The sequence below is a fragment of the Pseudomonas sp. MTM4 genome, from assembly GCF_019355055.1.
In the GTDB taxonomy this organism is placed as follows: Bacteria; Pseudomonadota; Gammaproteobacteria; order Pseudomonadales; family Pseudomonadaceae; genus Stutzerimonas.
This window is the reverse complement of sequence record NZ_CP048411.1, coordinates 2,114,184-2,195,000: the sequence shown is the minus strand read 5'-3', so window position 1 is coordinate 2,195,000 and position 80,817 is coordinate 2,114,184. Positions and strand designations below refer to the sequence as shown.

Genomic DNA, 80,817 nt, shown 5'->3' with positions numbered 1-80,817 from the left:
ATGGGAGTGGGTTGCTCCAGAAGTAGCTAGTCTAACCTTCGGGAGGACGGTTACCACGGAGTGATTCATGACTGGGGTGAAGTCGTAACAAGGTAGCCGTAGGGGAACCTGCGGCTGGATCACCTCCTTAATCGAAGACTTCAGCTTCTTCATAAGTTCCCACACGAATTGCTTGATTCACTAGCGAAAAGCGATTGGGTTTCGACCCGAGAGAGACGATTGGGTCTGTAGCTCAGTTGGTTAGAGCGCACCCCTGATAAGGGTGAGGTCGGCAGTTCGAATCTGCCCAGACCCACCAATTGTCATGGGATGTGGCCGATCTGTAGATGGGGCCATAGCTCAGCTGGGAGAGCGCCTGCTTTGCACGCAGGAGGTCAGCGGTTCGATCCCGCTTGGCTCCACCATTACTCGATAATCGCTGAAAGCTCAGAAATGAGTGCTCCGAACGGACGTTCGAGAGTATTGATTTCTGGTCTTTGCGCCAGAACTGTTCTTTAAAAATTTGGGTATGTGATAGAAATAGACTGAGTGATCACTTTCACTGGTGATTATTCAGGCTAAGGTAAAATTTGCGAATTGCTCTTTATGAGCAAGAATGCGGATTTTCGGCGAATGTCGTCTTCACGTTATAGACAGTAACCAGATTGCTTGGGGTTATATGGTCAAGTGAAGAAGCGCATACGGTGGATGCCTTGGCAGTCAGAGGCGATGAAAGACGTGGTAGCCTGCGAAAAGCTTCGGGGGAGTCGGCAAACAGACTGTGATCCGGAGATGTCTGAATGGGGGAACCCAGCCATCATAAGATGGTTATCACACACTGAATACATAGGTGTGTGAGGCGAACCAGGGGAACTGAAACATCTAAGTACCCTGAGGAAAAGAAATCAACCGAGATTCCCTTAGTAGTGGCGAGCGAACGGGGACTAGCCCTTAAGTTGATTTGAGATTAGCGGAACGCTCTGGAAAGTGCGGCCATAGTGGGTGATAGCCCTGTACGCGAAAATCTCTTATCAATGAAATCGAGTAGGACGGAGCACGAGAAACTTTGTCTGAATATGGGGGGACCATCCTCCAAGGCTAAATACTACTGACTGACCGATAGTGAACCAGTACCGTGAGGGAAAGGCGAAAAGAACCCCGGAGAGGGGAGTGAAATAGAACCTGAAACCGTATGCGTACAAGCAGTGGGAGCCTACTTTGTTAGGTGACTGCGTACCTTTTGTATAATGGGTCAGCGACTTATTTTCAGTGGCGAGCTTAACCGAATAGGGGAGGCGTAGCGAAAGCGAGTCTTAATAGGGCGTCTAGTCGCTGGGAATAGACCCGAAACCGGGCGATCTATCCATGGGCAGGTTGAAGGTTGGGTAACACTAACTGGAGGACCGAACCGACTACCGTTGAAAAGTTAGCGGATGACCTGTGGATCGGAGTGAAAGGCTAATCAAGCTCGGAGATAGCTGGTTCTCCTCGAAAGCTATTTAGGTAGCGCCTCGTGTATCACTGCTGGGGGTAGAGCACTGTTTCGGCTAGGGGGTCATCCCGACTTACCAAACCGATGCAAACTCCGAATACCAGCAAGTGTCAGCACGGGAGACACACGGCGGGTGCTAACGTCCGTCGTGAAAAGGGAAACAACCCAGACCGTCAGCTAAGGTCCCAAAATCCTGGTTAAGTGGGAAACGATGTGGGAAGGCTTAGACAGCTAGGAGGTTGGCTTAGAAGCAGCCATCCTTTAAAGAAAGCGTAATAGCTCACTAGTCGAGTCGGCCTGCGCGGAAGATGTAACGGGGCTCAAACCAGGTACCGAAGCTACGGGTTCATCGTAAGATGAGCGGTAGAGGAGCGTTGTGTAAGCCTGTGAAGGTGAGTTGAGAAGCTTGCTGGAGGTATCACAAGTGCGAATGCTGACATGAGTAACGACAATGCGAGTGAAAAACTCGCACGCCGAAAGACCAAGGGTTCCTGCGCAACGTTAATCGACGCAGGGTGAGTCGGTCCCTAAGGCGAGGCTGAAGAGCGTAGTCGATGGGAAACGGGTTAATATTCCCGTACTTCTGGTTACTGCGATGGGGGGACGGAGAAGGCTAGGCCAGCTGGCGTTGGTTGTCCAAGTTTAAGGTGGTAGGCAGAGATCTTAGGTAAATCCGGGATCTTAATGCCGAGAACTGATGACGATCCTTCTTTTAGAAGGAGAAGTGGTTGATGCCATGCTTCCAGGAAAAGCCTCTAAGCTTCAGGTAATCAGGAACCGTACCCCAAACCGACACAGGTGGTTGGGTAGAGAATACCAAGGCGCTTGAGAGAACTCGGGTGAAGGAACTAGGCAAAATGGCACCGTAACTTCGGGAGAAGGTGCGCCGGTGAGGGTGAAGGGTTTACCCCGTAAGCTCATGCCGGTCGAAGATACCAGGCCGCTGCGACTGTTTATTAAAAACACAGCACTCTGCAAACACGAAAGTGGACGTATAGGGTGTGACGCCTGCCCGGTGCCGGAAGGTTAATTGATGGGGTTAGCGCAAGCGAAGCTCTTGATCGAAGCCCCGGTAAACGGCGGCCGTAACTATAACGGTCCTAAGGTAGCGAAATTCCTTGTCGGGTAAGTTCCGACCTGCACGAATGGCGTAACGATGGCGGCGCTGTCTCCACCCGAGACTCAGTGAAATTGAAATCGCTGTGAAGATGCAGTGTATCCGCGGCTAGACGGAAAGACCCCGTGAACCTTTACTATAGCTTTGCACTGGACTTTGAATTTGCTTGTGTAGGATAGGTGGGAGGCTTTGAAGCGTGGACGCCAGTTCGCGTGGAGCCATCCTTGAAATACCACCCTGGCAACTTTGAGGTTCTAACTCTGGTCCGTTATCCGGATCGAGGACAGTGTATGGTGGGTAGTTTGACTGGGGCGGTCTCCTCCTAAAGAGTAACGGAGGAGTACGAAGGTGCGCTCAGACCGGTCGGAAATCGGTCGTAGAGTATAAAGGCAAAAGCGCGCTTGACTGCGAGACAGACACGTCGAGCAGGTACGAAAGTAGGTCTTAGTGATCCGGTGGTTCTGTATGGAAGGGCCATCGCTCAACGGATAAAAGGTACTCCGGGGATAACAGGCTGATACCGCCCAAGAGTTCATATCGACGGCGGTGTTTGGCACCTCGATGTCGGCTCATCACATCCTGGGGCTGAAGCCGGTCCCAAGGGTATGGCTGTTCGCCATTTAAAGTGGTACGCGAGCTGGGTTTAGAACGTCGTGAGACAGTTCGGTCCCTATCTGCCGTGGACGTTTGAGATTTGAGAGGCTGCTCCTAGTACGAGAGGACCGGAGTGGACGAACCTCTGGTGTTCCGGTTGTCACGCCAGTGGCATTGCCGGGTAGCTATGTTCGGAAGAGATAACCGCTGAAAGCATCTAAGCGGGAAACTTGCCTCAAGATGAGATCTCACTGGAGCCTTGAGCTTCTGAAGGGCCGTCGAAGACTACGACGTTGATAGGTGGGGTGTGTAAGCGTTGTGAGGCGTTGAGCTAACCCATACTAATTGCCCGTGAGGCTTGACCATATAACACCCAAACAATTTGATGTTTGCGTGTCAGACGGTTGAAGTCGACAAACAAACCGAAAAGACGCATCGCTCGCAAAGCGAACCAAAACACAGCAACACCATCACATGCCCGATTCGCTGCAGCGGCTAAATCCCGAGGCAGCAACCGAATTGCTTGACGACCATAGAGCGTTGGAACCACCTGATCCCATCCCGAACTCAGCAGTGAAACGACGCATCGCCGATGGTAGTGTGGGGTCTCCCCATGTGAGAGTAGGTCATCGTCAAGCTTCTACACCAAACCCCCGGCCCTCGTAAGAAGGTCGGGGTTTGTCTTTGCGCCAGAGAAATTATTAAGCTGTAGAGACGGCTCTGTGCAAGGCCTGCGAAAACGTCACCAGCCATGCCGACGCCCTAGGTCCAACCCCAAGATCGAGTTTGAAAAGGTTCGCTTAGCAGGTACTGATCGTTCGGAATGCTTGAGAAATCGTTCCACTGTTGTTCAATCTGTTCACCGATAATGACGCGAGCAATCCTTCGAGAGAAATACAATTACTGCTAAATTGACGAACTCTGGCGGTCTCGGTGTGTTGGGGCTGCGGTTTTTGTTCAAGAGGTTCGCGTGGCCAAGAAAACCACATCATTCTCCAGTCTTGGCGGGCTGGTGTTTTCCACAGACGCAGGACGTCATTGCCCCGATTGCAATCAGCCGTTGAATGCCTGTATCTGCAAGCAGCAGGCGATTCCTGAAGGTGATGGTATCGCCCGCGTGCGTCGGGAGATCAAAGGGCGCGGCGGCAAGACCGTGACGACTGTTGCTGGCGTGCCCCTTGCGGAAGCGGAGCTCAAAGAGCTCGCCAGCGCGCTCAAGCGCCGTTGCGGTACTGGCGGCGCGCTCAAGGACGGGATCATCGAGATTCAGGGCGATCATGTTCAACTGCTGCTAGATGAGCTGATCAAGCTCGGATTCACGGCCAAAAAATCCGGCGGCTGAGTTCGATATCCGACTAATCAAATTTTGTGCTTATTACTTGGCGCACCGGCTGTCCAATCGGATAGCTTTCTGCCGTGCTCTACGCTCGGTAGGTAATCTCATATCAGGAGGCCTAGATGCCCGTACGACGCACACGTAAAGATGACGGCAGCCAATGGACCGCAGCGGATAGCCGTAGCGTTTACGGAATTCGTCACTGGGGTGCCGGTTACTTTTCGATCAGTGACGAGGGCCATGTCGAAGTACGTCCGCAGGGGCCAAGCGGAGAGCCCATCGAATTTACCGGCCTGATCGAGCTGTTACGTGACGCCGGTTTGACACTACCGCTGTTGGTGCGCTTCCCCGATATTCTGCAGGACCGTGTGCGTCGTTTAACTGGCGCCTTCGATGCCAACATCGAGCGCCTCGAATACCAGAGCAAGTACACCGCGCTGTATCCGATTAAGGTCAATCAGCAGGAGGCGGTAGTGGAGAACATTATCGCCACGCAGAACGTCGCTATCGGCCTGGAGGCCGGCTCCAAGCCTGAGCTGATGGCGGTGCTGGCACTGGCGCCTAAAGGTGGCACCATCGTCTGCAACGGCTACAAGGACCGTGAGTTCATTCGGCTGGCGCTGATGGGGCAGAAGCTGGGACACAACGTCTTCATCGTCATCGAGAAAATGTCCGAAGTAGGGCTGGTCATCGACGAAGCCGCCGAGCTGAAGCTCGTTCCGCAGGTTGGTTTGCGCGTGCGGTTGTCCTCGCTGGCCTCAAGCAAGTGGGCCGACACTGGCGGTGAAAAGTCCAAGTTCGGTTTGTCGGCGGCTCAGCTGTTGACTGTCATCGAGCGCTTCCGCGCCGCGGGCGTCGAGCAGGGAGTGCGGTTGCTGCATTTCCACATGGGCTCGCAGATCGCCAACCTAGCCGATTACCGCGAAGGTTTCCGGGAAGCCATTCGTTATTACGCCGAGCTGCGCGCGCTGGGCTTGCCGGTCGACCATATCGATGTCGGCGGCGGTTTGGGGGTCGATTACGACGGCACTCATTCGCGTAATGCCAGCTCGATCAACTACGACATCGACGAATACGCCGGCACCGTGGTCGGCATGCTCAAGGAGTTCTGCGACCGGCAGGAGCTGCCGCATCCGCATATCTTCTCCGAAAGTGGCCGGGCGATGACTGCGCACCACGCTGTGCTGGTGATGCAGGTGACCGACTTCGAGCGCCACAACGATGAGGCGCCGACCATCGAGAACTACGACGAATTGCCCGATATAGTCCAGTCGCTGGCCGATCTGCTCGGGCCGACCGATCCGGAGATGGTTACCGAAACCTATTGGCGCGCCACTCACTACATTAGCGAGGCCGCAGCTCAGTATGCGTCCGGCAAGCTGTCGCTGGCGCAGAAGGCATTAGCCGAGCAGAGCTACTTCGCTATCTGCCGTCGCCTGTACAACCAGCTGAAGGCGCGCCAGCGTTCCCATCGTGCCGTACTCGACGAGCTGAACGACAAGCTGGCGGACAAGTACATTTGCAATTTTTCGGTATTCCAGAGCCTGCCGGATACCTGGGCGATCGACCAGATTCTGCCGATCGTGCCGCTACAACGTCTGAGCGAGGAGCCGGTGCGCCGTGCCGTGCTGCAGGACCTGACCTGCGACTCGGACGGTAAAATCAAGCACTACGTCGACGAGCAGAGCATCGAGAACAGTATGCCGGTGCATGAGATCCAGGCGGGGGAGGAGTATTTCCTCGGCGTCTTCCTGGTCGGTGCCTACCAGGAAATTCTAGGCGACATGCACAACCTGTTCGGCGACACCGATTCGGTGAACGTCTACCAGCGCGAAGATGGCAGCTATTACCACGCCGGTATCGAGACCCACGACACCATCGAGGACATGCTGCGCTACGTGCACCTGTCGCCAGAGGAGCTGATGACTTACTACCGTGACAAGGTTTCCAGCGCCCGGCTCAGCGCCAAGGAGCGCACCCAGTACATCGACGCGCTGCGGCTGGGGCTGACGCGCTCGTCTTATCTCACGCCTTGAGCTGTGGGGGCCCGCTTTGGCTTAAAGCGGGCCGTAGACCTGCCGGCAGGCCCAAAGCATCGCGCCGAGAGCCAAAGCCAAAGCCAAAGCCAAAAGTGCATACCTCATCGATTTTAGAAGGCCCGCCCCTCGCTGCGAAGCTTTCGGCTTTGCTCTATACCTTACGAACAAACTCCGACTTTAGCTTCATCGCCCCGATGCCTTCGATCTTGCAATCGATATCATGATCGCCGTCGACCAGACGGATGTTCTTGACCTTGGTGCCGACCTTTACCACCAGCGATGAACCTTTGACCTTGAGGTCCTTGATGACGGTGATGGTATCGCCGTCCTGCAGGGGATTGCCCACCGAATCCTTGATCACCTTTTGGTCGTCGCCAGCGCTCTCCGCTGCGCTGGTCGACCACTCGTGCGCGCATTCTGGACAGACCAGCAACTGGCCGTCTTCATAGGTGTATTCGGAGCTGCATTGGGGGCAGGGTGGTAAAGCGCTCACGGCGAGTCCTCTACTGGCAAAGGGGAAAAGCCGCGAAGTGTATAAGGTTTTATTCCATCAGGCGCGGACGCAGCACTGATCGCCAGGGTGGGATTTTGAAAGCGTGCCGACTCCGCCATCTGAGAGCGGCGGAGTGGCCCTATGAGGCGAACTGAACTCAGTAGTCGTCCTTGATCGCACGGTAGCGCTCTTCCAGCTCGCGGCGGATTTGCCGGCGTTGCTGGGCCTGGGCGAAGCGGCGCTTTTGGTCCGGCGTTTGCGGCTGTAGAGGGGGAACGCTGGCCGGACGGCCATCCTCACCGACCGCGACCATGGTGAAGAAGCAGCTGTTGGTGTGGCGAACCGTCTTTTGCCGAATGTCTTCGGTGACGACCTTGATGCCGATTTCCATCGAAGTGGTACCGACGTAGTTGACCGAGGCGAGAAAAGTCACCAGCTCGCCGACATGTACAGGCTGGCGGAAATTGACCTGATCCACCGACAGGGTCACCACGTACTGCCCGGCGTAACGGCTGGCGCAGGCATAGGCGACTTCGTCGAGGTACTTCAGCAGCGTGCCGCCATGGACGTTGCCGGAGAAGTTGGCCTTGTCCGGGGTCATCAATACGGTCATGGTCAGTTCGGCATGTCCATCAAGCATGTGCGCGGCTCATCCTGGCGAAAAGGGGCGCTACTTTAGTCGAATACGAAGCGGCTGTGTGCATTGCTTGCTTTGTTGCCTCCAGTTTTTGTTCGAGGGGTCAATGTGGCAATAGCGCGCAGCATTGGATGCAGTTCCTGGTGGCTCTTTCGGTCGACTGGTGTTGTAGGCAATTTCAAAGTGCTCACGCTCCAGGCTCCTCCAGGCTCGTAGTGTGATGCTTTATTGATTTGCGCCAGTATCGCGTCTGTATTTCTCCTTATAGTCCCGGCTATTCAAGTTTCTGTTCACCGTGCCGGACTTTTCGCATGCGCTTTATCGCCGTTCTGATGCTCAGCTGCTTCGCTTCATTCGCTCACTCCAACGAGACGGCGATGGAGCGCTTCAACTACCTGATGGCCGATGCCGAGCGACGCGAGCAGGCTTATGCAGCCGGTCAGGAGCGCGCGCTGTTCTGCGGCTACTGCCACGGTGAGGACGGCAATAGCAAGCGGCCGCACATTCCCAATCTCGCCTCGCAGAACCCGGTTTACCTGTTCCAGTCGTTCGAGAAATTCGCCGAGGGTGAGCGCACCGATTACGTGATGTCGAAGCTGGCGAAGAATCTGACGCTCGAGGACCGGGTCAATATCGCCGTCTATTTCAGCCAGCAGAAGGTCGTACCTGCTGCGACTGCAGGCGATGCGGCGCTGGTTCAGCAGGGTGCGACACTTTTCCAGCGCACCTGTACCGGCTGCCATGGCGAACATGCCGAAGGTCGAGAGACCATGCCGCGCCTGGCCGGCCAGTCCGCCGAGTACATCCGCACCGCGCTGACGCGTTTTCGTAACCACGAGCCAAGCCGTGCGGGTTCGGTGATGATCGGCATCGCCGACAAACTGTCTGAGGCGGAAATAGAGTCCCTGGCTGCCTATCTGACGCAGCTGCAGCTGAGCGAAAGGCAAGAGCAGCAAGCCAGCGCGCAGCTATTGGGTATGGACGTGCATTGATCTTGTTTTACGTTGCGTTGCGAGCCTGAACCGCCTGCGTTTGCGAAACAACCAGAATTTTCCTATCGCGCCGCTTCGCTTATTCAATTTCGGCTGCACGGCGCACCGCTCTAGTCTCCTCGCCGCGTCCCAGACGCAATCCAAAATGAGAAGAGGACGACTAGATGAATCGTTACCTGCCAGGCGCCTTGCCTGCCCGCACGCTAGTGGGCGCGCTTTGCGCGAGCCTGCTGTCACTATCCGCCTATGCTGCTCCACTGACCCGCGACAACGGTGCGCCGGTTGGCAACAACCAGAACTCCCAGACCGCTGGCCCGAACGGTCCAGTGCTGCTGCAGGACGTGCAACTGCTGCAGAAATTGCAGCGCTTCGACCGCGAGCGCGTGCCGGAGCGTGTGGTCCATGCCCGCGGCACCGGCGCCCACGGTGAATTCACCTCCACCGCCGACATTTCCGACCTGACCATCGCCAAGGTCTTCGACAAAGGCGCCACCACGCCGGTATTTGTGCGCTTCTCCGCAGTGACCAACAACAGTCACTCGCCGGAAACCCTGCGCGACCCACGCGGCTTCGCCACCAAGTTCTACACCGCTGATGGCAACTGGGATCTGGTCGGCAACAACTTCCCGACCTTCTTCATCCGCGACGCCATCAAGTTCCCGGACATGGTCCACGCGTTCAAGACCGACCCGCGCACCAACCTGGACGACGACAGCCGTCGGATGGATTTCCTGTCCTACCACCCCGAATCCATCCAGACCCTGACCCGCCTGTACTCCAACTACGGTACGCCGGCCGGCTACCGCTTCATGGACGGCAGCAGCGTGCATTCCTACAAGCTGATCAACGACGAAGGCCAGGTGCACTATGTCAAGTTCGCCTGGAAATCGCAGCAGGGCATCAAGAACCTTGATCCCAAGCAGGTGCAGGAAACCCAGGGCCGTGACTACAGCCACATGACTCGCGACCTGATCACGGCCATCGACAACGGCGACTATCCGAAGTGGGACCTGTACCTGCAGGTGGTCAAGTCGGAAGAGCTGGCCAAGTTCGAGTTCGATCCGCTGGATGCCACCAAGATCTGGCCCGAGGCGCTGGTGCCCTCGAAGAAGATCGGCACCATGGTGCTGAACAAGAACCCGGACAACGTCTTCCAAGAGACCGAGCAGGTCGCCATGGCACCGTCCAACCTGGTTCCTGGCATCGAGCCCTCCGAGGACCGACTGCTGCAAGGCCGTCTGTTCGCCTATGCCGATACCCAGATGTACCGCATCGGTGCCAACCACATGAGCCTGCCGATCAACCAGCCCAAAGCGCCGGTCAACAACGGCAACCAGGATGGCCAGCTCAACGGCGGCAACACCACCACCAGCGTGAACTACCAGCCGAGCCGTCGTCTGAGCCGTGAAGAAGAGTCGCGTGGCCTGTACAGCCAGCTGGAACTCTCGGGTACCACTCAGCAGGCGCCGATCTACCGCACGCAAGACTTCAAGCAGACCGGTGAACTGTTCCGTTCCTTCACCCGCAAGGAGCAGAAAGACCTGATCGCTACCCTCGGTGGAGAACTGGCCAAGACCGACGAGGAAGCGCGCCATCACCTGCTGTCGTACTTCTACAAGGCTGATGCCGAGTACGGCGAAGGCCTGACCAAGGTGGCCAAGGGCGACCTGCAGAAGGTCAAGGCGCTGGCCGCCGAGCTGGAAGACTGATGCACCCGGCCGGCCCACGCAGCCGGCCATTCCCCGGCCCATGGCGTCTGCCGCGGGCTTCTCGTATGAAGAGAAACGCAATGAAAAACCTGATTCTGCTGGCTGCCCTCTGGCTGGGTAGTGGATATGCACTGGCGCAGGGCGAGCCCATCGCGGCGGATGCCGAACAGGTACACGCCCAGTTGCGCGATTATTTCTTCGATGCCGCGAGGCACGGCGATAGCCCGATCCTCGACGAATTCATCCAGGCGGGGTTTGACCTGAACACCGCCGACGAAAAGGGTTACACGGCCTTGATCCTCGCCGCTTATAACGGCCATGCGGACACCGTAGAGCAGCTGCTTGCGGCCGGTGCGGATGCCTGCGCCGAGGACAAACGCGGCAACACCGCCCTGATGGGCGCGATCTTCAAGGGCGAGCTGCGCATCGCCAAGCGCCTGCTGGCCACCGAGTGCAATCCGGACCAGCGCAACGCCGCCGGCCAGACGCCGGCCATGTACGCCGCGCTGTTCCAGCGCGAGACGCTGCTCGACGCCTTGCGCGAACGCGGTGCCGACCTCGGAGCCTCCGACCCGCTGGGTAACTCGGTCGAGAGCCTGGCCCGTGGCGAGATTCGCACGCGCTAGCTAATAGTTAGAGGTTTATTGGCACGCTACAAATTTGTAGACCGAACAAGTTCGACCTTACCTCCAATACGAAAGGGATGGGTCCGTCGAGCGCGCAGCGAAACGGGACACTAGCGATGCACCGGAACCATGCAGGCCGTGTACGGCGGTTCAATCGTATTCAGAGGCGACATGCTCGCCCAGCAGGCGTCGCTGCCGTGATGTCGCGACGGCCAGCACCTCGGGGTTGAACGCGAAATGCAGGTAGGGCGAGAACTTTTGCGCCACCATTCGCCGGCCGTAGTGCACCTGCAGCAGGTAGCGGCTGCGGTCGGTGGTGCGGTTGCGGCTGCCGGCGTGCCAGAGATCGCTGCGAAAGAACAGCACGTCGCCGGCTTCGCACAGTACCGGCTCTGCGTTGCGTCCGCGCCAGTCGGTTTCTCCTGGATGCGGCTTGCGTCCGGCGCGATGGCTGCCAGGGACGACCAGCGTTGGGCAGAGGTCGGCGTCGATGTCGTCCAGGTACAGGTGTGCAGTGCAGACTTGCATCGGCAGCTCGAAGGCCGGGTCGGCCAGCAGGTTTTCCGGCAGTTTCATCGCCAGGTAATCGGCGTGCAGCTCGCCGCCGACGAAGCCTGGATGGCTGCGCCAGGCGGTCTGGCCGATCACATGGCAGTCCGCGCCGAGGCAGGCTTCGGCCAGCTCGATGACGTCCGGTAGATCTAGATAATCCAGCCAGAACGGATCGCGGTTGAACACACATTTGTAATGGTCGTCCACCAATCCCTGGTAATCCCAGTGGATCGGCTCCAGGCGGTCGATGGCGGCACGCACGTCTTCGATCTGCTGCGGTTGCAAAATGCCGCGCAGCAGCACGAAGCCTTGCGCGTTCATGGCACACAGATGTTCGGCGGCGGGACGGATTCGCGGCATGGCGACGGATTCGGTGCTGTTTGGGCTATCGACAGTTTGCTGAAAGCTTGGGTTCGTATGCTGCCTCCTGTTCGCGATGACCTGTCGTCGCGGCAGGTGTGCTGCCACAAGCGGCGCGCTGGCTACATCCTTTCTTGTGCGAACTTCGGGGCGTGGCCACAAGCGGCGTTCGCGGGTTCGCTTTAGCACAAATCATTCTGGTTACATCGCGACACCGCTCTGGCTTGGGTCTTTCCGGCATTTGAGCGAAAATCGCCGCGCTTTTTCCCCGTCGCACATCGATGCGCTTGGCATGCTCACGAGGCCTGGATGACTACCGCACGTTTCACCCCCATACAGATCCTGTTCCATTGGTTCAGCGCCTTGCTGGTGCTAGCAATCATTGCGTTGCCTTACGGCGCGGATTATTTCGCATCGCTACTCGGCGGCAAGGGCAACGTATTTACTCTGCACAAGTCGCTGGGAGTGCTGGTGCTGGCGTTAACACTGCTGCGCTTGTTCTATCGCGGCCGCAAGGTTCCCCCGCAACAGCTCGAACCCCAGCAGTTTTCGGCGCAACAGTTCGCGGCCAAGGCCGGGCACGGCCTGCTTTATCTATTGCTGTTAATGATGCCGATTTCCGGCCTGTTGTTCGGCAGCAAGCCGATCAACCTGTTCTGGTTGATAGAGATCGGACCGCTACCGTTCTCATCGGACATTCGTAGCGTTGCGAAGGACGTTCATCTCCTCGGCCAATACGTACTCTTCGCCATGATCCTCGGCCATGCCGCCGTTGCCCTCTGGCATCACTACGTACGGCGCGATGATGTGCTCAAGGGCATGTTGCCGTTGGTGCGTTGACCGGTCGGGATCGGCACGCCGCCGATCCCGCTTCTTTATAGCCGCTTAGCCGGCCCCGCCCACGATCCGCAGCCCGCTCTGCCCGTTGCCCTGACGCTGTACTTGGATTTGCACAGGAATGCGTTCGTGCATTTCCGCGACGTGGGAAATCACCGCGACCTTGCGACCCTGGGCCTGCAATGAATCCAGCGCGTCCATGGCGATCTGCAGCGACTCGGGGTCGAGACTACCGAAGCCTTCGTCGATGAATAGCGACTCGATTCGGAGTTTGCTCGACGCCATCGAAGCCAGGCCCAGTGCCAACGCCAAGGAGACTAGGAAGGTCTCCCCGCCCGAGAGCGAATGCACCGAGCGCAGCTCGTCGCCCATCTCGATATCCATCACCAGCAGCCCCAGCGGACTACCGCCGCGCTTTAAGCGATAACGCCGGGCCAGTTGGCGCAGCTGGACGTTGGCGTGCTGCACCAGCAGGTCGAGGTTGTAGCCTTGCGCGATCTTGCGGAAGGCGCCACCGTCGCTCGAACCGATCAGCGCGGCGATGCGGCCCCAGCGCTGGTGCTCGGCCTTGGCCGCCTCTATCTGCCCAAGCAGCGCCAGGCTCTGGTTGCGCCGCCGGTCGTCATCGAGCAGCGCGGCGCGGGTTTCAGCGCAGTGGCGTTCGGCCTGGTCGCAGCTGGCCTGCTGCTCAGCGAAATGCTGCTCCAGGGTATCGACATCCAGCATCTCGGCGTGCTGCTGTTGATGCGCGGCGATTCGCTGCCCGCAACCTTCCAGACGCTCGCGGCAACGTGCGAGCTGTTCGCTATTGTCGCGCAGGCGCTGGCGCGCTTCTTCGAGCAGGGCGTCATCCATGTGCAGCAGTTGGGCGAGAGTCGCGTCGTCCAGCTCGGGATGGGCGCTGCGCCAAGTGGCGAGTTCTTCGTCCAGTTCATGGCGTTCGGCCAGCAATTCGTCGCGGCGCTGGCGGCAGTTCTGCTGCTCGCCAGCCAGGCGGGTGAGTTCGAGTCGAGCCTCGTTCAGTTGCCGGTCGACCTCGGCCTGCTGCTGGCGAGCGTTCTGGATCGCCTGTTCCAGCTGCTGCTGCCAGACCTGAGCGCTGGGTTGCAGGCCCAAGCTTTGGCGCAGGCTCCGGCTGCAGGCCTGTTCCCGTGTCTGTAGATCGGCCAGGCGTTCGGCGCAAGCCTGGTGCCGTTCGCGGCGATGGTGCTGTTGCAGCTGTTCGTGCTCCAGCGCGGTCTGGCATTGCTGCCGTACTTCGGTCAGCTCCGTTTGCTGCTCAAGCTGCTGTCGACGGGCCTCGACCTGGCCGTCGAGCTGCATGAAGGTATCGGCGGGCGCCTCGCGCCAGCGCTCGAGCTGCGCGGCAGGGAACAGGTTGGCGAACTCAGCCAGCTCCTCGTTGAGCCTTGCGTCGTCACGGGCGATAGCGTCGCACTGCTGGTCGCGCGTCTGGTTCGCCTGCGCGCAGATTTCCTGCGTGCGCTGCCAGTCCTGTCGCAGGGCTTCGCTGCGTTGCTGCAGTGCGAGCAGTTCGCGCTGACGGGCGATGGCGGCGGCAGTATCCGTTTTGAGCGTGGCCAGCCGGGTGTCGAGCCAGGGCTGGCGATCCGTTTCCGCCTGGGTCAGCAGGTCGGCGTGGGCGGATAGGGCGGCCAGTTGCGGCTGGAGCTGGGCCAGTTCCTCTGTGATTTCCGTAAGGCGCTGCGCGTTCCGTTTGATCTCGCCAGTCAATGCAACGTGCTGGTCGCGCAACGTCTGTAGCCGTTCATCCTGGGCCTGCAGTTGCCGTTGGGCCTGCTCGGCTTCGCGCTCGTCCTGCTGATCCAGAGCGGCGAGCAGAGCCTGACCGTCGTGCCAGGGATGCTCGAGGCTGCCGCAGACGTTACACGGCTCGCCTGGTACCAGCGCGGCGCGCAGGGCCTCAACATTGGCGCTGCGGGCCAAGCGCTGGCGTTCCAGCAGAGCCTGCACCAACTGCAGTGCCTTTTGCGCGTCGTCGCGCTCAACGCGGGCGACCTTGCCGGCCTGGGTCAGCGTCTCGAGTTCGCCTTGCTGGCGGCTCTGTTCGCTTTGCAGGCTGCGCTGCTGAGCGACGAGCTGCTGCTGGCGCGACCAGAGACGCTGCAGGGTTTCGAACTCGCGCTCGGCTGCGCGCCAGCCCTCAAGCTGCGTCGTAAGCTGAGCCAGTTGCTCGCTGGTCTCACCGCCGATCTGCGCCTGCAACGCATCGAGTGCCTGGCGCGTGGTCGCCTGGGCTGCTTCGGCGGTGCGGGCGGCGGCTTCCAGCGCCGGCAGTTCCGCGCGGCCCTGGCGCAAACGGGCGGCGATCTGCACGGCCTGTTGCAGGCGCGGGCGGTAGCCGTTCCAGGCCGCGCACAGTGGTTGCAGCTCGACGCTGCGGGCGAGCTGTTCACCGAGGGCGTCGAGCTGCTGGGCGGCGTGTTTCTGCTGCTGGTGCAGCTGGGTGAGTTTCAGTTCCCCAGCCTGGGTGGCGGCTTCAGTCTGCTCGGCTTGCTCGCGAGCTTCACGCAGATCATTACCGAAGTGGCTGAGCCGTTCTTCTTCACGCCGCGCCTGGGCGAGCGCCGGTTCAGCGGACTTGAGTCCCTGTTCGGCCGCTTCAAGTGTCTCGGTCGCCGCACGGCAGGTCTGCTCCAGCTCAGCGAGGCGGCGCTGTACTTCAGCGTGTTCGCGGTCGTGGCGGGCGAGGGTCTCGTCGGTCTTTGCCAGCAACGACGGGAGTTCGCTCGCGCGGATGAAACGGTGGCGCTGCGGCGCCAGCTGCTCGAACAAGGCGAGGATGCGCCGAGCGTCGGCGAGGCGCTCCTGCTCGTCTTCGGCCTCCTGCAACTGTGCGCGCGCGACGCTGTGTTCTTTTTCCAGGCGTCGCAGCTCAGTCAGCCACTGACGTTGCTGTTCCAGTGCCTTGAGCTGCTGCTGCAGGCTTTTCAGTTCCATCGTCTGCTGGCTGTGCTGGTCCTGCAGCGCCTGGCGTGCCTCGGGCTCCAGCGGCTGCACGCCGCCGGCTTGCTGTTGCAGCTGGGCCAGCGCTTCGCGGGCGCGCTTGGCCGCTTCGAAGGCGGCCTGGCCGAGGCGACTGTAGAGGCCGGTGTCGGTGAGCTTTTCCAGCAGGGTGCCGCGCTCGTTGTCGTCGGCCTTGAGGAAGGCCGCGAATTCGCTCTGTGCCAGCAGTACGGCGCGGGTGAATTGCGCCAGGTTCAAACCCAGGCGGGCTTCGAGCAGTTCACGGAATTCGCGCTTCTTGCCGCTGGCCAGCAACTGTCCGCTGTCCAGATCTGTAAGGCTTTGGCTGCTGGCCTGCAGGCGGCCGTCGACTTTCTCGCGTGCGCGCTTGACCTCCCAGCGCGCACGGTAGCGGTGGCCGTCGACACCGATGAAATCCACCTCGGCATGGCCACTGCCGCAACCGCGACGCAGCAGGTTGCGTTCGTCGCCACCGCCGATTTCGGCGTCGACATCAGGCACCTTGTTCAGCGGCGAGACGCTGTCCAAGCGTGGCGTGCTGCCGAACAGCGCCAGGCACAGCGCGTCGAGGATGGTGCTCTTGCCGGCACCGGTTGGCCCGGTGATGGCGAACAGGCCGGCGTTGGCCAGCGGCTCGGCGGTGAAGTCGATGACCTGCTCGCCCGCTAGCGATGCCAGGTTCTTCAAGCGGATGGCGAGAATTTTCATCTGCCGTCTCCTTCGCCGAACTCCACGGTCTGTAGCAGGCTGGCAAAGTCGTCCAGCGCTTGTTCGTCCGGCGGGTTGCCGAACTGTTCTTCCCAGGCGCGAGTGAAGAGTTCCTGCGGGGTGATCTGGTCTAGGCCGAGCAGTACTTCAGCATCCGCATCGCCGCGCCGGCCGGCGTATTCGCTGGCGATGCGAACCAGCCGCGCGGCCTTGCCGGCGAGCGCTGCTTCGATGCGGGCGCGCAGATCGGGCAGCGGCTCATCCAGCTGCACTCGGACTTCCAGCCAGGGCAGGTTTTCGCTGAACAGGCCGACCTGAGGCAGTGCCTCCAGCGCGGTGATCACTTCGGCCAGCGGCGCGCGTCCGATGCGGATCATCTGCACCGCGCGCGGGACCGGTAGGCTTTCGACGTTTTCAAGGCGATCGCCCTCGAATTCAGCCAGCAGCACCTGATGCGGATAATTCACCTCGGCGAAGGACAGCGGCAGCGGCGAGCCGCTGTAACGGATGCGCGCCTGGCCGGCGACCTGCTGCGGCTTGTGCAGATGGCCGAGCGCGACATAGGCGATGGCTTCTGGGAACAGGCTGGCCGGCAGCGCCTCGGCATTGCCGATGACGATGCTGCGCTCGGATTCCTCCGACACCGCGCCGCCCGCCATGTGCGCGTGGCTCATGGCGATCAGCGCCTGGCCGGGCTGGCGCGCGGCTTCGGCGGCGACGATCAGGTGTTGGTGGACATGGCGGATGCCGAGCATGTAGTCATCGCCAGTATTGAAACCGGTGACTTCCGCTGGGCGCAGGAAGGGCAGGGTGAGGCACCAGGCGGCGACCTGGCCGTTGGCATCGTGTAACGGCACGCGCAGTCGTTCGTGATCGAGCTGGCCTTCTGCGACCCAACTGATTCGGCCGACGGCGTGGGCGTTCAAGCGCCTCATCAGCGGCGCCGGCAGTTCGATGCGGCCGCCGGAGTCGTGGTTGCCGGCGATCATCACGATGTCCAGTTGCGGCAGCCGTTCGTGGGCGCGGACGATGAAGTCGTACAGGCGTTCCTGCGCCTTGAGCGGCGGGTTGACGGTGTCGAAGACGTCGCCTGCGATGAGCAGGGCGTCGGCTTGGTGGGCGACGAGCTGGTCGAGCAGCCAGACGAGGAATTGGGCGTGTTCGTAGTCGCGGTCCTGGCCGTGGAGGGTCTGGCCGAGGTGCCAGTCGGAGGTGTGGATCAGGCGCATACGGAGGATCTTTTTTGGTTGGGACGGGTGGATGCGACTGCTCGTTGCGGCCGGCGCGCTCGGTTTGCGAGGTTCTTTTTTAGGGGTGAGTTTGCTTGCGAAGCGGGGCGAGTTAGGGATTGCGAGCTGACGCCTAGCGTTGTCGGTGGTCGAAGCAGTGGTTTCGCCCTGCTGGGCGAGTCCCTTTTGGCAGTCGCCGGATGGCCGGCCCCGCCCAAAGGAACCAAAAGGTCTTGCCCCTGCATTCGGCCCCGGCTGCGCCGGGGTTCCCTCGCTCCGGTGACGCTCCAGGGGCCCGCCGCGAAGGGCCATCCCTGGCCCATCGCGGCTCTCGCGGCATCCATGCCGCTCAACCCCTTCCGCGACACCTTCGCTCGGCCTACTGAAAGGGGCGGTTCGGTGTTGTCTGACAGATCGTATGAAAGGAACGAGTGAACAGAGTTGTTTGCGCCCCGTCCATCTGCACCTGCCATGGCGCTGCGGCGACTACTAAGGGTTTTAAGGCGGCTACTTAACCATTTTTGCATCAAAACAGTTTGCCGCTTTGCCTGCGGACAACCTATCAGGCGGCACAAAACGCCCCTTTCAGAAGGCCGAATGGAGTCCTCGTGTAGGGGAGCGAGCGGCATGGATGCCGCGAGAGGCGTAAAGGGCCATGGATGGCCCTTGTACGCCGGCCCCCGGAACGGGGATGGAATGAGGGAAGTCGAGCGCAGCGAGACCCGGATGCAAGGGCAAGCGTTTTTGCTTACTTTTTTGGCGTTTGAAAAAAGTGAGGCGCCCAGCAGGGCGAAACCTGAGGTCCGGGGCGCCTCAAGCGCGGCGCCATATACAAATGCCCGCGCCGCTACCATCCATTCGCGAGCAAGCTCGCTCCTACCCAAAGCGAGGGGGCAGTGACTTGGCCAATCCGCACGCTCTCCATCCGTAGCTGATCTGCCAATCCGCAACGGGCGAACAAGTTCGCCCCTACGGAGCGCGGTGCTGTGTGGCGGGCTCATCAATTCAACCACCTATTCAAAGCTGCAGATTCGGCACCTGAATCCGCTGCGCCGCCGCATTGGCCGAATAGCACTTGCAGCACATGTGCATCAGCAACCGTGCGTCTGGATGCCTAGCTCGACGTGCGCGAACCTACCTATATTCAAGTCGCACTTCAATCTAAGCGAGCATGGTCGGTGTCATCGTCAGCCGTGCAAGGATACTGATGCAGCGGGGCCGAGCCTGACGGCTGTGTAGGTTACAGTTTCTTGTCGACAGACGGTCATCCGATGAGCGGTCGGAATCTCCTCTCGCATTGCTGGGTCTTTGTGTCAGACCCAGCGCTTGAGGCATCCATGAAAACCCTGTCCCGTCACCTTGCCGATCATTTCCCTCCCGACTACAAAACCCGTGTAGAACCGCAGGACGATGGCTATCTGGTCGTCCGCATCGGCTATCCCATCAACGGCACCGAAGCCATTCGAATGGTCTCGGGTCGGCAGGTACAAAACGGTCTATTGGTCGAAACCATTCTGGAAGACATGCGCAACGAGCTGGCCCGCGCGCAGTGACTCCCCGCTTCATCCGCTGTTCTTAGACTCCCGGTTAACCTCGCCCACGCTGCTGCGTCGGCAGGTGGATGCACGCACGCAACCCGCCCAGATCGCTCTGCTCCAACGATAGCCGGCCGTTCCAGGCCGTCAGAATATCCCGCACGATACCAAGCCCCAGACCATGCCCCTCGGCACGCTCATCCAGGCGAGTGCCGCGCTCCAGCACCGCTTCGCGGCGGTCGGCAGGGATTCCCGGTCCGTCGTCCTCTACCTGAATGAGATAGCCATCCGGCGTCTGATCGATGCTCAGCAGCACTTCCGAGCGAGCAAATTTGCAGGCGTTGTCCAAGAGATTGCCGAGCAGTTCGAGCATGTCCTCGCGGTCCCAGGGAAGGCGGCAATCCGGATGTGTTTGCCAATGCAGATTGAGATCACGGCGGTGGATCATCTTCAGCGTTTCGAATAGCGGCGCGAGTTCTTCGCGGCAATCGAAGTAGGCGCCGGGTAACACCTCGCCGGCCAGACGGGCGCGGCCCAGCTCGCGGGAGACGCGCTGCTGGATCTGCGCCAATTGTTCCGTCAGGTCCTGTTGCAGTCGCGGATGGGCTGCCAGCTCCTCGCGCTGGGTGAGGCTGCCGAGCACCGCCAGCGGTGTCTTCAACGCGTGGCCCAGATTGCCCAGGGCGTGCCGGGAGCGCTTGAGGGTGTCGTCGGTGTGTGCCAGCAGGTGATTGATCTGCTCCACCAGCGGCTGCAGTTCGATTGGCGCCTGGATATCAAGTTGCTGGCGCTGGCCCTGCTGCAGCTGTGCGATCTGCTGGCGCGCCCGTTCCAGCGGACGCATGGCGAGCTTCACGGCGTAGCGTTGCAACAGCAAGAACGCCAGCAGCGCCACGACGATCAGCCCCAGCCCGCCAAGCCGAACCTGAGCGAAGCTTTTGAGGATCGGCGTGTAGTCGCGCGCGACGCTGATGACGATGCGTTGGCCGTCGCGGCGATATTCGGCGCGATAGGCCAGCAGCCGCTGTTCCTGCGGGCCATCCACCAGGTCGCTGGCCAAGCCGTTGCGCGTTGGCCAGGCCGGTTCGGCGTCCCACAGCGAGCGCGATCGCCAGCTGCGCTCGGGCAGTTCGATGCGGAAATAGTGACCGGAAAACGCCCGCTGATAACGTGGGTTCAGCCGACTCGAGTCCAGCTTGAAGCCCTCGGTGCCCTGGACTACCGCGATCAGCAGGCCTTCGGTTTCTTCGCGCAGATCGGTCGCCAGGTTGCGCCGCAAACCCGCCTCGAACAGCCACAGACTGCTTTGCACCAGCAGCAGGCCGACCAGCAGCAGGGCGCAAACCAGCCCGAGGCTGAGGCTGCGCTGAATCGACTTCAAGGCGCGCCGCCGAAGCGATAGCCCTGTCCGCGACGGGTTTCGATCAGCTCGCGGCCGAGCTTGCCGCGCAGGCGGTTGACGTGCACCTCGATGACATTGGAGTCGCGCTCGGTTTCACCGTCGTACAAATGCTCGGCCAGTTGGGTTTTGGACAACAGCTGACCGGGGTGCAGCATGAAATAGCGCAACAGGCGAAACTCGCCGGCGGTCAGGTCGATGTCCTTGCCGTTCTTGCTGCAGCGCTGGCGTGCTTCGTCCAACGCCAGCCCACCCACCTGCAACAGCGGCTGGTTGGCCACACCGTGGGCGCGGCGCAACAGCGCCTGGATGCGCAGCAGCAATTCTTCGGGGTGGAAGGGCTTGGTCAGATAATCGTCGGCGCCGGCTTTCAGCCCCTCGATGCGTTCGGCCCAGGAATCGCGGGCGGTGAGGATCAGCACTGGCGTCGCCAAGCCGCGCGCGCGCCAGGCACGCAAAACTTCGAGCCCCGGCTTGCCGGGCAGACCGAGGTCCAGAACGATCAGGTCATAGGGTTCGCTGCTACCTTGGTAATCGGCGTCACGACCATCGGCCAGCCAGTCGGTGGCATAGCCCTGGCGGGTGAGGCTGGCGATCAGTTCGTCTGCCAGTGGCACACTGTCTTCAACCAGTAGCAGGCGCATCAGTCCTCTTCATCCTTGATCAGACGGCCATCGCGCGCGTCGATTTCCAACTCGCGAGCGATGCCGTTGGTGGTCAGCAATTCGATTTCATAAACATAGATGCCGTCATCTTCCTCCAGCTCGGCTTCCAACAGCCGGGCTCCCGGATAGCGCTCCATGGCGCGCTGCAAGAGCGCTTCGAGCGGCATGATCAGCCCCTCGCGGCGTAGCCGCAGGGCTTCGTCCTGATCGAGGTCGCGACTCGCCGCCGGGGTGGCGGCGAGCAGCAGAGCCAAGGGAGTCGCTAGGAAGAGGGTGGCACGCATTAGTCGTCCTGATGGTCCTTGAGCACTTCGCCGGTCTTGGCGTCGAGTTCCATGTCCCATTGCACACCTTTGTCGTCGCGCAATTCAAGCTGATAGATGTGGCGGCCGTATTCCTCTTCCAGCTCGGTTTCTTCGATGGTAGAGCCGGGGTGCTTGGCCAGCGCGGCTTCGTTGAGCTTCTCGAACGACTGGATGGTGCCGGCGTCGCGCAGTTTGAGCGCTTCGTCCGGGCCGAGGTCGCGGGCCATGGCCAGGTTGGCGCCGAGGGCGAGGGTGGCGGCAGTGATCAGCGTAGTCAGTGTTTTCATGTTTCGTTTTCCTGTGTGGGTTTTGACGATTCACAGGTTACGAGCCGCGGCTTACGCCAAGCTGAACGAGCGCGCCCGGCGAAAACACATTCGCTAGCAGCAATAGATGCGGGCCGATTGTCCAATGCGCGTACGTCCACCTGTTTCGGGAGGTCTGTCATGAAGCCGCTTCATTGCGTCACGCTAAGCCTGGCGCTGCTCGTCCAGCCGGCGCTGGCGGAGGATTTGCTCAAACCCGCAACGCCGGCGCAATCGCCGGATATTGACGCCGGACCCGCCACCGAAATGGTCTCAGAACCGGTCATGCGCGCCACCGGCACGATCGAGGCCATGGATCGCGAGCGAGGCGTGGTGACCATCGCCCATGGTCCGGTCCCGGCGCTGAAGTGGCCGGCTTCGACTATGGGTTTTCAAGTCAGGCCGGAACAGCTCGAGGGTCTGGCTGTGGGCGATGCGGTCCGGATCGGCTTTCAAAGCGAGGGCGACGAGGCAGCTATCGTCTCCATCGACAAGCGCTGACACAGTCTCGTCGCCCATGGCAGACGGGCTGTAAGGAACCCTTTGCTGACTGCGGACCTCGTATTCAACAGGGGCCGCGTTACCAGCTGTGTGAAAGCGCAGTAGCTTTCACACAGCTTTGGTTGCGGCTCGCATCGATGAATCATCACGAGGATCACGCTCATGTATCACAAGAAACTGACCGCAGCTCTTGCCATCGCCATTCTCGGAGGCGCCAGCGGGGTCGCGCTGGCGGACAAGCCGGGCGCTGACTGGATCACGCTCGAACAGGCCGTGGAAAAAGCCAAGGCTGCCGGCTACACCATGCTCCATTCGATCGATGCCGATAACAATTCCTGGGAAGGCGAAGGCACCAAGGCCGACGGCAAAACCTGGGAATTCAAGATGGATGGCAAGACTGGGGAAATGACCCACGACAGGGAAGATTGATCGCAGCGGCCCGCTGCGCCCGGCGGCGGGCCGATTGACCAAGGGAACGGCGAGCGGTACAGCTCCTTCTGATCAGTATCCATTTGCCGTGCCGCATTGCTCAGCGCCATGCGGCGTCCAGCATAGGTTCACTCCTTATCCTTGTCCTGCCCCGGCATCACCTTGCTCAGCACCTGCTTGACCGACTGTTTGATGATGCCGCGCTGGTTCGGGTCGCCATGCAGCAGCGTGGTGACGAATTTCTTCGCCTGCTCCAGCTTGATGTGCGGAGGTAACGGCGGCACGTCGGGGTCGGTCTTGAATTCGATCAGCACCGGCCTGTCAGCAGCGAAGGCTTCATCCCAGGCGGCGGCGACCTGGTCCTCACGGTCGACGTAGATCCCCTTCAGGCCGATCGATTCGGCGAAGCGGTAGTACGGCACGTTGGGGATGTTCTGCGAGGCTTCGAATTTCGGATCGCCTTCCATTGCCCGCTGTTCCCAAGTCACCTGATTGAGATCTTCGTTGTTGAACACGCAGCAGATCCATTGCGGGTTCTGCCATTCCTTCCAGTATTTGGCGACGGTGATCAGTTCGGCCATGTTGTTCATCTGCATCGCGCCATCGCCCACCATGGCCACTACCGAACGGTCCGGATGGCAGAACTTGGCCGCAATGGCGTAGGGCACCGCCGCGCCCATTGAGGCCAGCCCGCCGGACAGCGAACCCATCATGCCGCGCCGCAGCTTGACGTCACGCGCGTACCAGTTAGCGCAGGAGCCCGAGTCGCTGGTGACGATAGCCGCGTCTGGTAGGCGCGGCGATAGCTCGAAGGCGACGCGCTGCGGGTTGATCGGGTCGGCCGCGACCATGGCGCGTTTTTTCAGGGTTTCGTCCCAGTCGGCGCGCCATTTCTCGATCTCGTCTCGCCATGTGCGCTCGGCCTTTTGTTGAAGCAGCGGCAACAGCGCACGCAAGGTTTCGGCCGAGTCGCCATGCAGGTTCACTTCCATTGGATAGCGAATGCTCAGCATGTCGGCCTTGAGGTCGATCTGCACTCCGCGCGCTTGGCCTTCCTCGGGCAGGAACTCGGAATAGGGGAAGCCCGAACCGATCATCAGCAAGGTGTCGCATTCGGTCATCAGCTTGTAGCTCGGCTCGGTGCCGAGCAGGCCGATGGAGCCGGTGACCCAGGGCAGATCGTCCGGTATCGCCGCCTTGCCCAGCAGCGCCTTGGCAACGCCGGCACCGAGCTTTTCCGCTACCGCAATGACTTCATCGGTGGCATTCAGCGCACCGGCACCAACCAGGATCGCTACTTTCTCGCCGGCGTTGAGCACTTCAGCGGCATGTATGAGATCAACCTCGTAGGGCACCACCTTGGGCCGCGTATAGCCGCTGCCGGAATGCACTGCGCCGTGAGCCCGTGGCGGCTCGCTGTACTCCATCTCTTGCAGGTCGTTGGGCAGGATGATCGCAGTGACCGTGCGCTGACCTACCGCTGTGCGAATCGCCCGGTCGACCAGATGTCTGACCTGAGCCGGTGCGCTGGCCTGCTGCACGAATGCGCCGGCGACGTCCTTGAACATCGACGCCAGATCGACTTCTTGCTGATAGTGCGCGCCCATGGCCGTGCGCGCCTGTTGCCCGGCGATCGCCAACACCGGCATGTGGTCCATGCGCGCATCGTAGAGCCCTGTCAGCAGATGCGTCGCGCCCGGACCAGAGGTGGCGATGCAAACCCCGAGACCGCCATTGAACTTTGCGTCAGCCGAGGCCATGAATGCGGCCATCTCTTCGTGCCGCGCCTGGAGGAAACGGATCTTCCCGTTGGCACGGTTGAGCGCGCCGAATACGCCGTTGATGCCATCGCCGGGATAACCATAGATGCGACGAACGCCCCATTGGTAGAGACGTTCGATCAGATAGTCGCCAACTGTCATTGCCATGGGTATCTCGCCTGATTTGACTGGAAACGGCCGGGCAGCCGGGACGGGGCCTCGGCGCTGGGTGTTCTTGTCTGGACAGGGCGACCCCGCCAGGGTTCGCCGGCTTCAGCGTTGCAGGGCGGGCCGGCCACCATGCCTCAGCTTGTCATGCATCGCCGTAGGGTGGGCTTCAGCCCACCGGTGTTGCTTCGGCGTCGCTCTCTGTGAGATTGAAGCGGAGCACCGTCCGGCCCGGTCCACGATGCTTCCACTGGCTCACTGAGGGTCTACCTGATGGCAACAGCCGGCAGAGGCGGTGGCATCACCTGGTCGGGCTCGTCCGGTGATATCGACGGTGTCGCCGCTGCCGTAGCGATCATGATGGCGAACCCAATCGGTCAGATTGTGTTGCGGCCCGTTCTCGCTGCGGCCATTGGGTGTCATGTCGAGTAGCACATAGCTACCCAGCAACTCCTCCGCACCGCGCCCGTAAGCCGAAAAGGTATGGAAGATGCGCCCATCCTCGTCGCGATAGAACACACTGAAACCCGACAGCTCCTCACAGACGAACGGCTCCCATCTGTAGTTGTAAAAGACCTTGCCGTCGACGATGTCCTCGGGATCGAACGAGACGTGGAAGTCGCGATTGAAATCGCTGCCGGCAGACGATACCCAACGGATCGGCCAGCCCATCCGTTGGCGGAACGCGTCGAGCGTGGCAAAAGGCGCCCGCGACACAGCGACGACGCTGACATCGTGGTTGGCCAGGTGCACCAGCGTGCCCTGCAGGTGATCCATCTCGAACGAGCAACCCACACAGCCTTCCTGCCAGTCGGGGCCGAACATGAAGTGCTTGATGATCAGTTGGCTGCGACCCTCGAATAGTTCGTCCAAACCTACCGGGCCGCTTGCGTCCTGAAACGCGTAGTGCTTGTCCACCAGCGCCCAGGGCAATTCGCGACGGGCGGCGGCGAGCGCCTCGCGTTGATGAGTGACCTGCTTTTCCTTGAGCAGATGCGCGGTATGGGCGGCCAGCCACTGCTGGCGGGAAACGATCGGATGGTTGTGCATCGTGGGCCTCCGGTTGCGGGACGAGTGAACTGGCCATCGATGATTTCGATGCGCTCTCGAATGGTCGACTGGTAGCGATACAAATCGACAGCTGTGGCTAATCAAGTTGGTCGGACATCGATGTCGGAGCGCTCGCGGCGGTCGGGTATCATCGTTGGCCTTTTCCGCTCGTACGCACCGTCATGTCCGCTATTGCCCTTAAAGCCCGCAGCACCCTTCATCTGCCCCAAGGTGATTGGGCCACCGTGCTCGACTGCTTGTGCGCGCATTTCCCGGCGATCGATCGTGACATCTGGTCAGATCGCTTCGCCAGAGGGCGTGTGCTGGGCGCGGATGGACAACCATTGGCGGTGACGCATCCCTATCGAGCCGGGCTAAAGATTCATTACTTTCGCGAAGTGCCGAATGAAAAGCCGATCCCCTTCGAGGAGCAGGTGCTGCATCTTGACGAGCACTTGCTGGTGGCCGACAAACCGCACTTCCTGCCGGTGATGCCGGCCGGCGAATATGTCAACGAAACGCTGCTGGCGCGCCTGAGCAAGCGCGTGGGTAATCCCGATCTGGTGCCTATCCACCGCATCGACCGGCTGACCGCCGGGCTGGTGCTGTTCTCCACCAATCCGGAAAGCCGTGGCCGCTACCAGGCGTTGTTTCGCGAGCGGAAGATAGACAAGCGTTACGAAGCGATCTGCCCGGCGCTGCCCGATCTGAATTTCCCGCGTCAGGAGCGGCTGCACATGGTCGATGGCGAGCCGTTCTTCTTGATGAAAAAGGGCGCCGGAGAGCCCAACAGCGAGACGCGTATCGAGGTGCTCGAGCGGCGTGGCGAACTCTGGCGCTACGCGTTGTATCCGGTCACCGGACGCAAGCATCAGCTGCGCCTGCAAATGGCGACGCTGGGCGCCGGTATTTGCAACGATCCCTTCTATCCTGAGCTGATCGAGCGTGGGCGCCGAGATCAAGACGACTATTCCAAGCCGCTCAAACTGCTGGCGCGCGGGTTGGAATTTCGCGATCCGCTGACTGGCGAGCCGCGCCGGTTCGAAAGCCGTCTGCAGCTGGATTGGTGACGCCGCTGGACCCCGTGCGCCTTTATATAGAGCGAGCTTGCTCGCGAAGCCCCGATGACCGGCCGCACCTTCGCGACTGATCCAAGTCGATATCCATAACGCCCCTGCCGAAGCGATATCGCCATGCCCGAAGGTCCATCGATCGTCATTCTTCGCGAACAGGCCGACGTGTTCACCGGCCAGGTCATCGAACGTGCCGAGGGCAATTCCAAGCTCGATAAGGTGCGGCTGGTCGGCCAAACGGTGCGATCGTTTCGCAGCTGGGGCAAGCACTTTCTGATCGAGCTGGACGACGTTTCTCTGCGCATCCATTTGCTGTTGTTCGGCAGTTATCGAATCAACGAGCGCAAGGAATCCGCGCCGCGCCTGAGTCTGGGGTTCGCCAACGGCGAGCTGAATTTCTACGGATGCTCGGTGCAGCCCATCGAAGGCCTGTTGGACGACGCCTACGACTGGAGTGCAGATGTCATGAGCGACGCCTGGGATGGACGCGCGGCCCTGAAGAAGTTGCGTGGGCGGCCCCAACTACTGGCTTGCGATGCGCTGTTGGATCAAACGCTGTTCTCGGGCTCGGGCAACATCATCAAAAACGAAGTGCTTTTTCGCACCCGCATTCATCCGCTGTCGCTGATCGGCGATCTGCCGGCGGCGAAGCTGCGAGAACTGGCGCGAGAGGTTCGGACTTACAGCTTCGAATTTCTCCAGTGGAAGCGCGAGGGCACGCTCAAAGCGCACTGGCTAGCACATACGAAAACGACCTGTCCGCGCTGCAAAATCCCTTTCGTCAAAGCCAAGGAGCTGGGGCGAAGCAAGCGCCGCGCCTTCTATTGTGAGCGTTGTCAGAAGCGCTACGGGACCGACGCTGGCACTCAGCAAGCCGAGCAGCCGATTGTCGAAATCGACTGACGCCCGCGTAACTGCCCGGCGAATCGCTAAGATGGCCCGCTACGAACTGGCTGGAGTTTTCCGATGCTCGACCTAGCGGCGGCGTTCATTGCGCTGACGACCTTCTTTACTTACGTCAATTACCGCTTCATCAAGCTGCCGCCAACCATCGGGGTGATGCTGACAGCGCTAGTCCTGTCGCTTATCGCGCTGGGTTTCTCGGCGTTGGGCTATCCGGTGCTTGAAACCGAAATGCAGCAGATCGTCAAGCAGATCGATTTCTCCGCCGTACTGATGACCTGGTTTCTGCCGGCACTGCTGTTCGCCGGCGCCTTGCACGTCAACCTCGACGACCTGCGCAGCTACAAATGGCCCATTGGCATCCTGGCCACCGGTGGCGTGCTGTTTTCCACCCTGGTGGTGGGTTGGCTCGCGTTCAATATTTTCGGGCTGTTCGGCTGGCACATCGAGTTCATCTATTGCCTGCTGTTCGGTGCGCTTATCTCCCCGACCGATCCGATCGCGGCGATGGGCATCCTCAAGACTAGCGGCGCGCCGAAACCGCTACAGACCACCATAGTTGGCGAATCGCTGTTCAATGACGGCACCGCGGTGGTGCTGTTCAGCATTCTGCTGGGCGTGTTGAGCCTTGGCCAGGAACCGAGCCTTGCCGACTTCGGCCTGCTCTTCGCCAAGGAGGCGGTCGGCGGCATCGTGCTGGGGGTCGTGCTGGGCTTCGGTGTGTTCTATCTGCTGAGCAAGGTCGATGAGCATCAGCCATCCGTGATGCTGACCCTGGCGCTGGTGTTCGGCGGCTCGGCGCTGGCGACTCATCTGCACGTTTCGGCGCCTATCGTCATGGCGGTGGCCGGCCTGATCATTGGTAATCAGGGCCGCAAGAAGGCGATGAGCGACAGCACGCGGCGTTACGTTGATGGTTTCTGGGAACTGATCGACGAAATCCTCAATGCGTTGCTGTTCGCGCTTATCGGTCTCGAACTGCTGATCCTGCCGTTTGGCTGGCTGCACGCGGTGGCGGCGATGCTGCTGGGCGGCGCGGTGCTGCTATCGCGCGTGCTTACCGTGGCACCGATGATCGTCACGCTGCGTAAAATTTACGGCATCACGGATCGGCAGATCACCCGCGGCACCATCCGCATCCTGTCCTGGGGCGGCCTGCGTGGTGGCGTCTCGGTGGCGCTCGCGCTGTCGTTGCCGCTGGGAGAGGAACGGGATCTGTTGCTGAGCCTCACCTATATCGTCGTACTGGTCTCGATTCTTTTGCAGGGCCTGACGGTCGGGCCGCTGGTGCGTTCGCTGCATGGCTCGCAGCCAGCTGCGACGGACCCGCACGGAGCGGCTCATTGATGAACCTGCCTGGAGCCATTCATATGCGTGCCGCCTTGCTGTCGTTGATGCTGCTGCCCTCGTTTGCCAGCGCCGAACCTCTACTCGATCTGCGTGTGGGCGATGCACGGCTTCAGGCCGAATACGCCCGTTCAGCAGCCGAGCGCGAACGCGGTCTGATGGAGCGCACCGAGCTGGCGGCAAACCGCGGCATGCTGTTTCGCTTCGACGACTTTCGCCGTCACTGCCTGTGGATGAAGAACACGCCGCTGCCGCTGACGGCTGCCTTTATGGATGAGCAGGGGCGCATCGTCGATGTGATCGATCTGGAGCCGTTGAGCACAGCGATCCGCTGCTCGCGCGAGCCGGCGCGTTATGCGCTTGAGGTCAATCAGGGTTGGTTTAGTCAGCACCGGGCTGGTATCGGCGATCAGGTGAATGGCATCCCGAAATAGGCGGCGAACGGCCAGTCGACGCCGCGCCGCGGGCTAGACGGCGTGCTTCGGCAGGCGAGTTCCGAAGCCCGTCTCGCCTGTTTAGACAAGTCATCAAACCGTCATAGACCGTTCACCGAAGCGACATTAGCCGGCCCTAAGGTCATGCCTCATCAGACGGCGGCCAACAAGGGGCTGCCGTCGTTCTCGATGAGGGAGACGGTCCATGAGTGCAGTTATCCGTGTCGACAGTCTGAACAAGACTTTCGCAGGCAAGCGTGCCCTGCATGATCTGGCGCTGTCCGTGCAGCCGGGCGAGATGGTGGCGCTGATCGGCGCGTCCGGTTCCGGCAAGTCCACACTGCTGCGGCACATCGCCGGCCTGGCCTGCTGTGATCGCAGTGGTGGCAACATCCAGGTGCTCGGTCGTGAAGTGCAGTCGGCGGGACGCCTGAACGCCGACGTGAGGCGGTTGCGCGCGGACATCGGCTACATCTTCCAACAGTTCAACTTGGTCAGCCGCCTCAGCGTGCTGGACAACGTGCTGCTGGGCTTTCTTGGCCGCATGCCGCGCTGGCGCGGCTCTCTGGGCATGTTCACCGCCGAGCAGAAGCAGCAGGCGCTGGCGGCGCTGGAGCGTGTGGGGCTAGCACATCGTGCCGAGCAGCGCGCTTCCACACTCTCTGGCGGTCAGCAGCAGCGGGTCGCCATCGCCCGGGCGCTGACTCAGCAGGCCGAGGTGATCCTGGCGGACGAGCCGATCGCCTCGCTCGACCCTGAATCCGCTCGCAAGGTCATGGACATCCTGGCTGACATCAACCGACGCGACGGCAAAACCGTGGTGGTGACCTTGCATCAAGTTGATTACGCGCTGCGTTACTGCCGCCGAGCGGTGGCACTCAAGGATGGCCGCATCCATTACGACGGCGCTTGTGCCGACCTCGATGGCCGCTTTCTCAACGATCTCTACGGCGCTGATCTAGACGCCAATCTTCTGTTTTCCGATCAGGCCCGCTCGCCTGCCGCAGCGGCGCCTGCACAGCTCCGCACGCTGAGCCTGGCCAAGGCCTGAGCACCACTTCCCTTGATCCCACGTCATGCCAACCAAAGCGTCTATCTCTGACAGGAGCTTTTCCATGTTCAATCGTATTGGCCGCGTCCTTGCCGCCTCTGCCTTGCTGACCGGCTCGCTGCTGGGCGGCGCCCACGCGGATGATGGCAAGGAACTGAACTTCGGCATCATTTCCACCGAGTCGTCGCAGAATCTGCGAGCTGTCTGGGACCCGTTCCTCGCCGCCATGAGCGAGCGCACCGGGATGAAGATCAACGCGTTCTTCGCACCGGATTACGCCGGCATCATCCAGGGCATGCGCTTCGATAAGGTCGATCTGGCCTGGTACGGCAACAAGTCCGCAATGGAAGCCGTGGACCGCGCCGGCGGCGAGATCTTCGCTCAAACCGTCGCCTCCAATGGCGCTCAGGGCTATTACAGCCTGCTGGTAGCGCACAAGGGCAGCCCCATCGACTCCGTCGACGACATGCTCAAGGACGCCGCCAACCTGACCTTCGCCAACGGCGATCCGAACTCCACCTCGGGCTATCTGGTGCCGGGCTATTACGTCTTTGCCAAGAACAAGGTGGACGCCAACAAGATCTTCAAGCGCTCGCTCAACGGCAGCCACGAAGTGAACGCCCTGTCGGTGGCCAACAAGCAGGTCGACGTTGGCACCTTCAACAACGAAGGCATGGAGCGCCTGGAATTGACCGCGCCGGAGAAGGCCGCTCAGCTCAAGGTCATCTGGACCTCGCCGTTGATCCCTGCCGATCCCATGGTCTGGCGCAAGAATCTGCCGGAAGCGACCAAGGCCGGCATCCGCGAATTCTTCATGACCTACGGTGACAAGCCCGGCGAGAAGGACGTGTTGGCTGACCTGCAGTGGGGCAAGTTCCGCGCCTCCGATGACGATCAGCTGCTACCGATTCGCCAGTTGGAGCTGTTCAAGCAGCGCAGCGAAGTTGCCAACAACAGCAAGCTCGACGAAAGCGACAAGCAGGCTCAACTAAAGGAGCTGGACGCCCAGCTTGCGGCGCTTGAGCAGCGCATGGCTGAGATCGAGCAGAAAACCGCAGCCGCCACGGCGGGCTGATCCGCTGGCCGCCGCGTGAACGGCGGCCGACTTCTGTTTGCCGGAGCAACCATGACTTCTCTTACCGCACATACCGCCGTTGCTGCACCGCAGAAACGCTCGTGGTTCAAGCTGATTGGCTGGGGGCTGTTCCTGGCAGTGCTGGGCTGGTCCTGGCAAGGCGCCGAAATGAATCCGCTGGCGCTGATCCGCGACGGCGGCAATATGGCGACCTTCGCCGCTGACTTCTTTCCGCCGGACTTCAGCAACTGGGAGCTGTACCTGACGGAGATGATCGTCACCGTGCAGATCGCCCTCTGGGGCACGGTGCTGGCGATCCTCTGCGCGATCCCGCTGGGCATTCTCTGCGCCGAGAACATCGTGCCCTGGTGGGTCTATCAGCCGGTCCGGCGCGTGATGGACGCCTGCCGTTCGATCAATGAAATGGTCTTCGCCATGCTCTTCGTCGTCGCGGTTGGTCTCGGGCCGTTCGCTGGTGTGCTGGCGCTGTTCGTCGGCACCACCGGCGTGCTCGCCAAGCTCTTTGCCGAAGCGGTGGAGGCCATCGAGCCGGGCCCGGTAGAGGGTGTGCGGGCCACTGGCGCCAGCGCCCTGCAGGAAGTCATCTTCGGCGTCATTCCGCAGGTGCTGCCGCTGTGGATTTCCTACGCGCTGTATCGCTTCGAATCCAACGTGCGCTCGGCAACAGTGGTGGGGATGGTCGGTGCCGGCGGCATCGGGGTGATCCTCTGGGAAGCCATTCGCGGCTTCCAGTTCGGCCAGACCTGCGCCTTGCTGATCGTCATCGTGGCGGTGGTGAGCGTGATCGACATCGTTTCCCAGCGCTTGCGCAAATTGTTCATCTGACCGGAGAGGGACGCCGCGCGCGTCTTTTTTTAGCCATGCACATGTCTAGACAACCGCAGCCGCGATACCTGCAACTGGCCGCCCAGCTGCGCGATGAATTGCGTCATCTGCAGCCGGGCGACCAGCTGCCCGGCGAGGTTCAGCTGGCGACACGTTTCGCGGTGAATCGACACACGCTGCGCCGCGCCATCGACGAACTGGTCAGCGAGGGCCGGGTGCTGCGCCAGCAGGGCAGAAGCACACGGGTACTGGAGCGGCCGTTGATCTACCCGCTGGCGGCGGGCAGCGCTTACAGCGAGTCGTTGTCGGCGCAGGGGCTCGGCGTCCAGGCTCGCCTGCTGCAGCGCCAACTGCGTCCGGCCACCGTCGAAGAAACCGAACACCTCAAGTTGGACGAAGGCGCGTCGCTGCTGGAGCTGCACACCCTGCGTCTGCTCGACGAGCAGCCGGTGAGTCTGATTCGCCACCGTTTCTGTGCCAGCCGCCAGTCGCTACTGGCCGAATACAACGGCGGCTCGCTGCGCCATTACTTGGCCGAGCGCGAACTGCCGCTGAGCCGCGCCTTTAGCTTGATTGGCGCACGGCTGCCCACGCCCAATGAGGCCGACCAATTGCTGATGCCGCGCCATGCGCCGCTGCTGACCGTACTCACCCTTTCCCATGACCTGGCCGGGCGGCCGGTGGAGCTGTCGTTATCGACCAGCCGAGCCGACCGCTTCCAGTACCAGGTCGCTACCTGATGGAGACGCGCATGACCCCAGAAATAGCCACTCGCCAGCGCTGGATGGGCGTGCTTGCCCGTGCCGGTGATGAGCTGACGCGCTACGAGGCTGCACTCAAGGACATCGAGTACCAAATGGTGCGGGCGCCGGAGATCGGCATGACCCTGGTCCGCGGTCGCATGGGCGGCACTGGCGCCGCGTTCAACCTGGGCGAGATGAGTGTGACCCGCTGCGTCGTGCGTCTGGGCGACGGCCGCACCGGTTACAGCTACGTGGCCGGGCGCGACAAGCGTCACGCCGAACTGGCCGCGCTGGCCGACGCGCATTTGCAGGGGCGCGATCAGGCGCGCTGGCAGCAGCAACTGATCGCACCGCTGGCGGCTGCACAGGCAACCCGCCGCGCCGCGCAGGACGCCGAGACGGCCAGCAGCAAAGTGGAATTCTTCACCCTGGTGAGAGGAGAGGACTGATGAGCGCAAACCTGTTGCACGCGGCACTCGATGATCAGGTGCTGGACAGCCAGCGTATTTTCCGCGCCGCGCTCAAGGCCCTCGCCGAGCCCGGCCTGGCGCAGCCGCTGATTGCTGTTCCGGCCCTCGATCCGCTGGCGTCGGCGACTTACGCCTTGTGCCTGAGCCTGCTCGATGGCGAGACGCGGTTGTGGCTGGCGCCCGCCTTCGATACGCCGACGGTGCGCACCAACCTGGCATTTCATTGTGGGTGCCCGATCGTTGCTGAGCGCGAAACGGCCGAGTTCGCATTGCTCGACGCGCAGGCGCTGGATGACCTGTCCGGTTTCTGCACGGGTAGCGAACGTTTCCCCGACCAGTCCTGCACGCTGCTGGTCCAGCTCGATGGCCTCGACAGTGGCTCGACGTTGAGCTGGAGCGGCCCCGGCATTCTCGGCCAGCGCGAGGTGAGCCTGCCGGTGCCGGCCGCGTTCTGGCAGCAGCGCGCCGCCCGCAATGATTTCCCCCGCGGGCTGGACCTGTTCTTCGCCGCCGACCAGACCGTGCTCGGCTTGCCCCGCAGCACCCGCATCGCGCCATCGATAGAGGAGGTCGCCTGATGTATGTAGCCGTCAAAGGTGGCGAACAGGCCATCGACAATGCTCACCGCCTGCTGGCGAAAAAGCGCCGCGGCGACACCGCCTTGCCCGAATTGAGCGTCAACCAGATTCGCCAGCAACTGCCCTTGGCGGTGGCGCGGGTCATGGCCGAAGGCTCGCTGTTCGATGAGGAACTGGCTGCGCTGGCGATCAAACAGGCGGCTGGCGATCTGCTCGAAGCGATCTTCCTGCTGCGCGCCTATCGCACCACGCTGCCGCGCTTTGGCAACAGCGTGCCGCTGGAAACCGCTGAGATGCGCCCGAACCGCCGCATCTCGGCGACCTTCAAGGATCTGCCGGGTGGCCAGCTGCTCGGCCCGACCTTCGACTACAGCCATCGTCTGCTCGACTTCAGCCTACTGGCCGAAGGCGAACATCCCGGCCCGGAGAGCGACCCGCAAGCGACGCTGGCAGCCTGCCCGCGAGTGCTCGACCTGCTCGCCAAGGAAGGCTTGATGAAACCCGAGCGCGGCGGCGATCAGGCCGTGCCGGATATCACCCGCGAGCCTCTGGAATTCCCCAGCGATCGCGCCCAACGGCTGCAAGCGCTGGCCCGAGGCGATGAGGGCTTTCTGCTGGCGCTGGGCTATTCGACTCAGCGCGGCTATGGCCGTAATCATCCCTTCGCCGGTGAAATCCGTATCGGTCAGGTTGAGGTCTGGATGGAGCCGCCGGAGCTGGGCTTCGCCGTACCGCTGGGGGACATCGAAGTGACCGAGTGCGAGATGGTCAACCAGTTCGTCGGCGGGCAGGGCGTCAACCCGCAGTTCACCCGCGGCTACGGGCTGGCCTTCGGTTACGCCGAACGCAAGGCGATGGGCATGGCCCTGGTCGACCGCGCGCTGCGTGGCGCCGAGTACGGCGAGACGGTGCAGGGCCCGGCGCAGCAGGAAGAGTTCGTCCTGATGCACTGCGACAACGTCGAGGCCGGTGGCTTCGTTTCGCACCTCAAGCTGCCCCATTACGTCGACTTCCAGTCCGAACTGGAGCTGATTCGCAAGCTGCGCCGTGCACCGGTCGAGGAGACCGTTACGGCCCAGCCCGAAGCCAACGCCGAGGAGCGCCGCGCATGAACATGACTGTCACTGAACGTCAGCCCGGCGCGACGGAACAGGGCTACAACTTCGCCTATCTCGACGAACAGACCAAACGCATGATCCGCCGTGGCCTGCTCAAGGCCGTGGCGATTCCGGGTTACCAAGTGCCCTTCGGTGGTCGCGAAATGCCGCTGCCCTACGGCTGGGGTACCGGCGGCATGCAGCTGACTGCCGCCATCCTCGGCGCCGAGGACGTGCTCAAGGTGATCGACCAAGGCGCCGACGACACCACGAACGCGGTGTCGATCCGCCGCTTCTTTGCACGCACGGCGGGCGTCGCCACCACCACCCGCACGCCGGAAGCAACGCTGATTCAGACCCGCCACCGAATCCCGGAAACGCCGCTGCGCAACGACCAGATCATGGTCTTCCAGGTGCCAATCCCGGAGCCGCTGCGCTTCATCGAACCCTCGGAAAGCGAGACGCGGACCATGCACGCCCTGGAGGACTACGGGGTCATGCACGTCAAGCTCTACGAGGACATCGCCACCTTCGGCCATATCGCCACCAGCTACGCCTATCCGGTGACGGTGGACGGTCGCTACGTGATGGATCCCTCGCCGATTCCCAAATTCGACAATCCGAAACTGGACATGAGCCCGGCGCTGATGCTGTTCGGTGCCGGCCGCGAGAAGCGCCTTTATGCGCTGCCGCCGTACACCGACGTGCGCAGCCTGGATTTCGAGGATCACCCCTTCGCGATCCAGGCGTGGGATCACTGTTGCGCTTTCTGCGGCAGCGACAGCTCCTACCTCGACGAGCTCATCGTCGACGACGCCGGCACCAAGCGCTTCGTCTGCTCCGATACCGACTACTGCACGCAACGCCGCGACGCCCAGGAGGCCGCCGAATGAACGCCGCGCTCGATCTGCAACAACCTGCCAGCCGCCTCGACCAGCCATTGCTGTCGGTACGCGGGCTGACTCGCCTGTATGGGCCGGACACCGGCTGCCAGGGCGTCGACTTCGATCTCTATCCCGGTGAGGTACTGGGGATCGTCGGTGAGTCCGGCTCCGGCAAATCCACGCTGCTCAGCCTGCTGTCCGGGCGCTGCCCGCCAGACCGGGGTTCGGTGAGCTACCGCGGCCGGGATGGCGCTTGGCTCGACCTCTACGCCGCCAGCGAGGCGGAGCGTCGCAGCCTGTTGCGCACCGAATGGGGCTTCGTCGAGCAGAATCCGCGCGATGGCCTGCGCATGGGCGTTTCGGCCGGCGCCAACATTGGCGAGCGTCTGATGGCCCAGGGGCAGCGCCACTACGGTCAGTTGCGCCAGGCCGGGCTGGACTGGCTGAGCCAGGTGGAGATCGACCCGGCGCGCATCGATGACCTGCCGCGCACCTTCTCAGGCGGCATGCAGCAGCGCCTGCAGATCGCCCGCAACCTGGTTTCCGGACCGCGTCTGGTGTTCATGGACGAACCCACCGGCGGTCTCGATGTTTCGGTGCAGGCGCGTCTGCTCGACCTGTTGCGCGGGCTGGTGCATGAGCTGGACCTGGCGGTGGTGATCGTCACCCACGACCTCGCCGTGGCGCGGCTGCTGGCCGATCGGTTGATGGTCATGCGCCGTTCACGGGTGGTGGAAACCGGCCTCACTGACCAGATTCTCGACGACCCGCAGCACCCTTATTCGCAGCTGCTGGTGTCTTCGGTGTTGCAGCCATGAGTGGGGTTGATCGGCTATCGCAGACCATCTCGCCGCTATCTATTCAGTCCATTCTCGGTGATCGCTCATGAACAACCCGATTGAGGTCAGGGACCTGCGCAAGTCCTTCACCCTTCACCAGCAGCACGGCGTAACGCTCGACGTGTTGCATGAGGTGAGCTTTACCGTGGCCCCTGGAGAGTGCCTGGTGCTCCACGGACGCTCCGGTGCCGGCAAATCCACCCTGTTGCGCTGCCTGTACGGCAACTACTTGGCCACCGGCAGCATCCGCCTGCGCCATCGCAGCGAACCACTGGAGCTGGTCGGTGCCGAGCCCCGACAGATGCTGTCGGTACGCCGAGAAAGCCTCGGCTATGTCAGCCAGTTTCTGCGGGTGATTCCACGGGTGCCTTGCCTTGAAGTGGTGATGGCACCGGCGCTGGCGCGAGGCTGGAGCCGGCAGGAAGCTCAGGCCCGAGCGGAAAGCCTGCTGACCCGGCTGAACATCCCCAAGCGGCTCTGGCAATTGGCACCCGGCACCTTTTCCGGTGGTGAGCAGCAGCGTGTGAACCTGGCGCGCGGCTTCATGGTGCAGTGGCCGGTGCTGTTGCTGGACGAACCAACCGCCTCGCTCGACGAGGTCAACTGCCGGGTGGTGCTGGAGTTGATCGCCGAAGCCAAGGCCGCCGGGGCCGCGCTGATCGGCATCTTCCATGACCGTGCCATACGCGAGGCGGTCGCCGACCGCTACCTGGACATGACTGCCGAGGAGCATCGCCATGCCTGCTGAACTGATACTGAGCAACGCGCGGATCGTCATGGCCGACCGGGTGATCGACGGCACGCTGGTGATCCGTGACGGCCTGATCGCGGATGTGAGCGAGGGCCGCAGCCAGCTGCCACAGGCTCAGGACCTGAACGGTGACTACCTGATGCCAGGGCTGGTCGAGCTGCACACCGACAATCTGGAAAAGCACATGACGCCGCGTCCCGGGGTCGACTGGCCTTCGGCCTCGGCGGTGCTGACCCACGATGCGCAGATTGTTGCCGCCGGGATCACCAGCGTGTTCGATGCGTTGTCCATCGGCGACATCAACCCGCGCGGCAAGCGCATGCAGCAGTTGCCGGCGATGCTCGATGCTATCGCCGAGGCGGAGGCCGCCGGCGACACCCGCGCCGACCATCGTCTGCACCTGCGCTGCGAGGTATGCCATCCGGATGCATTGCCGGTGTTTCGCGATCTGGTGGAGCACCCGCTGGTGCAATTGGTGTCGGTCATGGACCACTCGCCCGGCCAGCGCCAGTTCGCCCAGACGGAGAAGTACCGCGAGTACTACATGGGCAAGTACCACCTCAACGAGGCGGAGATGGATGCGTTCAGCGACCAGCAAACCGCCAACTCCAGGCAGTACAGCGATCAGCAGCGCCGCGCCATCGTCGAGATATGTCAGGCCCGCGGTTTGGCCCTGGCCAGCCACGATGACGCGACGCTGGCCCACGTAACGGAGTCGGCCGGCTTCGGCATGGCCATTGCTGAATTCCCCACCACCTTCGAAGCGGCCGAGGCCAGCCATGTGCATGGGCTCAAGGTGCTGATGGGCGCGCCGAACATCGTTCGTGGCGGCTCGCATTCGGGCAATATTGCCGCGGCTGATCTGGCGCGGCGCGGCGTGCTGGATATCCTTTCCAGCGATTACTATCCGGCCAGCCTGCTGCAAGCTGCGTTTATGCTCTCGGCGCTGGGCAACGACTATGACTTGCCGAAGGCCATCGCCGCGGTCAGCCTGGCGCCGGCTCAGGCAGCGGGCCTGGACGACCGTGGCGAAATCCGCGTCGGTCTGCGTGCGGATCTGCTGCAGGCGAGCGACAGGCATGGCCAGCCGGTGGTCCGACAGGTATGGCGGCAAGGCAGAAGGGTCTTTTAATGAAGGGACGGATGACGGGACGACTGATCTATCTGATGGGGCCTTCCGGCTCAGGCAAGGACAGCCTGTTACAAGCGGCCAGCGAGCCGCTGCAGGCGCGTGGGTGCCGGATCGCCCGGCGCGTCATCACCCGATCCGCCGAGGCGGTGGGGGAGGATGCCCTGGCGGTGAGCGAGGCGGAGTTCGAGCAGTTGCGAGCGACCGGCGCCTTCGCCCTGCACTGGCGGGCCAATGGCTTGCACTACGGCATTTCCCGGGAGATCGACGATTGGCTGTCGGCGGGACAGGATGTTCTGGTCAATGGCTCACGCGCCTATCTGGCCGAGGCGCGCCGGCGTTATCCGCAACTGCAGGCGGTCCTGCTCACGGTGTCGCTGCCGGTGCTGCGTCAGCGGTTGCTGGCACGGGGGCGTGAATCGCTCGAGGAAATAGACGCACGGCTGGCCCGCAACGACCAGTTTCAGACAGCGGGGCAGGGCGAGGCGCTGGTATTGGACAACTCCGGGCCGCTGGAAGAAACCATGCAGCGCCTGCTGCAGCTGATCGAACGGGGTCGCGCATGCGCCTGATCATTCTCGGCAGCGGCAACGCCCGTCAGGTACCGGTATACAACTGCGATTGCGTCGCCTGTTGCCGGGCTCGCGCCGATTTGACCTGGCGTCGCGGACCCTGCTGCGCATTGATCGAATGCGGCTCGCAGCGCTGGCTGGTCGACAGCGGCCTCACCGATCTGACCGAGCGTTTCGCGCCGGGCAGCCTCAGCGGCATTCTGCAAACCCATTACCACGCCGATCACGCCCAGGGCCTGTTGCACCTGCGCTGGGGGCTCGGGCTGCGGATTCCAGTGCATGGCCCGCAGGACCCCGAGGGGCTGGCCGATCTCTACAAGCATCCCGGTATTCTGGATTTTTCCCAGCCGTTCGCCGCGCTGGAGCGACGTGAGCTGGGTGAGCTGAGCGTCACTGCGTTGCCGCTCAATCATTCGAAGCCGACCCTGGGCTATCTGTTCGAGGGCATGGGGCGGCGCATCGCCTATCTCACCGACACCCTTGGCGTGCCCGACGTCAGCCTAACTGTGCTGCGCCAGCGCCCACTCGACCTGCTGGTGCTGGACTGTTCGAGCCCGCCGCAAGAGGCGCCGCAGAACCATAACGATCTGACCCGTGCGCTGGCGGTGATCGCCGAGCTGCAACCGGACCAGGCCGTGCTAACCCATATCGGCCACAATTTGGACGCCTGGTTGCTGGATCATCCCGACGCGCTGCCAGCTGGAGTCAGCCTGGCCGCCGACGGCCAATCTCTCTGAACACGCTGGCCCCGCTTCCTGCAGAGAGCGTCGCCATCAAGATGGATGCCGTATGAATTCGATCGATGCCTCACCGCTGCCGGCCTCCCAGCCGAGCCAAGCCGCGCGCCGCCTCACTCTGGTGATGTGCATCGCAGAAACCCTGGGCATGGCAGGCTTCGCGCTGTTCGCCGCGCTGCTGCCCGAGTTTCAGTCACTCTGGGACCTGGACAACACCGAAGCGGGCTGGATCGGTGGTGGCTTCTTTCTTGGCTACATGCTCGCGGTGCCGGTCCTGACTGGGCTGACCGATCGTCACGACGCGCGGCTGATCTACCTTTGGGCCATGCTGCTGACGGCGTTCGCCAGCGCAGGCTTCGTGCTGGCCGATGACTTCTGGTCGGCGCTGCTCTGGCGCGTATTGGCAGGGGTCGGCCTGGCCGGCACCTACATGCCGGGACTCAAGGCCCTGTCCGAACGGATTGAGGGGCCGGCGCAATCGCGCGCCATCGCCTTCTACACGGCAAGCTTCGGCCTCGGCACGGCGCTGTCTTTCCTGCTTGCCGGTGAGCTCGCCGCGCTCGGCGGCTGGCAGTTGCCGGCGCTGCTCAGCGGGGGCTGCGCGCTGTTTGCCTGGGTGATGGTTTGGCGCGGCCTGCCGCCCAAGCCGGTTACCGCGCACGAGCCGCGGCGCCTGCTGGACCTGGCGCCGTTGACCAGCCGTCCCGTCATCGCCTATTGCCTGGCCTATGCTATGCACAACCTAGAGCTGTTCGCCTTCCGCGCCTGGCTGGTGGCCTTCATCGTGTTTGCCGGCGATTGGCAGGGCCAGTCGCCCTGGCTGAGCGGAACCTGGGTGGCGATGATCGCAACGCTGATCGGCATGCCAGCGAGCATCATCGGCAACGAAATGGCGATCCGCTTTGGCCGGCAGCGCTGGCTGGTCGCAGTAATGCTGATTTCGGCGGTGCTCGCCTGCCTGCTCGGGCTCGGCGCGGCGCTACCGTTCTGGGCGCTGCTGGTGCTCATCGTGTGCTACAGCGTCACGGTGACGGCCGACTCGGCGGCATTGACTGCCGGGCTGGTGGCGGTGGCGCCGACCAGTCACCGCGGAGCTGTCATGGCGCTGTATTCCTGCACCGGCTTTACCGGCGCGTTTCTCGGGCCGCTGCTGTTCGGCATGGTGCTCGATGCGTTGGGCGACGAACAGTTGGTGGGCTGGTGGGCGGCGTTCGCGCTGATGGGCCTATTGCTTGTGATTGGGCCGCTGGCGCTGCGCTGGGCGAGTCGCCGTTCCGAGCCACAGCCCGAGCTGCAACAGGCCTGATCTTGCATTAATCCAACGGCAACTCCGTCGTCCGCTTCACTTCACTCATGGCGATATGACTGTGGGCCTCCTGCACATGGGGGCGCTGCAAGAGCTGATCGCGCAAAAAGCGCTCGTAGCTGTCGATGTCCTTGGCCACGACCTTGAGCAGATAGTCCGATTCACCGGCCATGGTGTGGCATTCCAGCACTTCGGGGTAACCGACCACCGCCCGTTCGAATTCGTCGAGGTTGCTGCGGCCGTGGGCAGAGAGCTTGATGTTGACGAACACCGTCATATTCAACCCGAGCTTCTTGGGGTTGAGCAGAGCGACCTTGCGTTCGATCAGCCCCTCTTCCTGCATCCGATGGATGCGTCGCCAGCAGGGCGATTGCGATAGCTCGACCTTTTCCGCGACCTCGGCGGCGGAGAGGTCGGCGTTGTGTTGCAGCAGCAGCAGAATCTTGCGGTCGATGCTGCTCAGCGGGGTCTGCATGGTTGTTCCTGTTTTGTTGTTGTTAGTGGATGGATCATGCACGCGAAGGCGCTTACACCGCAAAAGTAGAAAGAAAATCTCTCTTCGTCACGGCCAGACTCTTATCCAACGCGCAACGGTGGTGTGATCCCCCGCTGGACGCTGGCGTGGGGCGGCTTACCGTGCAGCTGCCCACGACTTTTTAGGCGGACAGTGAACAGCACTGTCCAGACTCCGATAAAAACAAACAGGAGCGCCCCATGTCATTGGCCGAGATCCGCCTGGATGACAAGTACCGGCTCGCAACCGGACATCTGTACCTCACCGGCACCCAGGCGCTGACCCGCCTGCCGATGCTGCAGCATCAACGCGACCAGGCTCGGAACCTGAACACCGGTTGCTTCATCTCCGGCTACCGCGGCTCGCCGCTCGGTGGGCTGGACAAGAGCCTCTGGGAAGCGCGCGAATTCCTCAAGCAGAACGCCATCCATTTCCAGCCGGGCCTCAACGAGGAACTGGCGGCGACGGCGGTCTGGGGTAGCCAGCAGACCAATCTGTTCCCCGGCGCGAAATACGACGGTGTCTTCGCCATGTGGTACGGCAAGGGGCCGGGCGTCGACCGCGCGGGCGACGTGTTCAAGCATGCCAACGCCGCCGGTGTCTCGCCCCATGGCGGCGTGCTGCTGCTGGCCGGCGATGACCACGGCTGCAAATCCTCGACGCTGCCGCACCAGAGCGAGCATGCCTTCATCGCGGCCTCGATTCCGGTGCTTAACCCGGCTAACGTTCAGGAAATCCTCGATTACGGCATCCTCGGCTGGGAGCTGTCGCGCTATTCGGGCTGCTGGGTGGCGCTCAAGACCATCGCCGAAAACGTCGATTCGTCCGCCGTGGTGGAAGTCGATCCGTTGCGCGTCAGCGTGACCATTCCGGACGATTTCGAACTGCCCGAAGACGGCGTGCACATCCGCTGGCCGGACCCGCCACTGGCGCAGGAAAAACGCCTCAACCTGTACAAGATCTACGCCGCGCGCGCCTTCGCCCGTGCGAACAACCTCAACCCGATCATGCTCGATTCGCCCAACCCGCGCCTGGGCATCATCACTACCGGCAAGAGCTATCTCGACGTGCGCCAGGCCCTGGATGACCTCGGGCTGGACGAAGCGCTGTGCGCCCAGGTCGGCCTGCGGGTGCTCAAGGTGGGCATGAGCTGGCCGCTGGAACCGGTCTCGGTGCACGAATTCGCCCAGGGCCTGGACGAAATTCTGGTGGTCGAGGAAAAGCGCAGCATCCTCGAGGACCAGCTCACCGGGCAGCTTTACAACTGGCCGGTGGACAAGCGGCCTCGGGTCGTGGGCGAGTTCGATGAGCAGGGCAATTCGCTGTTGCCCAACCTCAGCGAGCTGACCCCCGCGATGATCGCCCGGGTGATCGCCAAGCGCCTCGCGCCGATCTACACCAGCGACAGTATCCAGGCGCGGCTGGCGTTTTTGTCCGCCAAGGAGAAGGCTCTCGCCGCGCACAGCTACACCACCGTGCGCACGCCGCATTACTGCTCCGGTTGCCCACACAACACTTCGACCAAAGTGCCCGAGGGTAGCCGCGCTTCGGCCGGCATCGGCTGTCACTACATGGTGCAGTGGATGGATCGGCGCACCGAGACCTTCACCCAGATGGGTGGCGAGGGCGTCAACTGGATCGGCCAGGCGCCGTTCACCGACACGCCGCACATGTTCCAGAACCTCGGCGATGGCACCTATTTCCACTCCGGCAGCCTCGCCGTACGCGCAGCGGTTGCATCGGGCGTCAATATCACCTTCAAGATTCTTTACAACGATGCGGTGGCCATGACCGGTGGCCAGCCCATCGACGGCGAGCTGCGCGTCGACCAGCTCAGCCGGCAAGTCGCCGACGAGGGCGTCAAGCGCATCGCGCTGGTCAGTGACGAGCCGGACAAGTACCCGAGCCGCGATGGCTTCGCGCCGATCACCAGCTTCCATCATCGCCGCGATCTGGATGCCGTGCAGCGCGAGCTGCGTGAGTTCAAGGGCGTCTCGGTGATCATCTACGACCAGACCTGCGCTACCGAGAAGCGTCGTCGGCGCAAGCGCGGCAAGCTGGAAGACCCGGCCAAGCGTGCCTTCATCAATCCCGCCGTGTGCGAGGGCTGCGGCGACTGTGGCGAGAAGTCCAACTGCCTCGCCGTATTGCCGCTGGAAACCGAGCTGGGGCGCAAGCGCGAGATCGACCAGAACGCCTGCAACAAGGATTTTTCCTGCGTCGAAGGCTTCTGTCCGAGCTTCGTCACCGTTCATGGCGGTGGGTTGCGCAAGCCGGAAGCGGTCGGTGCTAGCCTCGATCCGGCAAAGTTGCCGGAGCCGCAACATCCGACCCTCGAACGTCCATGGAACGTACTGATTCCCGGCGTCGGCGGCAGCGGTGTGACGACCCTTGGCGCGCTACTGGGCATGGCGGCGCATCTGGAAGGCAAGGGTTGCACCGTGCTCGACCAGGCCGGCCTGGCGCAGAAGTTCGGCCCGGTGGTCACCCACGTACGCATCGCCGCCAAGCAGGATGACATCTATGCCGTGCGCATCGCAGCGGGCGAAACCGATCTGCTGCTGGGGTGCGATCTGGTGGTGGCGGCCGGTGACGATTCGCTGACTCGCCTCAACGATCAGATCAGCCACGCGGTGATCAACAGCCATGAGGCGGCGACGGCGGAATTCACCCGCAACCCCGACGCCCAGGTGCCGGGCAAGGCCATGCGCGAAGCGCTGATGGATGCGGTGGGTGCCGAGAAGACGCACTTCATCGACGCGACTCGGCTGGCGACCCGGCTGATGGGCGACAGCATCGCCACCAACCTGTTCCTGCTCGGCTTTGCCTATCAGCAGGGGCTGTTGCCGCTGTCGGCTGAGGCCATTGAGAAGGCCATCACCATCAATGGCGTGGCAGCCGAGCTGAACCTGCAGGCCTTCCGCTGGGGACGTCGTGCGGCGTTGGAGCGTGAGACGGTGGAAAAACTGGCGCGTCCGAAGGAGTTGGCCGAGCCGATCTGCCAGACCTTGGAAGAAATCGTCGACTGGCGCGTGGACTTCCTCACCCGTTACCAGAACGCCGCCTATGCCAAGCGTTATCGCGATAAGGTCGAGCAGGTGCGGGCGCTGGATACGGCCGACGACCTGGCGCTGTCGAAAGCCGTGGCGCGCTACTACTTCAAGCTGCTGGCCTACAAGGACGAGTACGAAGTGGCGCGGCTGTACAGCGAGCCGGAGTTTCGCGAGCAATTGGAGGCGCAGTTCGAAGGTGACTACAAGCTACAGTTCCACCTGGCCCCGGCTTGGCTGGCCAAGCGCGATAGCGCAACTGGCGAGCCGCGCAAACGTGAGCTCGGCCCTTGGGTGCTGAATGCCTTCGGCGTGCTGGCCAAGCTGAAATTCCTGCGCGGTACGCCGCTGGATGTGTTCGGTTACGGCCATGATCGCCGTGTCGAGCGCGAGTTGATCAGCGAGTACGAGCGCAATCTCGACGGGCTCCTGGCGCAACTCAAGCCGAGCAATTACCGCACTGCCGTGGCAATCGCCGCGCTACCGGAACTGATCCGCGGTTATGGCCCGGTGAAGGAACGCTCCATTGCCAAGGCACGCCAGCAGGAAAAGGTGCTCAAGGAGCAGCTGAACCGCGGCGACGAGGTGCAGAGCGTGCGGTTGTTCGAGCCGGCAGCGTAAGGGCTTCAGCGTAGGGGGGGCGGGCGGCGCTCTTCAACGTAGGGTGGGCTTTAGCCCACCAGCGGAGTTCAGCGTACTGGTGGGCTAAAGCCCACCCTACGGTTTGGCTCTATGCACATGCTGTTCATTACAAATTTTCAACGGCCTCGATGAACCGGGCCCGAATCAAACAACAACAGAGGAATCCTCAATGTCCGTCTTCACCCATCCCGATTTCGATAACCACGAACAGGTGGTCTTCTGCCACGACAAGGCGTCGGGTCTGCGCGCCATCATCGCCATTCACGACACCACGCTCGGCCCGGCGCTGGGCGGTTGCCGGATGTTCCCTTACGCCAGTGACGACGACGCCGTGCGCGATGTGCTGCGCCTGTCCCGTGGCATGACGCTCAAATCGTCGCTGGCGGGCCTCAAGCTCGGCGGCGGCAAGGCGGTGATCATCGGCGATCCGCATACCGGCAAGAGCCAGGCGCTGCTGCATGCCATGGGCGATTTCGTTGACAGCCTCGGCGGGCGCTACATCACTGCGGCAGATTCGGGCACCGGCGATGCCGAGATGCAGGCCTTCGCCCAGCGCACCCGTCATGTGATGGGCGCATCGCCGCGCACGCTGCTCGACGGCAGCATCGCCAGCGGCGATCCATCGCCGTCCACCGCGCTCGGCGTGTTCGTCGGCCTTAAGGCAGCCGTGCAGCATCGGCTGGGACGCGATGATCTGCCTGGTATCAAGGTGGCGATCCAGGGTGTCGGTCATGTCGGCCTGGGCCTGGCCCGGCATCTCAAACAGGCCGGCGCCGAGCTGTGGGTCTGCGACATCTTCGATGCAAACGTACAGCGCGCCATGGAAGAGCTCGGTGCCAGCGCGGTACGCCCGCACGACATTTATGGCCTGGATGTGGATGTCTTCGCGCCCTGCGCCATGGGCGGCATCCTCAACGCCGAGACCTTGCAGAGTCTGCGTGCTCCGGTGATTGCCGGTGCGGCGAACAACCAGTTGGCAAGCCCGGAGATTGGTGTCGAGCTGCAGCGCCGCAATCAACTCTACGCGCCGGATTACGCCATCAATGCCGGCGGCATCATCGACGTCTACTACCAGCGCATCGGTGGCAGCGCGGCGCAGACCGATGCGCACGTCAAAGGTATCGGTGACACCCTGCGTGAGATCTTCAGCCGGGCCGCTGTCAGTGGCGAACCGACCTCGGTCATCGCCGACCGCCTGGCCCTCGAGCGGCTGCAGACCGGTGAGACCCTGGCGCAGCCGAGCGAGCAGCGCCTGCACGCTTAGCGATCCCCGGCGGCCCCGTACCGTCTGGCCGTACTGCCGAGCCATTCGTGAAAGACGCAGACAAGCGCGGCGTCCATGGGCGCCCCTTGTTGTCGAGCGTCCGCACGCCGCGTGTCGTCTCGTCCGTGTACATCCCTGACAAAAACAACAAGCAGGAATCCGCATGACTGAAAAAAGCAGCCTCGCCGCCGGTACGCTCGGTGGCGCCTCCGTTCGTACTCAGCAAAGCGCGGCGCGTGGGCTCTGGTCCTCGCGCTGGGTATTCTTCCTGGCCGCCACCGGCTCGGCCGTCGGCCTCGGCAATATCTGGAAATTTCCCTACATCACCGGCGAAAACGGCGGCGGTGCCTTCGTACTGGTCTATCTCGGTTGCATCCTCACCATCGGCATTCCGTTGCTGATGGCCGAGGTGCTGATCGGCCGGCGCGGGCGGCAGAATCCGGCCGGTGCGGTCGCCAACCTGGCCCGCGAGGCCGGCGCCAGTCCGAATTGGCGTACAGTCGGCTGGCTTGGCGGATTCACCGGTTTTCTCATTCTGAGCTTCTATGTCGTGGTGGCTGGCTGGGCGCTGGCCTATGTGCCGACAACACTCAGCGGCAGCTTCACCGGCGCGGATGCGGCGGCCAGCGCCGCGCTGTTCGATGCGCTGTTGGCCGACCCGCTGCGGCTGGTGCTGTACGGCTCGGCGGTGCTGGCGGTGACCATGCTGATCGTCGGGCTCGGCGTGCGCGACGGGCTGGAGCGTGCGTTGCGTTTCATGATGCCGGGGCTGTTCATTCTGCTGCTAGGGCTGGTCGGCTATGCCGCTGTGGCCGGTGATTTCGCCCGGGCCGTCGAGTTCCTGTTCGTACCGGACTTCTCCGCACTGAGCGCAGAGAGCATGCTGCTGGCCCTCGGGCATGCGTTCTTTACCCTGAGCCTCGGCTGCGGCGCCATGATGGCCTACGGCTCGTACCTGCCCAAGGGTGTCTCGATCGCCAAGACCTCGCTGCTGGTGGCCTTGGCCGACACCTCGGTGGCGCTGTTGGCCGGGCTTGCGATCTTTCCGCTGGTATTCGCCAATGGCCTCGAACCGGGCTCCGGTCCGGGACTGATCTTCGTCACGTTGCCGATTGCCTTTGGCCAGATGCCGCTGGGCCAGCTGTTCGGTGGGCTGTTCTTTGTCATGCTGGTGCTGGCTGCGGTGAGCTCGACCATCTCCCTAAGCGAACCAGGCATCGCATGGCTCAACGAACGCTTCGGCATCAGCCGCGCCAAGGCCGTGCTGACCACCGGCGCCGTGCTCTGGCTGCTCAGCCTTGCCAGCGTGTTCTCCTTCAACCATTGGGCCGATTATCAGCTGTTCGGACGCACCTTCTTCGACAGCATGGACTACCTCACCGCCAACTGGCTAATGCCGCTGGGCGGGCTGGGCACGGTGCTGTTCACCGGCTGGGTGCTCAAGGAGAAGGTAGTGCGCGAGGCGGTTGGTATCGTTCATCCCGGCTGGTTCCGTATGTGGTGGAACCTGCTGCGCTTCGGCACGCCGGTGGCGATCGGGTTGGTGTTCTTCAATTTGATTGGGGTGATCTAGGCATCGGCGTTGCCCAGGCTAGGTCGCGGGGCGCTTGGTTGAGTGCCAACTCGATGCCGCGCTTTGGTGGGCTGAAGCGGAGCGCCGCCCGGCCCACCCTACCGGGGATTCAGCTGTAGGGTGGGCTTCAGCCCACCACACCCCTCCGTAAAGACCTTGAACACCCGCTGCGGCGCCTTGTCGCACTGGCTCGTCAACTTTTCGTTACGCATGGAAAGTCGGAGGACCAGCATCTGCGGCACGTCTGGTGCTGTAACGAAAAGCTGACGGACAACCCGTGTCGCCGCCAGGTCGGGAACTTGAAACGGGATTGTCCGGCGTGCTGCGCTGGGGTGTGATGGGAGCCGCCATGTCCGTGCGACACCAGAACAATAAGCAGGAGGCGCAATGAACGCTGTGACCAAGATCGAGCAGCACAACCCCATCGGCACCGACGGTTTCGAGTTCGTCGAATTCACCGCGCCGAATGCCGAGGGCATCGAGCAGCTGCGTCAGTTGTTCAACCAGATGGGCTTTACCGAAACCGCCAAGCATCGCTCCAAAGAGGTTTGGCTGTTCCAGCAGAACGACATCAATATCGTGCTCAACGGCAGCCCCAGCGGCCATGTCCGCGAGTTTGCCGAGAAGCACGGGCCGAGCGCCTGCGCCATGGCGTTCCGGGTTAAGAACGCCGCTCAGGCCGCCACCTATGTCGAATCCCAGGGCGCCAAGCTGGTGGGCAGCCACGCCAACTTCGGCGAGCTGAATATTCCCTGCGTCGAAGGTATTGGCGGCTCGCTGCTGTATCTCGTTGATCGTTACGGTGACAGGTCGATCTATGACGTCGACTTCGAGTACATCGAAGGCCGCACGCCGAACGACAATGCCGTCGGGCTGATGTGCATCGATCACCTGACCCACAATGTCATGCGCGGGCAGATGGACGTCTGGTCCGGCTTCTACGAGCGCATCGCCAACTTCCGCGAGATTCGCTACTTCGATATCGAAGGCAAGCTCACCGGCCTGTTCTCCCGCGCGATGACCGCGCCGTGCGGCAAGATCCGTATCCCGATCAACGAGTCGGCGGACGACAAGTCGCAGATCGAGGAATTCATCCGCGAGTACCACGGCGAGGGCATCCAGCACATCGCCCTGTCCACCGACGACATCTACGCGACCGTGCGCCAGCTGCGCGCCAATGGCGTGGACTTCATGAGCACGCCGGATACTTACTACGAGAAGGTCGACACCCGCGTCGCCGGACATGGCGAGCCCACCGAGGTGCTGCGCGAGCTGAACCTGCTGATCGACGGGGCGCCTGGGACCGGAAAATCAGGTGACGACGGCATCCTGCTGCAAATCTTCACCAACACGGTGATCGGCCCGATCTTCTTCGAAATCATCCAGCGCAAGGGCAATCAGGGCTTCGGCGAAGGCAACTTCAAGGCGCTGTTCGAATCCATCGAGGAAGACCAGGTTCGTCGCGGCGTGATTGGGGGCGAGTAAAACGGTCGGAACGTCGCCTGGGCCAGCATGTAGGGTGGGCCGGGCGGCGTTCCGCTTCAGCCCACCACTTCCAAGTCCGCCGATTCGGTATCGGTGGGCTAAAGCCCACCCTACATCGGTTCCGCGCCGCCCTTTTAACTCAGGGATATCCATGGATAGCAATCAAGCGATAACAGCTGACCCATCAAGCGCGCCAGCAACGCTCAAGCTCTACGGCTACTGGCGCTCCAGCGCGGCCTATCGAGTGCGCATCGCTCTGAATCTCAAGGGGCTGGCGTTCGAGAATCTGCCGGTGCATCTGGTCAAGGATGGCGGCCAGCAGCATTCAGCTGACTATCGGGCCCTCAATCCACAAGGCCTGGTGCCGTTGCTGGTCGATGATGACGAGCGCATCGGCCAGTCGCTGGCGATCTTCGAATACCTGGAAGAAATCTTCCCGCTACCGCCGCTGCTGCCGGACGATCCCGCCGATCGCGCGCGGGTGCGCTCGCTGGCGTTGCATATCGCTTGTGATGTGCATCCGCTGAACAACACACGCGTGCTGCAGTACCTGAGCGGCACGCTGGGCGTGGAGGCCGAGGTCAAGAACGAGTGGGTCCGTCATTGGATCGCTACCGGCCTGGCGAGCGTCGAGCAGGGGCTAACCCCGTTCGAGGGCAGGTTGTCACTCGGCAGGCGTCCGGGTTACCTGGAGGCATGTCTGATTCCACAGGTATACAATGCGCGCCGTTTTGCCTGTGACCTCACTGCGTACCCGCGCATCCTCGAGATGGTCGAACGCTGCGAAACCCTCGAAGCCTTTGCCAAAGCAGCTCCGGAGGTGCAGCCCGACGCTCAATAAAGGTTTATCCGCCTTGCACATTCCGTCGCGCTACGAGCGTGGCGGGTTCGATTTTCGTCACAGATAAAAACAAACAGGTGACGCATGACCCGTGAAAAACCCAAGAACCTCTGGCTGTCCCGCTGGGGCTTCATTCTCGCCGCGACCGGTTCCGCAGTCGGCCTCGGCAATATCTGGAAATTCCCCTACATCACCGGCGAATACGGTGGTGGCGCCTTCGTGTTGATGTACCTGGCGTGCATCCTGGCCATCGGCATTCCGGTGATGATGACCGAGATCGCCATCGGCCGGCGTGGCCGCGGCAGCCCCATCGATGCGATTGGCCGCGCGGCGCGTGAAAACGGCAGCAGTCCATTGTGGAAGGGCGTCGGCGGCATGGCCATGGCGGCCGGCTTCTTGATCCTCTGCTTCTACGTAGTGGTCGCCGGCTGGGCCTTCGCCTATACCCTGAAAATGCTCGACGGCTCTTTAGCCGCCACCTCGGTCGACGGTATGGCGCAGGTATTCGAGGCGCACAACGGCAACCCCTGGCAGCTCGGCGGCTGGAGCCTGCTGGTAGCACTGCTGACACTGTGGATCGTCGCCAAGGGCGTGCAGAAGGGCATCGAGAATGCGGTGCGCTGGATGATGCCGGGACTCGCCGTGCTGCTGCTGGTCCTGGTCGGCTACGCTTTCACAAGTGGCGGCTTCGATCAGGGCTTCGCTTTCCTGTTCAGCTTCGACACCTCGAAAATTACTGGCGAAGCCTTGCTGGCCGCCCTCGGTCACGCTTTCTTCACGCTTAGCCTGGCGTCCGGCGCGATCCTCACTTATGGCTCGTACCTGCCCGATGACAAGTCCATTGCCCGTACGACTTTCACGGTCGCCATCATCGATACCTGCGTGGCATTGCTGGCGGGCCTGGCGATTTTCCCGATCATCTTCGCCAACGGCATGGACCCTACCGCCGGACCGGGGCTGATCTTCATGAGTCTGCCGCTGGCCTTCCAGCAGATGCCGTTCGGCACCGCCTTCGGCGTGCTGTTCTTCGCCATGGTTTCCCTCGCCGCGCTGACTTCGGCCATTTCGATGATCGAGGCCACTGTCGCCTACCTCAACGAAAAACATGGCATCAGCCGCCTCAAGGCGGCCATCGGCTCCGGCGCGGTCTTGCTGGTGATCAGCCTGCTGGCGATGCTCTCGTTCAACCTGCTGTCGGGCTGGACGCCGCTGGGCAAGAACTTCTTCGACTGGCTGGACTACCTGACCTCGCGCTGGATGATGCCGCTGGGCGGGATTTTCATCGTGGTCTTTGCCGGATACGCGCTGCGCAGCGACATCATGCGCGACGAGCTGGACCTGCCACCGCTGGGCTATGCGCTGTGGCTGTTCATGGTGCGCTATGTCTGCCCCGTGCTGATCCTGATGGTATTTCTGCATGCCCTCGGTTGGCTGGGCTTCGACCCGCTGGTGCGCTGGTACTGGATCGTCGGCGCCATCGGCGTACTGACCATCCTTGGCGAAGGCCTGCGGCCACGGGTGATGCCGGCGCTCGCAGGACGCTGAGTTCGCCAGCCCATCTGGTGCGTTAACGGAACGGCACGCTCGGCATGAGCGTGCCGTTTTTGCTTGTGCATGGGCGCTTTTCTAAATTGCCACAAGATATATCGCTGGTCCGTCAGTGAGGCATCGAAAGCCCCTGTTCATGGAGGCTGTGGCCCGTTTCGACCGAAATTCGATGATTAAAGATTCATCGGCAGACGCCGACAGATCGGTAATGCAACGGATGCTCAGCCAGGCCTGGGATTGCCGCCTTGATCCAGAACAAAACAAATGGTTGCTCTCATGTCTAGCCGTCTCAAGTTCAGCCACAAAATATTGCTGGCCGCGTCACTCGTAGTGATCGCGACCTTCGCCCTGTTCACGCTCTACAACGATTACCTGCAGCGCAACGCCATTCGGGACAATCTCCAGGGCTACCTGAGCGAGATGGGCGATAGCACCGCGCACAACATCCAGAGCTGGCTTGCCGGCCGTCTAGTGCTGCTGGAAAGCGTGGCGCAGACCATCGCCCATGACAGCTCCGGCGGGGCGGTCAATTCGCTGGTCGCGCAGCCGGCGCTCAGCTCCACGTTCGCCTTTACCTATCTGGGTCGCGCCGACGACGGCGAGTTCATCGTTTATCCCCGCCTTGAATTGCCGGCAGACTTCGATCCGCGCCAAAGGCCCTGGTACAAGGACGCCATCAGCGCGGCAAGTACGACGCTGACCGAGCCCTATTTGGACACCGCTACCAAAGAGTTGGTCATTTCGGCGGCAACGCCAGCCAAACGTGGCGGCCAAAACCTCGGCGTGGTCGGTGGTGACCTGAGCCTGCGCATGCTGGTGGACACCATCAACGCGCTGGACTTCGACGGCATGGGTTATGCCTTCCTGGTCAGCGGCGACGGTAAGATATTGGTGCACCCGGACAAGACCAAGGTGATGAAGACCCTGGCCGAGCTCTACCCGCAAAACACCCCCGCGCTCACCAGCAACTACAGCGAAGCCGAGCTCGACGGCGAGACGCGGATCGTCAGCTTCAGCCCGGTCCCTGGCCTGCCCTCGGTGACTTGGTACGTCGGCATCTCGGTAGACAAGGCCAAGGCCTACGCGGCGCTGTCGAGCTTCCGCACTACGGCTGTGCTGGCCACCGTTATCGCCGTTGCCTTCATCATGCTGCTGCTGGGCATGCTGATTCGCGTGCTGATGCGCCCGCTCACCGAAATGGGGCGGGCCATGGAGAACATCGCGGCGGGCGAGGGCGACCTCACCCGGCGGCTGAAGGTCGAGTCGAATGATGAATTCGGCACCCTGGCGCTGGCCTTCAACCGCTTCGTCGAGCGTATTCACGGGTCGATCCGCGATGTGGCATCGGCGACCGAGCAGGTCAACGAAGTGGCGCAGCGCGTGCTGACGGCTTCCAACTCCTCCATGGTCAACTCCGATGAGCAGGCCAGCCGCACCAACAGCGTGGCCGCCGCGATCAATGAGCTCGGCGCCGCCGCTCAGGAGATCGCCCGCAACGCCGCCGATGCCTCGCAACAGGCCAGCGGTGCCAGCCATCAAGCCGAAGACGGACGCAAGGTGGTCGAGCAGAACATCGTGGCGATGAAGCAGCTGTCGAACAACATCAGTGCGTCTTGCACGCAGATCGAAGCGCTCAATAGCCAGACCGTGGGCATCGGCCAGATTCTCGACGTGATCAAGGGCATCTCCGAACAGACCAACCTGTTGGCGCTCAACGCGGCCATCGAAGCGGCCCGCGCCGGTGAAGCCGGGCGTGGCTTCGCAGTGGTGGCCGACGAGGTGCGCAGCCTGGCCCATCGGACCCAGACCTCCGCGCAGGAAATCCACGGGATGATTGAAAAGCTACAGATCGGCGCGCGTGATTCGGTCACCACTATGACCGAGAGCCAGCGCCAGAGCGAGGCCAGTGTGGGCATCGCCAACCAGGCCGGCGAGCGCCTTGGCAGCGTGACCCAGAGCATCGGCGAGATCGACGCGATGAACCAGTCGGTCGCCACCGCCACCGAAGAGCAGACCTCGGTGATCGAGTCCCTGAACATGGACATCACCGAGATCAATACCCTCAACCAGGAAGGCGTGGAAAACCTGCAGTCAACCTTGCGTGCTTGTGGCGACCTCGAACAACAGGCCGCTCGCCTCAAACAGTTGGTCGGCAGCTTCCGTATCTGACCCGAGCAGGCACCGCCAGAGGCGAAGCTCGGGCCTGTCAGTGGCCCGTCTTCGTCGTGGCTGGCATGTTTGTCGAGGCTGCCAGCTCCAGCTCCAGCGCCTGCACCGTGCTGTACTGCGCATTGGTGCCATGATTGGCCCCTTCGTTGATGCGCAGGTCGACCGTCAGTCCGGACACGGCTGACAGGCGTTCGGCCAGCTCCCGCGCATTGCCCACCATACGCCGCTCAGCCATGTGGCGCTGGCGTGGATCGGTCAGCGGATCGTCGGCGGCGGGTTCTTCCGCGCTGCCGGCGGTGACCAGCAGGCGCGCCTGCACGGGATGCCGTTTCACTCCCTTCTCGAACGTCGCCAGGCTGCGCTCGATATAGCCGTTGTACCACAACGGGCTGGCGGCGACGTAGCCGCTGAACGCCTGCGGTCGGTTGAGCAGCGTGTAGAGGGTGAACAGCCCGCCGTAGGAGTGACCGAACAGCGTCTGCCGCGCCGGATCGACCGGATAGCGCTCGGCGATCATCGGTTTGAGCTCGGTTTCGATAAATTCCAGGAAGCGCTCGGCGCCGCCGGAGGGTGGCGGTTCGCGGCCGGGCAGCCGCTGACGGTCCTCAGCGTCGGGTGTGTAGTCCCCGGCGCGCGCCTTGAAGTCGTAGAGCCCCTCGCCCGGATAGCCGATGCCGACGATCAGAACGGAGTTGCGCAAGGTCGGATCGGGGCGGGCTTCCAGCGCCTGGGCCTGGATCGCCAGCGAAGGAAACAGTGCATTACCGTCGAGCACGTAGAGCACCGGATAGCCGCCGGGTGGTGGTTCGTGCTGTGGCTGCGAGACGAAAATGCGGTAGTCGCGGTCGGTATGCGTTGAGTGCAGAAGACGCTGCTCGGCCTGCGACAGTGTCACGGCTTGCCACTCTTGGGCAGTGGACGCCGCTGCCGGCATCAGGTGCGCACCGACGCTGGCTATCAGGACCAGAGCGAGACGCTTCATGGCACCACTCCATCCGCTGGTGGCAGGGCTCCCTGCTGCCAGTCGACCAGCAGCGCTTCCTCGCCGGAGAAGCGCTGGAGGTGATCGGCGATGACGAAGCGCAGGCGTTTTTCGGCATCGCCGGGCTCGGCCTGACAATCGATCAGCAAACGGTCGGCTTCGGCGCGCATCTGGCAGTTGCCGAAGGCGAAATCGATCTCTGCGCGGGCCTCGTCGAAGCGCACGTCACCCTTGTGGGCGAAGTGTTTGCACAGGCGGGTCATATTGCGCGCGGCGCGTGGTGTGGGGACTACGGCGTGAAACTGAGACATGGCGTTCTCCATGGCGAAGCCGCCAACATCCATAGGACGCCGACGGCTCGGGCGGATTAAAACTCGTAGCGGGCACCGACGACGAAATTGCGTGACGGGCCGTAGAAATTGAAGGTACCGACGCTGCCGACCCGCGAATAATATTTGCGGTCCAGCAGGTTGTTGGCGTCGAAGGTGGCGGTCAGCTTCTCGGTGATCGGGTAGGACAGCTTGGCATCGACCACCGCATAGCCGGGTGCGCTCAACCGCGGGCTGCCGGCGCGTTCGATGTGAAAGTCGCTCATGGCGCTGACTCCGGCGCCGATGCCCAGGCCGCGCAGAGTGCCGCCGGGTAGCGTGTACTTGGTCCATAGTGAGGCCTGGTGGCGAGGCATCAGAGCGAACAGCGCATTCTCGTCGCCGGACAGATTCTCGGTCTTCATGTAGGTGTAGCCGGCCAGCACCTCCCAATCAGGCGTCAGGTAACCGCTGACTTCGAATTCGCCGCCGCGGATGCGGGTCTTGCCGCTGGCCTCGTACACGCCGCCGATGGGCACGCCGAAGTCGTCGATGGCACCAGTGGCGCGATTCTCGTCGGTGAGCTGGAAGGCGGTGATCCGCGCGTTCAGGTCGCCACCGTAGTAGCTGCCCTTGATGCCTACCTCGTATTGCTCACCTTCGCGTGGCTCGATGATGCGTCCGCCGGCATCGGTCTCGGTCTGCGGCTTGAACACTTGCGAATAGCTGGCGTACAGCGAGTGTTGCGCATCGAGGTCGAACACCAGACCGCCGTAGGGGGTGACATTGCCGCTTTCCTTGGTGTCGTGATCGGCCGTGCTGTTCTCACCCGTGAAGCTACTCACGCGAGCGCCGCCAATCAGCGCCAGGCGCTCGACGGGGCGGAAGGTCAGCTTGGCGTAGAGCCCGGCTTCGCGTTCCTCGGTCTCGGTCGGCGTGCCGAAGGTGATGTTCGGCCTCGGCTTGTCGCTTGGGTGATAGGTGTCGACGTCGATACCGCCAAGGTTGCCGCGGGCATCGGCGTATTCGGTCTCGTAGCGTTTGAAATCGGTGCCGACGACGAATTCTGAGACCTGGCCCAGCAGTTCGAACGGCTGGCTGTAGTTGGCGTCCACCGCGAGGGTGTCCTGCTCCAAGTCGCGTGCGGTGTAGGAGAGGTTGGTCACGCCCGTGGTGGCGTTGCGTCCGGTGAAGGCATAGAGGTAGTCGGTGGCCCGTTTGGATCCGCGCACGGCGACGCGGCCGTAGCCGCCGTTGTCGAAGCGGTGGGTCAGCTCGGCGACGGCATCGGTGCTGCGGCTATCGAAATCGCCCCAGTCGGCACCGAAGTAGGTGGAGCGACTGAAGTTCTGGAGACTGCCGTCGGTGGCGGCGGGGTAGCCGTTGTGCGGCAGGATGTCCTTGGTCTGGTGGATCAGCCCGAGGGACAGCGTGGTGGCATCGGAGAGATCTACATCCAGCGCGCCATAGAAGCTCTCGCTGGTGTTCTCGTTGTAGTCCACCTCGCCGTTGGTGTCGGCGCGCGAGGCGACCACGCGGCCACGTACGCGGCCTTCCTCATCGAGCGGTCCGGCGAAGTCGGCTTCCTGATAGTTCTGGTCCCAGGTGCCGTAGCGTCCGGTCAGGCTGCCCTGGAATTCGGCGGTCGGGCGCTTGCGGACCATGTTGACGATGCCGCCCATCTCGCTGGTGCTGCTGAACAGCCCGGACGGGCCGCGCATGATTTCCACCCGGTCGAACGGCGACAGCGACGGCAGCGTGCCGTTGATGCTGGCCATGGGCGCGGGCAGGCCGTCGATGTTGAATTCGTCGTACTCGTAGCCGCGTGCATAGATCGAGGAGCGGCCGCTGTCGTTGGTCAGGGTGCGCAGGCCGGCGGTGTACTTGGCCAGATCATCGAGGTTAACGAACTGACGGTCGCGGATGTAATCGCTGGTGTAGACGGTGATCGACTGCGGAATGTCGCGCAGTTCGGCTGGCGTCTTGGTGCCGACGGTGGCAGCCGGCACCGTATAGCCCCCGCTCTGCTCCGAGGACGGCATGTCATACAAGCGGTTGCCCTCGACCGTGATGCTCTCCAGCTGGACCGGCTCGTCCTGCGGCGCGACGCCCTGGGCCAGAGCGCTCAGCGGAAAGGGCGCGAGCAGGCCGACCAGCAGCCAGCGCCGAGAATGATGGGTAAGACGGAAGGGGCGGGTGGTTCTGTCCATGCGGCGGCTCCTGTCGCGAGCGGTGGGCAGATTGGTGGCTGCCCCTTGGCTTCACTTAATGATAATGATTTGCATCAAGATGTAACGGCGCGTAGTCTGCCACCGCGCTGTGGACAGAACCTTTGCGCGAACGAACATTTGCTTTGCGATCTGCCATTGCCGGGGATATGCGCCATGCAGCAGCCTGATCACCTCATCCGACGCGACGAGTTGCCACTCACGAGCCAGCCGGGCTTGCGTCTGGCGAGGCCTGACGACGATCGCCTGTTCTATGGTCGGGTGGGCTGGCTGCAGTTGCGCGACGGGCTGTCGCTGCACTGGTCCGACTACGAGGAGCTGCAGGACTTCGTCACGGAAAACGTCGTCGGCCCGCGCCTGTCGTTCGTGCTCTTTCTCGATGGGCAGAGCGAGGTCAACTACGGTGACTTGTCGCTCACCTTTGGCCAGCCGGGCCGGTGTCGCAGTCCCGAGGGGATTGCACTGGCGATGAACGAGCCGGTGCTGTTCCGTCGCCAGGCCCGGCGCGGCCGGCATATCCGCAAGCTGGTGGTCAGCCTGTCGCCCGAGTGGTTCGAGGCTGCCGGCGGCGAGGCTGGCAGCTCGGTGCATCGCTTCATGCAAAGCCACTTGGCGCCGCAGGTGTGGCAGCCCTCGGCGCGCCTGCTGACCCTGGCCGAGCAGATGCTCAATCCGCCCGACTACGATCCGCTGCTGCAACGTCTGTATCTGGAAAGCCGCGCGCTGGATATCGCCTGCGAGGCGTTGGGCAGTCTTGACGAGCGAGCACCTAGCGTCGGTCTGCGCCCACATGAGCATGTGCGCGTGCAGCGGCTTACCGAGCTGCTCGATAGCGGTGCGGCAGATGACTGGACGCTGGAGCGCATCGCGCGGGAAATCGGTGTTAACGCCAATACCCTGCAACGTCAGTTCCGCACGCTGCATGGCATGACCGTGTTTGAATACCAACGCGCACGGCGGCTGCTGCAGGCGCGTCAAGCGCTGGAGCGCGACGGCGTCAGTGTCAACGAAGCCGCCTGGCGCGCGGGTTACAACAGCCCGGCCAACTTCGCCACGGCGTTCAAGCGACAGTTCGGCATCAGCCCGAGGCAGGTGCGCGCGAGGATTTGAGGCAGCGAACTAGGTGGGGCGGGGCGAGCGGCGTTCCCGTCAGCCCGGCCACGCCAGCGTTTCGGCCTGGCCGCATGCCTCGAATAGCGGTTTGCTGAACAGATACCCCTGCATCAAGTTGATGCCCAGATCGTGCAGAGCGCTGCATTCATCAAGGGTTTCCACGCCTTCGGCGATCACGGCGATGCTCAGCTCCTGACACATCCCGACTGTTGCTCTGACGATCGCCTGACGCGCACGGCTCTGGTCGATGCCACGAATCAGATCCATGTCCAGCTTGATGATGTCCGGCTGGAAGTCTGCGAGCAGGTTGAGCCCGGCGAAGCCGGCGCCGAAATCGTCGATGGCGGTGAGAAAGCCGATGCGTTGATATTCACGAAACACTTCGGCCAGCCATTTCGCGTCGCTGATGCGCTCGCCCTCAATGGTTTCGAAGATGATCCGCTCCACCGGGAAGTCATGCACGCGCGCCGCTTCGAGCGTCGAGCGGATGCACAGCTCCGGACGATAGATGGCGTTGGGCATGAAATTGATCGATAGCCGGCTGCGCATGTCGAGCTTGGCGGCGGTCTTGATCGCTTTCACGCGACAGGCCTGATCGAAGCGGAAGCGATTTTCGTCGGTGACCTGCGACAGCACGCTGGGTGCCGGTTCGCCGTTGACACCTCGGACCAGCGCTTCATGGGCAAAGATTTCGCGCGCCTGGAGATCAACGATCGGCTGATAGGCGTAGCTGAAGCGAAAGCCAAGGCGCTCGCCGCTGGCGCAGCTGGGGCAACCGCCGTGTTCCTCGGCCGAATGGCAGGAATAGGAAGAAGGGGCTGGGTTACTGGCGTCATGTTGAATCATGGGCGCGCTCGCTGTCGGACGTGTTGAGTGACATTAGCGGCCGCGTTTACTGACGCTGGACTCCGCTCATCGCCGGGCGACCCATGTTACGACAAGCATCAGTGCGGTGCGCTGGCGAATTGATGGCGTTCGTCTTTTTACAGCGGTACCCGTGTTTTGAAAACGGTGAGCTGTAGGTGGGCCGGGCGACGTTGCGCTTCAGCCCACAATGCTCCGTCAACGTAGGTCGAATTAGCCGTAGGCGTAATCCGAAGCTCGGCAGGAAAGAAATCCGACGGCCGCGTGCATCGTCGGGGCAGCAAGCGACGGTAGCGCCTTCGGCGATTTCATCCTACAGAGCACTCGCGACGCCCCGTCAACGTAGGTTGGATTAGCCGGAGGCGTAATCCGACGTCCGACGGCATCATCCGACGCCCACCCATTCCACCGTGGCTGGGCTCAGTCTGAAACTACCCGCGCAATGGCTGCGGCCAGCTGATCCAGCCTCGCGGCATCCAGTCCGGCAATATTGGCGCGGCCGCTTTCCACCAGATACACCGAGTCATCGATGCGCAGGCGCAGCACTTGCGCGGCGGTCAGGCCGGTGTAGGAGAACATCCCCCGCTGCCGAGCGATATGCGCGAAGCGTTCGGCCAGACCGTGCGGTTGCAGCGCTCCCACTAGACCCTGGCGCAAGCCGGCGATGCGCTCGCGCTTGGCGGCGACTTCCTGTTCCCAGAGCTGGCGCAACTCGCTATTGGCCAGAATCGTCGCCACGACGGCCGCGCCATGAGACGGTGGTGTCGACCAGAGATTGCGCGCCACCGAGGCGAACTGGCTGCGTACGTCGATCAGCGAGTCGCCGTCCGCCGTGACCACTATTAGTGCGCCGGTGCGTTCGCGATACAGGCCGAAGTTCTTCGAGCATGAGCTGGTGATCAGCACTTCCGGCAACGCGTCGACGAACAGCCTTACGGCCCAGGCGTCCTCGTTCAGCCCGTCGCCGAAACCCTGGTAAGCGAAGTCGAACAGCGGCAACAGCTCACGCTTGCGAACGATTTCCAACACCTGACGCCAGTCGTCCTGGCTCAGGTCGTAGCCGGTGGGGTTGTGGCAGCAAGCGTGCAGCAGCACCACGTCGCCGCTGGGAATCTGCTCCAGCGCGGCGAGCATGGCCGGCACGTCCAGCCGGTTCTGCTCGTTCACATAGGGATAGTGCTCGACCTTTAGCTGGGCCGCTGCGAACAGAGTTTCATGGATTGGCCAGGTCGGGTCGCTGAGCCAGAGGCTACGGCCCGGCAGGCATTTGGCGATGAAATCGCCCACCAGCCGCAGCGCGCCGGTACCGCCGGGCGTCTGGGTACAGCCGGCCCGGTTCTCAACCAGGGCTGGCGAGCCTTCGCCCAGGACCAGACGCAGAAGCTGCTCGCCAAACAGAGGATCGCCATGGCCACCGATGTAGCTCTTGGTCTGCTCGCTGTCGATCAGCCGCTGCTCTGCCAGCTTCACCGCCTTGGGGATCGGCGTCAGGCCCAGGGCGTCCTTGTAGACGCCAACGCCCAGGTCGAGCTTGGCCGGGTTCGGGTCGGCACGGTAGGCATCGAGCAGACCGAGAATCGGGTCGCCGGGGACCCGCGCCACGTCGCTGAACTGTTTCACTTGCGGCCCTCGGCTGTCTTGGCTACCTCATCGGTGCGCGCGGCCATGATGAAGTCGTTGCGGTGCAAGCCTTTGATCGAGTGGCTCCACCAGGTCACGGTGACCTTGCCCCACTCGGTGAGCAGACCGGGATGATGGCCCTCGGCCTCGGCGATCTCGCCGACGGCATTGGTGAAGGCCAGGGCGTGCTTGAAGTTCTTGAACGCGAAGACCTTCTCCAGCTCCATGTGGCCGTCGCGGGTTTCAATGTTCCAATCCGGGATCTGCTTGATCAGTTCGGCCAGCTCGTCATCGGATACCTTGGGCGCGTCGGCGCGGCAGGCTTCGCAGTGGGCTTGGGTGAGGGCGGTCATGGTCGGTCCTTGTGTTGTTCGTTGTTAATGGTCTGGGCTTGTAGGTGGACGCGTAGCGTGGGCTTCAGCCCACCGTTTTTTAGCCCAGATGTGGCATTGGTGGGCTAAAGCCCACCCTACGATTACGCCGTGCGGTTCACGTCATGCCGCTTTCGGCGGAAATTTCGGCTGGTGTAGGCCCAGCTGCATGGCGGTGCGCACATGGCCCATGATGTCTTCATGGGCGACGTCGAACAGCCTTCTCAGCTCCGGCAGGACGAAATACACAGGTTGCAGGATGTCGATGCGATAGGGCGTGCGCATGGCTTCGACCACGTTGAACACCTGATGCTCGGGTTCGTCGGAGAGGCAGTAGAGCGTCTCCTTCGGCGAGGACAGGATGCCCCCACCGTAGATGCGCTGGCCGGCTGGCGTTTCAACCAGGCCGAACTCGATGGTCATCCAGTACAGCCGCGCTAGGTAGACACGCTCTTCCTTGTTGGCCTTGAGGCCGAGCTGGCCATAGGTGTGGGTGAATTCGGCAAACCAGGGGTTGGTCAGCAGCGGGCAGTGGCCGAAGATCTCATGAAAGATGTCGGGCTCCTGCAGGTAGTCGAGTTCTTCCGGCGTGCGGATGAAGGTCGCGACGGGGAAGCGCTTGCTGGCCAGCAGTTCGAAAAAGGTCTGAAAAGGAATCAGCGCCGGCACGCGCGCCACCTGCCAGCCGGTGGTCGCCTGTAAGACGCGGTTTATCTCGTCCAGCTGCGGAATTCGGTCGTGGGGCAGCGCAAGCTGCTCGATGCCGTCCAGGTATTCCTGACAGGCGCGCCCGTCGAGGAGCTTCAGCTGGCGTTCGATCAGGGTCTGCCAGACGGCGTGTTCGGCGTCGGGGTAATGAATATGGCCGTGCGCGTCTGGTTCTCGGGCAACGTACTTCGTGGTTTTCATCTGACCTCCTGAGCGGGGTGGCCGCCTGAGTCTTTTTTGTTTTGGATGCCCTTCATCTGATAGCGGCAGCGCAGCGTATGGAAGTGCTTTGGTAGATGCTCTTGATGGGATGGTTCGGGTGATTCGTAAAGAAACGCTTACGAATCGTCGCATTAACTACTCTATCGCCTTGTCGAACAGCAGAACTGTCAAATAATCTTGACGACAAACAAGAGCGAGCAGCAGAAAGTTGCGGCCGAAACGAAAAGGGACAGGTTCACATGCGAATCAGGATTCTTTGCCAGAACCGCATCGGTATCCTCCGAGACATGCTCGAATTGCTGGTCGACTACGGCATCAACGTCGCACGCGGCGAGGTGGGCGGTGAGCATGGCAATGCGGTCTACCTGCATTGCCCCAATCTGATGAACCTTCAGCTGCAGGCGTTGCGCCCGAAGATCGAGGCGCTGCAGGGCGTGTTCGAGGTGCGCAAGGTCGGCCTGATGCCAAGCGAGCGGCATTCGCTGGAGCTCAATGCGCTGCTCGGCGCACTGGAGTTTCCGGTACTGTCGATCGACATGGCCGGCGCCATCGTCGCGGCGAACCGCGCGGCTGCCCAGTTGCTGGGCGTGCGCGTCGATGAGGTGCCGGGCATGAGCCTGTCGCGCTACGCCGAGGACTTCGACCTGCCGGAGTTGGTGCGGGCGAACAAAGCGCGCATCAACGGCTTGCGGGTGACCATCAAGGGCGACGTGTTCCTCGCCGACATCGCGCCGCTGCAATCGGAGCACGACGACAGCGAAGCCCTGGCCGGTGCGGTACTGACGCTGCACCGCGCCGACCGCGTGGGTGAGCGTATCTATAACGTGCGCAAACAAGAATTGCGCGGCTTCGACAGTATCTTCCAAAGCTCGAAAGTGATGGCTGCGGTGGTTCGTGAGGCGCGGCGCATGGCGCCGCTGGATGCACCGTTGCTGATCGAGGGCGAGACCGGCACCGGCAAGGAGCTGCTGGCGCGCGCCTGCCATCTATCCAGCCCGCGCGGGCAATCGCCGTTCATGGCGCTCAACTGCGCCGGTTTGCCGGAGTCCATGGCCGAAACCGAGCTGTTCGGCTACGGCCCCGGCGCCTTCGAAGGTGCGCGCCCGGAAGGCAAGCTGGGCCTGCTGGAGCTGACCTCCGGCGGCACGCTGTTCCTTGATGGCGTCGGTGAGATGAGTACGCGGCTACAGGCCAAACTGGTGCGCTTTCTGCAGGACGGTTGTTTCCGCCGGGTGGGCAGCGACGAGGAGGTATATCTGGATGTGCGGGTGGTCTGCGCGACGCAGCTGGATTTGTCCGAGCTCTGCGCCAAGGGTGAGTTTCGCCAGGACCTGTATCACCGGCTCAACGTGCTGTCGCTGCACATCCCGCCACTGCGCGAATGCCTCGACGGGCTCGAACCGCTGGCGCTGCACTTTCTCGATCAGGCCAGCCGGCAGATCGGCTGCGCGCTGCCGAGCCTGTCGCCGCAAGCGTTGGAGCGGCTGGCTGGCTATCACTGGCCGGGGAATGTGCGACAGCTGGAGAACACGCTGTTTCAGGCGGTTTCACTCTGCGAGGGCGGGGTGATCAAGCCGGAGCACATCCGCCTGCCTGATTACGGCGCGCCGCAGCCGCTGGGTGAGTTTTCCCTGGACGGCGATCTTTCCAGCATCCTTGGCCGCTTCGAGAAAACCGTGCTGGAAGAGCTTTACCAACGCCACCCAAGCAGTCGCCTACTAGGTAAGCGATTGGGCGTGTCGCATACCACCGTGGCCAACAAATTGCGTGAATACGGCATCGGCAGCACGCGCGGCGGTGGGGGGTAGTGCATACGATGCGGTGAGCGCGGGGGCCGTCAGAGCCACCCGCGCCGCGATCGCAGTCACGCCAGCAAATCGGTTCCGAGCTGGATGGCGACCCACACCGCGAGGATTGTCGCCAGACCTAGAGCGATATTCTCGAACAGGTTGTTGCGATATTCGCCGAGCAGCTTCTTCTGGTTGGACATGATCAGCAGGCCTATCGAGATGATCGGTAGGCCCACGATATTCAGCGCGTTCACACCGATGGTCAGCGTCACGAAGTCGGGCATGCCTGGCAGTGACCAGACCAGCGGCGTGACCAGCACAAAGAGCATGAACCACTTGTGCAGCGGATCGCTCTGGAACTTCTCGCCATAGCGCGCACGGCGGGACGGTGCCGAGTAGTGCAGGGCGTCGACGATCAGCATCGGGAAGGCGGTCGTCTTGCCCACCACGCTAGCGAACAGGGTGGCAAGCACGCCGATGAAGAACACATACCAGCCGGCCGGGCCGAAGAACATTTCCAGCGCTGCGCCCAGGTCGTCGAGCGTTTCGACCTTCAGCCCGTTGGGCCGCAGGATTTCCGCGCCGACCACCCAGATCGCCAGGTTGATCAGGATGCCGATGAACACCGCGAACAGCAGGTCGTTGCGCTGCATGCGCTTGTGCTGCGGCCCGGTCCAGCCCTTTTCCTTCATGACGTAGGGGTGCACGAAGTTGGCGATCGAGCCGGCGACCGCGCCGATCACCGAGACGGCCACCAGCAAGGCGCCATGCACGCCCTGATCGCTCGGGATGCTGAAGCCGAAGGTGCCGGAGATGATGCCGCCGACGTCCGGCCCGGCCATGATGGCCAGCGACAGGAAGGCCAGCGTCATGATTGCTAGCAGCACCTTCATCACGCCCTCAATCAGTGCGTAAATGCTGCGCCCGACCACTAGCCAGACGCCGATTACCACGGCGACCGAGCAGAGCAGCGGACGGTCGATGTGCAGCAGCGTAGAGAGAGCTTCGCCGGCGCCTTTGATCATGTAGGCGTTCATCAGATGTCCCATGAACAGCGCGTAGACGAACATGAACCAGGCGAATGCCGGGTGAAGCTGGGCATAGCCACCAAGGATGGTCATGCCTTGGTTATTGCAGAGCTGGAAGCGCGCAATCATGTTGACGATCAGAAAGCGCAGCAGTAGCGAACCGGCCAGCACCCACATCATCGCGTAGCCATAGTTGGCGCCGGCAACAGACGAGGTGATCAGATCCCCGGCGCCCAGCCAGGAGAGCACGGCGATGATACCGGGGCCGAGCAATTTGACGATTTTTCCCAGTCGCGAGGACGAGTGGGCGGGAACGACTTTATCAATGGCGTCCGAGCGGGCCATGAGTTGATCTCCGAATTATTGTTGTAGAAGGAACTGCGAGATGTAAGACATCATATGACTAGTTGTATTGCAATGTCATTCGACGCTTTTTCTCCTCGCAACTAAAAAGATGTAACGAGCAGCCCACAAGTGGGATGGAAAGCCTTAGCTCGCACATTCCATGGCATTTGGCTAGCAAGGTAGGTTGCTTGATTCGGCGCGATCATGCGTCGCTTTGTAGAATGGAAGCGATGCGACGGCTGCTGGTCGTCGGACGACTAGGGCGCTGAACCTATGGGCAGTACCGAGGCGGGCCTCAATGCACCGCCTGAGTCACCGCATCGATCAACGCCTGTAGGTCGATCGGCTTACGCAGGTGCTGGGTAAAGCCTGCAGCCTTGGCCTTTTCCACGTCGCGCAGGGTGCCGTAACCGGTCAGGGCGATGCTTGGGGTGGTGGCGTTGGTGTCGCCGTGGCGTATCTCGTTCATCATCTTGTGGCCGTCGATGCCCGGCATGCCGATGTCGGAGATGATGATGTCGAAGCGCGTGGCCTCGGCCAGTTCAATGCCCTGGTCACCACCGTCTGCGGTGGTGACGTTCGCGCCTTCGCTTTCCAGCAGTTCGCGCATGGTGTCGAGAATGTCGGGCGAGTCATCGACCAGCAGAATCCTGATGCTCGCCAGCCCGCCCGCCTCTCCGGCGCCGGTCAGTTCGCCGAGTGCCATTTCGGTCTGTAGATGCACCGGTAGCCAGACGCTGAAACGAGCGCCACGGCCAATGCCTTCCGAGTGGGCTTCGATACGCCCGTTGTGGGCTTCGACCAGTTGCTTGACCAGCGCCAGCCCGATTCCCAGGCCATGCTTGGAGCGCTGCGCGTGCTGCATATCGGCCTGGCCGAACATGTCGAACACCTTGGGAAGGAACTCTTCGGCGATTCCCACGCCGGTGTCGATCACATCCAGACGCGCCTGATCGCCTTCGCGATGGAGTTCCAGGCAAATGCGGTCGCCACCCTTGGTGAACTTCCAGGCGTTGTTCAGCAGATTCCAGATGATCTGCTCGAGGCGCGTCGGGTCGGCATGGATGTACAGCGGTTCCTCGGATTTGAAGGTGTCGAAGGCCACCCTCTCACCCTCCACCAGCGGCAGGAATACCGATTCGATGCCTCGAAGCAAATCCTGATAGTGCAGCGTGATGAAGTTCAGCTTGAGCTTGCCGGTGCGAATGCGCGAGACGTCCATCAGGTCGTCGATGATCCGCGACTGGCTGCGCACCGCGCTTTGTATGGACTGCGTGGCTTTGGACAGGCTGCTAGCGTTCTTGACGACCTGCGAACGGGCAATTAGATCGGTGTTGAGCTGGATAAGATTGAGCGGATGCTTCAGCTCGTGGGAAAGCACGGCGAAGAACTCATCCTTCTGCAGGCTTGCCGCCTGGATGCTTTCCAGTTCGCTGGCACGCAGGCTATTGATCCGCTGCTGTTCGGTGAGATCGCGGCCGATCTTGGCGAAACCCATCATGTTGCCCGCGCTGTCGACCAGTGGGTTGACCAGCCCGCTGCAGAAGAATTGCGACCCGTCCTTGCGCAGATGCCAGCGCTCGTCGGTGGCCTGACCTTGCTCCAGCGCGCGCTTGCGCTCGGTCTCAGGTATGCCCACCTCGCGGTCCGCTGCGGTATAGATGAGGTCGATGCACTGGCCGATCACTTCCTGTTCGCCGTAGCCGAAGATGGATTCGGCGCCACGGTTCCATGCAGTCATCTTGCCCTGCAGGTCCGTCGTGATGATGGCGTAGCCACTCATGCTCTGCGATAGCAGTTTCATATGAGCCTCGCCGGCTCGCACGCGCTCTTCGGCGTTGCGTCGGGCGGTGATGTCGATGAAGGTCAGCACCGCGCCCTGGATGCGATCGTCGGTGGTGCGGTAGGGCAGAAAGCGCGCCATGTACCACTTGTCTTCGTGGCTCCTGACCTCGCGCTCGACCAGCTGTAGCTCGCCGAAGGCCTCGGAGGCGTCGCTGTACAGCGTTGGGTAATCGAGACGGTGAGTGATGTCCAGCAGCGAGCGGCCGGCATCGCTGCCGATCACGTTGAAGATGTCCTGGGCGCGTGGGGTGAACCACTTGATGCGCATGTGGCGGTCGACGAACAGCGTGGCGATATCGGTGGACGAGATCAGATTCTGCAGGTCGTCGTTGATCTTGCTGGTTTCGTCGACCTTGCTCTTGAGCTCGGCGTTGACTGTGATCAGCTCTTCATTGATCGACTGCAACTCCTCCTTGCTGGTTTCCAGGTCCTCACTGGCCGAGCGCAGCTCTTCGTTGATGGCCTGCAGTTCTTCGTTGGATGCGCGCAGCTCCTCGTTGGAGGTCTCCGAGTGCTCGATGGTCAGCTGCAGCTGCTCCTTGGTCTGTTGCAGCTCGACTTGAAGCTGCGTCAGCTCGCTGTCGTTGGCGTCCCCTTGGGATGTCGCGGCGCGCTTATCGGAGGGATCTTCGATTTCATCGAAGAGCACCAGCAGGTAGTCGGCGCCAGCTTCGTCGTCGCGGAACGGGCGTACCGTCATATCGATAAAAAAGTGGCGACCCTCGCGCTCCAGGCTGATGCGCCTGGCCTCGATGCACTTGCCGGTTTGCACGGCCTGATACAGCGCGCTACGCAGTGCCAGCCGCAGTTCGGGCTGCACCAGGGTCGCCAGGTTGAGCGAGGGTTCACTGCTGACGTAGCGCAAGAAGCGGCCAGCACGGTCGGACATGTGGACGATTTCCGACTCATGATTGACGATCACGCTGGGCGGCGCGTATTGCTCCAGTGCGCGCTGATGAGCGTAGGCGAAGGAGAATTTGCTGCGACGGGCCATCGCCGCGCCGGAATCGCGAGTGGGCGAGGCGGTGGAAAAGTTCTGTAACGAGGGCATCGGCACGCGTCGCTGGTTGCCGATATCCCGGGCGCGGTAAATACGGTTTTTCTTGTCCACGGGGGCGAACAGATGCGAGCAGATGTCCGCCGTCTCGGAGTTACCGAGAAACAGATAACCGCCAGGGTTGAGGGCGAAGTGGAACATGCGCAGCACTTCGCTCTGGATGTCCCGGTCAAGGTAGATCAGCAGGTTGCGGCACGAAATCAGATCCAGCCGCGAGAAGGGCGGGTCGCGCAGGATGTTGTGGCGAGCGAACAGGATCCGCTCGCGCAGCTCCTTGCGCAGGCGATAACGGTTCTGTTCCTTGGTGAAGTACTGCTGCAGCCGGTTTGGTGGCACGTCCGTGACGATCGCTTCGGGGTAGACGCTGGCGCGGGCGATTTCCAGCGCCTGGTCGTCGATGTCGGTGGCGAAGACCTGCACATCGGCGCGCAGGCCGTTGCGTTCGACGTACTCGGTAAACAGCATGCCCAACGAGTAGGCCTCCTCGCCGGTGGAGCAGGCAGCGGACCAGATACGCAGCGCGTCGCTTTCGCCGAGCAAGGCCTTTTCCTCGAACAGCTGCGGGATGATGTCACGCTCCAGCGCTTCGAAGGCTTCCTGGTCGCGAAAGAAGTTGGTGACGCCGATCAGCATGTCGGCCAGCAGCGCTGGGGTTTCCTCTGGCCGGTCGTTCAGCAGTTGGGCATAACCGGCCATGTCGTGGACGGCATTGACCTGCAGGCGTCGCTCGATCCGCCGCAACACGGTGGCTTGCTTGTAGTGGCGGAAATCATGGCCAGTGCGGCTGCGCAGCAGGCCAAGGATGTCGCGCAGGGCCGCTTCGCTTGCTTGGGTCGGCGTGTGCGTTGAGGCTTGTTCGGCTGCAGCCGGGGACTCGATCGGCGGCACCATCGTCTGCATGTTGCGGCTCAATTCCATCAGCCGCTGGGGCATCTCCAGCACCGGCAGCACGATATCGACCATACCGGTTTCAATGGCGCTGCGCGGCATGGAGTCGTATTCGGCATCGTCGGGAGACTGCGCCATGGTCACGCCGCCCTGTTCCTTGATGCGGGACAGACCGACCGAACCATCCGCGCCGGTGCCGGACAATACGATGCCGATAGCGTGGGTGTGATGGACATCGGCCAGCGCTCGAAAGAACAGGTCGATGGCGACCTGCACGCCGCGTTCGCGAGTGGGCTTGGTCAGCCGCAGATAGCCGTCATTCATCGACAGGTCGAGGGCCGGCGGGATCACATAGATCCGGTTGCGCTCGATGGGCACCGGCTGCGTCACCTGAATCACCGGCATGCGTGTCTTGTTTTGCAGGATGCTGTCGGCGTTGCTTTCATGCGTCGGCGAGAGATGCATGATCACCACGAACGCCATACCACTGTCGCTGGGCATCTGTTCGAACAGGCTCATGAGAGCCTTGAGGCCACCAGCTGAGGCACCGATACCGACCACGGGAAAATCCAGGGTGCTGCGAGCCACGCTCAGGTTCTTCGGGGTCGATGGTTCATTGGGGTTACTCATCGGTTCCTCTGTGTGACGATCCATTGACGGCAGGGGCGCCTGTGTTAAGGACAGTGGTGCGGCGAAATATGTCCCTTTTCGCCACGAACCGCAGGATGATAAAGCTTCGCCACGGCGATTTCTTCTGCGGGCAGCCGGCAGGGGGGAAAGTCACTTATTGCAATCTATGGATTACGCCTTCGGAACCTCGGATTACGCCTTCGGCTAATCCAGCCTCCGTTGACGGGACATGGCGGGTCGGCGAATCGCTTTCCGTAGGCTGGAATGCCCCAAGCGCTTCTATCGCTTCAACATTCGATGATGTTGACGGCCAGCCCGCCGCGCGCGGTTTCCTTGTACTTGCTCTTCATGTCGGCGCCGGTCTGGCGCATGGTGCGGATGACCTTGTCCAGTGAGATGAAGTGGCTGCCGTCGCCGCGCAGGGCCATGCGGGCGGCGTTGATGGCCTTCACCGAGCCCATGGCATTGCGCTCGATGCAGGGCACTTGCACCAGTCCGCCGACCGGGTCGCAAGTCAGGCCGAGGTTGTGTTCCATGCCTATTTCAGCGGCGTTTTCCACCTGCTGCGGCGTGCCGCCGAGCACTTCGCACAGCGCGCCGGCGCCCATTGAGCAGGCGACGCCCACTTCACCCTGGCAACCCACTTCGGCACCTGAGATCGAGGCGTTCTCCTTGTAGAGAATGCCGATGGCCGCCGCCGTGAGCAGAAAACGCACCACGCCGTCTTCGTCGGCGCCGGGCACGAAGCGCACGTAATAGTGCAGCAGCGCCGGGATGATTCCGGCGGCGCCATTGGTCGGTGCGGTCACCACCCGGCCGCCGGCAGCGTTTTCCTCGTTGACGGCCAGGGCGTACAGATCGACCCAGTCGAGCACGTTGAGGCTGTCGCGCAGGTTGGCTTCTGGGTTTTCGCTGAGCTGGCGATACAACCGGGCGGCGCGGCGCTCGACCTTGAGCCCGCCGGGCAGGATGCCTTCGGTGCGGCAGCCGGCGCTCACGCAGTCCTGCATGATCTGCCATATCTGCAGCAGCCGTGCGCGGGTTTCCGCTTCCGGGCGCCAGGCTGCTTCGTTGGCCAGCATCAGTTGGCTGATCGACAGGCCGTGTTGGTCGCACAGTGCCAGCAACTCACGGGCGGTGCGGAAGGGGTAGGGCAGAGGCGTGCGGTCTTCGACGATGCGGTCGGTGCCGGCCGCCTCTTCGTCGACCACGAAACCGCCGCCCACCGAGTAATACTCGCGGCTGCGGATCTGCAGGCCGGCGGCGTCGAAGGCGCGAAACACCATGCCGTTGGGGTGAAAATCCAACGGCTTGCGAATCATCGCCAAATGGTCCTTCTCGACGAAGCGGATTGGCTTTTCACCCAGCAGCCGCAGGGCGCCGTTTTTGCGAATCGCCGCCAGACGTTCCGGGATGCGGGTGGTGTCGACCTGTTCCGGCTGCTCGCCTTCGAGGCCTAGGATCACTGCTTTGTCGCTGCCGTGGCCTTTGCCGGTTGCGCCGAGCGAGCCATACAGCTCGACCCGCACGCGCTCGGTCGCATCCAGCAGGCCGTCCTGCTTCAGGCCCGCGGCGAACCGTGCCGCCGCGCTCATGGGGCCGACGGTGTGTGAGCTGGAGGGACCGATGCCGATCTTGAACAGATCAAAGGTACTCAGGGACATGAAGAATGCTCGGCTAGAAGAACGACAGCCCCAGGGACCAAAAGGTACCTGGGGCTGTTATCAGCTTAGACGCTGATTCACTGGGGAACGCTGGCGAGCGCTTCCTGGGTTTTGCGTTCGGCGAAGTAGGCGTTGGTCAGCTTGACCACCACCGGGCTCAGCAGCAGCAAGGAGATCAGGTTGGGAATCGCCATCAGGCCGTTGAGGGTGTCAGCGACCAGCCAGGCGAAGTCCAGCTGCGCCACCGCGCCGAAGGGAACCGCCAGCACCCAGACCACCCGGAAAGGCCAGACGGCCTTGGTGCCCACCAGGAACTCCCAGCATTTTTCGCCGAAGTAGCTCCAGCCGAGAATGGTGGTGAAGGCAAAGACCACCAACGCAATGGTCAGGATGGCGCCGCCGAAACCGGGCATCGCCGATTCGAAGGCGGCCGCCGACAATGCCGCGCCGCTCTCGCCGCTGGTCCAGACGCCGGAGCAGATGATCGCCAGGCCGGTCATCGAGCAGATGATGATGGTGTCGATGAACGTGCCCAACATGCCGATCAGGCCGGAGCGAACCGGGCATTTGCTGGTGCCTGCGGCCTGGGCGATGCCGGCAGTGCCGAGGCCTGCTTCGTTGGAAAAGATGCCGCGTGCCACGCCGAAACGAATCGCCGCAATCACCGCCGCGCCGGCAAAGCCGCCGGTTGCTGCGACCGGGTTGAAGGCGGATTCGAAGATCAGCGCGAACGCGCCAGGAATGGCTTCGAAGTTGACCGCCAACACCACCAGCGCGGCGATGATGTAGGCCACGCACATGAACGGCACCAGCGACGCGGCGACCTTGCCGATGCGCTTGATGCCGCCGAGGATCACCATGCCGACGATGGCCATCGAGACCACGCCAGTGATCCACATCGGTACGCCGAAGGTCGTCTCCATGGCATGGGCCATGCTGTTGACCTGCACCATGTTGCCAATGCCGAAACCGGCCAGGCCGCCGAAGATGGCGAAGGCGCCGCCGAGCCACAGCCACTTCTTGCCCAGGCCGTTCTTGATCGCATACATCGGGCCGCCAACGTGCTCGCCGCGGTCGTCCTTCTCGCGGTAATGCACGGCCAGTACAACCTCGCAGTACTTGGTCGCCATGCCCACCAGCGCGGTGCACCACATCCAGAACAGCGCACCCGGCCCGCCGAGGAAGATGGCGGTCGCCACGCCAGCGATGTTGCCGGTACCGACGGTGGCCGCCAGGCAGGTCATCAGCGCCTGGAACGGGCTGATTTCACCCTCGGCGCCGGGCTCGTTCTTGCGCCCCTGCCACATCAGCCGAAAGCCGCGTGGAATGGTGCGCCAAGGCATGAACTTGAGGCTGATCATGAGGAACAGCCCGGTGCCTAAGACCAGCACCAGAGTCGGCGGACCCCATACCAGCGCGTTGATTTTATTGACCAGATCATTGAGGAATTGCATGTCGACTCCGTTTGTTCTTGTGGTTTACGGCGTGTCGGGGTGCGGCGAGGCACTTGTCCGGATTTCTGACTGGCCTGAGCTATGTTCTTTAGCGAAACTACCAGGTCATTCGGACTCCGTGTGTGACAACGACGCAAGCCGGATGCCAGGTTTTATGGAATTCTTTGTAAATCAGTAAGTTAAAAATAAGTAGAAACTGGGCGTTGATGCTCTTTGTATTACATTCGATACAGCTGTATCGCGTAGCGCGAGATTGGTTGAGAAAGCCGCCTGTATTGGTTTAGGTACGGCGTATCGATAGAAATACAGGTGGGTGATGATCGCTGAGGCGAATGTGCACAGGCCGAGCGAAAGCGCTGTTCCCAAAGGTTACGTTAACGGCAGCTCAGCTTGATGTCTGGGCTCGAAAGGCCAGCGCTTGTAGAGTGCGCTCCGCGCACCGATCGGGACTGAGGGAAGGATCTAGGGGCAAGCGAGCGCACTACTTTGCGGTGCGCGGAGCGCACCCTACGGAGAGTGGTGTGCTTGCAAATCCTAGCCGCCGATACCGTACTTGCGCAGGCGCATGGCGATGGCGCTGTGCGAGCTTTTCAGCCGCGCCGCCAGCAGCCGGGTAGAGGGATAGCTCGTGTAGAGCTTTTCCAGGATCGAGCGTTCGAAGGCGTCCATGGCTTCGCTGAGGCTGGAGATTTCATCGTCCTGGCAGGCCAGCTTGGTGCGGGCGATATCCAGGTCGTCGAGGCCGATCATGCCGCTGTCGGACATCGCCGCGGCGCGGAAAATGATGTTCTGCAACTGTCGCACGTTGCCGGGCCAGGGGTTGCCGAGCAACACCGGGTAAGTCGAGGGCGCAAGCCTGCATGGCGGGCGCTGGATCTGAGTGCAGGCCTGCAGCAGGAAGTGCCGGGCCAGCAACAGGATGTCTTCGCCGCGCTCGCGCAACGGTGGGACGTTCAGGTTGAGGACGTTGAGCCGGTAGAAGAGATCCTCGCGGAACGTTTCCTCACCAACCAGCTGTTCCAGGTCGCGGTGAGTGGCGCTGAGGATGCGCACGTCGACGCGAATCTCGCGTTCACCGCCGATACGCCGGAAGCTGCCCTCGCTGAGAAAGTGCATCAGCTTGGCCTGCAGGTAAGGCGACATCTCGGCGATCTCGTCGAGAAAAACCGTGCCGCCATTGGCCAGCTCCAATAGGCCGGGCTTGCCGCTGCGCTGAGCCGCGTTCGCGGCGCCTGGCGCATAGCCGAACAGTTCGCCGTCGGCCTGGTTCTCCGCCACGGCCGCGCAGCTGAGCGTGAGAAAGGGCGCGTTGCTGCGTGGGCTGGCGGCGTGGCAGGCGCGGGCGATCAATTCCTTGCCGGTACCGGTTTCGCCCTGGATCAGCAAGGGCGCATCGAGTGCCGCGACGCGCTTGCCGCGGGCCTTGATTGTGCGGATCGCTGGCGAGTCGCCGAGCAGCGCATCGAAGCTTTCCGCATGGTGCGGGTGCAGCGCGGCCAGGCGTTCCCCGAGACGGCTGGGTGCGTAGAGTGTGAGCAGGGCGCCGGCCGCCGGCTGAGTGCCGTCTGCCATGAGTGTTTCGGCGATCGGCATCACGTCGATCAGCAGGGATTGGCCATTGAAGATGATTTCGCGCATCGGCAGACGAAAGCCCTGCTCGAGCATCGCGGCCTGCAGCTCTGGGGCTTCGAACAGCTCGCCGACGAATTGGCCTTCGGGGTCGAGCCCGACCAGGCTGATCAGCGCCGGGTTGGCCATGAGGATCTTGCCGTCGCCATCGACCGCCATTAGCGGGTCCGGCATGGCGTGCAGCAGCGCGTCGAGCTGCAGGCGGCGCTGCTGACCGGGCAGCATGCCAACCACCTGGATGTCCTGCACGCCCCGTACGCCGCGCAGCGCCTGGCGCAGCTCGTCGAGCACGTGCGCATCGATCGCCGGCGCGTCTATATAGACGTTGGGCGGCACCATCTCCACGGCATCAAGGTTCAGGTTACGCGCCACTAGCAGGGCGAGCACCTCTTGGGTGATGCCGATGCGGTCGATGAATGTAACGTGGATGCGCATGCTGTTCGGGCCTCGGTCGAGGCCCGAAGTATGCCTGCTTGCCGAGCTGAAGGCATCGCCGGCGCGGCGCCGTTATCGGCTCGGTCCGCCCCAGGGTTTGGCTTCCAGGCTGTTGTGCACCGCGGTGGCTGCCTGGGCGGCCTGGCCGATGGCAACGCTCATCTGTTTCAGGCCCATGGTCACATCGCCGATGGCATAGAGTCCGCGCATCGAGGTTTGCAGATGATCGTCGACCCGCACGCCGCCGCACTCGTCGCAATCCACGCCCAATTGCAGGGCGAGATCAGAACGAAAACGCGCGCCAAGGCTGGGGTAGATGATGTCGAAATGGTGGACGTCACCGTTGCAGGTGATCAGCTCGATGCCGGTCTCGCAAGGGCGCAGGGCCTCGACGCGATCGCTGATCAGGCGGATGTCGTAATGCTCGGCCAGGGCGATGGCCTGATCGCAGGCATCCTGCTCGCCATGCACCACGACGGTGACGCGATCGCTGAAGGTGCGCAGGAACACCGCGTGGCCGATGGCGCACTCTGCTTCACCATAGACCGCGACGTTGTCCCCCTTTACCTCGTAGCCGTCGCAGATGGCGCATAGCCGCACTTTGCCTTCGGCGATGGCCTGCTCGACGTTGGGCATATCCGGCAGCGTGTCCTCGATGCCAGTGGCAAGAATGATGCGCCGGGCCACGCAACTTTGATCGCCATAGCGCACGCTGAAACCCTCCGCATGCGGCTCGATGTGCTCGACCCGGCCGTGTTCGAGCCTGGCGCCGTAACCGCTGGCCTGCTCGCGCAGCCTTACCAGCAGATCATTGCCGTTGATGCCCGGTGGAAAGCCCGGGTAGTTGTGCGATCGCGGGATCCATGAGGCGCGGCTGGAACCGGCATCGACCACCAGGCAGCTGCGCCGGAAGCGCGCCAGGTAAAGCGCTGCGGTCAGTCCACCCGGGCCGCCACCAATGATCAGGCAGTCGACAATCGTGGGTTGCGGGTTCGGCGAGCGTTGGTTCATGGCATTGGCCGTTGGCTTTCTGTTGGCCAGTAGAAGTGCTTGGCGGTGTGAAAGTTCGGTCAGTCCGATAAATGCAATATGCCGTTTTGAGAGCTGGTTGGACTTCCTGCGCTTGTGTCATGTGCGCCTATGCCGAAAACTCCCACCTTTCGTGAAATACCGCTCTAGCATCGGTGTTTCACGATCCATTCCAATAAAGGCCAGCCGCCGGCGCTCCGTTGCCGTGATGAGCGGGCCATTCACGTTGAAATGGACCGACCGCGCGTGTTGGGTCCGATCACGATCGATAAAACCACTCGAACGGTGCTTACGAGGCGCCGAGGTCGAGCTTTTCCTATTTGGGGGACAAATGTTCAAGTCTTGTGTCGCTGCGCTGGTCGTAGCCCTGTATTGGTTGAGTGCCCCGGCTACAGCGGCTGAAGGGGAACCCTTCGTCATCAAGTTCGCTCACGTGGTGGCCGATGACACGCCCAAGGGCAAGGGGGCGTTGCTGTTCCAGAAGCTGGCCCACGAGCGCCTGGCCGGCAAGGTGAAGGTCGAGGTGTATCCGAACTCGACGCTGGTCGGCGATGCCGACGAAATGCAGGCGCTGCTGAACAACGAAGTCCAGATCCTTGCGCCTTCGCTGTCCAAATTCGGCCAGTACACGAAGAAGCTGCAGGTATTCGATTTGCCGTTCCTGTTCGACGATCAGGCGGCGGTTCAGCGGTTCCAGCAGCGCGAGATGAGCCGTGAATTGTTGCGCTCGATGGCCGGCTCCGGCATCTATGGCCTGGCGTACTGGAACAACGGCTTGAAGCAGTTTTCCTCCACCCAGGCCCTGCGCCTGCCCGAAGATGCCAGCGGGCTCGCCTTCCGCATACAGCCATCGGCGGTGCTGGAAGCGCAGTTCAACGCGGTTGGGGCCAAGCCGGTAGTACTGCCCTTCGCCGACGTATACAAGTCGCTGCAAAGCGGTGTGGTGCAGGGCGCGGAAAACCCCTGGTCCAACATCGCCAGCCAGAACATGCACAAGGTTCAGCCGTTCATCACCGAGAGCAATCACGGTGTGCTCAATTACATGCTGGTGACCAGTTCTAAGTTCTGGATGAGCATGCCATTCGCGGTGCGCTCAGAGCTCGAAGGCATCATCCTCGAAGTGACCCAGGCGGTGAATCGCGAAGCGGCGGCGCTCAACCAGCGCGACCGTGATCGGATCCTCGCGAGCGGCAGCAGCAAGCTGATTACCCTCACGCCCGAGCAGCGCCAGGCCTGGCGCGAGAAGATGATGCCGGTGTGGCAGTCCTATGAAGCGGAGATTGGCGCCGACGTCATCCGTGCGGCGCTGACGGTGAATCGCAAACACTAAGCTGTTCCGTCCGTCGCCGTCGCGACGGACCTCACGACATCCGCTCGCCGGCATAGCACGTCGGCGAGCTCGGCGCACCGCGGCGCTCCAACTCTTCCTCCAGCCATTCTGCCAACACCCGCGCATTGTTCTGCTGCTCGTCGCGAGCGGCGTAAAGCAGCGTCAGCGGGCCCTTCATGGCGATGTTCAGCAACGGCCACCAGTGCTCTGGGTGGGCGGCCAGCTCTTGGCGATAACGCTCATGAAAGGCATCGAAGCCCAACCCATCATGCTTGAACGCTTGGCGCAGCGCCGCCGAGGGCGCCAGTTCCCGCAGCCAGTTGTCCAGCGCCAGGTCTTCCTTGCGCAGGTTTCGTGGCCAGAGGCGGTCGACCAAAACGCGGTATCCATCGCGGGTTTCGCAGGCCTCATAGGCGCGTTTGCAAAGAATCATCGCCTGCCTCCTAAGGTTTCGGAACTAAATCGGATTAGGGTTAAAAATACTTATATACAGGTAATAAATACCCTTAAAGGCAAGGTAAATATAACCAGTTATATCGCATCCTATTGATTCATAAAGATTAAAAAGCGGCACGCTTCGTGTCTAAGAGTAAGGAAACATCACGCGTATAAGGAGTAGCACATGAAGAATCTAGTCGCTTTGGTTGCCGGTGCAATGTTGCTGACCAGTACGCTGGCGGGTGCCGATGAGGTCGTGGAGGCTCGCCAGGATCGAGTTGTGGGCGGTGGGTTTGGAGGGCTCAGTGGTTTCATGCTGGGCGCGGCAGCCGGACCGATCGGCGCATTGATTGGCGGCGGGCTGGGTTATTTCGTCGGTCAAGGGGCGCAACAGGCGGCCGGTCTCGATCAGACGCTCTACATAATCGAGGCCGAAGATGGCAGCCAGTCCCAGGTGCGGAGCTCGGCGAACGGCTTCGTTGTCGGGCAGCAAGTCGAGCGTGATGGCGCCAAGCTGACGGCGCTGAATCGCTGAGTACGGGCCGCCATCTTCGATGCCGTAAGCGACTACAGCGAAGCGGAGACAGATCCTAAACTGGCAGGCAGGAACCGAAGGAGCCGCGATGACCTATTCCCTGTTGCATGTGATTCACCTGCTAGCGGCCATTTTCTTCATCGGCGCGCTATTCGTTGAGGTGCTGGTGCTTCATCAGGTTCGCCAGCAGATCGAGCCGAATCTGATGCAGAGCGTTGATAAGGCCGTCGGTGCGCGCCTGAGAGTGGTGCTGCACTGGGTCGTGCTGTTCGTCTATGGCGCCGGCATCGGTCTGGCCTGGCATCACCGTCATGCACTGGCTAATCCTTTTGCGAGCAGTTTCGCAACCTTGCTCTCGTTGAAAATCCTGCTGGCGATCGGTGTGTTCTTCACCTTCGGCATGGTCGCCATGCTGTTGCGCAGCGGATGCATGACGCCAGCGCGTTATCGGCGCATCCAATGGGCGATCTTCCTGCAGATGATCGGCATCGTGCTGCTGGCTAAGGCGATGTTTTATCTGCATTGGTAGGGAGTCATTGGGTTACGTCTTCATGGTTACGGTGGGCTGAAGCCCACCCTACAGATCGCGGCTTGTAGGATGGAATCGCCGAAGGCGCTTCCGTCGCTTACTGCGGACGCCGATGTCGAGGCAGGCCTTAGCAGGTTCTTAGTGGACGAAGGATGACGTTGATCAACGGCGCAGAGGCTTCGCGTGCCGCTGATTGCGCCAGATTCAGCGGTTGCACCTTCGTTGCCTTCACGGCTGACGGGGCTAAGGTTGAGTGCATCGACGACCAGCAGAGGTACCCTATGAACTTCGCCTACAGCCCGCGTGCGGAGGCGCTGCGCCAGCAGCTGCGCGCCTTCATGGACCAGTACATCGTGCCGCGCATAGGTGCCTGGCACGAGGAGGTCGCGGCGGGACAATATCCGGTTTCGTTCATGGAGGATCTCAAGGCGCTAGCCCGTTCCGAGGGACTGTGGAACCTGTTCCTGCCGTCGCTGCGCGAGGACGAGCCGGGCATGGGCCTGAGCAACCTCGAATACGCGCCGCTGGCGGAAATCATGGGGCGCGTGCAGTGGGCCGCGGAAGTGTTCAATTGCAACGCGCCGGACACCGGCAACATGGAGCTGCTGCACCTGTTCGCCAGTCCTGAGCAGCGTGAGCGATGGCTCAAGCCTTTGCTCGAAGGCGAGATTCGTTCGGCCTTCGCCATGACCGAGCCGGACGTGCCGTCGTCGGATGCCACCAACATCCAGACGCTGATCCGCCGCGATGGCGACGACTACGTCATCAACGGCCGCAAGTGGTTCATCACCAACGCCTCGCATCCCAACTGCAAGCTGTTGATCGTGATGGGCAAGACCGATCCCGATGCGCAAACGCATCACCAGCAGAGCATGATTCTCGTGCCGTTCGACACGCCCGGCGTCGAGCTGGTGCGCAACATTCCGGTGATGAATCACATCGCCCCCGAGGGCCACAGCGAGCTGCTGTTAAGGAACGTTCGGGTGCCGGCGCGCAACCTGCTGGGCAAAGAGGGCGACGGCTTCATGATGGCCCAGGCGCGCCTCGGG

Annotated in this window: 66 protein-coding genes, 2 tRNA genes, 3 rRNA genes and 1 pseudogene (2 of these 72 running past the window's edge); 46 read left to right on the top strand and 26 right to left on the bottom strand. The window is 62.2% G+C overall.

Annotated elements, in window-relative coordinates:
* From GYM54_RS10045 to speA, 7 genes are all read left to right on the top strand, one after another.
* Positions 1–130, top strand: a 16S ribosomal RNA gene (locus GYM54_RS10045); it begins 1,406 nt to the left of the window's first position.
* A gap of 91 nt (positions 131–221) precedes the next feature.
* A tRNA-Ile gene (locus GYM54_RS10040) sits at positions 222–298 on the top strand.
* Between the two features lie 30 nt (positions 299–328).
* Positions 329–404 (top strand) — tRNA-Ala (locus tag GYM54_RS10035).
* A 256-nt stretch (positions 405–660) separates the two neighbouring features.
* Positions 661–3,548, top strand: a 23S ribosomal RNA gene (locus GYM54_RS10030).
* Positions 3,549–3,704: 156 nt separating this feature from the next.
* A 5S ribosomal RNA gene (gene rrf / locus GYM54_RS10025) occupies positions 3,705–3,820 on the top strand.
* Together the 16S, 23S and 5S rRNA genes with 2 tRNA genes alongside form the textbook arrangement of a ribosomal RNA operon.
* 332 nt (positions 3,821–4,152) lie before the next feature.
* On the top strand, positions 4,153–4,524 hold the full coding sequence (locus GYM54_RS10020) for a translation initiation factor Sui1 (protein WP_181104427.1): 372 nt from the start codon (positions 4,153–4,155) through the stop codon (positions 4,522–4,524).
* 116 nt (positions 4,525–4,640) lie between these two features.
* Positions 4,641–6,554, top strand: a complete 1,914-nt coding sequence (gene speA / locus GYM54_RS10015) for an arginine decarboxylase (protein WP_181105178.1) — start codon at positions 4,641–4,643, stop codon at positions 6,552–6,554.
* Between the two features lie 154 nt (positions 6,555–6,708).
* Here speA and GYM54_RS10010 read toward each other — a convergent pair whose 3' ends face one another.
* Together GYM54_RS10010 and GYM54_RS10005 are read right to left on the bottom strand one after the other, a co-directional pair.
* Positions 6,709–7,050, bottom strand: coding sequence for a zinc ribbon domain-containing protein YjdM (locus GYM54_RS10010; RefSeq protein WP_131650937.1), 342 nt, complete (start codon positions 7,048–7,050; stop codon positions 6,709–6,711).
* Positions 7,051–7,207: 157 nt separating this feature from the next.
* Complete coding sequence (locus GYM54_RS10005) at positions 7,208–7,690, bottom strand: acyl-CoA thioesterase (RefSeq protein WP_131650936.1); 483 nt, start codon at positions 7,688–7,690, stop codon at positions 7,208–7,210.
* Between the two features lie 308 nt (positions 7,691–7,998).
* Here GYM54_RS10005 and GYM54_RS10000 point away from each other — a divergent pair, with 308 nt between their 5' ends.
* From GYM54_RS10000 to GYM54_RS09990, 3 genes are all read left to right on the top strand, one after another.
* On the top strand, positions 7,999–8,679 hold the full coding sequence (locus GYM54_RS10000) for a c-type cytochrome (RefSeq protein WP_181105176.1): 681 nt from the start codon (positions 7,999–8,001) through the stop codon (positions 8,677–8,679).
* Between the two features lie 164 nt (positions 8,680–8,843).
* A complete protein-coding gene (locus GYM54_RS09995) occupies positions 8,844–10,388 on the top strand; it encodes a catalase (RefSeq protein WP_131650934.1) in 1,545 nt (514 codons plus the stop codon).
* A gap of 80 nt (positions 10,389–10,468) precedes the next feature.
* Positions 10,469–11,014 (top strand): ankyrin repeat domain-containing protein, encoded by a 546-nt coding sequence (locus GYM54_RS09990; protein WP_131650933.1) that lies wholly within the window; start codon positions 10,469–10,471, stop codon positions 11,012–11,014.
* Positions 11,015–11,164: 150 nt separating this feature from the next.
* Here the strand turns inward: GYM54_RS09990 and GYM54_RS09985 are convergent, their stop codons facing one another.
* Entirely contained in the window at positions 11,165–11,926 is a 762-nt protein-coding gene (locus GYM54_RS09985) for a phytanoyl-CoA dioxygenase family protein (RefSeq protein ID WP_131650932.1), read from the bottom strand.
* Positions 11,927–12,235: 309 nt separating this feature from the next.
* Between GYM54_RS09985 and GYM54_RS09980 the strand changes: the two genes are divergently transcribed.
* Positions 12,236–12,766, top strand: coding sequence for a cytochrome b (locus GYM54_RS09980; protein ID WP_197445873.1), 531 nt, complete (start codon positions 12,236–12,238; stop codon positions 12,764–12,766).
* 45 nt (positions 12,767–12,811) lie between these two features.
* Here GYM54_RS09980 and GYM54_RS09975 read toward each other — a convergent pair whose 3' ends face one another.
* Both GYM54_RS09975 and GYM54_RS09970 read right to left on the bottom strand, forming a co-directional pair.
* Complete coding sequence (locus GYM54_RS09975) at positions 12,812–16,459, bottom strand: AAA family ATPase (RefSeq protein WP_181105166.1); 3,648 nt, start codon at positions 16,457–16,459, stop codon at positions 12,812–12,814.
* The gene (locus tag GYM54_RS09970) at positions 16,456–17,688 is read right to left on the bottom strand and encodes an exonuclease SbcCD subunit D C-terminal domain-containing protein (protein WP_181105164.1); all 1,233 of its coding nucleotides are present in this window, start codon (positions 17,686–17,688) and stop codon (positions 16,456–16,458) included. The genes GYM54_RS09975 and GYM54_RS09970 overlap by 4 nt, the downstream gene beginning before the upstream one ends.
* A 1,337-nt stretch (positions 17,689–19,025) precedes the next feature.
* Between GYM54_RS09970 and GYM54_RS09965 the strand changes: the two genes are divergently transcribed.
* Positions 19,026–19,241, top strand: coding sequence for a hypothetical protein (locus GYM54_RS09965; RefSeq protein ID WP_131650928.1), 216 nt, complete (start codon positions 19,026–19,028; stop codon positions 19,239–19,241).
* 34 nt (positions 19,242–19,275) lie between these two features.
* Here the strand turns inward: GYM54_RS09965 and GYM54_RS09960 are convergent, their stop codons facing one another.
* Genes GYM54_RS09960 through GYM54_RS09945 form a run of 4 tightly spaced genes read right to left on the bottom strand, consistent with a single transcriptional unit; the run spans position 19,276 to position 21,879 of the window.
* Positions 19,276–20,604: a sensor histidine kinase gene (locus GYM54_RS09960; protein WP_181105162.1), complete on the bottom strand. Its 1,329-nt coding sequence runs from the start codon at positions 20,602–20,604 to the stop codon at positions 19,276–19,278.
* Entirely contained in the window at positions 20,601–21,266 is a 666-nt protein-coding gene (locus GYM54_RS09955; protein WP_181105160.1) for a response regulator transcription factor, read from the bottom strand. The genes GYM54_RS09960 and GYM54_RS09955 overlap by 4 nt, the downstream gene beginning before the upstream one ends.
* Positions 21,266–21,571 (bottom strand): PepSY domain-containing protein, encoded by a 306-nt coding sequence (locus GYM54_RS09950; protein ID WP_181105158.1) that lies wholly within the window; start codon positions 21,569–21,571, stop codon positions 21,266–21,268. Before GYM54_RS09950 ends, GYM54_RS09955 begins: the two co-directional genes overlap by 1 nt.
* Positions 21,571–21,879, bottom strand: coding sequence for a PepSY domain-containing protein (locus GYM54_RS09945; protein WP_181105156.1), 309 nt, complete (start codon positions 21,877–21,879; stop codon positions 21,571–21,573). Before GYM54_RS09945 ends, GYM54_RS09950 begins: the two co-directional genes overlap by 1 nt.
* A gap of 159 nt (positions 21,880–22,038) precedes the next feature.
* Here GYM54_RS09945 and GYM54_RS09940 point away from each other — a divergent pair, with 159 nt between their 5' ends.
* Together GYM54_RS09940 and GYM54_RS09935 are read left to right on the top strand one after the other, a co-directional pair.
* Positions 22,039–22,398, top strand: a complete 360-nt coding sequence (locus GYM54_RS09940) for a copper-binding protein (protein ID WP_181105154.1) — start codon at positions 22,039–22,041, stop codon at positions 22,396–22,398.
* A gap of 162 nt (positions 22,399–22,560) precedes the next feature.
* A complete protein-coding gene (locus tag GYM54_RS09935; RefSeq protein ID WP_181105152.1) occupies positions 22,561–22,827 on the top strand; it encodes a PepSY domain-containing protein in 267 nt (88 codons plus the stop codon).
* A gap of 128 nt (positions 22,828–22,955) precedes the next feature.
* Here the strand turns inward: GYM54_RS09935 and GYM54_RS09930 are convergent, their stop codons facing one another.
* Positions 22,956–24,755, bottom strand: a complete 1,800-nt coding sequence (locus GYM54_RS09930; protein WP_197445872.1) for a thiamine pyrophosphate-requiring protein — start codon at positions 24,753–24,755, stop codon at positions 22,956–22,958.
* A gap of 255 nt (positions 24,756–25,010) precedes the next feature.
* Positions 25,011–25,805, bottom strand: coding sequence for a thioredoxin family protein (locus GYM54_RS09925; protein ID WP_197445871.1), 795 nt, complete (start codon positions 25,803–25,805; stop codon positions 25,011–25,013).
* Positions 25,806–25,987: 182 nt separating this feature from the next.
* Here GYM54_RS09925 and GYM54_RS09920 point away from each other — a divergent pair, with 182 nt between their 5' ends.
* From GYM54_RS09920 to GYM54_RS09835, 18 genes are all read left to right on the top strand, one after another.
* On the top strand, positions 25,988–26,875 hold the full coding sequence (locus GYM54_RS09920; RefSeq protein WP_197445870.1) for an RluA family pseudouridine synthase: 888 nt from the start codon (positions 25,988–25,990) through the stop codon (positions 26,873–26,875).
* Positions 26,876–26,998: 123 nt separating this feature from the next.
* Positions 26,999–27,781: a DNA-formamidopyrimidine glycosylase family protein gene (locus tag GYM54_RS09915; protein WP_197445869.1), complete on the top strand. Its 783-nt coding sequence runs from the start codon at positions 26,999–27,001 to the stop codon at positions 27,779–27,781.
* A 63-nt stretch (positions 27,782–27,844) separates the two neighbouring features.
* Positions 27,845–29,128 (top strand): sodium:proton antiporter, encoded by a 1,284-nt coding sequence (locus GYM54_RS09910; RefSeq protein WP_197445868.1) that lies wholly within the window; start codon positions 27,845–27,847, stop codon positions 29,126–29,128.
* Between the two features lie 23 nt (positions 29,129–29,151).
* Positions 29,152–29,562, top strand: coding sequence for a DUF192 domain-containing protein (locus GYM54_RS09905; protein WP_197445879.1), 411 nt, complete (start codon positions 29,152–29,154; stop codon positions 29,560–29,562).
* A gap of 205 nt (positions 29,563–29,767) precedes the next feature.
* Positions 29,768–30,613: a phosphonate ABC transporter ATP-binding protein gene (phnC, locus tag GYM54_RS09900; RefSeq protein ID WP_197445867.1), complete on the top strand. Its 846-nt coding sequence runs from the start codon at positions 29,768–29,770 to the stop codon at positions 30,611–30,613.
* A 64-nt stretch (positions 30,614–30,677) separates the two neighbouring features.
* The gene (phnD, locus tag GYM54_RS09895) at positions 30,678–31,688 is read left to right on the top strand and encodes a phosphonate ABC transporter substrate-binding protein (RefSeq protein WP_197445866.1); all 1,011 of its coding nucleotides are present in this window, start codon (positions 30,678–30,680) and stop codon (positions 31,686–31,688) included.
* Between the two features lie 51 nt (positions 31,689–31,739).
* Positions 31,740–32,534 carry a phosphonate ABC transporter, permease protein PhnE gene (gene phnE, locus GYM54_RS09890; RefSeq protein ID WP_197445865.1) on the top strand — a complete coding sequence of 265 codons (795 nt, stop codon included), beginning with the start codon at positions 31,740–31,742 and terminating at the stop codon, positions 32,532–32,534.
* Positions 32,535–32,569: 35 nt separating this feature from the next.
* The gene (phnF, locus tag GYM54_RS09885) at positions 32,570–33,274 is read left to right on the top strand and encodes a phosphonate metabolism transcriptional regulator PhnF (RefSeq protein WP_131650911.1); all 705 of its coding nucleotides are present in this window, start codon (positions 32,570–32,572) and stop codon (positions 33,272–33,274) included.
* Entirely contained in the window at positions 33,274–33,726 is a 453-nt protein-coding gene (phnG, locus tag GYM54_RS09880; protein ID WP_131650910.1) for a phosphonate C-P lyase system protein PhnG, read from the top strand. The genes phnF and phnG overlap by 1 nt, the downstream gene beginning before the upstream one ends.
* Positions 33,726–34,325: a phosphonate C-P lyase system protein PhnH gene (gene phnH, locus GYM54_RS09875; protein WP_197445864.1), complete on the top strand. Its 600-nt coding sequence runs from the start codon at positions 33,726–33,728 to the stop codon at positions 34,323–34,325. Before phnG ends, phnH begins: the two co-directional genes overlap by 1 nt.
* On the top strand, positions 34,325–35,437 hold the full coding sequence (locus tag GYM54_RS09870; RefSeq protein WP_197445863.1) for a carbon-phosphorus lyase complex subunit PhnI: 1,113 nt from the start codon (positions 34,325–34,327) through the stop codon (positions 35,435–35,437). The genes phnH and GYM54_RS09870 overlap by 1 nt, the downstream gene beginning before the upstream one ends.
* A gap of 2 nt (positions 35,438–35,439) precedes the next feature.
* Positions 35,440–36,315 (top strand): alpha-D-ribose 1-methylphosphonate 5-phosphate C-P-lyase PhnJ, encoded by an 876-nt coding sequence (locus tag GYM54_RS09865; RefSeq protein WP_197445878.1) that lies wholly within the window; start codon positions 35,440–35,442, stop codon positions 36,313–36,315.
* Positions 36,312–37,124: a phosphonate C-P lyase system protein PhnK gene (gene phnK, locus GYM54_RS09860; RefSeq protein ID WP_131650907.1), complete on the top strand. Its 813-nt coding sequence runs from the start codon at positions 36,312–36,314 to the stop codon at positions 37,122–37,124. The genes GYM54_RS09865 and phnK overlap by 4 nt, the downstream gene beginning before the upstream one ends.
* Before the next feature lie 67 nt (positions 37,125–37,191).
* Positions 37,192–37,893 carry a phosphonate C-P lyase system protein PhnL gene (gene phnL, locus GYM54_RS09855; RefSeq protein ID WP_197445862.1) on the top strand — a complete coding sequence of 234 codons (702 nt, stop codon included), beginning with the start codon at positions 37,192–37,194 and terminating at the stop codon, positions 37,891–37,893.
* Entirely contained in the window at positions 37,883–39,028 is a 1,146-nt protein-coding gene (locus tag GYM54_RS09850) for an alpha-D-ribose 1-methylphosphonate 5-triphosphate diphosphatase (RefSeq protein WP_197445861.1), read from the top strand. The genes phnL and GYM54_RS09850 overlap by 11 nt, the downstream gene beginning before the upstream one ends.
* Before the next feature lie 11 nt (positions 39,029–39,039).
* Complete coding sequence (gene phnN / locus GYM54_RS09845; RefSeq protein WP_197445860.1) at positions 39,040–39,597, top strand: phosphonate metabolism protein/1,5-bisphosphokinase (PRPP-forming) PhnN; 558 nt, start codon at positions 39,040–39,042, stop codon at positions 39,595–39,597.
* On the top strand, positions 39,588–40,334 hold the full coding sequence (gene phnP, locus GYM54_RS09840; RefSeq protein WP_197445859.1) for a phosphonate metabolism protein PhnP: 747 nt from the start codon (positions 39,588–39,590) through the stop codon (positions 40,332–40,334). Before phnN ends, phnP begins: the two co-directional genes overlap by 10 nt.
* 52 nt (positions 40,335–40,386) lie before the next feature.
* Positions 40,387–41,640 (top strand): nitrate/nitrite transporter, encoded by a 1,254-nt coding sequence (locus GYM54_RS09835; protein WP_197445858.1) that lies wholly within the window; start codon positions 40,387–40,389, stop codon positions 41,638–41,640.
* Positions 41,641–41,647: 7 nt separating this feature from the next.
* On the opposite strand, the gene GYM54_RS09830 is transcribed toward GYM54_RS09835, so the two are convergent.
* Complete coding sequence (locus GYM54_RS09830; protein WP_045430192.1) at positions 41,648–42,115, bottom strand: Lrp/AsnC family transcriptional regulator; 468 nt, start codon at positions 42,113–42,115, stop codon at positions 41,648–41,650.
* A 239-nt stretch (positions 42,116–42,354) separates the two neighbouring features.
* On the opposite strand from GYM54_RS09830, the gene GYM54_RS09825 reads away from it, so the two are divergent.
* The 8 genes and pseudogenes from GYM54_RS09825 (at position 42,355) to GYM54_RS22040 (ending at position 54,726) form a co-directional block, all read left to right on the top strand.
* Entirely contained in the window at positions 42,355–45,825 is a 3,471-nt protein-coding gene (locus GYM54_RS09825; protein ID WP_197445857.1) for an indolepyruvate ferredoxin oxidoreductase family protein, read from the top strand.
* A 190-nt stretch (positions 45,826–46,015) separates the two neighbouring features.
* Positions 46,016–47,110 carry a Glu/Leu/Phe/Val dehydrogenase gene (locus GYM54_RS09820; RefSeq protein WP_197445856.1) on the top strand — a complete coding sequence of 365 codons (1,095 nt, stop codon included), beginning with the start codon at positions 46,016–46,018 and terminating at the stop codon, positions 47,108–47,110.
* Between the two features lie 163 nt (positions 47,111–47,273).
* Positions 47,274–48,683, top strand: a complete 1,410-nt coding sequence (locus tag GYM54_RS09815; protein ID WP_197445855.1) for a sodium-dependent transporter — start codon at positions 47,274–47,276, stop codon at positions 48,681–48,683.
* A gap of 387 nt (positions 48,684–49,070) precedes the next feature.
* Complete coding sequence (gene hppD / locus GYM54_RS09810; RefSeq protein ID WP_197445854.1) at positions 49,071–50,168, top strand: 4-hydroxyphenylpyruvate dioxygenase; 1,098 nt, start codon at positions 49,071–49,073, stop codon at positions 50,166–50,168.
* Positions 50,169–50,319: 151 nt separating this feature from the next.
* Positions 50,320–51,009, top strand: coding sequence for a maleylacetoacetate isomerase (maiA, locus tag GYM54_RS09805; protein WP_197445853.1), 690 nt, complete (start codon positions 50,320–50,322; stop codon positions 51,007–51,009).
* Between the two features lie 84 nt (positions 51,010–51,093).
* Positions 51,094–52,554 carry a sodium-dependent transporter gene (locus tag GYM54_RS09800; protein WP_181105108.1) on the top strand — a complete coding sequence of 487 codons (1,461 nt, stop codon included), beginning with the start codon at positions 51,094–51,096 and terminating at the stop codon, positions 52,552–52,554.
* Positions 52,555–52,821: 267 nt separating this feature from the next.
* Positions 52,822–53,868, top strand: a pseudogene (locus tag GYM54_RS22045) (cache domain-containing protein); the annotation flags it as partial.
* A gap of 93 nt (positions 53,869–53,961) precedes the next feature.
* Positions 53,962–54,726, top strand: a complete 765-nt coding sequence (locus GYM54_RS22040) for a methyl-accepting chemotaxis protein (protein WP_374105193.1) — start codon at positions 53,962–53,964, stop codon at positions 54,724–54,726.
* 37 nt (positions 54,727–54,763) lie between these two features.
* Here the strand turns inward: GYM54_RS22040 and GYM54_RS09790 are convergent, their stop codons facing one another.
* From GYM54_RS09790 to GYM54_RS09780, 3 genes are read right to left on the bottom strand one after another with little or no spacing between them, the layout of a single operon-like run.
* Positions 54,764–55,708 carry an alpha/beta hydrolase gene (locus tag GYM54_RS09790; RefSeq protein ID WP_197445851.1) on the bottom strand — a complete coding sequence of 315 codons (945 nt, stop codon included), beginning with the start codon at positions 55,706–55,708 and terminating at the stop codon, positions 54,764–54,766.
* Positions 55,705–56,019, bottom strand: coding sequence for a DUF2218 domain-containing protein (locus GYM54_RS09785; RefSeq protein ID WP_131650893.1), 315 nt, complete (start codon positions 56,017–56,019; stop codon positions 55,705–55,707). The genes GYM54_RS09790 and GYM54_RS09785 overlap by 4 nt, the downstream gene beginning before the upstream one ends.
* A gap of 56 nt (positions 56,020–56,075) precedes the next feature.
* The gene (locus GYM54_RS09780) at positions 56,076–58,226 is read right to left on the bottom strand and encodes a TonB-dependent siderophore receptor (protein ID WP_197445850.1); all 2,151 of its coding nucleotides are present in this window, start codon (positions 58,224–58,226) and stop codon (positions 56,076–56,078) included.
* Between the two features lie 174 nt (positions 58,227–58,400).
* On the opposite strand from GYM54_RS09780, the gene GYM54_RS09775 reads away from it, so the two are divergent.
* Complete coding sequence (locus GYM54_RS09775) at positions 58,401–59,354, top strand: AraC family transcriptional regulator (protein ID WP_197445849.1); 954 nt, start codon at positions 58,401–58,403, stop codon at positions 59,352–59,354.
* A 39-nt stretch (positions 59,355–59,393) separates the two neighbouring features.
* Here GYM54_RS09775 and GYM54_RS09770 read toward each other — a convergent pair whose 3' ends face one another.
* The 4 genes from GYM54_RS09770 to phhA form a co-directional block, all read right to left on the bottom strand.
* Positions 59,394–60,203 (bottom strand): EAL domain-containing protein, encoded by an 810-nt coding sequence (locus GYM54_RS09770; protein WP_131650890.1) that lies wholly within the window; start codon positions 60,201–60,203, stop codon positions 59,394–59,396.
* A gap of 438 nt (positions 60,204–60,641) precedes the next feature.
* Positions 60,642–61,841: an amino acid aminotransferase gene (locus tag GYM54_RS09765; protein ID WP_197445848.1), complete on the bottom strand. Its 1,200-nt coding sequence runs from the start codon at positions 61,839–61,841 to the stop codon at positions 60,642–60,644.
* Positions 61,838–62,194 (bottom strand): 4a-hydroxytetrahydrobiopterin dehydratase, encoded by a 357-nt coding sequence (locus tag GYM54_RS09760; protein ID WP_131650888.1) that lies wholly within the window; start codon positions 62,192–62,194, stop codon positions 61,838–61,840. The genes GYM54_RS09765 and GYM54_RS09760 overlap by 4 nt, the downstream gene beginning before the upstream one ends.
* Positions 62,195–62,335: 141 nt before the next feature.
* Entirely contained in the window at positions 62,336–63,121 is a 786-nt protein-coding gene (gene phhA / locus GYM54_RS09755; RefSeq protein ID WP_131650887.1) for a phenylalanine 4-monooxygenase, read from the bottom strand.
* A gap of 260 nt (positions 63,122–63,381) precedes the next feature.
* Between phhA and GYM54_RS09750 the strand changes: the two genes are divergently transcribed.
* Positions 63,382–64,950: a sigma-54-dependent transcriptional regulator gene (locus GYM54_RS09750; protein ID WP_131650886.1), complete on the top strand. Its 1,569-nt coding sequence runs from the start codon at positions 63,382–63,384 to the stop codon at positions 64,948–64,950.
* A 56-nt stretch (positions 64,951–65,006) separates the two neighbouring features.
* Here the strand turns inward: GYM54_RS09750 and GYM54_RS09745 are convergent, their stop codons facing one another.
* From GYM54_RS09745 to GYM54_RS09720, 6 genes are all read right to left on the bottom strand, one after another.
* Positions 65,007–66,305: an Nramp family divalent metal transporter gene (locus GYM54_RS09745; RefSeq protein ID WP_197445847.1), complete on the bottom strand. Its 1,299-nt coding sequence runs from the start codon at positions 66,303–66,305 to the stop codon at positions 65,007–65,009.
* Positions 66,306–66,600: 295 nt separating this feature from the next.
* Complete coding sequence (locus tag GYM54_RS09740) at positions 66,601–70,725, bottom strand: CheR family methyltransferase (protein ID WP_197445846.1); 4,125 nt, start codon at positions 70,723–70,725, stop codon at positions 66,601–66,603.
* A gap of 287 nt (positions 70,726–71,012) precedes the next feature.
* The gene (locus GYM54_RS09735) at positions 71,013–72,389 is read right to left on the bottom strand and encodes an L-serine ammonia-lyase (RefSeq protein WP_197445845.1); all 1,377 of its coding nucleotides are present in this window, start codon (positions 72,387–72,389) and stop codon (positions 71,013–71,015) included.
* A gap of 77 nt (positions 72,390–72,466) precedes the next feature.
* A complete protein-coding gene (locus tag GYM54_RS09730; RefSeq protein ID WP_197445844.1) occupies positions 72,467–73,843 on the bottom strand; it encodes a sodium:alanine symporter family protein in 1,377 nt (458 codons plus the stop codon).
* A 534-nt stretch (positions 73,844–74,377) separates the two neighbouring features.
* Positions 74,378–75,907: a sigma-54-dependent transcriptional regulator gene (locus tag GYM54_RS09725; RefSeq protein ID WP_131650881.1), complete on the bottom strand. Its 1,530-nt coding sequence runs from the start codon at positions 75,905–75,907 to the stop codon at positions 74,378–74,380.
* A gap of 72 nt (positions 75,908–75,979) precedes the next feature.
* Entirely contained in the window at positions 75,980–76,918 is a 939-nt protein-coding gene (locus GYM54_RS09720; RefSeq protein ID WP_177493058.1) for an NAD(P)/FAD-dependent oxidoreductase, read from the bottom strand.
* 349 nt (positions 76,919–77,267) lie between these two features.
* Between GYM54_RS09720 and GYM54_RS09715 the strand changes: the two genes are divergently transcribed.
* A complete protein-coding gene (locus tag GYM54_RS09715) occupies positions 77,268–78,266 on the top strand; it encodes a TRAP transporter substrate-binding protein (RefSeq protein ID WP_131650880.1) in 999 nt (332 codons plus the stop codon).
* Between the two features lie 31 nt (positions 78,267–78,297).
* On the opposite strand, the gene GYM54_RS09710 is transcribed toward GYM54_RS09715, so the two are convergent.
* Complete coding sequence (locus tag GYM54_RS09710) at positions 78,298–78,699, bottom strand: DUF488 domain-containing protein (protein WP_181105086.1); 402 nt, start codon at positions 78,697–78,699, stop codon at positions 78,298–78,300.
* Between the two features lie 189 nt (positions 78,700–78,888).
* On the opposite strand from GYM54_RS09710, the gene GYM54_RS09705 reads away from it, so the two are divergent.
* The 3 genes from GYM54_RS09705 to GYM54_RS09695 form a co-directional block, all read left to right on the top strand.
* Positions 78,889–79,239 (top strand): hypothetical protein, encoded by a 351-nt coding sequence (locus GYM54_RS09705; RefSeq protein WP_181105084.1) that lies wholly within the window; start codon positions 78,889–78,891, stop codon positions 79,237–79,239.
* Positions 79,240–79,327: 88 nt separating this feature from the next.
* Positions 79,328–79,768, top strand: a complete 441-nt coding sequence (locus tag GYM54_RS09700; RefSeq protein ID WP_181105082.1) for a CopD family copper resistance protein — start codon at positions 79,328–79,330, stop codon at positions 79,766–79,768.
* 281 nt (positions 79,769–80,049) lie between these two features.
* Positions 80,050–80,817: the 5' portion of an acyl-CoA dehydrogenase family protein gene (locus tag GYM54_RS09695; protein ID WP_181105081.1), read on the top strand. It continues 483 nt past the right edge of the window; only the first 768 of its 1,251 coding nucleotides appear in the window; the start codon lies at positions 80,050–80,052; its stop codon lies beyond the right edge, outside the window.

Bases quoted from the DNA above. Each gene is read 5' to 3' on its own strand.
- GYM54_RS09715 (WP_131650880.1), top strand. From the start codon at position 77,268: ATGTTCAAGTCTTGTGTCGCTGCGCTGGTCGTAGCCCTGTATTGGTTG.
- GYM54_RS09730 (WP_197445844.1), bottom strand. From the start codon at position 73,843: ATGCAATTCCTCAATGATCTGGTCAATAAAATCAACGCGCTGGTATGG.
- GYM54_RS09825 (WP_197445857.1), top strand. From the start codon at position 42,355: ATGTCATTGGCCGAGATCCGCCTGGATGACAAGTACCGGCTCGCAACC.
- GYM54_RS09760 (WP_131650888.1), bottom strand. From the start codon at position 62,194: ATGACCGCCCTCACCCAAGCCCACTGCGAAGCCTGCCGCGCCGACGCG.
- phnF (WP_131650911.1), top strand. From the start codon at position 32,570: ATGCACATGTCTAGACAACCGCAGCCGCGATACCTGCAACTGGCCGCC.
- GYM54_RS09910 (WP_197445868.1), top strand. From the start codon at position 27,845: ATGCTCGACCTAGCGGCGGCGTTCATTGCGCTGACGACCTTCTTTACT.
- GYM54_RS09850 (WP_197445861.1), top strand. From the start codon at position 37,883: ATGCCTGCTGAACTGATACTGAGCAACGCGCGGATCGTCATGGCCGAC.
- hppD (WP_197445854.1), top strand. From the start codon at position 49,071: ATGAACGCTGTGACCAAGATCGAGCAGCACAACCCCATCGGCACCGAC.
- GYM54_RS09815 (WP_197445855.1), top strand. From the start codon at position 47,274: ATGACTGAAAAAAGCAGCCTCGCCGCCGGTACGCTCGGTGGCGCCTCC.
- speA (WP_181105178.1), top strand. From the start codon at position 4,641: ATGCCCGTACGACGCACACGTAAAGATGACGGCAGCCAATGGACCGCA.
- GYM54_RS09830 (WP_045430192.1), bottom strand. From the start codon at position 42,115: ATGCAGACCCCGCTGAGCAGCATCGACCGCAAGATTCTGCTGCTGCTG.
- phnH (WP_197445864.1), top strand. From the start codon at position 33,726: ATGAGCGCAAACCTGTTGCACGCGGCACTCGATGATCAGGTGCTGGAC.
- GYM54_RS09800 (WP_181105108.1), top strand. From the start codon at position 51,094: ATGACCCGTGAAAAACCCAAGAACCTCTGGCTGTCCCGCTGGGGCTTC.
- GYM54_RS09740 (WP_197445846.1), bottom strand. From the start codon at position 70,725: ATGAGTAACCCCAATGAACCATCGACCCCGAAGAACCTGAGCGTGGCT.
- GYM54_RS09835 (WP_197445858.1), top strand. From the start codon at position 40,387: ATGAATTCGATCGATGCCTCACCGCTGCCGGCCTCCCAGCCGAGCCAA.
- phnD (WP_197445866.1), top strand. From the start codon at position 30,678: ATGTTCAATCGTATTGGCCGCGTCCTTGCCGCCTCTGCCTTGCTGACC.
- GYM54_RS09705 (WP_181105084.1), top strand. From the start codon at position 78,889: ATGAAGAATCTAGTCGCTTTGGTTGCCGGTGCAATGTTGCTGACCAGT.
- GYM54_RS09970 (WP_181105164.1), bottom strand. From the start codon at position 17,688: ATGCGCCTGATCCACACCTCCGACTGGCACCTCGGCCAGACCCTCCAC.
- GYM54_RS09965 (WP_131650928.1), top strand. From the start codon at position 19,026: ATGAAAACCCTGTCCCGTCACCTTGCCGATCATTTCCCTCCCGACTAC.
- GYM54_RS09720 (WP_177493058.1), bottom strand. From the start codon at position 76,918: ATGAACCAACGCTCGCCGAACCCGCAACCCACGATTGTCGACTGCCTG.
- GYM54_RS09790 (WP_197445851.1), bottom strand. From the start codon at position 55,708: ATGAAGCGTCTCGCTCTGGTCCTGATAGCCAGCGTCGGTGCGCACCTG.
- GYM54_RS09735 (WP_197445845.1), bottom strand. From the start codon at position 72,389: ATGTCCCTGAGTACCTTTGATCTGTTCAAGATCGGCATCGGTCCCTCC.
- phhA (WP_131650887.1), bottom strand. From the start codon at position 63,121: ATGAAAACCACGAAGTACGTTGCCCGAGAACCAGACGCGCACGGCCAT.
- phnL (WP_197445862.1), top strand. From the start codon at position 37,192: ATGAACAACCCGATTGAGGTCAGGGACCTGCGCAAGTCCTTCACCCTT.
- GYM54_RS09995 (WP_131650934.1), top strand. From the start codon at position 8,844: ATGAATCGTTACCTGCCAGGCGCCTTGCCTGCCCGCACGCTAGTGGGC.
- phnE (WP_197445865.1), top strand. From the start codon at position 31,740: ATGACTTCTCTTACCGCACATACCGCCGTTGCTGCACCGCAGAAACGC.
- GYM54_RS09985 (WP_131650932.1), bottom strand. From the start codon at position 11,926: ATGCCGCGAATCCGTCCCGCCGCCGAACATCTGTGTGCCATGAACGCG.
- GYM54_RS09785 (WP_131650893.1), bottom strand. From the start codon at position 56,019: ATGTCTCAGTTTCACGCCGTAGTCCCCACACCACGCGCCGCGCGCAAT.
- GYM54_RS09930 (WP_197445872.1), bottom strand. From the start codon at position 24,755: ATGGCAATGACAGTTGGCGACTATCTGATCGAACGTCTCTACCAATGG.
- GYM54_RS22040 (WP_374105193.1), top strand. From the start codon at position 53,962: ATGGTCAACTCCGATGAGCAGGCCAGCCGCACCAACAGCGTGGCCGCC.
- GYM54_RS09700 (WP_181105082.1), top strand. From the start codon at position 79,328: ATGACCTATTCCCTGTTGCATGTGATTCACCTGCTAGCGGCCATTTTC.
- GYM54_RS09990 (WP_131650933.1), top strand. From the start codon at position 10,469: ATGAAAAACCTGATTCTGCTGGCTGCCCTCTGGCTGGGTAGTGGATAT.
- phnC (WP_197445867.1), top strand. From the start codon at position 29,768: ATGAGTGCAGTTATCCGTGTCGACAGTCTGAACAAGACTTTCGCAGGC.
- GYM54_RS10000 (WP_181105176.1), top strand. From the start codon at position 7,999: ATGCGCTTTATCGCCGTTCTGATGCTCAGCTGCTTCGCTTCATTCGCT.
- GYM54_RS10005 (WP_131650936.1), bottom strand. From the start codon at position 7,690: ATGCTTGATGGACATGCCGAACTGACCATGACCGTATTGATGACCCCG.
- GYM54_RS09975 (WP_181105166.1), bottom strand. From the start codon at position 16,459: ATGAAAATTCTCGCCATCCGCTTGAAGAACCTGGCATCGCTAGCGGGC.
- phnG (WP_131650910.1), top strand. From the start codon at position 33,274: ATGGAGACGCGCATGACCCCAGAAATAGCCACTCGCCAGCGCTGGATG.
- GYM54_RS09780 (WP_197445850.1), bottom strand. From the start codon at position 58,226: ATGGACAGAACCACCCGCCCCTTCCGTCTTACCCATCATTCTCGGCGC.
- GYM54_RS09870 (WP_197445863.1), top strand. From the start codon at position 34,325: ATGTATGTAGCCGTCAAAGGTGGCGAACAGGCCATCGACAATGCTCAC.
- phnK (WP_131650907.1), top strand. From the start codon at position 36,312: ATGAACGCCGCGCTCGATCTGCAACAACCTGCCAGCCGCCTCGACCAG.
- phnN (WP_197445860.1), top strand. From the start codon at position 39,040: ATGACGGGACGACTGATCTATCTGATGGGGCCTTCCGGCTCAGGCAAG.
- GYM54_RS09955 (WP_181105160.1), bottom strand. From the start codon at position 21,266: ATGCGCCTGCTACTGGTTGAAGACAGTGTGCCACTGGCAGACGAACTG.
- GYM54_RS09745 (WP_197445847.1), bottom strand. From the start codon at position 66,305: ATGGCCCGCTCGGACGCCATTGATAAAGTCGTTCCCGCCCACTCGTCC.
- maiA (WP_197445853.1), top strand. From the start codon at position 50,320: ATGGATAGCAATCAAGCGATAACAGCTGACCCATCAAGCGCGCCAGCA.
- GYM54_RS09750 (WP_131650886.1), top strand. From the start codon at position 63,382: ATGCGAATCAGGATTCTTTGCCAGAACCGCATCGGTATCCTCCGAGAC.
- GYM54_RS09915 (WP_197445869.1), top strand. From the start codon at position 26,999: ATGCCCGAAGGTCCATCGATCGTCATTCTTCGCGAACAGGCCGACGTG.
- GYM54_RS09920 (WP_197445870.1), top strand. From the start codon at position 25,988: ATGTCCGCTATTGCCCTTAAAGCCCGCAGCACCCTTCATCTGCCCCAA.
- GYM54_RS09775 (WP_197445849.1), top strand. From the start codon at position 58,401: ATGCAGCAGCCTGATCACCTCATCCGACGCGACGAGTTGCCACTCACG.
- GYM54_RS09950 (WP_181105158.1), bottom strand. From the start codon at position 21,571: ATGCGTGCCACCCTCTTCCTAGCGACTCCCTTGGCTCTGCTGCTCGCC.
- GYM54_RS09865 (WP_197445878.1), top strand. From the start codon at position 35,440: ATGACTGTCACTGAACGTCAGCCCGGCGCGACGGAACAGGGCTACAAC.
- GYM54_RS09820 (WP_197445856.1), top strand. From the start codon at position 46,016: ATGTCCGTCTTCACCCATCCCGATTTCGATAACCACGAACAGGTGGTC.
- GYM54_RS09905 (WP_197445879.1), top strand. From the start codon at position 29,152: ATGCGTGCCGCCTTGCTGTCGTTGATGCTGCTGCCCTCGTTTGCCAGC.
- GYM54_RS09980 (WP_197445873.1), top strand. From the start codon at position 12,236: ATGACTACCGCACGTTTCACCCCCATACAGATCCTGTTCCATTGGTTC.
- GYM54_RS09945 (WP_181105156.1), bottom strand. From the start codon at position 21,879: ATGAAAACACTGACTACGCTGATCACTGCCGCCACCCTCGCCCTCGGC.
- GYM54_RS09770 (WP_131650890.1), bottom strand. From the start codon at position 60,203: ATGATTCAACATGACGCCAGTAACCCAGCCCCTTCTTCCTATTCCTGC.
- GYM54_RS09725 (WP_131650881.1), bottom strand. From the start codon at position 75,907: ATGCGCATCCACGTTACATTCATCGACCGCATCGGCATCACCCAAGAG.
- GYM54_RS09710 (WP_181105086.1), bottom strand. From the start codon at position 78,699: ATGATTCTTTGCAAACGCGCCTATGAGGCCTGCGAAACCCGCGATGGA.
- GYM54_RS09935 (WP_181105152.1), top strand. From the start codon at position 22,561: ATGTATCACAAGAAACTGACCGCAGCTCTTGCCATCGCCATTCTCGGA.
- GYM54_RS09925 (WP_197445871.1), bottom strand. From the start codon at position 25,805: ATGCACAACCATCCGATCGTTTCCCGCCAGCAGTGGCTGGCCGCCCAT.
- GYM54_RS09940 (WP_181105154.1), top strand. From the start codon at position 22,039: ATGAAGCCGCTTCATTGCGTCACGCTAAGCCTGGCGCTGCTCGTCCAG.
- phnP (WP_197445859.1), top strand. From the start codon at position 39,588: ATGCGCCTGATCATTCTCGGCAGCGGCAACGCCCGTCAGGTACCGGTA.